Source organism: Mycobacterium sp. E2989 (genome assembly GCF_001667595.1).
Classification (GTDB): Bacteria; Actinomycetota; Actinomycetes; order Mycobacteriales; family Mycobacteriaceae; genus Mycobacterium.
Genome location: NZ_LZJX01000051.1, coordinates 1 through 97,366 on the forward strand (window position 1 = coordinate 1; position 97,366 = coordinate 97,366).

The 97,366-nt window shown below is 67.7% G+C and carries 95 protein-coding genes, 1 tRNA gene and 4 pseudogenes; 59 read left to right on the forward strand and 41 right to left on the reverse strand.

What is annotated here, in order from left to right; genetic code table 11:
* Window positions 1–691 (reverse strand): class I SAM-dependent methyltransferase (locus A5680_RS09810; RefSeq protein WP_067818741.1); only part of this gene is annotated, 691 nt, incomplete at its 3' end.
* Window positions 692–780: 89 nt separating this feature from the next.
* Here A5680_RS09810 and A5680_RS09815 point away from each other — a divergent pair.
* Genes A5680_RS09815 through A5680_RS25135 form a run of 3 tightly spaced genes read left to right on the forward strand, consistent with a single transcriptional unit; the run spans window position 781 to window position 1,981 of the window.
* Window positions 781–1,278, forward strand: a complete 498-nt coding sequence (locus A5680_RS09815; RefSeq protein WP_055403491.1) for a nucleoside deaminase — start codon at window positions 781–783, stop codon at window positions 1,276–1,278.
* A 48-nt stretch (window positions 1,279–1,326) separates the two neighbouring features.
* On the forward strand, window positions 1,327–1,734 hold the full coding sequence (locus A5680_RS09820) for a metalloregulator ArsR/SmtB family transcription factor (RefSeq protein WP_067818744.1): 408 nt from the start codon (window positions 1,327–1,329) through the stop codon (window positions 1,732–1,734).
* A gap of 43 nt (window positions 1,735–1,777) precedes the next feature.
* Window positions 1,778–1,981, forward strand: coding sequence for a zinc transporter Slc39a7 (locus A5680_RS25135; protein WP_082459866.1), 204 nt, complete (start codon window positions 1,778–1,780; stop codon window positions 1,979–1,981).
* Between the two features lie 15 nt (window positions 1,982–1,996).
* On the opposite strand, the gene A5680_RS09825 is transcribed toward A5680_RS25135, so the two are convergent.
* A complete protein-coding gene (locus A5680_RS09825) occupies window positions 1,997–3,025 on the reverse strand; it encodes an oxygenase MpaB family protein (RefSeq protein ID WP_067818747.1) in 1,029 nt (342 codons plus the stop codon).
* 66 nt (window positions 3,026–3,091) lie between these two features.
* On the opposite strand from A5680_RS09825, the gene A5680_RS09830 reads away from it, so the two are divergent.
* From A5680_RS09830 to phoU, 5 genes are all read left to right on the forward strand, one after another.
* Window positions 3,092–3,697, forward strand: a complete 606-nt coding sequence (locus tag A5680_RS09830) for a TetR/AcrR family transcriptional regulator (protein WP_055403494.1) — start codon at window positions 3,092–3,094, stop codon at window positions 3,695–3,697.
* 180 nt (window positions 3,698–3,877) lie between these two features.
* Window positions 3,878–4,900: an acyl-ACP desaturase gene (locus A5680_RS09835; protein WP_055403495.1), complete on the forward strand. Its 1,023-nt coding sequence runs from the start codon at window positions 3,878–3,880 to the stop codon at window positions 4,898–4,900.
* 7 nt (window positions 4,901–4,907) lie between these two features.
* Window positions 4,908–6,041 (forward strand): tRNA dihydrouridine synthase DusB, encoded by a 1,134-nt coding sequence (gene dusB / locus A5680_RS09840; RefSeq protein WP_067818750.1) that lies wholly within the window; start codon window positions 4,908–4,910, stop codon window positions 6,039–6,041.
* 216 nt (window positions 6,042–6,257) lie between these two features.
* A complete protein-coding gene (locus A5680_RS09845) occupies window positions 6,258–8,279 on the forward strand; it encodes an LCP family protein (RefSeq protein ID WP_067818753.1) in 2,022 nt (673 codons plus the stop codon).
* A gap of 58 nt (window positions 8,280–8,337) precedes the next feature.
* Window positions 8,338–9,006, forward strand: coding sequence for a phosphate signaling complex protein PhoU (gene phoU, locus A5680_RS09850; protein WP_055403498.1), 669 nt, complete (start codon window positions 8,338–8,340; stop codon window positions 9,004–9,006).
* A gap of 17 nt (window positions 9,007–9,023) precedes the next feature.
* On the opposite strand, the gene pstB is transcribed toward phoU, so the two are convergent.
* The 5 genes and pseudogenes from pstB to A5680_RS09870 all read right to left on the reverse strand — a co-directional run bounded on the left by pstB (window position 9,024) and on the right by A5680_RS09870 (window position 12,948).
* Window positions 9,024–9,800 (reverse strand): phosphate ABC transporter ATP-binding protein PstB, encoded by a 777-nt coding sequence (pstB, locus tag A5680_RS09855; RefSeq protein WP_055403499.1) that lies wholly within the window; start codon window positions 9,798–9,800, stop codon window positions 9,024–9,026.
* A 67-nt stretch (window positions 9,801–9,867) separates the two neighbouring features.
* A pseudogene (locus A5680_RS26230) lies at window positions 9,868–9,985 on the reverse strand (phosphate ABC transporter, permease protein PstA); the annotation flags it as partial.
* 28 nt (window positions 9,986–10,013) lie between these two features.
* A complete protein-coding gene (pstS, locus tag A5680_RS09860) occupies window positions 10,014–11,141 on the reverse strand; it encodes a phosphate ABC transporter substrate-binding protein PstS (RefSeq protein WP_067818756.1) in 1,128 nt (375 codons plus the stop codon).
* A 128-nt stretch (window positions 11,142–11,269) separates the two neighbouring features.
* Window positions 11,270–12,175, reverse strand: coding sequence for a mycothiol synthase (mshD, locus tag A5680_RS09865; protein ID WP_067818759.1), 906 nt, complete (start codon window positions 12,173–12,175; stop codon window positions 11,270–11,272).
* A complete protein-coding gene (locus A5680_RS09870) occupies window positions 12,172–12,948 on the reverse strand; it encodes a response regulator transcription factor (protein ID WP_055403502.1) in 777 nt (258 codons plus the stop codon). Before A5680_RS09870 ends, mshD begins: the two co-directional genes overlap by 4 nt.
* A 178-nt stretch (window positions 12,949–13,126) precedes the next feature.
* Here A5680_RS09870 and lmeA point away from each other — a divergent pair, with 178 nt between their 5' ends.
* The 8 genes from lmeA (at window position 13,127) to A5680_RS09905 (ending at window position 20,856) form a co-directional block, all read left to right on the forward strand.
* Window positions 13,127–13,939 (forward strand): mannan chain length control protein LmeA, encoded by an 813-nt coding sequence (lmeA, locus tag A5680_RS09875; protein ID WP_055403503.1) that lies wholly within the window; start codon window positions 13,127–13,129, stop codon window positions 13,937–13,939.
* 70 nt (window positions 13,940–14,009) lie between these two features.
* Window positions 14,010–14,099, forward strand: coding sequence for an Ms5788A family Cys-rich leader peptide (locus A5680_RS26545; protein WP_369808509.1), 90 nt, complete (start codon window positions 14,010–14,012; stop codon window positions 14,097–14,099).
* Between the two features lie 108 nt (window positions 14,100–14,207).
* Window positions 14,208–14,675, forward strand: coding sequence for a DUF4395 domain-containing protein (locus A5680_RS09880; protein ID WP_067818762.1), 468 nt, complete (start codon window positions 14,208–14,210; stop codon window positions 14,673–14,675).
* 36 nt (window positions 14,676–14,711) lie between these two features.
* The gene (locus tag A5680_RS09885; RefSeq protein ID WP_067818765.1) at window positions 14,712–15,545 is read left to right on the forward strand and encodes a sulfurtransferase; all 834 of its coding nucleotides are present in this window, start codon (window positions 14,712–14,714) and stop codon (window positions 15,543–15,545) included.
* A gap of 1 nt (window position 15,546) precedes the next feature.
* Entirely contained in the window at window positions 15,547–15,849 is a 303-nt protein-coding gene (locus A5680_RS09890; RefSeq protein WP_055403506.1) for a DUF1416 domain-containing protein, read from the forward strand.
* A gap of 145 nt (window positions 15,850–15,994) precedes the next feature.
* Entirely contained in the window at window positions 15,995–16,657 is a 663-nt protein-coding gene (locus tag A5680_RS09895; RefSeq protein ID WP_055403507.1) for an FABP family protein, read from the forward strand.
* Window positions 16,658–16,780: 123 nt separating this feature from the next.
* On the forward strand, window positions 16,781–19,156 hold the full coding sequence (locus A5680_RS09900) for a hypothetical protein (protein ID WP_067818768.1): 2,376 nt from the start codon (window positions 16,781–16,783) through the stop codon (window positions 19,154–19,156).
* Between the two features lie 143 nt (window positions 19,157–19,299).
* Complete coding sequence (locus A5680_RS09905) at window positions 19,300–20,856, forward strand: sensor domain-containing protein (protein ID WP_055403509.1); 1,557 nt, start codon at window positions 19,300–19,302, stop codon at window positions 20,854–20,856.
* A 242-nt stretch (window positions 20,857–21,098) separates the two neighbouring features.
* Here A5680_RS09905 and A5680_RS09910 read toward each other — a convergent pair whose 3' ends face one another.
* On the reverse strand, window positions 21,099–21,962 hold the full coding sequence (locus tag A5680_RS09910; RefSeq protein WP_156349569.1) for an aminodeoxychorismate lyase: 864 nt from the start codon (window positions 21,960–21,962) through the stop codon (window positions 21,099–21,101).
* An 87-nt stretch (window positions 21,963–22,049) separates the two neighbouring features.
* Between A5680_RS09910 and A5680_RS09915 the strand changes: the two genes are divergently transcribed.
* Together A5680_RS09915 and A5680_RS09920 are read left to right on the forward strand one after the other, a co-directional pair.
* Complete coding sequence (locus A5680_RS09915; protein WP_067818771.1) at window positions 22,050–23,135, forward strand: folate-binding protein YgfZ; 1,086 nt, start codon at window positions 22,050–22,052, stop codon at window positions 23,133–23,135.
* Between the two features lie 144 nt (window positions 23,136–23,279).
* Complete coding sequence (locus A5680_RS09920; protein WP_055403512.1) at window positions 23,280–23,462, forward strand: DUF3073 domain-containing protein; 183 nt, start codon at window positions 23,280–23,282, stop codon at window positions 23,460–23,462.
* Window positions 23,463–23,490: 28 nt separating this feature from the next.
* Here A5680_RS09920 and purM read toward each other — a convergent pair whose 3' ends face one another.
* The 3 genes from purM to A5680_RS09935 form a co-directional block, all read right to left on the reverse strand.
* Window positions 23,491–24,585, reverse strand: a complete 1,095-nt coding sequence (gene purM / locus A5680_RS09925) for a phosphoribosylformylglycinamidine cyclo-ligase (RefSeq protein WP_067818774.1) — start codon at window positions 24,583–24,585, stop codon at window positions 23,491–23,493.
* 71 nt (window positions 24,586–24,656) lie between these two features.
* A complete protein-coding gene (purF, locus tag A5680_RS09930) occupies window positions 24,657–26,192 on the reverse strand; it encodes an amidophosphoribosyltransferase (RefSeq protein WP_055401803.1) in 1,536 nt (511 codons plus the stop codon).
* Between the two features lie 132 nt (window positions 26,193–26,324).
* The gene (locus tag A5680_RS09935) at window positions 26,325–26,720 is read right to left on the reverse strand and encodes a sterol carrier family protein (protein WP_067818777.1); all 396 of its coding nucleotides are present in this window, start codon (window positions 26,718–26,720) and stop codon (window positions 26,325–26,327) included.
* 19 nt (window positions 26,721–26,739) lie between these two features.
* Between A5680_RS09935 and A5680_RS09940 the strand changes: the two genes are divergently transcribed.
* Window positions 26,740–27,954, forward strand: a complete 1,215-nt coding sequence (locus A5680_RS09940; protein ID WP_067818780.1) for an MCE family protein — start codon at window positions 26,740–26,742, stop codon at window positions 27,952–27,954.
* Here the strand turns inward: A5680_RS09940 and A5680_RS09945 are convergent.
* The 5 genes from A5680_RS09945 to A5680_RS09965 form a co-directional block, all read right to left on the reverse strand.
* Window positions 27,936–28,571, reverse strand: coding sequence for a CPBP family intramembrane glutamic endopeptidase (locus A5680_RS09945; protein WP_055401798.1), 636 nt, complete (start codon window positions 28,569–28,571; stop codon window positions 27,936–27,938). The two genes, A5680_RS09940 and A5680_RS09945, sit on opposite strands and share 19 nt — an antisense overlap.
* 19 nt (window positions 28,572–28,590) lie before the next feature.
* Entirely contained in the window at window positions 28,591–30,888 is a 2,298-nt protein-coding gene (gene purL / locus A5680_RS09950; RefSeq protein WP_067818783.1) for a phosphoribosylformylglycinamidine synthase subunit PurL, read from the reverse strand.
* A gap of 50 nt (window positions 30,889–30,938) precedes the next feature.
* Window positions 30,939–31,286, reverse strand: coding sequence for a VOC family protein (locus A5680_RS09955; RefSeq protein ID WP_055401811.1), 348 nt, complete (start codon window positions 31,284–31,286; stop codon window positions 30,939–30,941).
* A gap of 68 nt (window positions 31,287–31,354) precedes the next feature.
* Window positions 31,355–32,884 carry a multicopper oxidase family protein gene (locus A5680_RS09960; RefSeq protein WP_067818786.1) on the reverse strand — a complete coding sequence of 510 codons (1,530 nt, stop codon included), beginning with the start codon at window positions 32,882–32,884 and terminating at the stop codon, window positions 31,355–31,357.
* The gene (locus tag A5680_RS09965; RefSeq protein WP_197499762.1) at window positions 32,871–33,302 is read right to left on the reverse strand and encodes a hypothetical protein; all 432 of its coding nucleotides are present in this window, start codon (window positions 33,300–33,302) and stop codon (window positions 32,871–32,873) included. The genes A5680_RS09960 and A5680_RS09965 overlap by 14 nt, the downstream gene beginning before the upstream one ends.
* Before the next feature lie 181 nt (window positions 33,303–33,483).
* Between A5680_RS09965 and A5680_RS09970 the strand changes: the two genes are divergently transcribed.
* The gene (locus tag A5680_RS09970) at window positions 33,484–33,933 is read left to right on the forward strand and encodes a nitroreductase family deazaflavin-dependent oxidoreductase (RefSeq protein WP_067818793.1); all 450 of its coding nucleotides are present in this window, start codon (window positions 33,484–33,486) and stop codon (window positions 33,931–33,933) included.
* Between the two features lie 42 nt (window positions 33,934–33,975).
* On the forward strand, window positions 33,976–34,344 hold the full coding sequence (locus A5680_RS09975) for a DoxX family protein (RefSeq protein WP_055401790.1): 369 nt from the start codon (window positions 33,976–33,978) through the stop codon (window positions 34,342–34,344).
* A 19-nt stretch (window positions 34,345–34,363) separates the two neighbouring features.
* Here the strand turns inward: A5680_RS09975 and A5680_RS09980 are convergent, their stop codons facing one another.
* Window positions 34,364–35,626, reverse strand: coding sequence for a M18 family aminopeptidase (locus A5680_RS09980; protein WP_082970328.1), 1,263 nt, complete (start codon window positions 35,624–35,626; stop codon window positions 34,364–34,366).
* 166 nt (window positions 35,627–35,792) lie between these two features.
* Between A5680_RS09980 and A5680_RS09985 the strand changes: the two genes are divergently transcribed.
* The 3 genes from A5680_RS09985 to A5680_RS09995 all read left to right on the forward strand — a co-directional run bounded on the left by A5680_RS09985 (window position 35,793) and on the right by A5680_RS09995 (window position 38,404).
* Window positions 35,793–36,803, forward strand: a complete 1,011-nt coding sequence (locus tag A5680_RS09985) for a Dyp-type peroxidase (RefSeq protein ID WP_055401787.1) — start codon at window positions 35,793–35,795, stop codon at window positions 36,801–36,803.
* Window positions 36,800–37,597: a family 1 encapsulin nanocompartment shell protein gene (locus tag A5680_RS09990; RefSeq protein ID WP_055401786.1), complete on the forward strand. Its 798-nt coding sequence runs from the start codon at window positions 36,800–36,802 to the stop codon at window positions 37,595–37,597. The genes A5680_RS09985 and A5680_RS09990 overlap by 4 nt, the downstream gene beginning before the upstream one ends.
* Window positions 37,598–37,663: 66 nt before the next feature.
* Window positions 37,664–38,404 (forward strand): SDR family NAD(P)-dependent oxidoreductase, encoded by a 741-nt coding sequence (locus tag A5680_RS09995; RefSeq protein ID WP_067818798.1) that lies wholly within the window; start codon window positions 37,664–37,666, stop codon window positions 38,402–38,404.
* A 14-nt stretch (window positions 38,405–38,418) separates the two neighbouring features.
* On the opposite strand, the gene A5680_RS10000 is transcribed toward A5680_RS09995, so the two are convergent.
* Window positions 38,419–40,113 (reverse strand): MOSC and FAD-binding oxidoreductase domain-containing protein, encoded by a 1,695-nt coding sequence (locus tag A5680_RS10000; protein WP_067818800.1) that lies wholly within the window; start codon window positions 40,111–40,113, stop codon window positions 38,419–38,421.
* 169 nt (window positions 40,114–40,282) lie between these two features.
* Between A5680_RS10000 and A5680_RS10005 the strand changes: the two genes are divergently transcribed.
* The 9 genes from A5680_RS10005 (at window position 40,283) to A5680_RS10045 (ending at window position 48,364) form a co-directional block, all read left to right on the forward strand.
* Window positions 40,283–41,155 (forward strand): alpha/beta fold hydrolase, encoded by an 873-nt coding sequence (locus A5680_RS10005; protein WP_067818803.1) that lies wholly within the window; start codon window positions 40,283–40,285, stop codon window positions 41,153–41,155.
* A gap of 74 nt (window positions 41,156–41,229) precedes the next feature.
* Entirely contained in the window at window positions 41,230–42,576 is a 1,347-nt protein-coding gene (locus tag A5680_RS10010) for a TetR/AcrR family transcriptional regulator (protein ID WP_067818806.1), read from the forward strand.
* A gap of 158 nt (window positions 42,577–42,734) precedes the next feature.
* Entirely contained in the window at window positions 42,735–43,781 is a 1,047-nt protein-coding gene (locus A5680_RS10015; protein WP_067818891.1) for a zinc-binding alcohol dehydrogenase family protein, read from the forward strand.
* Window positions 43,782–43,823: 42 nt separating this feature from the next.
* On the forward strand, window positions 43,824–44,705 hold the full coding sequence (locus A5680_RS10020; protein ID WP_067818894.1) for a DUF427 domain-containing protein: 882 nt from the start codon (window positions 43,824–43,826) through the stop codon (window positions 44,703–44,705).
* The gene (locus A5680_RS10025) at window positions 44,702–45,133 is read left to right on the forward strand and encodes a VOC family protein (protein WP_067818809.1); all 432 of its coding nucleotides are present in this window, start codon (window positions 44,702–44,704) and stop codon (window positions 45,131–45,133) included. Before A5680_RS10020 ends, A5680_RS10025 begins: the two co-directional genes overlap by 4 nt.
* Window positions 45,134–45,142: 9 nt before the next feature.
* A complete protein-coding gene (locus tag A5680_RS10030; protein ID WP_067818812.1) occupies window positions 45,143–45,736 on the forward strand; it encodes a TMEM175 family protein in 594 nt (197 codons plus the stop codon).
* 2 nt (window positions 45,737–45,738) lie between these two features.
* Window positions 45,739–46,452, forward strand: a complete 714-nt coding sequence (locus A5680_RS10035; protein WP_067818815.1) for a haloacid dehalogenase type II — start codon at window positions 45,739–45,741, stop codon at window positions 46,450–46,452.
* Window positions 46,400–47,893: an NAD(P)/FAD-dependent oxidoreductase gene (locus tag A5680_RS10040; protein ID WP_197499763.1), complete on the forward strand. Its 1,494-nt coding sequence runs from the start codon at window positions 46,400–46,402 to the stop codon at window positions 47,891–47,893. The genes A5680_RS10035 and A5680_RS10040 overlap by 53 nt, the downstream gene beginning before the upstream one ends.
* Window positions 47,894–47,896: 3 nt before the next feature.
* A complete protein-coding gene (locus A5680_RS10045) occupies window positions 47,897–48,364 on the forward strand; it encodes a cupin domain-containing protein (protein ID WP_067818820.1) in 468 nt (155 codons plus the stop codon).
* Here the strand turns inward: A5680_RS10045 and A5680_RS10050 are convergent.
* Entirely contained in the window at window positions 48,358–48,756 is a 399-nt protein-coding gene (locus tag A5680_RS10050; RefSeq protein WP_067818823.1) for a VOC family protein, read from the reverse strand. The genes A5680_RS10045 and A5680_RS10050 overlap by 7 nt on opposite strands.
* Window positions 48,757–48,932: 176 nt before the next feature.
* Here A5680_RS10050 and A5680_RS10055 point away from each other — a divergent pair, with 176 nt between their 5' ends.
* From A5680_RS10055 to A5680_RS10065, 3 genes are all read left to right on the forward strand, one after another.
* Window positions 48,933–49,409 carry a hypothetical protein gene (locus A5680_RS10055; RefSeq protein ID WP_067818825.1) on the forward strand — a complete coding sequence of 159 codons (477 nt, stop codon included), beginning with the start codon at window positions 48,933–48,935 and terminating at the stop codon, window positions 49,407–49,409.
* A gap of 132 nt (window positions 49,410–49,541) precedes the next feature.
* Entirely contained in the window at window positions 49,542–50,357 is an 816-nt protein-coding gene (locus A5680_RS10060) for a lysophospholipid acyltransferase family protein (RefSeq protein ID WP_067818827.1), read from the forward strand.
* An 88-nt stretch (window positions 50,358–50,445) separates the two neighbouring features.
* Entirely contained in the window at window positions 50,446–51,825 is a 1,380-nt protein-coding gene (locus tag A5680_RS10065) for a wax ester/triacylglycerol synthase family O-acyltransferase (protein ID WP_197499764.1), read from the forward strand.
* Here the strand turns inward: A5680_RS10065 and purQ are convergent.
* From purQ to A5680_RS10080, 3 genes and pseudogenes are all read right to left on the reverse strand, one after another.
* Window positions 51,822–52,496, reverse strand: coding sequence for a phosphoribosylformylglycinamidine synthase subunit PurQ (purQ, locus tag A5680_RS10070; RefSeq protein ID WP_067818833.1), 675 nt, complete (start codon window positions 52,494–52,496; stop codon window positions 51,822–51,824). The genes A5680_RS10065 and purQ overlap by 4 nt on opposite strands.
* The gene (purS, locus tag A5680_RS10075; RefSeq protein ID WP_055401763.1) at window positions 52,493–52,732 is read right to left on the reverse strand and encodes a phosphoribosylformylglycinamidine synthase subunit PurS; all 240 of its coding nucleotides are present in this window, start codon (window positions 52,730–52,732) and stop codon (window positions 52,493–52,495) included. The genes purQ and purS overlap by 4 nt, the downstream gene beginning before the upstream one ends.
* Before the next feature lie 61 nt (window positions 52,733–52,793).
* Window positions 52,794–53,530: pseudogene (locus A5680_RS10080) on the reverse strand (ATPase).
* Between A5680_RS10080 and A5680_RS10085 the strand changes: the two are divergent.
* Entirely contained in the window at window positions 53,507–54,145 is a 639-nt protein-coding gene (locus A5680_RS10085) for an MBL fold metallo-hydrolase (RefSeq protein ID WP_055401758.1), read from the forward strand. The pseudogene A5680_RS10080 and the gene A5680_RS10085 sit on opposite strands and share 24 nt — an antisense overlap.
* Window positions 54,146–54,164: 19 nt before the next feature.
* Here A5680_RS10085 and A5680_RS10090 read toward each other — a convergent pair whose 3' ends face one another.
* Both A5680_RS10090 and A5680_RS10095 read right to left on the reverse strand, forming a co-directional pair.
* Window positions 54,165–55,832: an FAD-binding dehydrogenase gene (locus tag A5680_RS10090; protein WP_067818838.1), complete on the reverse strand. Its 1,668-nt coding sequence runs from the start codon at window positions 55,830–55,832 to the stop codon at window positions 54,165–54,167.
* Window positions 55,833–55,880: 48 nt separating this feature from the next.
* Window positions 55,881–56,585 carry a DUF2334 domain-containing protein gene (locus tag A5680_RS10095; RefSeq protein WP_055401754.1) on the reverse strand — a complete coding sequence of 235 codons (705 nt, stop codon included), beginning with the start codon at window positions 56,583–56,585 and terminating at the stop codon, window positions 55,881–55,883.
* A gap of 125 nt (window positions 56,586–56,710) precedes the next feature.
* Between A5680_RS10095 and A5680_RS10100 the strand changes: the two genes are divergently transcribed.
* Window positions 56,711–58,330, forward strand: a complete 1,620-nt coding sequence (locus A5680_RS10100) for a DHA2 family efflux MFS transporter permease subunit (protein ID WP_055401752.1) — start codon at window positions 56,711–56,713, stop codon at window positions 58,328–58,330.
* Between the two features lie 301 nt (window positions 58,331–58,631).
* The gene (locus A5680_RS10105; protein ID WP_055401750.1) at window positions 58,632–60,248 is read left to right on the forward strand and encodes a DHA2 family efflux MFS transporter permease subunit; all 1,617 of its coding nucleotides are present in this window, start codon (window positions 58,632–58,634) and stop codon (window positions 60,246–60,248) included.
* Between the two features lie 6 nt (window positions 60,249–60,254).
* Here A5680_RS10105 and A5680_RS10110 read toward each other — a convergent pair whose 3' ends face one another.
* The gene (locus tag A5680_RS10110; RefSeq protein ID WP_055401748.1) at window positions 60,255–60,818 is read right to left on the reverse strand and encodes a TetR/AcrR family transcriptional regulator; all 564 of its coding nucleotides are present in this window, start codon (window positions 60,816–60,818) and stop codon (window positions 60,255–60,257) included.
* A 94-nt stretch (window positions 60,819–60,912) separates the two neighbouring features.
* Between A5680_RS10110 and A5680_RS10115 the strand changes: the two genes are divergently transcribed.
* Window positions 60,913–61,359, forward strand: a complete 447-nt coding sequence (locus A5680_RS10115; protein WP_055401746.1) for a DoxX family protein — start codon at window positions 60,913–60,915, stop codon at window positions 61,357–61,359.
* On the opposite strand, the gene A5680_RS10120 is transcribed toward A5680_RS10115, so the two are convergent.
* Together A5680_RS10120 and A5680_RS10125 are read right to left on the reverse strand one after the other, a co-directional pair.
* On the reverse strand, window positions 61,288–63,438 hold the full coding sequence (locus A5680_RS10120; protein ID WP_067818841.1) for a S9 family peptidase: 2,151 nt from the start codon (window positions 63,436–63,438) through the stop codon (window positions 61,288–61,290). The two genes, A5680_RS10115 and A5680_RS10120, sit on opposite strands and share 72 nt — an antisense overlap.
* Window positions 63,435–64,322 carry a phosphoribosylaminoimidazolesuccinocarboxamide synthase gene (locus tag A5680_RS10125; RefSeq protein WP_055401742.1) on the reverse strand — a complete coding sequence of 296 codons (888 nt, stop codon included), beginning with the start codon at window positions 64,320–64,322 and terminating at the stop codon, window positions 63,435–63,437. The genes A5680_RS10120 and A5680_RS10125 overlap by 4 nt, the downstream gene beginning before the upstream one ends.
* Before the next feature lie 64 nt (window positions 64,323–64,386).
* On the opposite strand from A5680_RS10125, the gene A5680_RS10130 reads away from it, so the two are divergent.
* Window positions 64,387–65,007 (forward strand): hypothetical protein, encoded by a 621-nt coding sequence (locus tag A5680_RS10130; RefSeq protein ID WP_067818843.1) that lies wholly within the window; start codon window positions 64,387–64,389, stop codon window positions 65,005–65,007.
* Here A5680_RS10130 and A5680_RS10135 read toward each other — a convergent pair.
* The 3 genes from A5680_RS10135 to purB are packed head-to-tail and all read right to left on the reverse strand — an operon-like array spanning window position 64,972 to window position 68,644.
* The gene (locus tag A5680_RS10135) at window positions 64,972–65,985 is read right to left on the reverse strand and encodes a tellurite resistance/C4-dicarboxylate transporter family protein (RefSeq protein ID WP_067818846.1); all 1,014 of its coding nucleotides are present in this window, start codon (window positions 65,983–65,985) and stop codon (window positions 64,972–64,974) included. The two genes, A5680_RS10130 and A5680_RS10135, sit on opposite strands and share 36 nt — an antisense overlap.
* Window positions 65,982–67,229 carry a cytochrome P450 gene (locus A5680_RS10140; protein ID WP_055401736.1) on the reverse strand — a complete coding sequence of 416 codons (1,248 nt, stop codon included), beginning with the start codon at window positions 67,227–67,229 and terminating at the stop codon, window positions 65,982–65,984. Before A5680_RS10140 ends, A5680_RS10135 begins: the two co-directional genes overlap by 4 nt.
* Window positions 67,226–68,644 (reverse strand): adenylosuccinate lyase, encoded by a 1,419-nt coding sequence (gene purB / locus A5680_RS10145; RefSeq protein ID WP_067818849.1) that lies wholly within the window; start codon window positions 68,642–68,644, stop codon window positions 67,226–67,228. Before purB ends, A5680_RS10140 begins: the two co-directional genes overlap by 4 nt.
* A gap of 187 nt (window positions 68,645–68,831) precedes the next feature.
* Between purB and A5680_RS10150 the strand changes: the two genes are divergently transcribed.
* Window positions 68,832–69,578, forward strand: coding sequence for a DUF429 domain-containing protein (locus tag A5680_RS10150; RefSeq protein ID WP_067818852.1), 747 nt, complete (start codon window positions 68,832–68,834; stop codon window positions 69,576–69,578).
* On the opposite strand, the gene A5680_RS10155 is transcribed toward A5680_RS10150, so the two are convergent.
* Window positions 69,512–70,174, reverse strand: coding sequence for a TetR/AcrR family transcriptional regulator (locus A5680_RS10155; protein WP_055401730.1), 663 nt, complete (start codon window positions 70,172–70,174; stop codon window positions 69,512–69,514). The genes A5680_RS10150 and A5680_RS10155 overlap by 67 nt on opposite strands.
* A 73-nt stretch (window positions 70,175–70,247) precedes the next feature.
* On the opposite strand from A5680_RS10155, the gene A5680_RS10160 reads away from it, so the two are divergent.
* Together A5680_RS10160 and A5680_RS10165 are read left to right on the forward strand one after the other, a co-directional pair.
* A complete protein-coding gene (locus A5680_RS10160) occupies window positions 70,248–71,150 on the forward strand; it encodes an alpha/beta hydrolase-fold protein (protein WP_067818855.1) in 903 nt (300 codons plus the stop codon).
* Between the two features lie 36 nt (window positions 71,151–71,186).
* Entirely contained in the window at window positions 71,187–72,770 is a 1,584-nt protein-coding gene (locus A5680_RS10165) for a gamma-glutamyltransferase family protein (RefSeq protein ID WP_067818858.1), read from the forward strand.
* On the opposite strand, the gene purD is transcribed toward A5680_RS10165, so the two are convergent.
* Together purD and A5680_RS10175 are read right to left on the reverse strand one after the other, a co-directional pair.
* Window positions 72,767–74,035 (reverse strand): phosphoribosylamine--glycine ligase, encoded by a 1,269-nt coding sequence (purD, locus tag A5680_RS10170; RefSeq protein WP_067818860.1) that lies wholly within the window; start codon window positions 74,033–74,035, stop codon window positions 72,767–72,769. The two genes, A5680_RS10165 and purD, sit on opposite strands and share 4 nt — an antisense overlap.
* 49 nt (window positions 74,036–74,084) lie before the next feature.
* A complete protein-coding gene (locus A5680_RS10175; RefSeq protein WP_055401723.1) occupies window positions 74,085–74,516 on the reverse strand; it encodes a MarR family winged helix-turn-helix transcriptional regulator in 432 nt (143 codons plus the stop codon).
* Window positions 74,517–74,574: 58 nt separating this feature from the next.
* Here A5680_RS10175 and A5680_RS10180 point away from each other — a divergent pair, with 58 nt between their 5' ends.
* A complete protein-coding gene (locus tag A5680_RS10180) occupies window positions 74,575–75,660 on the forward strand; it encodes an aldo/keto reductase (RefSeq protein ID WP_055401721.1) in 1,086 nt (361 codons plus the stop codon).
* 7 nt (window positions 75,661–75,667) lie between these two features.
* Here the strand turns inward: A5680_RS10180 and A5680_RS10185 are convergent, their stop codons facing one another.
* Window positions 75,668–76,876, reverse strand: coding sequence for a serine hydrolase domain-containing protein (locus A5680_RS10185; RefSeq protein WP_082970326.1), 1,209 nt, complete (start codon window positions 76,874–76,876; stop codon window positions 75,668–75,670).
* A 141-nt stretch (window positions 76,877–77,017) separates the two neighbouring features.
* Between A5680_RS10185 and A5680_RS10190 the strand changes: the two genes are divergently transcribed.
* Window positions 77,018–80,341, forward strand: coding sequence for a LuxR C-terminal-related transcriptional regulator (locus A5680_RS10190; protein ID WP_067818900.1), 3,324 nt, complete (start codon window positions 77,018–77,020; stop codon window positions 80,339–80,341).
* Here A5680_RS10190 and A5680_RS10195 read toward each other — a convergent pair.
* From A5680_RS10195 to A5680_RS10210, 4 genes are read right to left on the reverse strand one after another with little or no spacing between them, the layout of a single operon-like run.
* Entirely contained in the window at window positions 80,338–80,775 is a 438-nt protein-coding gene (locus tag A5680_RS10195; protein ID WP_055401717.1) for a carboxymuconolactone decarboxylase family protein, read from the reverse strand. The two genes, A5680_RS10190 and A5680_RS10195, sit on opposite strands and share 4 nt — an antisense overlap.
* Complete coding sequence (locus A5680_RS10200; protein ID WP_067818863.1) at window positions 80,775–81,632, reverse strand: NAD(P)-dependent oxidoreductase; 858 nt, start codon at window positions 81,630–81,632, stop codon at window positions 80,775–80,777. Before A5680_RS10200 ends, A5680_RS10195 begins: the two co-directional genes overlap by 1 nt.
* Window positions 81,629–82,378: an SDR family oxidoreductase gene (locus A5680_RS10205; RefSeq protein ID WP_055401713.1), complete on the reverse strand. Its 750-nt coding sequence runs from the start codon at window positions 82,376–82,378 to the stop codon at window positions 81,629–81,631. The genes A5680_RS10200 and A5680_RS10205 overlap by 4 nt, the downstream gene beginning before the upstream one ends.
* A gap of 14 nt (window positions 82,379–82,392) precedes the next feature.
* Window positions 82,393–83,862 (reverse strand): aldehyde dehydrogenase, encoded by a 1,470-nt coding sequence (locus tag A5680_RS10210; protein ID WP_067818866.1) that lies wholly within the window; start codon window positions 83,860–83,862, stop codon window positions 82,393–82,395.
* A 208-nt stretch (window positions 83,863–84,070) separates the two neighbouring features.
* Between A5680_RS10210 and A5680_RS10215 the strand changes: the two genes are divergently transcribed.
* The 9 genes from A5680_RS10215 (at window position 84,071) to A5680_RS10255 (ending at window position 92,662) form a co-directional block, all read left to right on the forward strand.
* Window positions 84,071–84,709, forward strand: coding sequence for a TetR family transcriptional regulator (locus A5680_RS10215; protein ID WP_055405616.1), 639 nt, complete (start codon window positions 84,071–84,073; stop codon window positions 84,707–84,709).
* Window positions 84,706–85,923, forward strand: a complete 1,218-nt coding sequence (locus A5680_RS10220) for a cytochrome P450 (RefSeq protein WP_055405617.1) — start codon at window positions 84,706–84,708, stop codon at window positions 85,921–85,923. The genes A5680_RS10215 and A5680_RS10220 overlap by 4 nt, the downstream gene beginning before the upstream one ends.
* Complete coding sequence (locus tag A5680_RS10225) at window positions 85,924–86,748, forward strand: SDR family oxidoreductase (protein WP_055405618.1); 825 nt, start codon at window positions 85,924–85,926, stop codon at window positions 86,746–86,748.
* Window positions 86,745–88,103 (forward strand): cytochrome P450, encoded by a 1,359-nt coding sequence (locus A5680_RS10230; protein WP_067818869.1) that lies wholly within the window; start codon window positions 86,745–86,747, stop codon window positions 88,101–88,103. Before A5680_RS10225 ends, A5680_RS10230 begins: the two co-directional genes overlap by 4 nt.
* Before the next feature lie 3 nt (window positions 88,104–88,106).
* Window positions 88,107–88,316, forward strand: a complete 210-nt coding sequence (locus A5680_RS10235; RefSeq protein WP_055403263.1) for a ferredoxin — start codon at window positions 88,107–88,109, stop codon at window positions 88,314–88,316.
* 3 nt (window positions 88,317–88,319) lie between these two features.
* Entirely contained in the window at window positions 88,320–88,868 is a 549-nt protein-coding gene (locus A5680_RS10240; RefSeq protein WP_067818872.1) for a hypothetical protein, read from the forward strand.
* A gap of 155 nt (window positions 88,869–89,023) precedes the next feature.
* Window positions 89,024–90,151 carry an NDMA-dependent alcohol dehydrogenase gene (locus tag A5680_RS10245; protein ID WP_055403265.1) on the forward strand — a complete coding sequence of 376 codons (1,128 nt, stop codon included), beginning with the start codon at window positions 89,024–89,026 and terminating at the stop codon, window positions 90,149–90,151.
* A 22-nt stretch (window positions 90,152–90,173) separates the two neighbouring features.
* A complete protein-coding gene (locus tag A5680_RS10250) occupies window positions 90,174–92,228 on the forward strand; it encodes an FAD-dependent oxidoreductase (protein WP_067818875.1) in 2,055 nt (684 codons plus the stop codon).
* Between the two features lie 17 nt (window positions 92,229–92,245).
* A complete protein-coding gene (locus A5680_RS10255; protein ID WP_067818878.1) occupies window positions 92,246–92,662 on the forward strand; it encodes a ketosteroid isomerase family protein in 417 nt (138 codons plus the stop codon).
* 16 nt (window positions 92,663–92,678) lie between these two features.
* Here A5680_RS10255 and A5680_RS10260 read toward each other — a convergent pair whose 3' ends face one another.
* Entirely contained in the window at window positions 92,679–93,326 is a 648-nt protein-coding gene (locus A5680_RS10260) for a dihydrofolate reductase family protein (RefSeq protein ID WP_067818884.1), read from the reverse strand.
* Window positions 93,327–93,474: 148 nt separating this feature from the next.
* On the opposite strand from A5680_RS10260, the gene A5680_RS10265 reads away from it, so the two are divergent.
* On the forward strand, window positions 93,475–93,879 hold the full coding sequence (locus A5680_RS10265; protein ID WP_055403268.1) for an HIT family protein: 405 nt from the start codon (window positions 93,475–93,477) through the stop codon (window positions 93,877–93,879).
* Here the strand turns inward: A5680_RS10265 and A5680_RS10270 are convergent.
* Window positions 93,851–95,309: pseudogene (locus tag A5680_RS10270) on the reverse strand (sensor histidine kinase). The gene A5680_RS10265 and the pseudogene A5680_RS10270 overlap by 29 nt on opposite strands.
* Window positions 95,310–95,343: 34 nt before the next feature.
* Window positions 95,344–96,063 (reverse strand): two-component system response regulator PhoP, encoded by a 720-nt coding sequence (phoP, locus tag A5680_RS10275; protein ID WP_055403270.1) that lies wholly within the window; start codon window positions 96,061–96,063, stop codon window positions 95,344–95,346.
* Between the two features lie 155 nt (window positions 96,064–96,218).
* Between phoP and A5680_RS10280 the strand changes: the two genes are divergently transcribed.
* From A5680_RS10280 to A5680_RS26235, 3 genes and pseudogenes are all read left to right on the forward strand, one after another.
* Entirely contained in the window at window positions 96,219–96,935 is a 717-nt protein-coding gene (locus A5680_RS10280) for a hypothetical protein (RefSeq protein WP_055403271.1), read from the forward strand.
* 28 nt (window positions 96,936–96,963) lie between these two features.
* Window positions 96,964–97,035: transfer RNA gene (locus A5680_RS10285), tRNA-Thr, on the forward strand.
* Between the two features lie 64 nt (window positions 97,036–97,099).
* Window positions 97,100–97,366: pseudogene (locus tag A5680_RS26235) on the forward strand (hypothetical protein); the annotation flags it as partial.

Sequence of the window (97,366 nt, forward strand, 5' to 3'; positions counted from 1 at the left end):
TCATCCGTTCGTAGTGCGTGCGCCAGCGCGGGTCGGCGAAAATCGCGGTGTCGGGCACGAAGTCGAAGGCCAGGCGGCTGCCGGGGGCGCTCAGGGCGGTGATGTTGTCGAACAGCGCGTCCTGGGCCTCCTCCGGCAGATACACCAACAGGCCCTCGGCGCTCCACGCCGACGGGGCCTGCGCATCTAATCCCGCGCCGCGCAGCGCCGCGGCCCAGTCGTCGCGCAGGTCGATGGCAACGGTGCGCCGCTCGGCCGTGGGTTCGGCGCCGAGTTCCTCGAGGGTCGAGGTCTTGAACTCGATCACCTCCGGCATGTCGACCTCGTAGACCACGGTGCCGGCCGGCCACGGCAGGCGGTAGGCGCGCGCGTCGAGGCCCGACGCCAGGATCACCGCCTGGCCGATGCCGCCCCGCGTCGCCTCCAGGAAGAAGTCGTCGTAAAACCTTGTGCGGCAAGCCATGCTGCGCGCCATCCGGTGCGGATTGAACTCGGCATCCCCGCCGACCGGGATTTCGCCGTTGACCATCCGGACATAGACATCGATGCCGACGGCGCGCACCAGCGGCGCCGCGTACGGGTCGTCGATCAATTTGGCGTCGGAGGACAGGGCCCGTTGCGCCGCGACCATCGTCGCCGTCGCCCCCACGCTCGTCGCCAGATCCCAACGATCACGATCGGTGCGCGCCATGGTGCTCCCTCATCCCGACCAAATTAAATAGGCAATCTATCAGTATCGCCGGCCCGATTCCCAGCCCCGGCGCGACTACCCTGCGACGTGTGACCGACTTTGCGCAGCGGACGATCGACCTGGCTCGCCAAAACGTCGCCGAGGGTGGTCGCCCATTCGCGACGGTGATCGTCAAGGACGGCCAGGTCCTGGCCGAGAGCGCCAACAAGGTGGCCCAGACGAACGACCCGACCGCGCACGCGGAAATCCTGGCCATCCGCGAGGCGTGCACGAAGCTCGGCACCGAGCACCTCGTCGACGCCACGATCTACGTGATGGCGCATCCCTGCCCGATGTGCCTGGGCTCGCTGTACTACTGCTCACCCAAGGAAGTCATCTTCCTGATCACGCGCGAGGACTACGAGCAGTACTACCTCGACGACCGCAAGTACTTCGAGGTGTCCACCTTCTACGACGAATTCGCCAAGAGCTGGGACCAGCGGCGGCTGCCCATGCGCTACCGGCCGCAGGATGGCGCGGTGGAGGTGTACCGGTTCTGGAACGAACGCAACGGCGGTCAGCGCCGGTCGACGGTCGTCCCAACCTGAGCGAGATCACCGCTGGCGAGCACCGGCCATCTTGACTACTATTTGCGTATGCATGCAGATAATAGCGCAGGTCGGTTGCCGGACGACCAGGCCAGCCTGGTGGTCGAGGTCTTCCGGATGCTGGCCGACGCCACCCGCGTGCAGGTGCTGTGGTCGCTGACCGACCGGGAAATGTCGGTCAACGAGCTGGCCGAGCACGTCGGCAAGCCCGCGCCGTCGGTCTCCCAGCACCTGGCGAAACTGCGAATGGCGCGCCTGGTCAGCACCCGCCGCGAGGGAACCACGATCTTCTACAGCCTGGAGAACGATCACGTCCGCCAGCTCGTCATCGACGCCGTCTTCAACGCCGAACACGCCGGACCGGGCGTGCCGGGCCATCACCGCGGGGATGCCGGGCTCAAGGCCGTCAACGAATCGGCCCGCCCGGCCAACCGGCGGCGCAGCGACGCCAAGTGAATACCGAAGCAGCACAGCGCAGTTGACCCGAGGAGACTCAACGGTGACCGAGCAACACACCCATGACACGCCCCACGAACACCAACACGACCATGGCGACTTCATGCACGCGCACGCGCACACCACGCATGAGCACGAACACGTGCAGCACGAGCACTCACACACCCACGGCGACGGGACCGAGCACACTCATCAGCACGTGCACCAGGCCGGCCTGGAAGACGTTCACGGTCACTCCCACCCATAGCGTGGGCGCGGCGGCTCAGGAGACCACGGGGCAGTAATGCTTCGGGTCGCCACGCTGTTCCACGGGCGGCAGGTTGCGCGCCGGCGTCTGGGGCAGGGGCGCGTCGGCCGGGATGCGCCCGGCCGCGCGGTCGAGGCCGGCGCGGGCCCTCGGGTGCTTGCGGTACCTGGGCGGCACAAACGCGAAGATCAGCCGCACCAGGTTGCCGAAGCGGCGGTGCAACCACTCGTCGCGGTCGGACCACTGGAAGCCCAGCCGTTCGCGCACGGCCGGGTGATACAGGCCGACGGTGAGCCAGACGAAGAACGGCCGCGACAGCCTGGTCAGGCCGCCCCACAACCAATCCGGGAGCCAGGGAGCGATCGGCAGCTTGTCATACAGGGTCAGATCCAGCACGGCCCGCGTCGCATAATTGTCCTCTAATACGTTGCGGCACATGTGATCCCAGTAGGCCTGGAACTCTTCCCAGCTCTGGGGCACCGGCCGCATGCTCATGCCGTACATCCGATACCACTGAACGTGTTCGTCGAAGAGCTGGCGCTTGTCGGCCTCGGTCAGACCTCCCCCGAACCGTTCGGCCACCAGGATTGTGCCCATGAAGAACGTCGAGTGCGCCCAATAGAAGACGTCGGGATTCAGTGCGTGATACCGGCGCCCCTGGTCATCCACGCCCTTGATGTCGGTGTGGTAGTCGCGGACCTCCGCCCCCGTAATAGGAGCCCGGTCGCCGTCGAAGACCACGCCACCGATCGGGTACAGCGACCGCATCACCCGCGGCAACGGTTCGCGGAAGAACGTCGAGTGTTGCTCCACCGCGGCGCCCAACTGCGGGTGCATGTTCTGCATGGAGCCCGCGAACGGCCCTTGCAACATCCCGCGCCAGTCGCCGAAGTACTTCCAGGTCAGCGAGTCCGGGCCCAGCGGCGTCGGCGGTGCCTCGTAGCCCATCGCCGACACCGGGCAGCCTTCGGCTACGGCACCGGACGCTTCGGGCGCGCCTTGACCGCTGGTCGGTGGCACCGGTGCGGACGTATGTTGAGTCACTAGTGAATTCCTACAGGTGTCGGCAAACTGACTACATGCGTTGTCAGTTTCGAGCTTAGGAGCGATGTGCAGTCCGGTCAACGCCGGGGCCGCTGGACCGGCGTCCCCTTGGGGGATCGCCTCGCCCTTCGTCGCGACAACCTCATCGACGCCGGCGTGCAGTTGCTCGGCAGCGACGCTCGGCCGGCGCTAACCGTGCGCGCCGTGTGCCGCAAGGCCGCGCTGACCGAACGCTATTTCTACGAAAGTTTCTCGGACCGTGACGAATTCGTGCGCGCGGTGTACGACGACGTGTGCACGCGCGCGATGAGCGCGCTCACGTCGGCGAATACCCCGCGCGAAGCCGTCGAAAAGTTCGTCGAGCTGATGGTCGACGACCCGGTCCGCGGGCGGGTGCTGTTGCTGGCGCCGGCGTCCGAGCCGATATTGACCCGCTCGGGCGCGGAGTGGATGCCCAATTTCATCGAACTGCTGCAGCGCAAGCTGTCCCGGATCGGCGACCCCGTGCTGGAGAAGATGATCGCCACCAGCCTGATCGGCGGCCTGTCGAGCCTGTTCACCGCGTACCTGAACGGGCGGCTTGGCGCGACGCGCCAACAGTTCATCGACTACTGCGTCAACATGCTGTACATCACGGCGGCCCCCTACGTGCCGGCACCCGAGCTCGGGTAGCGCGCGACCAGGTGTTTATCTGCCGCAGCCCGGCGGCAACCCTGAAGGCCTGCGCGGCCGATCGGGCGTTTCGAAAAGTGGAACTCAACCGTGACGCGACGCGCGGCCAGGCAGCTTGATGCTACTGAAGTACACAGATATATTGACTGCTACCCGCCGACACAGATAACTGGAGGCCCCATGTCAGCCGAGCTGACACACCTACAGCTGCTGCACGAGCTCGAGCCGTTCGTCGAGCAATACCTGAACCGCCACGAGAGCATGCACAAGGACTGGAACCCGCACGACTACATCCCGTGGTCGGACGGTAAGAACTTCTACGCGCTCGGCGGCCAGGACTGGGATCCGGAGCAGAGCAAACTCTCCGACCTCGCCCAGGTGGCGATGGTGCAGAACCTGATGACCGAGGACAACCTGCCGTCATACCACCGCGAGATCGCGATGAACTTCGGCTTGGACGGCCCGTGGGGCCAGTGGGTCAATCGCTGGACCGCCGAGGAGAACCGGCACGGGATCGCGCTGCGCGACTACCTGGTGGTGACCCGCGCCGTCGACCCCGTCGAGCTGGAGAAGCTCCGCATCGAGGTGGTGAACCGCGGCTTCAGCCCGGGGCAGAACCAGCAGATTCGCGCCGACCTGTTCGCCGAGAGCCTCTTCGACTCGGTCATCTACGTGACGTTCCAGGAGCTGGCGACCCGGATTTCCCACCGCAACACGGGCAAGGCCTGCAATGAGACCATCGCCGACCAGTTGCTGGCGAAGATCTCGGCCGACGAGAACCTGCACATGATCTTCTATCGCGACGTCAGCGACGCCGGGTTCAGCGCGGCGCCCAACCAGGCGATGAAGTCGCTGCACAAGGTGCTGCGCAATTTCCAGATGCCGGGCTATCAGGTACCTGAGTTCCGCCGGAAGGCCGTCGCCATCGCCGTGGGTGGCGTGTACGACCCGCGCATTCACCTCGACGACGTGGTCATGCCGGTGCTGAAGAAATGGCGCATCTTCGAGCGCGAGGACTTCACCGGTGAGGCGGCCGCCATGCGCGACGACCTCGCGCTGCTGATCAAGGAACTCGAGCAAACCTGCGAGAAGTTCGAGATCTCCAAGCAGCGCCAGCTCGAGCGGGAAGCCCGCACCGGCAAGAGGACCACCGCGTTCGAGCTGCACCGGACCGCGGGCACGCTGACCATGAGCCGGCGGTAACCAAGCGGTGCGGATCGGTCCCATCGCGCTCCCCAGCCCGGTGGTGCTGGCCCCGATGGCGGGTGTGACCAACGTCGCGTTCCGGACGCTGTGCCGGGAACTGGAACAGGCGAAGGTCGGCACCGTCAGCGGGCTGTACGTCTGCGAGATGGTGACGGCGCGCGCGCTCGTCGAGCGGCACCCGGCCACCATGCACATGACGACCTTCGCGCCCGACGAGTCGCCCCGCTCGTTGCAGCTCTACACGGTGGACCCGGCGACCACGTCCACGGCCGCCAAGATGATCGCGGACGAGGGCCTGGCCGACCACATCGACATGAATTTCGGCTGTCCGGTGCCCAAGGTCACCAAGCGCGGCGGCGGCGCGGCGCTGCCCTACAAGCGCCGGCTGTTCGGGCAGATCGTCGCGGCGGCGGTGCGCGCCACGGAAGGCACCCGGATCCCGGTGACGGTCAAGTTCCGCGTCGGCATCGACGACGAGCATCGCACGCACCTCGACGCCGGCCGCATCGCCGAGGCCGAGGGCGCCGCTGCCGTCGCGCTGCATGCCCGCACCGCGGCGCAGCGCTACTCCGGCACCGCCGACTGGGAGCAGATCGCCCTGCTCAAGCAGCACGTGCGGACGATTCCGGTGCTGGGCAACGGCGACATCTACGACGCCAGCGACGCCCTGACCATGATGGCCACCACCGGGTGCGACGGCGTCGTGATCGGCCGCGGTTGCCTGGGCCGGCCCTGGCTCTTCGCCGAGCTCTCGGCCGCGTTCACCGATAGCCCGGCCCCCAGCCCGCCCACGTTGGGCGAGGTCGCCGACATCGTCCGCCGGCACGCGCGGCTGCTGGCCGCGCACTTCGGCGAGGACAAGGGCATGCGCGACATCCGCAAGCACATCGGTTGGTACCTGCACGGCTTTCCGGCCGGCTCGGAGCTGCGCCGGGCGCTGGCGATGGTCAAGACCCTCAACGAACTCGACTCGCTGCTAAGCCAATTGGACCCCACCGTGCCGTTCCCGGACGCGGCGAGCGGCCCGCGGGGCCGGCAGGGCTCACCGGCCCGGGTGGCGCTGCCCGAAGGCTGGCTGGCCGACCCCGACGATTGCACCGTCCCGGCCGGTGCCGACGTGATGCACTCCGGCGGCTGATCCACCGCTCGAAATCGCGTCTCGACCGATTACTCAGTACCATGTGGACCTTGCCGCATTGCGCGTTCCTGCGGATCGGTAACGCGCCGCCACCCGACCGCGACAAAGGAGTGCGGCCCACGGGTGGCATGAGCCGCAGCGCTGACACTCCAAGCGCTGGCGGCATTTGCACGGACACGCTGACATCTGCATCGGAGCTTCGGAGGCCGGTAGGACATGAGTGACGCCGAGGACGACGCCACTCGCGGCGCTCGGCGGGCAGCGCTGGGCGCCGCCCCGTGGGAGCGGTTCTCGGAGCCCCCGTCCGACGACAGCCGCCATCTCTGGCAGGCCGAGACCACGGTAGATGCCCTCCCGCCGCAGGCCGACGATGAGGACGATTCCGGGTCCCACACCGGGGGCGGGCTCAGCGTCGCCGATCTGATCGCCAAACTCGGTGCGCCGCAGACCGGCCGGTCCACGCACCGCCGCGCCGAGCCCGAGGAAGAGCCCGCCGAGCCCGAACCGGGCGTGCCGGTAGAGCTGCAGCAGACGCAGGTGATCGAGGAGCTCGCCTACTCGCTGGATGCGGTCTCCGAACTTCCCGACCTGTCCGACCACCGCAGCGACGACGAGCCCGCCTCGGATGGGGCGCCTGCCGCCGGCGAGGGGAAAGCGGGCCGCCGCCACCGGCCGATACTGCTGGCGGGGCGTTCGGTGGCCGCGCTGCTCGCCGTGCTCGCCGTGGCCATGACCGGCGGGGCGTGGCAGTGGAGCACGTCGAAGAACGCGCGACTCAACACCATCAGCGCCCTCGACCAGGGTTCGGATGACATTCGCGACCGCAACGGGCAATACGGCGACGAAGACTTCCTGATCGTCGGCATGGATTCGCGCGCCGGCGACAACGCCAACATGGGCGCCGGCGACACCGAGGACGCCGGCGGCGCGCGATCGGACACGGTGATGCTGGTCAACATCCCGGCCAACCGCAAACGCGTGGTGGCGGTGTCGTTCCCGCGCGACCTGGCGATCACCCCGATGCAATGCGAGGCGTGGAACCCGGACACGGGCAAATACGGGCCCCTCTACGACGCGAAGACCAAGACCTGGGGCCCGAAGATGGTCTACACCGAGACCAAGCTGAACTCCGCATTCGCCTTCGGCGGGCCGAAATGCCTGGTGAAGGAAATCCAGAAACTGTCCGGGTTGAGCATCAACCGCTTCATCGCCGTCGACTTCTCCGGGTTCGCCAAGATGGTCGACGCGCTGGGCGGCGTCGAGGTGTGCTCGAAAACCGCGCTGCACGACTACGAGTTGGGCACCGTGCTCGAACACGGCGGCCGCCAGGTCCTGGACGGCCCGACCGCCCTCAACTACGTGCGGGCCCGGCAGGTCACCACCGAAACCAACGGGGACTACGGCCGCATCAAACGCCAGCAGCTGTTCCTGTCGTCGCTGCTGCGTTCGCTGATCTCCGAGGACACGCTGCTGGACCTCAACAAGCTGAACAGCGTGGTCAACATGTTCATCAGCGACACCATCGTCGACAACGTGCAGTCGAAGGACCTGATTCAGCTCGGCCAGTCGTTGCAGGGCATGGCGGCCGGGCACGTCACGTTCGTCACCGTGCCGACCGGCGTCACCGATCAGAACGGCGACGAGCCGCCGCGCATGGCGGACATGCGCGCACTGTTCGACGCCATCATCAACGATGATCCGCTGCCCGAGGAAAACGACCAGAACGCAAAGAATCTCGGAACCTCCGACGAGAAATCGGGTCAGACGAAGGCGCCCGCCACCAAGAAGGCGCCGGCGCCGACCGCGCCGCCCGAGCCCCGACAGGAACAGGTCACCACGACCACCCCGGGCGACGTCACCGTGCGGGTCTCCAACGCCACGACGCAGAGCGGGCTGGCGGCCACCGCGACCAGCCAGCTCAAGCGCAGCGGCTTCAACGTGATGACACCGGACGACTACCCGAGCTCCGTCAACACCACGACCGTGTTGTTCTCGCCCGGCAACGAGCAGGCCGCGGCGACCGTCGCGTCCTCGTTCACCAACGCGAAGGTGCAGCGCGTCTCCGGCTACGGGCAGGTGGTGCAGGTGGTGCTCGGACCCGACTTCAAGTCGGTCGCCACTCCGCAACCGAGCGGCTCGTCGATCAGCCTGCAGATCGAACGCGGCTCCGGCAGCGCCCCGGCCAAGCTCCCCGAGGACCTGACCGTCACCAACGCCGCCGACACCACCTGCGAATAAGCGCATTTGGCGGCGCTCCACCGCCCCTTTTCCGCGCCGAGAACGTAGGCTTGGCGACATGCGGACCGCCTACCACGAGCAGCTCGCGGAGCTATCCGAGCGACTGGGCGAGATGTGCGGGCTGGCGGGCATCGCGATGGAGCGGGCCACCCAAGCCCTGTTGCAGGCCGACCTGGTGCTGGCCGAACAGGTCATCAGCGACCACGAAAAGATCGCGGCGCTGAGCGCCCAGGCCGAGGAAAGCGCCTTCGTGCTGCTGGCCTTGCAGGCGCCGGTCGCCGGTGATCTGAGGTCGATCGTGAGCGCGATTCAAATGGTGGCGGACATCGACCGGATGGGTGCGCTGGCCCTGCACGTCGCGAAGATCGCTCGCCGCCGGCATCCGCAGCACGCGCTGCCCGAAGAGGTCAACGGGTACTTCGCCGAAATGGGCAGGGTGGCAGTCGAATTGGGCAACAGCGCGCAAGAGGTGGTGATGTCCCGCGATCCGGAGAAGGCCGCCCGGATCCGCGAAGAGGACGACGCCATGGACGATCTGCACCGCCATCTGTTCTCGGTGTTGATGGACCGCGAGTGGAAGTACGGCGTGGCGGCCGCCGTCGACGTGACCCTGCTGGGCCGGTTCTACGAGCGCTTCGCCGACCACGCCGTCGAGGTGGCGAGGCGGGTCATCTTCCAGGCGACCGGCAGGCTGCCCGAAGAAGAAGCGAAACCCGCCTCGCAGTAAGCGAAAACGCGCCAGCCTCAGCCGAAGCGGCCGGAGATGTAATCCTCGGTGGCCTTCTGGCTGGGGTTGGAGAAGATTTTCTCGGTGTCGTCGACCTCGATCAACCGCCCCGGCTTCCCGACGGCTTCCAGGTTGAAGAACGCGGTGTAGTCGCTGACTCGGGCTGCCTGCTGCATGTTGTGGGTGACGATGACGATGGTGTAGTCCTGCTTGAGCTCGCTGATCAATTCCTCGATGGCCATCGTCGAGATCGGATCCAGCGCGGAGCACGGCTCGTCCATCAGAAGCACGTCGGGCTGCACCGCGATCGCCCGCGCGATGCACAACCGCTGCTGCTGGCCTCCGGACAATCCGCCGCCCGGCCGGTCCAACCGGTCCTTGACCTCATCCCACAGGTTCGCGCCGCGCAACGAGTATTCGGCGGTCTCGTCGAGCACCTTGCGGTTGCGCACCCCCTGCAGCTTCAGGCCGGCCACCACGTTGTCACGAATCGACATGGCGGGGAACGGATTCGGCCGCTGGAACACCATCCCGATTGCCCGGCGCACACCGACGGGGTCAACGCCGGCGCCGTAGATGTCCTCGTCGTCCAGGAGCACGTTGCCGTCCACCCGTCCGCCGGGGACCACCTCGTGCATCCGGTTGAGCGTGCGCAGCACCGTCGTCTTGCCGCAACCCGACGGGCCGATGAACGCCGTGACGCTGCGCGGCAGGATGGACAGCGTCACATCCGCGACCGCGTGGAACGCACCGTAGTAGATGTTGACGGCCTTGAGGTCCAACCGTTTGGCCACTCTTACTGCTCCTGCCTATGCCTTCTTCGTGCCACCGAATCCGCTCCGACCCGGGCCCCGCTGTTTTGATGGTGGCGAACACCAGGATGAGGGTTGGGGCGGCCCCCCACAACCGCTCGGCGGGGAGCGGGTTCACACCGGCGTCGGCGCCGGTCCCGGATGTACATCATGCCCGGTAACGTCCCCTCGCGCCGCAAGGCGTGGTCCACGCCGTCACTGCAGGGCATTGATCGTGGCAACCAGTCGCTCTTTGACCTTGTCGGGCAGCGGCACATAGCCGGCCGATGGCAGATCGGCCTGGCCGCTGCCGGCGGCCACCGTGAGGAACGACTTGATGGCCCCCGTGGTGTCGGAGTCGGAGCCCTTCGAGCACACAATCTCGTACGTCGCCATGAGCAACGGGTAGACGCCCGGCTCCTGGGAGGCGTACATCGGATTGAGATCGAGCACCAGGTCGTTGCCGTCGGCCACGAAATTGGCCGCGCGGACGGCATTACCGGCAGTCTCGGTGGTGAGCGGGATGACGGCACCCTTGTTGGTGCCGATCTGGGCGTAGGGCATGCCGGCCTGGTCGGCGAAGCCCTTCTCGACGTACCCGATGGCGCCCGGCATGCCCCGCACGGCCTGAACGACACCGGCAGACTTCGTGGCCCCCTCGCCCACCCCGCCCTGAAACTCGTTGCCGACGCCCTTGGTCCAGCTCTGCGGTGCGGCGGCCGTCAGATATTTCTGCAGGTTGTCCGTGGTTCCCGACGAATCCATCCGGTAGATCGGGGTGATCTTGGTGTTGGGCAGCGGGACGCCGGGGTTGAGAGCCACCAGGATCGGGTCGTTCCAGGCGGTGATCCGCCCACTGAAGATCTTGGCCAGCGCGTCACTGCTGACCACCAGCGGCGGGATCCCGGCGAGGTTGTAGACCAACGCGATCGGTCCGAACACCAGCGGCAGGTCCCACGCCGGGTTCCCGTCGCAGCGGGCGGCGGCCGGCCCGATCTGGCCGGCGGCCAGCGGGGAGTCGGCGCCCGCGAAGTCGACATGGCCGGCGATGAACTGCTCGCGCCCGGCCCCGGAACCGGTCGGGTTGTATGACACGCTCTTGCCCGGGCAGTACTGGCCCCAGACCTGGTTGAACAGCGCCATCGCGTTTTGCTGTGCCGTCGAGCCCTCCGCCGTCAGGTTGTTCTTGCCGTTACAGCCGGCCGTGCCGGTCGGCCCGGAGGCCGCCGCCGGCGACGCGGCGTGGCGGTTCTGGTCACCCCCACAGCCGGTCATCGCGCCACCACCGATCGCCGCCACCGCGGCGAGCGCGGTCAGCGCTCTGCCTCCCCTGTCGAGCCTCACCGAACCCGCTTCCTGACGCACTCGCCGACCCAACCCCCCAACAGGTTGCCAGGTCGCGGCGAAATATGCTTCGCCGCGGGTCTCACTACCAAAAGCAGGTGAACAACCGGGTGCGGGGCGCGCTCGGGTCAGTCGGCGGCGACCGCGTAGGCGGTGTCCACGCTGTAGGTGCTGAAGCCCAGGCGCTGATATGTGCGCACGGCGGCGACGTTGTCCGACTCCACGTACAGCAGGACGGTCGGCTCGGCCGCGTCGGCCAGCCGATCCGCCAACGACGCGATACCGACGGCCGTCAGCATCTGCCCCAAACCCCGACCCTGCGCGGAGGGATCGACGCCGACGACGTAGACCTCCCCCAGGCCGCCTTGATCGGTGTGCACCTTGGTCCAGTGGAAGCCCAGCAACTTGCCCGCCTCGTCGCCGCCGGAGTCGTCGAACGCGAGGAACAAACCGGCCGGGTCGAACCACGGCTCGTTGCGCCGCTCGGCCAGCTGGGCTTCGGTCCAGCCGCCCTGCTCGGGGTGGTCGGCGAAGGCGGCGTTGTTGACGCGCAACAGCTCGGCGTCATCGCCGCTGCCGGCGTACGTGCGGACCCGCACGCCGGGCACGGGGCGAATCAGGCCGTGCGTGTCCCGCAGCGTGCGCCGCATCTGCAGCAGTTCGCGCACCGGCACCAGACCGAGCGCGGAGGCGGTGGCCCGCGCCGGTTCGAGGGTGCCGTGCGCCCAGAACCGGTTGCGCCCGGCGGTCTTGGCCAACGCCGACCGCGCCAGCACCGTCCCGAAGCCACGCCGGCGCAGCCGCGGTTGCACCACGAGTTCGGCCATAGCGGCATCGGGCGAAAGATTGAGGTAACCGACGATCTCGTCGGCCTCGGTGATGAGCAGATGCGCGCTGCGGTCGTGCGCAAGCTCGCGTAGCACCTGTTCGCCGACCGGCGCCACGCCATCGAATCCCGTTGCGGCCGTGACGAGTTCCCGCACTTGCCGCTGCTCGTCCGCGGTCAGCGTCGAGCGCCAGACGGGTGCGGTCACTGACTGCGCAACGGGTCGCCCAGCGGCTCTGGCAGTTCTTCGGGCTCGGACTCGACGTCGTCGACGCCGTCATCCTCATTGGGGCCCGCGATCGGTGCGCGACCGCGGGCGGGCCGGACGGCCTTGTATCCGACGTTGCGGACGGTGCCGATCAACGCCTCGTATTCGGGGCCGAGTTTGGCGCGGAGTCGGCGTACGTGCACGTCGACGGTGCGGGTGCCGCCGAAGAAGTCGTATCCCCACACCTCGTGCAGCAGCTGCGCGCGGGTGAACACCCGCCCCGCGTGCTGGGCCAGGTACTTGAGCAGCTCGAACTCTTTGTAGGTCAGGTCGAGCGGGCGCCCACGCAGCCTCGCGGTGTAGGTGCCCTCGTCGATCACCAGCTCACCCAGGCTCACCTTGCCGGCGCTCTCGTGGTCGGCCAGCCCGCCGCGGCGCCCGATCACCAGCCGCAACCGCGCGTCGATCTCGGCGGGGCCCGTGCTCGGCAGCAAGATCTCGTCCAGGCCCCAGTCCGCGCTGACCGCGACCAGGCCACCCTCGCTGACGACCGCCAGGACGGGCACGGATCGGCCGGCCGTGCTCAGCAGCCGGCAAAGTCCTCGCGCGGACGACAGATCGGTGCGCGCGTCCACGAGCACGGCGTCCGCCGTCCCGGCCTCGAGCAACGAGGACGGTTCCGCCGGCGCCGTACGGACGGTGTGGGGCAGCAGCGACAACGACGGCAGGACCGGGTCGGGATGCAGCTCCGAGGTAAGCAGTAATAGCTCCAACTAGCCCCTCCAACTCGGGGGAACGGCATCTTCACAATTCGCAACGCAACGACGCGTTAGTTGCCAGGTCACCTAACGATAACTTGCCACCTGCCATTTCTGCGTGGCGACGACCGCAGTGTGAGCCCCACCACCCGGGCGGCCCGTCGTCGTCCCGGGAACAGGGTTACGCCACAATATGCGGGTGCGCAAGGTCCTGATCGGGCTGGCGGCGGTGGCGATCGCCGTGGTCGTGGTAGTCCTCGGCGCCTTCGGCGTCGACTACGGGAGCAGCATCTACGCCGAATACCGGCTGTCGTGCAGCGTGCGCAAAGCGGCCAGCCTGAGGTCCGACCCGTTCGTGGCCATCGTGGCGTTCCCCTTCATCCCGCAGGCGATGCGCCACCACTACAACCAGCTGGAGATCAAGGCCAACGCCGTCGACCACGCCACGGTCGGTAAGGCCACCCTCGAGGCCACGATGTACTCGGTCGACCTGACCCACACCTCCTGGCTGATCGGGCCCGAAGCGAAGCTGCCCGTCGGCAAACTCGAGAGCCGCATCATCATCGACTCGACGCATTTGGGCCGCTACATGGGCATCAGCGACCTGATGGTCGAAGCGCCGCCAAAGGAAACCAACACCGCAACCGGCGGGGTCACCGCGTCGGGCATCTCCGACAGCCACGGCCTGGTGTTCAGCGGCACGCCGCACTCGATCGACTTCGAGCACCGGGTCAGCGTCTCGGTGGACCTCTCCATCGCCCCCGACGATCCGACGACGCTGGTGATCACGCCGACCGGCGTCCTGACCGGGGCCGATACCGCGGACCAAGCCGTTCCGGACAACAAGCGGGATGCGGTGCTACGGGCCTTCAGCACCCGGGTGCCCAACCAGCGGCTTCCGTTCGGGGTGGCGCCGAAGACCGAGGGGGCGCGCGGCTCCGACGTCATCATCGAGGGCATCAGCTATCGCGTGACCGTCGATCTGGACGGCTTCAAGCAGTCGTGACCGGTGTACCTGCGTCAGCGGCCGCCGCCGCGGATTTGATCGCCGTCGGTCATTCGGTAAGCTTGCCGACGTGCAAGCCCGCATTGAGCCCATGCTCACCCAACGCCGCGCAGTCGATCTGTGCCGCACCGCGGGCTGTTGCTGTCGCTGTAGCTGCTGAGTCGCCGCGCGCTTTCGCGTAAGCACTCAGGGCAGCCCCGGAACGTCACCGAGGCCCGTCTCCCGTCGTTCGTTCCCATAAGCAACAGGCGTATCCAGGAGTAGTACCGTGCCGAGCAACACCGCCACCCAGCAAGACGTCGTCGACGTGCGCGGACCGAGGTTCGCCGCCTGGGTCACCACCGTGGTCTTGGTGATCACCCTCGCCGTATCCGCCGCCAGCCCGCTGGCGGCGGCGGTCGTTCTGGGGGTCCAGGCCGTCATCTTCGCCGTCGGGGCCGTCGGTGGCCCCCGCAAGCACCCGTACGGGCGCGTCTTCGCGCGCTTCGTCGCGCCCCGCATCGGGCCCGTCCGGGAGCGCGAACCGGTCGCCCCGCTGAAGTTCGCGCAGCTTGTCGGCCTGATCTTCGCCGTCGCGGGCGTCGCCGCATTCGCCGCGGGCGCCTTCCTGGTCGGCGTGATCGCCACCGCCGCCGCGCTCGTCGCGGCATTCCTCAATGCCGCCTTCGGCATCTGCCTCGGCTGCCAGCTCTACCCCTTGGTCGCGCGTTTGAGAGGCGCCGCGCGCACCGCCTGAACTGTTCATTTCAAAGCGATCGAAAGGATCCCCCGCATGGCACGCTCCGACGTCCTGGTCTCCGCGGACTGGGCCGAGAGCAATCTCGACGCCGCCGGTGTCGTCTTCGTCGAGGTCGACGAGGACACCAGCGCATACGACACCGGCCACATCCCCGGCGCGATCAGGCTGGACTGGCGCTCCGATCTGCAGGACCCGGTCAAGCGTGACTTCGTCGACGCGCAGCAATTCTCGAAGCTGCTCAGCGAACGCGGCGTCGCCAACGACGACACCGTGATCCTCTACGGCGGCAACAACAACTGGTTCGCCGCCTACGCCTACTGGTATTTCAAGCTGTACGGCCACGTCGACGTCAAGCTGCTCGACGGCGGACGCAAGAAGTGGGAGCTCGACGGGCGCGCGCTGTCCCGCGACGCCGTGAGCAGGCCGGCCACCTCGTACACCGCCGCGGCCCCGGACAACAGCATCCGGGCGTTCCGCGACGAGGTGATCGCGGCGATCAACGAAAAGAACCTGGTCGACGTGCGTTCGCCGGACGAGTTCTCGGGCAAGATCCTGGCGCCGGCGCACCTCCCGCAGGAGCAGAGCCAGCGGCCCGGCCACATTCCCGGGGCGATCAACGTGCCGTGGAGCAAGGCCGCCAACGAGGACGGCACCTTCAAGTCCGACGAGGAGTTGGCCAAGCTCTACGCCGACGCCGGGCTGGACGGCACCAAGGAAACGATCGCGTACTGCCGGATCGGCGAGCGGTCGTCGCACACCTGGTTCGTGCTCCGGGAATTACTCGGCCACAAAAACGTCAAGAACTACGACGGAAGTTGGACGGAATACGGCTCCCTGGTGGGTGCCCCGATCGAGTTGGGAAGCTGATATGTGCTCTGCCCCGAAACAAGGAGTGACGCTGCCCGCCAGCGTCGACTTGGAAAAGGAAACCGTGATCACCGGCCGCGTCGTGGACAGCGACGGCCAGGCGGTGGGCGGCGCGTTCGTCCGCTTGCTCGACTCGTCGGACGAGTTCACGGCCGAGGTCGTCGCGTCCGCCACGGGCGACTTCCGGTTCTTCGCCGCGCCGGGATCCTGGACGCTGCGCGCGCTGTCGGCGGCCGGCAACGGCAACGCCGTGGTCAGCCCGTCGGGTGCCGGCATCCACGAGGTCGACGTCAAGATCGCCTGAGACCCCGGCTGCCCTGACCGGGATCTCCCGGGGCGAATAGACTTGTCCCCGTGGTGCTTTTCTTCGAGATCATGCTGGTCGTGGCGGTCGTGGTGATCTCATGGTTCGCGCTGTACGTGCTGTACCGGCTGATCACCGACGAATCGTGACCGCCCCCGGCGACGAGCCACTGAGTTCCGCGGGCTCCGGCGATCGTGCTGTGGCCGCCGCCGCTGAGCGCGCCAAGCTGACCGCCGGCCGCAACATCCCCGCCTTCGACGATCTGCCCGTTCCCGCCGACACCGCCAACTTGCGCGAAGGCGCCAATCTGAACGACGCCTTGCTGGCCCTGCTGCCGCTGGTCGGTGTGTGGCGCGGGGAGGGCGAGGGCCGCGGACACGACGGGGACTACCGGTTCGGTCAGCAGATCGTGGTCTCGCACGACGGCGGCGACTACCTCAACTGGGAAGCCCGCTCCTGGCGGCTCAGCGAGACGGGCGACTACCAGGAACACGGCTTGCGCGAGACGGGCTTCTGGCGCTTTGTCAGCGACCCCGACGACCCCAGCGAATCTCAGGCGATCGAGCTGCTGTTGGCGCATTCGGCGGGCTACGTCGAGCTGTTCTACGGGCGGCCGCGCACCCAGTCGTCGTGGGAACTGGTGACCGATGCGCTGGCCCGCAGCCGATCGGGTGTGCTGGTCGGCGGCGCCAAGCGGCTCTACGGCATCGTCGAGGGCGGCGACCTGGCCTACGTCGAGGAGCGGGTGGACGCCGACGGCGGCCTGGTACCCCACCTTTCGGCCCGGCTCTCCCGGTACGCCGGATAGCCGACGCGCCGTTGCCCGCCGGGGCAACCGGGCGCCGCGCAGCGGCCCGAAATCGTTGCCTTCGGTCGATCTTTTGCGTGTACTGTTCGACGTCCGGGCAGCCCCGCGAAGGGAGATCGGCGGATGCGTCCCAGGAGGGCACCCTCGCCCATATTGCGCTGGGGTGTCACCGCGGTCGGCCTGCTGCTCATCGGCTATTTGGCCGTGCTGGACCTGCAGCCCTCCCTGATCGACAGGCTGCCGCCGGGCCTTTCGTGGTTCGGGCGGCCCGGGTCGATGCCCACCCTCGCGATCGTCGTGACCGTGCTGATCTGGGCGTCGGTGCTGACCGTCCGCTCGGGCGGCAGCCATCGGGTGGTGGGCGTGTCGTTCACCCTGATCGCCGCCCTCGTCCCGCTGACGGCGCTGCTGGGCCTCACCTCGTACTGGGGGTGTCACGACGCAAACCATCCGGCCCTGTTCACCCCGCTGATGGCCACGGCCAGCCTGGTCAAGGGCGGCACCGGCGACTTCTCGGTGAGCGGACGGACCTGCCCGAACCCCACGCCGGTCGGCCTGGAGCTGGCCCGCATCGCCGCCCTGTCGGCGATCTTCACCGGCTTGGGCGGCGTCGTGGTCGGCGTCTTCCGGTCCCAGGTGGACCGGCTGCGGGCCAACCTGGCCGACTCCGTCACGGCCATCGTCGGGGTCGACGCCGATAGCCAATCGATGATCAGCGCCGTCGCGCGGACACTGGACCGGCGCAGCACGCTGGTCGTCATCACGGGCGCCAGCGACGACCGGGTGCAGCGGGCTCGCAGGCAGGGCGCCCGGGTGGTCCTGGTCGACTTCAACAACCCGTCCACCCTGGTCTCGCTGCGGTTGTGGCGCCACCTGTCCCGGCTTTACCTGATGGCGCCCGACCCGGCGATCAACCTGTTGTGGCTGGACCTGATCAGCCGCCGGCTCGACGAGGTCGGCCGCAAGCGGCGGTTGCCACTCATCGTGCGGATGGACGACCCGTGGCTGGCCCAGGCCTGGCGGGCGCAGCAGTTCGGCGGATCGGACACCCGGTGGGCGGCCGACGTGGTCGGCAAGTACGAGGTGACCGCGGGCAGGCTGCTCGACAGCATCATCGCGACGGGCCGAACCAAGCGTGTATTCGTCTGTGGCACTTCACAATTGACCCTGGCCCTGTGCGCCGATCTGACGCAGCGCGCCCTGGAGCGCGAGTTCTACACGCCGTCCGGCGCGGTCCCGTTGCCCGCCCTCACGCTGGTCGAAAGGGACGCCGCGGAATACCTGGCCGATCACGAGTTCTACCGGCGGCAGGCGGGATTCGCCTCGGAGGGGCCGGCGATCGATGCGACGGCGGAGGCGCCGACGGTTCCGACCATGCTGAAGCTGATCGGCGACGCCGACCCGGCGACCAGCGCGGTGATCTTCGTGGACTCCCATGCGGCGACCACCGCGGCGAGGCTGGCGGCCCGCTTCCCCGACATGCCCATCTACGCCTCCGACCTCAACACCAGCATCAGTGACGACTCGATCCAGGTGGTCGGGCGGTTGCAGTCGTACTCGCTGGTGCTGGACACCCAAGAGGGCCAGGTGCAGGACGCCTGGGAGCGCGCGGCCAGGCTGATCCACGAGCGGTATGTCTCGACGATCGACCCGGACGCGCCGCGGTCCCCGGCCGCGATGCCGTGGTCCGAACTCAACGAGTTCTACCGCGGGTCCAACCGGCGGCAAGTTCGCAACGCGCTGTGGATGGTGGAGCAGATCGCCGGGCACACCTGGAACACGTGGGGCAGCCCGCCGGCGCAGCTGTCCGGCAACGAAATGGCGGGGCTGCCCCCGTTGGAGCAGCTCGCGCTGATGGGCTTCGACCAGGACGCGGCGTTGAGCATGGCCAGGGCGGAGCACGAGGACTGGTGCCGCTACTACCGCCGCAACGGGTGGAAATACGGGTCACCGCGCGACGATTCGCGCAAGGTCCACGACAAGCTGGTCGACTGGTCGGTGGTGGAGAGCGACCCGGGCCTGCTCAACGCCGCGGTGCGCAGCCTGGCGGGCACGCTGTGGAGCCTGCGCCAGCTGGGCTTCCGGTCGCGCCCGCTCTGGCAGTCGTTCACCCGGGTGGGGACGGTGACCGCCGAACAGCGCAGCGCCCCATGGACGTGGACGTCGGATTCGGGGCACACCATGAGCGCCGACGCCGGCGACTGGGCGATCCAGGAAGACGGCAAGGTGTGGTCGGTTCGCGACGACATCTTCCGGGACACCTACGAGCCCGCCGGCGACGGGCGCTGGCAGCGGAAAGGACGGGTCCAAGCCCGCCCCGCCCATGCGGGCGAGACCGTGAACACCCTGGAGGGGCCCACGACCGCGGCGGAAGGTGACTGGGTGGTGCGCGGAACCACGGGCGAGCAGTGGCCGGTTCCCGGCGCCGAATTCGCGCGTCGCTACGCCGAATTCCACCCGCCCGAGGAAGCTTCCGCGGTAGACGGCGGCCATGAATGACTTTTAGCCGTCGCCGCCCCGAATAGCCGTAGATTTGCGCCGTCCGAGGGGGCCCGACACTGATACGGTATCGGCGCATGCCCAATAGCCGGGTGCGCCGATTCCGCCCGTTCGTTTGCTACGCCTCCCCGTAGGAGACCGCGATGCCGCTGTTCATCAGCTACTCGAGCCAGGACAGGGCGACCGTCGACGCCCTGACTTCCGCGCTTCGGCGCGCACAGCAACAGGTTTGGTTCGACCAGGAGCTCGGCGGCGGCGATTCGTGGTGGAACAAGATCCTCGAGCAGATCCGCTCGTGTGACGTGTTCATCGTCGCGTTGTCCAACAATTGGCTGCAGTCCAAGCCGAGTCAGGCCGAATTGCGTTATGCGCGGGCGCTGAACCGGCCGATCCTTCCCGTTCGGATCGGCGACATCGACAGCATGCGCGTGAATCCCCTTGCGACGCTGCAGATCATCGATTACCGCGAACCGACGGTGGACGCCGGCATCCAATTGGTGACGGCCGTGCACGCCCTGCAGGGCAAGCCGGTGCCGTTGCCGGACCCGCTGCCCGAAGAGCCGCCGGTGCCGTTCGGCTACATCACCCGGCTGGGCAACACCCTCGCCGAAAAGGAGCTCAGCCCGCAGCAGCAGACCCAACTCCTCATCGAACTGCGCCAGGGATTCGACGAGGACGGCGACGACCCCAGCGCGCGCGGCGACATCGCCCAGCTGCTGCGCATGCTGCGCCTGCGCCACGACGTCACCTACCGCACCCGGACCGAAATCGACAATGTGCTGGCCGAGATCGAGGCCAAGGGCGGTTCGTCGAGCAAACCGGCCGCTGACGCGGAGGCGGAAGCAACCACCGCCGTCGCACCCCGGCCCGCCGCGACCCCCGAGCCCAGCGGCCCGACGGCCAAGGCCGCGCCCACCGCGGTCGGTGGCGCCGCGGCGGGCGGATCCAACAAGCGGCTGCTCATCATTGGGGGAGTCGCCGTCGCGGTGATCGCGGCAATCGCGATCGTCGTCGTCCTCACCATGCAGGGCGGCAAGACCAAGCCCGCCAGCAGGGCGGGCAACGGCCCGAATCAGGTTCAGACGGGCTCGAACCCAGCCCCGAATGTCGGGAACGTTCCGAATCCCGGGGATGGCTCCAAGCTCGACTCGTATCTGCTCGGCCCCGCCGATGTCGGCGCCGTGGTGGGCGACCCGAACCTGGTGGTCTCCGAGAAAGCCGCGCAACTGCGCAACTTGAGGGCGACGGTGTCCAACGCCGACTGCAAGGGCCCGTTCGAACCCATCGAGGAAGCGGCCTACAAGGGCGCGGACGGTTACACCGCGGTGAGCGGGCAGGCCGTGCACACCGCCGGCGAAAATCCGCCGCACCGGCTCTACGAAGCGGTCGTGGAGTTCGCGTCCCCGGAGAAGGCCGCCGCGTTCGTGCAGCTGTCGGCGGACAAGTGGAGGGCGTGCGCCGGGCAATCGGTCACGGTGAGCTTCAACGGCAAGAGCAGCGGGTGGACGTTCGGCGAGGTCACCGGAGCGCCGCCGAAGATTTTCCAGCAGCGGACCCAAGCGGACGGAACCCGGATCTGCCACCACGCGCTGCACGCGGCGTCCAGTGTGGTCGTCGATCTGCTGCTGTGCGGGCCCGACGCCGAAACGGGCCAGGCGGGCAAACTCGCCGGGCAGATCGCGGCGAAGGTGAACCAGTAACGGCCGTAGACATGGCGCGGCCCCCGAGCAAGGTTCCTGGTTGGACAGACCGGAAGCTCGGGGGCCGGGTGACTGCGTGGAATTCGCTAGCGCGCGTAAATCGCCAGCTATTCGAGAGCCACTGCTGCTAGCGCGCAGCCACCTCACATGTCCATGAAGCTATCAATTTCCCGGACCACCTCCCTTCTTGTGTACGGCCGACCGTACCCGCGATTCCGCGAGCCGACAACACAATTCAGCGCTCAGCGATCGCTGACGATCGCCGAGTCGACCAGCGCGGCGAATTCGGCGGCCAACGGCGACCGGGGCAGCGGGCGGCCGTCGAGCGTGTGCACCCGGGCGGCCAGCGTCATACTCGAGACCAGCCAGATCCCTTGCGCGGCAACCAGATCGGCGGGTCGCAACGCGCGATAGTCGCAGTCGTAGCCCTTGGCCCTGGCCACCTCGAACAGTGCCTGCTGCGTGGTGCCACGCAGAATCGGATACCACGGCGGCGGCGTCAGCAGGCACGGGTTGCCGTCGGAGCCGTCGGTCGCGATCACCACCGTCGAGCGCGGGCCTTCCAGGATGTAGCCGTCCGAGCTGACGAAGATCACGTCTCCGGCGCCTTGCCGGGCCGCGTGCCGCAGGGCGGCCATGTTGACCGCGTAGGACAACGTCTTGGCGCCGGCCAGCAGCCACGGCATCGCGTCGGTGCCCGCCGCGGGCAGCCCGCGCGCCAATGTCACCGCGGCCAGCCCCTCGCGTCGAACCGCCGTCACGCGCTCGGGCACGGCGTTGACCATGACATAGGCGGTGGGCGTCGATCCGCTCTCCCGGCCGCGGCTGTAGATCAGGCGCATCGCGCCTTCGTCGTCGGTGCCCGCCACCCATTGCCGGGTGGCCACCTCGATCGCGCTGCGCCAGGCCGGCAGGTCCGGCTCCGCCAAGTCGGTCAGCCGTGCCGAGTGGGTCAGCCGCTGCAGGTGGGACTCGACAAGGCAGGGTCGGCCGTCGCGGACCAGCAGCGTCTCGAAGACGCCGTCGCCGCGCACCGCCGCCAGGTCGTCGGCGTGCAACAGCGGGGCATCCGGCGGGTGGATCTCGCCGTCCAGCGTGACGATCACACCCCTGTGGCCTGCCATGGGGGTAAAGCCTAGCCGCGAGCGTGCGGCTGGCCGCACGCTCGGCGGCCGAGTCCGTAGAGTTGACGTGTGTCTTCTGCAGTGCCCGCGCCCGAGGCCGGCCCCGACGCGGGGGCCGTCTGGCATTACGGCGATCCCCTCGGTGAGCAGCGCGCGGCCGAAACCGACGCGGTGGTGATCGACCGATCACACCGCGCGGTGCTCACGCTGACCGGCGGTGAGCGGCAGAAGTGGTTGCACAACATCTCCACCCAGCACGTCAGCGATCTCCCCGACGGCACCAGCACGCAAAACCTCAGCCTGGACGGCCAGGGCCGCGTCGAAGACCATTGGATCCAAACGGAACTCGGCGGCACGACCTACCTCGACACCGAGCCGTGGCGCGGCGAACCGCTGCTGGACTACCTGCGCAAGATGGTCTTCTGGTCCGATGTCGCGCCGGCGGCCGCCGACCTCGCGGTGCTGTCGCTGTTGGGGCCGCGACTGGCCGACGGGGCGGTGCTCGACGCTCTCGGCCTGGACGACCTGCCCGCCGAGCTGACCGCGGCCCCGCTCGCCGGCGGTGGCTTCGTGCGGCGGATGCCCGGCGCCCCCGCCGACGAGATTGAACTGGATCTGCTGGTCCCCCGCGCCGACTCCGCCGCCTGGCAGGACCGATTGGTGCAGGCCGGGCTCCGGCACGCCGGGGTCTGGGCGTACGAGGCACACCGGGTGGCGGCGCTGCGCCCGCGACTGGGCGTGGACACCGACGAGCGCACCATTCCGCACGAGGTTGGCTGGATCGGTGCCGCCGTCCACCTGGACAAGGGGTGCTATCGCGGGCAGGAGACCGTGGCGCGGGTGCACAACCTCGGCAGACCGCCCCGGATGCTGGTGTTGTTGCACCTCGACGGCTCGGTGGAGCGGCCCGCGACGGGCGACCCCGTCCTCGCCGGTGGGCGCGCCGTCGGGCGACTCGGCACGGTGGTGGATCACGTGGACCTCGGGCCCGTGGCCCTGGCGCTGCTCAAGCGTGGGGTGCCGGCCGACACCGAACTGGCGACCGGCCCGCAGGCCTCGGTCGCTGCGGTGATCGACGCCGATTCGCTGCCGCCGGCGGAACAGATCGGCGCGGGCAGACTGGCCGTTGAACGGTTGCGGGGCGGTGCGAGATAATCCTCGATGACGTCCGCCACAGCGGCGGGGGGCACCGACGCCCAACCGCAAGGCACGGTAAACTGTCAACAGGACAATAACGACACCAAGAGATCGGAGCCGCCTGATTCGGGCCGCTCCGTTATTGCGCGAGGGGGTTCCCCCATGGGCCGCGGCCGGGCTAAGGCAAAGCAGACCAAGGTTGCTCGTGAACTCAAATACAGTTCCCCGCAAACCGACTTCACGCGGCTTCAGCGCGAGTTGTCAGGAACGGGCGACGACTCCACCGAACTCGCGGACGACGGCGCCGACGATTCTTGGGAAGACAGCGACGACTGGCGTCGCTGAACCCCGGCGCTAGCTTCGATCCAGGTTTCTAAAATCTGGGGTGCTGCCCCACGAGCTTTGCCCGCGGGCCCGCTTTGCCGCCTTTGCCGACGGTCCCCAGCACCCAGCAGTCCAAATGCCGGGCCGTCAGGATGGCCAGGGCACGGTCGGTGTCCTCGGGCGCGACGATGGCGACCATACCCACGCCCATGTTGAAGGTCTTCTCCATCTCCTCGCGCGTCACCCGGCCGCGCTGGGCGATCATCGGGAACACCGGGGCGGGCGTCCAGGTCCCGCGGTCGATTTCGGCGACCAGGCCGTGCGGGATGACCCGTTGCAGGTTGCCCGCCAAGCCGCCGCCGGTGACATGGCAGAACGTGCGGACATGGGTTTCGGCGGTCAACGCCAGGCAGTCCTTGGCGTAGATCCGGGTGGGTTCGAGCAGCTCCTCACCGAGCGTGCGGCCGAACTCCTCGACATAGCCGGCGAGGTTCATCCGGTCGATTTCGAGCAGCACCGTGCGGGCCAACGAGTAGCCGTTGGAGTGCAGTCCCGAGGAGCCCATCGCGATGATGGTGTCGCCGGGCTTGACGCGTTCGGGGCCCAGCACGTCGTCGGCCTCGACGACGCCGACGCCGGTGGCCGAGATGTCGTAGTGGTCCGGTTCCATCAGCCCCGGGTGTTCGGCGGTTTCGCCGCCGAGCAACGCGCAGCCGGCCCGCACGCACCCCTCGGCGATGCCCGCGACGATCGCGCTGAGGCGCTCGGGCACCGTCCGGCCCACCGCGATGTAATCCTGCAGGAACAGCGGCTCCGCACCGCAGACCACGAGGTCGTCGACGACCATCGCGACCAGGTCCAGGCCGACGGTGTCGTGCTTGTCCATCGCCTGCGCGACAGCAAGTTTGGTCCCCACACCGTCGGTGGACGCCGCGAGCAGCGGTTCACGGTAGTCGTTGCGCAAGGCGAACAGTCCTGCGAACCCGCCGAGGCCGCCCCGCACCTCGGGCCTGGTGGCCTTCGTCGCCAGCGGCTTGAACATCTCAACGGCGCGGTCGCCGGCCTCAATGTCCACCCCGGCCGACGCGTAGGTGATGCCGTGGCTGCCCGGGTTTCGTCCGGGGCTTTTTCCGGGATCCGTCATCGCGATAAAGGCTACCGGGCGCCGCCCACCGCCGTTATCAAACGTCTTGGAAGGGGCGGATCCGGCGTCCGTCAGTGGACGATCGGCACTTCGTCGGGCGCCAGATCGTCCAGCCCGGCTCCCCGCGCGGCGTTGGCGAGCATGTGCTCGATGACGTTCTTGCCCAAGGCCGTCTCCTCGGGCAGTTCGATCGGATACTTGCCGTCGAAGCACGCGGTACAGAGCCGCGATGCCGGTTGCTCGGACGCCGCGACCAGTCCGCGCAGCGAGATGTAGCCGAGGGTGTCCGCCCCGATGGCGTGCCGTACCGCTTCGAGCATTTCCTCTTTGTCTTGCACGGCGTTGGCGATCAACTCCGCCGGCGACGGGAAGTCGATGCCGTAGAAGCAGGGCCACTTCACGGGCGGCGACGCGATGCGCACATGGACTTCGAGGGCGCCGGCCTCCCGCAGCATGCGCAGCAACGCGCGCTGGGTATTGCCGCGCACGATCGAGTCGTCGACGACGATCAGCCGCTTCCCGCGGATGACCTCGCGAAGCGGGTTGAGCTTCAGCCGGATACCGAGCTGGCGGATGGTCTGGGACGGCTGGATGAAGGTTCGCCCGACGTATGCGTTCTTCATCAGGCCTTGCCCGTACGGGATGCCGGATTCCTGCGCGTACCCGACCGCGGCGGGCGTGCCCGACTCGGGCACCCCGATCACCAAATCGGCTTCGACGGGGCATTCACGGGCCAGCCGGCGGCCGATCTCCACCCGGGTCGCGTGCACGGACCGTCCGGCGATCGTGCTGTCCGGGCGGGCCAGGTAGACGTACTCGAAGACGCAGCCCTTGGGCGTGGGGTTGGCGAAACGCGTGGAGCGCACCCCGTCCGCATCGATCGCCAGCAGCTCGCCTGGCTCGATATCGCGCACGAACGATGCGCCGACGATGTCGAGCGCGGCCGTTTCGGAGGCCACCACCCAGCCGCGGTCCAGGCGTCCGAGCGAAAGTGGCCGCACCCCATGCGGATCGCGGCACGCATACAGCGTGTTCTCGTCCATGAACGTCAAGCAAAAGGCGCCGCGCACGGTCGGCAGCAGGTCCAGCGCCGCCTGCTCCAGGGTGGAATCCGCGGCGCCGTGGGCCAGCAGCGCGCCCAAGATGTCGGAGTCCGTCGTTGCGGGGGCGGGGCAGCGCCGGGCGATCAGGCCGGCGTCGCGTGCGCGGGCGGCGAGCTCGGCGGTGTTGACCAGATTTCCGTTGTGGCCCAGCGCGACGCCGGTGCCGGCGGCGGTGTTGCGGAACACCGGCTGCGCGTTCTCCCACGTGGTGTCGCCCGTGGTGGAGTAGCGGCAATGCCCGATGGCAACGTGTCCCTGCATGGCCGCGAGCGTCTGCTCGTCGAACACCTGGCTGACCAAGCCCAAGTCTTTGAAGACGAGAACCTGGGATCCGTCGGCGACAGCGATACCCGCGGCTTCCTGCCCGCGATGCTGCAGCGCGTACAAGCCGTAATAGGTGAGCTTTGCGACATCCTCGCCTGGGGCCCAGACCCCGAATACACCACACTCTTCACGGGGCGAGTTCAGGTCCTGCTCGGGTGCTTCGGCTCCTGCGACGGTCACGATTGGGCGGCTCCCCGGGGAACGGTTGGTGACGTAACGGAGTCTACGGGTCGGACACCCGCGACCGCGAATTTACAGCGCGTGTTGAGCGCCGAAAATTCCCTCGCCCGACCCTAAAGCTGCAGTTCAGGGTTATCTTCGGCCGACATCGATCAGCGGCAGGCAGTGTTCGATCTCACCCGCTCGAGACCCGGAAAGGCTCAGCGCCCCGGCGGCCTTCGCCGCCGAGAACGACAGCATCCCGGCCACCAGCAGCAGCCAGGTGCGCGCATCGGTCTCCACCACGTTGGGCGGGGTGCCGCGGGTATGCCGGGGCCCGGCGATGCACTGCACCGCGGCGAACGGCGGGATCCGCACCTCGACGCTGGCGCCGGGCGCCACGGCGGCCAGGGTGCGGGCGGTGAGCCGGACGGCGGCGGCGAGGCTCTCGCGGTCGGGGGCGGGCCGGGATTCGTCGCGCAGCCAGTCCGCGACGGCCAACACGGCCTGCCGGGTCTTTGCCGGATCGGCCTTTTGACGGGCGGCCATACCCTAGGGTCTCAAACTCATGGAGCGTCGTCGTTTGCGGCGCGGGCCACCGTACAAGTCCGTCGGCCTCGTGACGCTCGTCATCATGGGCGTGGTCGGGTCGCTCCTGTATCTGCAGTTCCGGGGGGACCTCACGCGGACCACGAGGCTGACGATGGTGGCCGCCCGGGCGGGCCTGGTGATGGATCCCGACTCCAAGGTCACCTACAACGGGGTCCAGATCGGCCGGGTGGCCGGCATTTCCGAGATCACCCGCGGCGGCAAGCCGGCCGCCAAGGTGGCGCTGGACATCACCCCCCGGTACGTCGAGATGATTCCGGCCAATGTCGCGGCCACCATCAAGGCGACCACGGTGTTCGGCAACAAGTACGTCGCGCTGAGTTCGCCTCCCCATCCAGCGGCGCGGTCGATCACGCCGTCGACCGTGATCGAGGCGACCTCGGTGACCACGGAATTCAACACCGTGTTCCAGACGCTCGTGTCGATCGCGGAAAAGGTGGATCCGGTCAAGGTGAATCTCACGCTCGCCGGCGCCGCGCAAGCCCTGACCGGACTGGGCGAAAAGTTCGGCGCCTCTCTGATCAACGGCAACACGATCCTCGACGACGTGAATCCCCGGATGCCCGAGATCCGCGCCGACCTCGCGCGGCTGGCCGCCCTCGGCGACACCTACGCCGACGCCTCGCCGGACCTGTGGGCGGCGCTCGAACACGCGGCGACCACGGCGCGCACGCTCAACCGCCAGCAATCCGACCTGGACGCGGCGCTGCTGGCGGCGGCCGGGCTGGGCGGTGCGGGCGCCGACGTCTTCGAACGCGGCGGACCGTACCTGACGCGCGGGGCCGCGGATCTGGTCGGCTCCAGCCAGCTGCTCGACGAGTACAGTCCCGAAATCTTCTGCACCATCCGCAATTTCAACGACGTCGCGCCCAAGATCCACAACGCCCTCGGCGACAACGGTTATTCGCTGGGCGCCCACGCGGCCGGCGCGATCACCGGCGCGCCCAGTCCGTATATCTGGCCGGAGAATCTGCCGCGGACCAATGCCAGGGGCGGCCCCGGCGGCCGACCGGGCTGTTGGCAGACGATCACCCGGCAGTTGTGGCCGGCGCCCTTCCTGGTGATGGACACCGGCGCGAGCATGGCTCCCTACAACCACTTCGAACTGGGCTCACCACTTTTCACCGAGCACGTGTGGGGCCGCCAGTTGGGCGACTACACCATCAACCCGTGACGCCCGACGCTCAGCGCGGCGATCGCGCCGGCCTCATTGATGGCCAAGTGCACCAACATCGGCGCGGCGAGGCTGCCGGAACGGTCTGCCAGCCAACCGAACAGCCAGCCCGCGATGCCCGTCACCAGCACGGTGCCCACCACCGGGTCGCCCGCCGCGCGCGCGTCCGCGACGTGCGAGAGCCCAAAGCTGGCCGCCTGCAACAACCTTCCGCGGGGCCGGCCGAACGCCTCGTAGGCCGTGGCGGTGAGCGCCGCACGGAACGCCGCCTCCTCGGCCCAAACAGTGCCGACGGGAATCCGCAGCAGCAGCCAGCCGGGCACCGAACCGGCCGGATCCCGGTCGGCCATGGACGCCCGCACCGAGGGCACGGCCGTCGTCGCGGCGACCGCGCTCGCCACGGCCGCACCGGCCGCCGACCCCAGCCGCAGCCCGGCCCATAGCCGCGGCGGTCCCAGGCCCAGCGGCGCGCGCGTCGCCAGCACCAGCAGGCCGGCCGCACCGGCCTGCAGGGTGACCCGCCATCGGGTGGGCAGTCGCGGGCCGACAAAGCTCCAGCCGACCAGGGCGGCGGCCAGGGAGAACGCGCGGGCCCGGTGGAAACGGCTCTCGCCCATCAGGATTCGTCGCTAAGGCTCATCCGAAGAGGCGGGGCAGCACCGACTCCGACGTCTCGCGCAGCTCGGCCAGCGACACGGTGAACAGCCCCTGAACCTCCACCGCGTCCGAGGCCTGGTCGACGACGCCGATGCGCTCCGCGGGCAACCCCCGTGCCTCGCACATCGCCCGGAACCGGCTCTCCTCGGTGCGCGGCACCGCCACCAAAACCCGGCCCGCCGACTCGGAGAACAACGTCACGAACGGATCGGCGTCCTCGGGAAGCACGATGCGGCAACCGGTTTCGCCCGCCAGCGCCGCCTCCACGATGGCCTGCGCGAGGCCGCCTTCGGACAGGTCGTGCGCCGCCGACACCAGCCCGTCGCGGGACGCCGCGGTCAGCACCTCTGCCAACAGCTTCTCGCGCGCCAGGTCGACCGCGGGCGGCAACCCACCCAGATGGTCGGCGGTCACCTGCGCCCAGACGGAACCGTCGAATTCGTCGCGCGTGTCGCCCAGCAGCATCAGGGTCTCGCCCGGTTCGCGACCGAGGCCGGTGGGGATGCGCCGGCCGACGTCGTCGATGACGCCGAGCACACCGACGACCGGCGTGGGCAGGATCGCCGCCGACCCGGTTTGGTTGTAGAAGCTGACGTTGCCGCCGGTCACCGGGATGCCAAGGGCCGCACAGCCGTCGGCCAGCCCCCGGACCGCCTGCGAGAACTGCCACATCACCCCGGGGTCTTCCGGAGAACCGAAATTGAGGCAGTTGGTCACCGCGACCGGTGTCGCGCCGGTGACGGCGACGTTGCGGTAGGCCTCGGCCAGCGCGAGTTGCGCTCCCGCGTAGGGGTCGAGCAGCGTGTAACGCCCCGACGCGTCGGTGGAGAGCGCGATGCCGCGGCCCGTGGTTTCGTCGACGCGCAGCACGCCGCCGTCGGCGTGCTCGGCCAGCACGGTGTTGCCGCGCACGTAGCGGTCGTACTGTTCGGTGATGAAGGCGCGGCTGCACAGGTGCGGGCTGCCCAGCAGCACAAGCAAAGTCGCGCGCAGCTCGTCCCCCGCCGTCGGCCGCGGCAGGCGGGTGGACCGGTCGGCGTTCAGGGCGTCCTGTGATTCGGGCCGCGCGACCGGTCGGTGATACACCGGCCCCTCGTGCGCGACGGTGCGCGGCGGCACGTCGACGACCGTCTCGCCGCGCCAGGTGATCCGCAACCGGTCCCCGTCGGTGACCTCGCCGATCACCGTGGCCAGCACCTCCCATTTGCGGCACACCGCCAGGAAGGCGTCCACGTTCTCCGGCGCGACCACCGCGCACATCCGCTCCTGCGACTCGCTGCAGAGCACCTCCGCGGGCGTCATGTCCTTGGCCCGCAGCGGGACGGTGTCGAGTTCGATCGTCATCCCGCCGTCTCCGGCCGACGCCAGTTCGGATGTGGCGCAAGACAATCCAGCTCCCCCGAGGTCCTGGATGCCGATCACCAGGCCGCCCGCGTAGAGCTCGAGGCAGCACTCGATGAGGACCTTCTCCATGAAGGGGTCACCGACTTGCACCGAGGGCAGCTTCTTGCGGGAGTTCTCGGCATCGAAGGTGTCCGACGCCAGCACCGACACCCCGCCGATGCCGTCGAGCCCGGTGCGCGCGCCGAACAGGATGATCTTGTTTCCGCGGCCCGACGCGAAGGCCAGGTGCAGGTCCTCCTGGCGCAGCACGCCCACGCACATCGCGTTGACCAACGGATTGCCGGCGTAGCACGCGTCGAAGACGGTCTCGCCGCCGATGTTGGGCAGCCCCAGCGAGTTGCCGTAGCCGCCGATGCCGCGGACCACCCCGTCGACCACGCGGCGCGTGTCGGGCGCGTCGGCGGCGCCGAACCGAAGCTGGTCCATCACGGCGACCGGTCGGGCGCCCATGGCCATGATGTCGCGGACGATGCCGCCGACGCCCGTCGCCGCGCCCTGGTACGGCTCGACGTAGGACGGGTGGTTGTGGGATTCCACTTTGAAGGTGACGGCCCAGCCGTCGCCGATGTCGACCACGCCGGCGTTTTCGCCGATGCCGGCGAGCATGCCGGCGCGCATCTCGTCGGTGGTGGTCTCGCCGAAGTAGCGCAAGTGAACCTTGGAGGACTTGTACGAGCAGTGCTCGCTCCACATCACCGAGTACATGGCCAACTCGGTGTCGGTGGGCCTGCGGCCCAGGATCTCGCGAATGCGCTGGTACTCGTCGTCTTTGAGCCCCAGCTCGGCGAACGGCTGCGGCTGGTCGGGGCTGGCAGCGGCATGCTCGACGGTGTCGATCGCCTGGGTGCGGGCGCTCGTCCCGGAGACAGTCACGCCAGACAGTCTAGGGTGACGCCGCTATCGCCGTCGGCTCGCCGCGGCGGCTATTGACCGACCACGCAGAAGACGTTGCCCTCGGGGTCGGCCAGCACCACCCAGCGGAAATTGGCGCCGAACGAGTGCCGGCCTACCTCGGTGGCCCCGGCGGCCGTCAGCCGCGACGCCTCGCCGTCGACGTCGGCGGCGCTGAAGTCGAGGTGCAGCCGGTTCTTCCCCGGCGTGGGGTCGGGCACCTTCTGGAACCCGAGGCGGGGACCGTCGGCCAGACTCACCACGGTGAACTCGTCGGCGAGCAGTTCCTGCGTCGTCCCGCCGAACTGCTCGGCCCACCAGCCGGCCAGTTGCGCGGGATTGCTGCAGTCGAAGGTGATCATCTCCACGCTGAGCGCCATACCGCCGACCCTAGGCCTCGCGACGGCGCAGTTGAAGGGATCGGTGCCGGCCAGCGGCACCCGGTGGGTCAATCGACGGTGCGGAAGTCGGCCATCATGGCCATGTCCTCGTGCTCGAGGTTGTGGCAGTGCAGCAGGTATGAGCCGGTGTAGCCGGTGAACCGGGTGAGGACTTCGACCGCTTCGGCCGGCCGGACATCGACGGTGTCCTTCCAGCCCGCGTCGAACCGACCGGGCGCGCGGTCGTTGCGGGAGATCACCCGGAACGGGTTCAGGTGCACGTGGACGGGGTGGTGGAACTCGGTGATGAACCGCCAGACTTCGCATGTGCCGAGCTTGGGGCGAGCCAGGGGCCGGCCCGGCTGATACGACAGGTCGTTGACGTTCCACACGCCGCCTCTGTTCGGGCGGAAGAGGAACGTCCGGGTGGCGACGGCGCCGTGTCGGTCGAAACCCGGAAGCCCGCTGCTGAGCCGGTCGGGGATGGTGGCGTCGTCGGAAAGGTCGGTGCCGACGACGTCGAATCGCATGACCTCACTTGTGCTTTCGGCACCCAAACGATTGAGCAGCCGCACCCGGGTTCCGCGCCGGTAGCGGCTGAAATCAACCACAACATCAAAGCGTTCGGCCGGAGCGATGTCGATGTAGTCGTGGCCTACGGGCCGCGCCAGCAGCCCACCGTCACTGCCGATCTGCACCAGCCCCGAACCGCCGGGGGGCTGCGGGTCCAGCTGCAGCCGGTAGCGGCGGGCGTTGGATGCGTTCAGTAGCCGCAGGCGGTAATGGGCGGGATCGGTCTGCAGCACCGGCCACGGCGCACCGTTGACCAGGATGACGTCGCCGAGGACGCCGTTCATGTAGTCGGCGGTGACCCCGCCGCCACCGGCGGCCGGGTATCGGAAGGAGCCATCGGCGGCGAAGGCACGATCGGTGATCATCAGCGGGATATCCCGCCCGCCGCGGGGCAACGGCAACGCGTCTTCCTCGTCGTCACGGACCAGGTGGAATCCGGCCAGGCCGCGCCACACAGCGGCACCGGTATAGCCCATGCGGTGGTCGTGGTACCACAACGTCGCGGCGCGCTGGTTCATCGGATAGACGTATTCGCGCTGTCCGACGACGCTATTGCGGGCCATGTCCTCGGCGGCCGTTTGACCGGACTGCGGAAGGATGAAGTCGGTCGGGTACCCGTCGTGGTCTTCCGGGGTGTGCCCGCCGTGCAGGTGCACCACAACCGGTGCCGGCAGGGCGTTGCGGTGCCGCACGACGGTGCGCCTCCCGGATCGTGAAGTGATGGTGGGGCCGGGAAAGCTCGTGTTGTAAGTCCATGCGGCAGTGGTCAACCCGGGCAGGATGCGCAATTGCGTGACCTGCTGGGTGATCTCGTAGTAGTCGGTGAGGGCATCGGTGCTCACCGGCGCCAACTCCTCCGGGATCGGCAAAGGGACTTGATAGCGGTCGGGCACTCTGGCCTGACTGCGCAGGAGCCGCCCCGGCTCCGCGGAGCCCAACAGCGCGCCGGCCAACGGCCAACTGGTCGCGACGAATCCGATCCCCGTCGCGGCGGCGCCCAGCCGCAACGCGCTACGCCGATTCACGAATCACATCCGGGCGTGGTGACGGCGAGGGTGCGGTCAGCGGCAAGCGCCATACCGATGCCGTCAGCTGAAGGATTCCCACGATCAACAGCACCCCGAGCGGAACGTGTAGGCCCGTCAGCCGCAATTCGCCAGAGGCGAACTCGGCGACGAAGAGGATGGTCACCAGCGCCCCTACCGCTATCGGCCATCGCGGCCCGCCCGTCCGGTTCACGATCACCAGCACCGCCACCTGAACGACGGAAAGCACCGTGGTCACTTTCGCGCCGGCCGAGTGCAGCAGCAACGCGTTGTACTGCCCGCCAAGGAAACTGCCGGCGAACACGGCTTGGGCCAACGCGAGGACTGCCAAGGTCGCGCTAGTGGCACGGGCGACCACGCGGGGCCAGCGTCGGCCGTGCTCTCTTGCGTCTGTCATGGTCTTCCTCCGTAAGTCGTCGTCGGACTACTCAGGAATTGACGACGAGACGGGCCGGCAAAAAGTTACGCCCGCATGTGTAACTTCCGGCGCCGTTGACCCGTCCTTGTATGCGGGTTGCTGGTGACCCGCTTCAACCGATTCCGGGCCCACCGCAACGGGATACGCAGAAGGAGCAGTGATGTCGAACCCGACGCCCCCGCGCTGGCTGAAGCCGATGAACAAGTTCATGATCGCGATGCAAAGGCTCGGCATACCTACCGGGCCACCCATGGTTTTGACCGTGCCGGGACGCAAAACGGGCCGACCGCGCAGCACCCCGATGACACCGTTCACGCTCGACGGCCAGCTCTATGCCGTGGCGGGATTCCCCGGCGCCGATTGGGCGCGCAACGCCCGCGCCGCCGGGACGGGAACGCTCGGCAGGGGCCGAAAGACGCGGCGCGTCGCCATAACCGAGCTGACCGCCGAGCAAGCCCGCCCGGTATTGCGCCAATATCCGATCGAAGTGCCGATCGGCGTCGGGTTCCTGAAACGTTCCGGCCTGGTGCGTCAGGGCAATCCGGAAGAGGTCGAAGCGCTGGCCGGCCGCATCGCCGTGTTCCGGCTAGACCCGATCCCCGCGAACTGACGCCGGGCGATGCCCCGATTGATCGACCACTAAGGAAGCAACATGCACGCCGCATACCTCGTCGTGACAATCTTTGCCATCGGTCTCAACGGATTCTCCGGCGTGAGCGCGCTGGTCCACTTCGCACCGATCATCCCGCCCATGCAGCGGGCCGGGGTGCCGGTGTCGTGGCTGACGTTTCCCATCGGCACCATGAAAACCCTGGGCGCCCTTGGGCTTATCGCCGGCCTATGGATTCCGCCCATCGGCATCGCCGCGGCGGCCGGACTGATCATTTTCTTCGTCTGCGCGATGTACACCCATGTGCTCGCCAACGATATCTCCGGCCAGTTCGCATTCGCCGGATTCCTGCTCGCCCTCAACGCCGCGACCTTCGCGCTCACGGCGGTCGCCCACCCGGTGTACATCTAGAACCGCTGGGCTCTATCGCTCACGAAGGCTCAGGCGAAAAGAACGCGCGCATCGCCGCCGCGTACGCGGCCACGTCCTGGGCGCCCATCAACTCCCGCGCGGAGTGCATCGCCAGCTGCGCGGCACCCACGTCGACGGTGGGGATGCCGGTCCGCGCCGAGGCCAGCGGCCCGATCGTCGACCCGCACGGCAGGTCGGCGCGGTGCTCATAACGCTGCAGCGCGACCCCGGCCTGCTGGCAGGCCAGCGCGAAGGCCGCGGCGGTCCGTCCGTCGGTGGCGTAACGCAGGTTCGGGTGAACCTTGAGCACCGGCCCGGCGTTGGCCTCGATCAGGTGGCCGGGCTCGTGCCGCTCGGGGTAGTTGGGGTGCGTGGCGTGCGCCATGTCGGCCGACGCCAGCAACGAGTCGGGCAGCCGACGTAGGAAATCCTCGCGGGTGCCGCCGGCCGCGAGCACGATCCGCTCCAGAACCGTGCCGAGCAGGTCTGACTGGGCGCCATGGTCGGAGGAGGACCCGACCTCCTCGTGGTCGAAGAGCACCAACACGGGCAGGAAACCCCGCGGCTCGGCGGCCAACAGCGCCTCCATCCCCGCGTAACAACTGGCTTGGTTGTCCAGCCGGGGCGCGCTGAGCAGGTCGCCTCCGGCGCCGACGATGGTCGACGGGGTCAGGTCGTGGGTCATCAGATCGGCGGCGAGCACGCCGGTCGGGTCCACCCCGGCGCGTTCGGCGACGTAGTCGACAAACGACTTGGTGTCCGCACCGACGCCCCAGACCGCGTTGACGTGCCGCTGCGGATCCAGCGTCAGCGATTTGCGGTCCTCCGCGAGGTGAATGGCCAGCTGCGGCACCCGCAGAATCGGCTCGTCGATCCGGACCAGCCGGTGCTCGATCCCAGCGCCGGCGCGCAGCGACAACCGTCCGCTGATACCCAGGTCGCGATCGAGCCAGGAGTTCAGCCACGCCCCGCCGTAGGGCTCGAGCGCCACCACGCGCCAACCGGCGACCACCCGGTCCGGGTGCTGCTTGACCCGCAGGTTCGGGCTGTCGGTGTGCGCGCCGACGATGCGGAACGGACCGTCGGCCCCCTCGGAATTCCAGGCGACCAGCGAGCCGGCCCGCACCGTGAAGTAGCGGCCCGGTTCCTCCGGCCAGCGTTTAGCCTCGCTCAGTTCGGTGTACCCGGCGGCCGTCAGCCGCGCGGCCACCGTGGCGCAGACGTGAAATGGCGACGGAGAAGCGTCGATGAAATCGCAGAGGCCTGCGGCGCTGGCCGACATGATGATCATCATGGCTTCCGGCGCTCACCGTCGCCACGCTAGGTCCCATTGCGCGGCTCCTTGATCGCGCCCTTCCGGCGCTCACCGTCGCCACGCTAGGTCTCATTGCGCGGCTCCTTGATCGCGCCCTTCCGGCGCTCACCGTCGCCACGCTAGGGTCGCCCATGTGCCTCCCGTCCAGCCGCAGCCGATCCTCGAGCCGTTGACGCCCGCGGCGGTCTTCCTGGTGGTGACGATTGACGAGGGCGGAGAAGCCACGGTGCATGATGCGCTGCCCGACATTTCCGGGCTGGTGCGCGCGATCGGGTTTCGCGAGCCGCCGAAACGGTTGTCGGCCATCGCCTCCATCGGCTCGCACGCCTGGGATCGTTTGTTCTCGGGGCCGCGTCCCGCCGAGTTGCACCCGTTCGTCGAACTGACGGGCCCGCAGCACACCGCTCCGGCCACGCCGGGGGACCTACTGTTTCACATCCGGGCCGAGAGCCTGGACGTCTGCTTCGAGTTGGCCGACCGCATCCTGCGGTCGATGGCGGGCGCCGTCACCGTCGTCGACGAGGTGCACGGATTCCGCTATTTCGACAACCGCGACCTGTTGGGCTTCGTCGACGGCACCGAAAACCCGGACGGCCCGCTGGCCGTCAGCGCCACCGCCATCGGCGCCGAGGATCCCGAATTCGAAGGCTCGTGCTACGTGCACGTGCAGAAGTATCTGCACGAGATGTCTTCGTGGAACTCGTTATCCGTCAACGAGCAGGAATTGGTGATCGGCCGCACCAAGCTGGAAAACCTCGAACTCGACGACGACGAGAAGCCGGCCAACTCCCACATCGCCCTCAACGTCATCACCGACGAGGACGGCACCGAGTTGAAGATCGTGCGGCACAACATGCCCTTCGGTGAACTCGGCAAGGGCGAGTACGGCACCTACTTCATCGGGTATTCCCGTACGCCACGGGTCACCGAACGCCTGCTGCGCAACATGTTTCTGGGCGACCCGCCCGGCAACACCGACCGCATCCTGGAATTTTCCACCGCGGTCACCGGCGGTCTGTTCTTCTCCCCAACCGTCGACTTCCTCGACGATCCACCGCCACTTCCGGCAGCGCCGGTAGCGGAAACACCTGCGGCACAAAACGGCTCACTTGCGATCGGCAGCCTGAAAGGAACAGCTTCATGAACAACCTCTACCGCGACCTGGCACCGGTCACCGACGCCGCTTGGGAGGAAATCGAGACCGAGGCGGCCCGGACCTTCAAACGCCATGTCGCCGGGCGGCGGGTGGTCGACGTCAGCGAGCCGGGCGGGCCGGTCACCGCCGGCGTCAGCACCGGGCGATTGATCGACATCGCTTCGCCCTCCGAAGGCGTCGAGGCTCACGTGCGAGCGAGTAAACCCCTTGTCCGGCTTCGCGTTCCGTTCACCCTGTCGCGTTACGAGATCGACAACGTCGAACGGGGCGCCCAGGACTCCGACTGGGACCCGGTCAAGGAGGCCGCCAAGAAGCTGGCGTTCGTGGAAGACCGCGCCATCTTCGAGGGATACGCCGCCGCCTCGATCGAGGGCATCCGGTCCGCCAGCTCGAACAAGGCGCTGACCCTGCCGGCCGATCCACGCGAGATTCCCGACGTCATCACCCAGGCCATTTCCGAGTTGCGGCTGGCCGGCGTCGACGGCCCGTATTCGGTGCTGCTGTCCGCCGACGTCTACACGAAGGTCAGCGAGACCACCGAACACGGCTATCCGATCCTCGAGCACATCGACCGGCTGGTCCCCGGGGACATCATCTGGGCGCCGGCCATCGACGGTGCCTTCGTGCTGACCACCCGCGGTGGCGACTTCGATCTGCAGCTCGGGACGGACGTCTCGATCGGATACACCAGCCATGATGCGGACACCGTTCAGCTGTATCTGCAGGAGACGCTGACCTTCCTGTGCTACACCGCGGAGGCGTCGGTCCCGCTGACGTCGTAAGGAATAAATGCCGGCGAGCCGCTGCTGACGGGGAGGCAAGTGAACTTCTTTTGAAGGCAGGGTTCGATGGCAGCAACGATGGCCGGGTCCACCGCGTTAGTGACTGGAGCGACCTCCGGCATCGGCCGCGAAATCGCGATACAACTGGCCGAACGCGGGGTCGAGGTGATTGTGCACGGGCGCAGCGCTGAACGCGGCGCAAAGACGGTGCGCGATATCGAAAACACAGGCGGCAGCGCACGTTTCGTCGCAGCCGATCTCAATGACGGCGACGATGTGCGCCGCCTGGCCGCCGAGGCGGGAGCGGTCGACATTCTGATCAACAACGCCGGCATCTACCGGTTCGGCGCGACCGCGGACACCGACGATGCGGCGTTCGACGAGCACGTGAACGTGAACCTGCGCGCCCCGTACATTTTGGTCCAGCAACTAGTCCCGGGCATGGTCGAGCGCGGCGGCGGCGCGGTGGTCAACGTGAGCACCGTCGCGGCCTCGGTGCCGGCGAGCGGTGCGGGTATCTACGGCGCAACCAAGGCCGGCCTGGAGCAGTTCACGCGGGTCTGGGCGGACGAATTCGGCCGGTCGGGCGTCCGAGTCAACGCGTTGGCCGCGGGGCCGACGGATACCCCTGGAGTCGCCGTCATACCGGGCATGCTGGAAGCCATTGGCGCCACCACCGCGCTGAAACGGCCGGCCGAGGCGAGCGAAATCGCAAGCGCGGTGCTGTTTCTCGCGTCAGCCGCCGCAAGTTACGTCAACGGTGCGGTGTTGCAGGCTAGCGGCGGCCAGCGCGCAATTACCGCCTGAGGCAGTGCTTTTCGTCACAGGTCGAGCACCAGATCGCTGGCCGGGGCCGCCGAGCACACGAGCACGGACCCCTGCTCGGGCGGCTCCAGAGGTTGCTGGACGTAGGTGGCGCTCCCCGCGACCACTGCGGTGACACACACGTGACAGACGCCGCTTCTGCAGGAGAACCGGGTGGGCACGTCGCATGCTTCGGCCAGCTCGAGGATGCTTCCGTATTGCGATGACCAGGTGACCGTCAAACCGCTGCGGGCGAACGTGATTGACGGACCCGTTCCCGGTGGTCCCGCCGGAAGATGTGGGGGCTGGCGGGGGCCGTCGTCGACGATGCCCGGGTTGATCGGCGGCAGCGCACCGAAGAGTTCGCTATGGATGCGCTCGGGGGCAAGACCGCCGGCCGCCAGGGCCTCGCGCATGTCGGTCATGAATTGGGTTGGGCCGCAAAGGTAGGCGGTGACGTCGGCCGGAATTCCCAGCTCCGCAATGGCCGATCGGTCCAACCGCCCCTGCGTTTGGGTGTATAAGACCGACTGCCGAGAGCCCGGCAACGATCCGAGCAGTTCGGCGACCTCGGCTGCGAATGCTTGCGTTTCCTGATTGCGGGTGGTGTACACCCACCAGATGTCGCGGTCGCTGCCGGTCGCCGAAAGCGCATGCAACATCGCCAAGACCGGGGTGATCCCGATTCCCGCCGACATCAGCAACACGGGACCATCACCGTCGGTGAGGTAGAAGTCGCCCCGCGGGGCGGCGGCCTCGAGAACGGAGCCAACCGCGATGTGCTCGTGCAGCCAGCGGCTCACCAGACCGTGCTCTTCGCGTTTGACGCTGATGCGGTATTGCCCCGAGCCGGGCTCTCCGGACAGGGAGTAACTGCGCAGCGGCGCCGGTGCGCCGGCGGGAACCCGCACGGTCAGGTATTGCCCGGGCAGCGGCGGCGGCAGAGCGACATGGTCGTCGCTGTCCAGTTGGATGGACATCACCTCTGGGCTTTCCCGGCGTACCGCAGTGACGCGCAAGGGCCTGAACCCGTCCCACGCCGGTTGTGTTGCAGGGGCCTCGGCCGCCGATTCCTGGTCCAACATGTCCCGGAACGATTGCTGCCAGCCGGGGCTGAGCGCGGGGACGTCGACGGCCTTGGGCAGCAGGGCAAGGTTCCGGTTCGGCAGGTACAACAAGGCGTCGACGTCGGCGACGCTGAGCTTGTGGCGACCACGTCGGGTCCGCACGATGTCGTCACCCGCGCGGACCCGTCCCTCGGTGATCACCCGGAAGTAGAATCCTGGGCGACGTTGGGAGACAAGCAGGTTCGGCATTCTGGGTTCGTTCATCCGCAGACCGACGCGGAAGCAGGTGACGCGGGGCTGGCTGACCTCGAACTCGGCTTCGCCGATCTGGTAGCGGTCGCCGATGCACACATCGGTGTCGGGCAGCCCGGTAACCGTGAAGTTCTCCCCGAAGTGGCCGGGTACAAGGTCGTCGCGACCCAAGTAGTTCTTCCAGAAGTCGTACGACTCGGTCTGGTACACCATGACGGCGCGCTGCTCACCACCATGGCCGGCCAGATCGCCCTGGCCGTCGCCGTCGATGTTCAGGCGGCGCACCATGACCGGGCCTTCGACCGGCGTTTTCCAGATCCCGGTGTAAACCGTCTTGTCGTGCCACTGCACGCTTTTCGGCAAGCCGACGTTCACCGAGACCAGCTTGCCCACGGTGTCACCTCCGGGCCCGGCAAGTGGGATAGCCAGCCCACAATATTCTCCTCCGGCCCGAAGGGCAACCCGAGGCGGGACTGTCGCACCAGGCTTGCTCTGGTGCATACTGGGTTGCATAACCCATAATCGTCAATGTTTCGAGGGTGAAAACCCTTAAGGGGGAACCATGCCGGCAGTCCATCATCGATACGCCACCGTCGACGGTCACCGGCTTTTCTTCCGCGAAGCGGGCGACCCGAACGCTCCCGCGCTGGTGCTGCTGCACGGGTTTCCGACCAGCTCCTACATGTTCCGGCATCTAATTCCTGCGCTCGCCGACCGCTACCATGTCGTCGCTCCGGATCACCTGGGCTTCGGGCTTTCCGATGCGCCGTCCGTGCGGGAATTCGACTACACCTTCGACGCGCTGACCGGCCTCACCGCGGAGCTTTTGCACTCGATCGGCATCCACAGATACGCCATCTACGTCCAGGACTACGGCGCGCCGATCGGCTGGCGGCTGGCGATACGCGACCCGTCGGCGATCACGGCGATCATCACCCAGAACGGCAACGGCTATGACGCGGGATTCGTCGACAGCTTCTGGAAGGTTGTGCAGGCCTACCAACGCGAACAGACTCCCGACACCGAGGCGCCGGTACGGCAGTTCCTCACGCTGGAGGCAACCCGGTGGCAGTACCTCACCGGGGTTCCCGACGAGACGCTCGTCGACCCCGACTCCTGGCAGCACGACTACGCCCAGATATCGCGACCGGGTAACGACCTGGTGCAGCTGAAACTGTTGCGCGACTACGCCACCAATGCGCCGCTCTACCCCCGTTTGCACGAATACTTCCGCGCCACCCAGGTTCCGCTGCTGGCGGTGTGGGGCCGCGGGGACGAAATCTTCGGCCCCGCCGGTGCGGAGGCGTTCGCCGACGATCTCCCGAATGCCAAGATCCACCTGCTCGACGGTGGTCACTTCCTGCTGGAGTCCGCACTGGACCAGGTCGCCGCGCTGATCCGCGACTTCCTCACCACGGTCGACATGACCGGCTGAGGACCCGTTGGCGTCGCGCCATCAATGGGTTGGATATCCCATAGTTCCGGCTGCTCGCGAGTTAGCCTGACGCGATGGCTAGTCCCGACGTTCAAGATGAACAACGCTTGACCGCCAAGGGACGTGCCACCCGCAATCGCATCTTGGAAGCGGCCGCCCAATTGATCGTCACCGAGGGCCTGTCCGCGTCGAACATGGAAAACGTCCGCAGGGCGGCGTCGGTCAGCGGTTCCCAGCTCGCCCATTACTTCACCGACAAGAGCGCTCTGATTCGCGCGGTCATCCGGCGTCAGATCGGGGTGGTTCTCGACTTTCACCGACAGCCCAAGCTCGGAGGTCTGACGTCGTTCGACGACTTCGAGCGGTGGATCGACCTCAACATGCGATACCTCAGGCGCATCGGGTTCTGCGGCACGCCCACCTATCACGCGCTTGCGGCGCAATTGGCGAAGTCGGACGACTCGACGCGCGAAACGCTGGCGGCCGGCTATTGGCAGTGGGTCGAGCTGCTCGAAGCGGCGATCCAGCGAATGAAGCGTGACGGCATCTTGGTCAAAGAGGCCGATCCTCGACGGTTGGCGTTGGTCATCGTCGCCGCTCATCAGGGCGGCGGCACCTTGGCCTTCACCTACCGGGCGGAATGGCCGCACGCGGACGCGGTTCGCTTCGCGATCAACTATCTGCGCAGCTTCGCCACCGATCCCAATGAGCGGGTCGCCCGACCCCCGCCGCGTCGCCGGCGTCACTCACGGCCCACGATGAGTGATGGTGGGCCGGTACGATTCACCCGCAAGGGACTGGCGACTCGCGCGCGCATCGTCGAGGTCGCCGCGCGTCTCATGTTCGAGCGCGGCGTCGCCAACACCAGCATCGAGCAGGTGCGGCGTGCGGCCGGGGTGGGCGGTTCCCAGATCGCGCACTACTTCCGGGACAAGCGCGACTTGACCCGTCAGGTCGTTGCCAGCCGCCGCTCCGACGTCCTGGCCTTCCACGCCCAGCCGTCGATGGGCGCCCTCGACAGCATTGACACCCTGCAGGCATGGGCCGACGCCTGCATCGCCGACATCGACGCCGTATACCGCGTAGGTGGTTGCGTCTACGGATCTTTGGCGGGCGAGCTGATCGACGCCGACGACGAAATTCACGCCGAGCTCTCCGACGGCTACGACCAGTGGATCGAGCTCTTCGAGGCGGGCCTCACGGCGATGAGTCAGCGGGGCGATCTGCGGTCCGACGCAGACCCGCGACATCTGGCGGTGTCGCTGGTCGTCGCCCATCAGGGCGGCGCGATGTTGACGTACGCCACCGCAGATCCTGAGCCGCTGCGGGCCGCCGTCAACGCCGCCGTCACCTATGTCCGCTCGTTCACCCCGCAGAGGCGCAATAAACGATCTGCACCGGCGCGGTGTCGCGGGACGTAAGGACGCCGGCTGCACTGGACAGATTGGGATGAGTAGCCCATAATAATTGGGTCAGCCGGCCCATTCAGTTCCTGCTGACAGCCGCGTAGCATTGGTGCAGTCCGGCTTCGCGCGTCGGTTTGCCAAGCCGGACTAACGATTTGGGGAGGGCCGCAGCACTGTCCGCCACCGATCACCCCGCGCTCACCAGCTCGCCCGCAGTGGTACGCGAGCGGCCCGGCGGCGAAACCATGCGCGCGATCATCCTCAAGGGGTTCGGCGGTCTGGACAGCCTGGTCTACGCCGACATCCCCAAGCCGTTGCCAAAGGACGGCGAAGTCGTGATCGAAGTCAAGGCGTTCGGCATCAACCACGCCGAGATGCACATGCGCCGGGGAGAATGGGCTCAAGCCGCGGAAGTCAGCGGCATCGAATGCGTCGGTGTCGTTGAGTCGTGTCCCGGTGGCGAGTTCCCGGTGGGCGCCAAGGTCGCGGCGTTGATGGGCGGCTTGGGAAGAACGATCAATGGCAGTTACGCGCAATACACCCGCGTCCGGGCGACGAACGTCGCCCTCATGGAAGCCGATCTGCCGTGGGCGGATTTGGCGGCGATGCCCGAAACCTACGCGGTCGCTTGGACATGCCTTTTCCGCAACCTCAACCTGAAGGCCGGGCAGACGCTGGTGCTGCGCGGTGCGACATCGTCCCTTGGTCAGGCGGCGCTCAAGCTGGCGGTCGGTGCGGGGGCGCGCGTCGTCGCCACCACGCGGAACCGCGGCCGGTTCGCCATGTTGGAGGAGCTGGGTTCATCGCGCGTAGAGCTGGAAAGACGTGATTTGGCCGCCCACATCGCCGAAAGCAAGCGGATCGACGCCGTCCTGGACCTGGTCGGCAACAGCACCATTCTGGACTCCCTCGACATGCTGCGCCGCGGCGGCACGGCCTGCCTTGCGGGATGGCTGGGCGGCCTCGAGCCCATCGGGGATTTCAACCCGTTGCTTCGCATGGCCAGCGGTGTCAACTGGAATTTCTTCGGCAGCTTCGTCTTCGGGACTCCCGGATTTCCGCTGTCGGATGTTCCCCTGCAAGACATCGCGCGACAGGTAGCCGAGGGCACGCTGCAAGCCAAGCCGTCTCGCGTATTCAGATTCGACCAGATTCGCGAGGCGCATCAAGCGATGGAAGCCGGAGAGGCCGGCGGCAAGATGGTCGTTGTGATGCAGTGAAGCGACCTGCTGCGCAAGGGGTTTCAAGCGAAAGGCATGGATATGGGGCTGGCATGGCAGCAAGGCCCGCTGGCCACGGGATCGGTGGGGCACTTTCTGACTCAGCAGCCGTTGCCGGCGCGACTGTTGTACGCCGAGCCGCTGCGGAGACGCATGCGAGTTCGCCTCGCCGACAGGTGGGTCGCCGACAGCCAGGATGTGGTGCTGCTACACGAGCCGGGCCGTTATCCGGTTGCCTACTTCCCGGCCGGCGATATCGAGGACGGAGTCCTGCTGGCCGAGGACCGGCTGACGCAGCATAAGGACCTGGGCGACACACAGTGGTTCAGCGTCAAAGTTGCAGAGCGAGAAGCGAGCCACGCGGCATGGCAACACACCGCGCTGCCGCCACACGCCTCGGTACTCGACGGGCGCCTGGCATTCGCTTGGCGCGCCATGGACGCCTTTTATGAAGAGGACGAGCGGATCGTCGGGCATGCCGCGGACGCCTATCACCGGATTGACATCAGGTCCACATCAAGGCATCTCATTGTTCGTGACGGCGGCCGGGTGATTGCCGATACTCGGCGCCCGCTCGCCTTGTACGAATCCGGTTTTGCGCCACGCTGGTACGTGCCACGTCCCGATATCGACGAGTCTGCCCTTGAACTCGTTGACACTCAAACCTTTTGCCCCTACAAGGGAATTTGCTCCTACTACGACATCGGCGGCCGCAAGCGCGCAGCGTGGTCCTATCGGAACGCCTGGCGTGAGGTGACGCGCGTTACCGACCTGGTGTCCTTCGAGCCGGACAAAATAGACGTATATCTCGACGGCAGACAGCTGCAGCTCGAGCCTGGCCAGACCGTCATCCCCCACGGTGTCGACCGCGGGCTCGACACAGACGAGGTCTTAGGCGAGAACCCAACCGGCACAACGTCATGATGGCTTCCCTGGAAGTGGTCGTTTTGCCCGTGGCGGATCCCGATCGCTCGCTGCGGTTTTACCGCGACCGGGTCGGCTTCCATCTCGACGTCGATTACGCCCCAACGCCCGACTTCCGGGTAGTCCAGCTGACACCCGATGGATCGCGCACCTCAATCCAATTCGGCGTCGGCTTGACCGACGCTACACCCGGTTCTCTGCGGGGCCTGTATCTGGTTGTTGACGATATCGAGCGTTGCCGGGCGGAGCTGGTCGATCGCGGTGTGGTCGTTAGCGCCCTCCGGCACAAGGACACCGAGGATGGTTGGCGCGGCGGGTTTCGTCCCGGTCCGGATCCTGGTCGCGCCGACTATGCGAGCTTCGCGGATTTTCGCGATCCCGACGGCAATGCCTGGGTGCTGCAGGAACGAAACCACCAGTCGGCCTAAGGAGACGTCATGGTCACGAGGAAAACCAGCGCGGACCGGGTGGGAGCGTTCTCCGACGGTGTGTTCGCGGTGCTCATCACAATCTTGGTGCTCGAGCTCAAACCACCGACCGCGCACAGCTTCGGAGCTCTGCTACCGCTATGGCCCACGGGTTTGAGTTACGTGGTCAGCTACTTGTTCATCGCGATCGTGTGGGTCAACCACCATCACTTGCTCAGTTACGCGGAGCTGGCGACACCGCGGCTGGTGTGGTCGAATTTCGCGCACCTGTTTTCCGTGTCGCTCATTCCGATCACCACCGAGTGGATCGCCGACAGTCGGCTCGCGGCCGCCCCGGTGGCCTTGTACGCGTTCGTCTTCGTTCTGGTCAACGTCACCTATCTGGCGCTGTGCCGAGAATTGGTCGATAGGCCCGCTCACGAGGACCTCACCGACCGGATGCGCAGGCTGATGCGGATGAGGTCGTTCATCACGGTCGGCGTATTCACGACAGCCGGTGTGGCCGCGCTGTGGTGGCCGTTGCTCGGAATGACTTTAATTTGTCTGTGTTTGATCGGGTATCTACGGCCCGACGTTCCCACACTGAAGAACGTCGAGGCCTAGCCATGCCCACACCGAACGTCCTGGTCTTCGACGTCAACGAGACGCTGCTGGACATCGCTTCACTGGCACCGCTTTTCGTCGACCTATTCGGTGACGAGCGGGTGCTTCGCGAATGGTTCGCCCAGCTGATCATGTACTCGATGTCGGTGACCCTGGCGGACAATTACGTGACCTTCTCCACGCTCGCCCAGGGCGTGCTGCGCATGGTGGGCGACATGCGCCACGTCGACGTCTCCGACGACGACCTGGACCGCCTCAAAACCGGCCTGCTCACCATGCCGGCGCACCCGGATGTCGCGCACGGGCTGACCGCGTTACGCGACGACGGCTTTCATCTGGTGACGCTGACCAATTCGCCACCCAACGCTGACGGGCCGACGGCATTGCAGAATTCCGGCCTGGCCGAATTCTTCGAACAGCAATTGAGCGTCGACGCCCGCCGCGCCTTCAAACCGGCGCCTGCCGTGTACCGGTACGCGTGCGAAACACTCGGGGTGGCGCCGGCCGACTGCATGATGGTGGCCGCGCACCCGTGGGATCTCCTCGGCGCCCAAAACGTCGGCTTCCGCGCTGCGCTCATCGCGCGGCCGGGCAATCCACCGCTGCCGGTCGAGGGTCTGCCCCAACCTGACCTCGTGGTGGGCGACATGCGTCAGTTGGCCCGTGAACTCACCCAACTGCGAGACACCGGAAGGACCGACAGTGGCAGCAGATAAGGAACGGGATTTTGACGTCGTCGTTCTCGGTGCCGGTCCGGTCGGTCAGAATGCCGCGGAACGCGCCCGGGCAGCGGACCTGAGCGTCGCGCTGGTCGAACGCGAACTCGTCGGCGGCGAATGTTCCTACTGGGCCTGCGTGCCCAGCAAAGCCATGCTTCGACCGGTGATCGCCGTCTCGGATGCCCGCCGGGTAGACGGCGCACGAGAGGCGGTCAGCGGACCGATCAATCCGTCAGGAGTGTTTTCTCGTCGGGACCGCTATGCCACCGACTGGGATGACAGCGGGCAGGCCGAGTGGGTGAGCGGAATCGGCGCCACCCTTGTGCGCGGCCACGGCCGGCTGGATGGCGCCCGCCGAGTCGCCGTCACCGCTTCCGATGGCCAGGTGACGGTGTTGACCGCACGGCACGCCGTCGTGGTTTGCACCGGAAGCCGACCGGTCCTTCCCGATCTGCCCGGCATCGAGGGCGCGAGGCCGTGGACGAACCGTCGAGCGACCGACAGCAGCTACGTCCCCGCGGCGCTCGCGGTCGTGGGGGCCGGCGGCGTGGGCGTCGAAATGGCCACCGCATGGCACGGATTGGGATCCCACGTGACCCTCCTCGCAAGGGGGACGGGCCTACTCCCACGGATGGAACCCTTCGTGGGCGAACTCATCCATCGTGGCTTGGCCGATGCGGGCGTGGACGTGCGCGTCGGCGTATCCGTGCGTGGATTGCACCGGTCAGACGGCGGGCAGGTAACGCTCGAATTGGATGACGGCTCCGAATTACAGATGAGCGAGGTGCTTTTCGCGACGGGCCGCGCGCCACTGACCGACGACATCGGCCTTCAGACCGTCGGCCTGAACCCGGGCGACTGGCTGGACGTCGACGACACATGCCGAGTCCGTGCGATCGAGGACGGGTGGCTCTACGCGGCGGGCGACGTCAATCACCGAGCGCTGCTGACACATCAGGGCAAGTACCAGGGCCGCATCGCGGGCGCGGCGATCGGTGCGCGCGCGGCGGGCACCGCATTGGACACCGCGCCGTGGGGAAGGCATGCCACCACCGCCGATCATTACGCCGTGCCGCAGGCGTTCTTTACCGATCCGGAAGCTGCCGCCGTCGGTCTGACGGCGCGGCAGGCCGAGAGGGCGGGGCTCCGGGTGCGCACGGTGGACGTCGAAGTCGGCGACGCGGTGAAGGGGGCCAAGCTCTACGCGGACGGGTACACCGGTCGGGCGCGCATGGTGGTCGATATCGATCGGGCATGTCTACTCGGGGTCACGTTGGTCGGGCCAGGGGTCACCGAGATGCTTCATTCCGCCACCATCGCCGTCGCCGGCCAAGTGCCCATCGACCGCTTGTGGCATGCGGTCCCCTGTTTCCCGACGGTCAGCGAACTGTGGCTGCGGCTCCTCGAGGCGTATCGGGATGTGTCGGACCATAATTGACCCATGTCCACCGCAGACGGATTCCATCCGGATTTCGACAAGACGACGACGGCGGCCGCCCGCACCCGGGTGCACCACGTCAAGGCGTCGGATATCAGCTCCGACACCGCCCAATCGGAGGGACTCCGCCGCTTCGCGGCCCTCAGTGGCGCGACGGTGGGCGCCGAGAAGCTCTGGATGGGCGAGACCCACGCGATGCCCTCGACCGTTTCGTCCAACCACCATCACGGCGATTCGGAAACCGCGATCTATGTCCGCAGCGGGCACCCCGAATTCGTGTTTCACGACGGCACGCGCGAGGTGCGCATCGCGACTTCACCCGGCGACTACGTCTTCATCCCGCCGTACCTGCCGCACCGCGAGGAAAACCCCCACCCGACCACACCGGCCGAGGTGGTCATCGCGCGCAGCACCCAGGAGGCCGTCGTGGTGAATCTACCGGCCTTATATCCCATCAAATCCGTTCAGTAGACGGCGATCTCGACCAGATTCCCGTCGACGTCGCGGCAATAGTGCGAGGTCATCGATCCCAGGGCACCGGTTTTGGTCACCGGACCCGCGACGATGTGGACGCCGCACTCGAGCAGGTGGGCGCGCACCTCATCGGGGTTGCTTCGGGTGATGAAGCACAAATCCTCCGAACCGGCGGCTTCCACGGCTCCGGTGACCCAGTCCGGATCGTCGGCCAGGGCACCGACCGGCCGCAGATTGAGTTTCTGATCCCCGAACCGCAGAGCGATCCGGCCGGACGAGCCGAATGTCTCTCGCCGCATGCCGAGCACCCGCTCGTACCAGGCCGCGGTCTGCTGGACGTCTTTGCAGTTCAGCACGACGTGATCGATGCGCTCCACCCCGAACCCCATGCTCGGCTCCCCTGCGGCTGGACGAAATCGTTGGCGTCAGGGTAATCCGAGCGACCGCCCGCCGCCCTCGGTCGTGTCGAGGAGCAGCCCCCGCTCAGCAAATTCTCAACTGATTCTTCGGTGCCTCATGGCCTGCCTCCCAGCATCCGCAAAGCCACTGGCCGCAGCATGTTTTCATGGCGAAAGAGCCCACCTGCGCGAAGCTGGTCGAGCGTTACCTGCGCACCCGCGGGCGACGCTACTTCCGTGGCCACCACGACGGTGAATACTTCTTCGTCGCCAACGCCCACTCGTCCGCCTCGAGGCGCCTGCACGTGCATCTCGAGATCTCACCCGAGCACGGCGACGTGCTGATCATTCGGGTGATGCCGGCCTGCTTTTTCCCTGCCTCCGAACGCCCGTGGCTGACGCATTTCTCGGATACGTGGAACCGCCAGGAGCGCGAGGTGACCGCGATCGTGCACGGGTCCTCCGACCCGCAACGGATCGGCGTAGTGGCGCGCAGGTCGCACTGGATCCGCGACACCGTTTCCTTCGAAGATTTCAGCGCCTTTGTCGACCGCACCATCGCGGACGCGATCGACCTCTTCGGCGACTTGAGCCCCGCCGCCGAACTGCCTACGGCGCACCCCCTGGTGCGCGACGCCGGGTGACCCGGCGTCCCAGCAAACGGATATGACATTCTTCTTTTTGGAGAGTAACCTATGTTGTGCAGGCGGCGGGTTTGAGATCTGCGTCACATCGGCAATCCACGGCAAATGGCGGGAACACGACAGCGGGGAGCCATGAAGGGCAACGGGGTTGAGGTGGCCGACAACCAGGAGACCACCAAGTGGGATCCGGCCTTCACCGAGCAGGTCGTCAGGGCAATCGGACCGGTCATCAAACGGTGGTACCGGGCCGAGGTGCGCAACATCGACAACGTCCCCTCCTCCGGTGGAGCGCTAGTGGTGTCCAACCACTCCGGCGGCATGCTGACCCCGGACGTGTTGATCTTCTCCCCGGCGTTCTACGAGAGATTCGGTTACGACCGCCCCGTCTACACGCTGGGCCACTACGGCCTCTTCCTGGGTCCCCTGGACGGCTGGCTGCGCCGCCTTGGGGTCATCGAGGCCAGCCGCGAAAACGCCGCCGCCGCCCTGCATTCCGGCGCGGTGGTGCTGGTCTTCCCGGGCGGCGACTACGACTCCTACCGGCCCACCTTCAGCGCCAACACCATCGACTTCAACGGCCGCACCGGCTACGTGCGGACGGCCATCGAGGCCGGGGTGCCGATCGTGCCCACGGTTTCGATCGGTGCCCAGGAAACTCAGCTCTTCTTGACCCGCGGCAACTGGATGGCGCGCAAATTGGGCCTGACCAAGGCGCGCATGGACATCCTGCCGGTCAGCTTCGGGTTCCCGTTCGGCCTCAGCGTGGTCTTCCCGCCCAACCTGCCGCTGCCCGCCAAGATCGTCACCGAGGTGCTCGAACCGATCGACGTCGTCGACCAGTTCGGTGACAACCCCGACGTCGACGAGGTGGACGCGCACGTGCGCGCCGTCATGGAGGCGGCGCTCAAGCGACTCGCCGCTGCGCGCCGGCTCCCCATCCTCGGCTGACCGACACCACCGATGGCCCGGGCCTGCACGCCATGCGAAAGCCTCCACACCACAAGCTGATTCCAGCGCCGGCGGGGAGAGGTGGCGCGTGAAAAGACTCAATGGCATGGACGCCATGCTGCTCTACAGCGAGACGCCCAACCTGCACACGCACACATTGAAAGTGGCCGTCATCGACCCCGGTGATTCGGAGTTCGGTTTCGAGGCGTTCCGCGGTCACGTGCGCCGCCGGCTGCACCTGCTGGAGCCGTTGCGCTACAAGCTCGTTGACATTCCCTGGCAGCTGCATCACCCGATGTGGCAGGAGGACTGCGAGGTCGACCTCGACTACCACCTGCGCCGGGTGCAGGTGCCCGCGCCGGGCGGCCGTCGAGAACTCGACGAGGTGATCGGCCGGATCGCCTCGACGCCGCTCGACCGCGACCGCCCGCTCTGGGAGTTTCACTTCGCCGAGGGACTCGCCGGCGGGCGGTTCGCCTTGGTGGGCAAGGTTCATCACGCGCTGGCCGACGGGGTGGCATCGGTCAACCTGCTGGCGCGCGCGATGGATCTCGAGGACGCCCCGACCGACGAACGTGAGAACGACGAAGCGGGCGTCACCGCCTCGCGGGCCGACCTGTTGCGGGCCGCCGCGCGGGACCATGTTCGGCAGATCACCGAACTGCCGGGTCTGATTCGGGACGCAGCGGTCGGAATGGCGCGGGTGCGCCGGCGCTCCAAGGAACGCGGGACCCACCCGGATCTGGCCGACGCGTTCGACGCCCCACCGACGTTCCTGAACCACGTGGTGTCGCCCCAGCGTCGATTCGCCAGCGCCACACTGCCACTCGCCGACGTGAAGGCCACGGCCAAGGCGCTGGGAATCACCGTCAACGACGCAATTCTGGCGATGGCGGCCGGCGGCCTGCGGACGCTGTTGCTGGCCTACGACGGCACCGCGGACCGGCCGCTCATCGCGTCGGTGCCGACGGCCACGGACAAGTCGGACCGGATCACCGGCAACGAGATCAGCGGTCTGATGATCTCGTTGCCGGTGCACATCGATGATCCCGCCGAGCGGGCCCGACTGGTGGCGCTGGCGACCCGAATTGCCAAGGAAGACCACGAGATCCTGGGCCCGCAGCTCTACGGCCGGATGATGGGTTACCTGCCGACCGCGGTCGCCCCGGCGGCCTTCCGCTGGCTGGGTCGGCGCGACGCCCCGAACAAGTTGATGAACGTCGCGGTCTCCAGCGTGGTCGGACCGCGCGAGCGGGGACATTTCGGCGGCGCCGCGGTCAGCGAGATCTACTCGACCGGCGTGCTCTCACCGGGCGCCCCGGTCAACATCACCGTGTGGAGCTACGTCGACCAGTTGGGCGTGGCCGTGCTCACCGACGACCGGACCTTCGACGACCCGCACGAGGCCACGGATGCCATCAGCGCGGCGTTCGCCGAGTTGCGGGCCGCCGCGGGAATCCGCGCCTAGACCGAAAGGGCGGCGTCCAGCACCGAATAGAACAGGCCCAGGCCGTCGTCGGAGGGCCCCGTCAACGCCTCGATGGCGTGCTCGGGATGGGGCATCAGCCCGACGACGCGGCCGTTGGCGGAACTGACGCCCGCGATTTCGTGCAGCGAGCCGTTGATGTTCTCGTGGTAGCGGAACACCACCCGGCCTTCGCCCTCTAGTTCCTCGACCACGTCGGCGGGGGCGACGTAGCGGCCCTCGCCGGACTTCAACGGCACCAGCAGGTCCGCGTCGGGTTCGAAGCGCGACGTCCACGCCGTCGAGGTGGACGCCACCCGCAGCCACACGTCACGGCAGACAAAGTGCAAACCCACGTTGCGGGTCAAGGCGCCGGGCAGCAATCCGGCCTCGCAGAGCACCTGAAATCCGTTGCAAATGCCCAACACTGGCATGCCCCGATGGGCGGCGGCCACCACCTCGCCCATCACGGGCGCGAAGCGGGCGATGGCGCCGGCCCGCAGGTAATCGCCATAGGAGAAGCCGCCGGGCACCACCACGGCGTCAACGCCCTTGAGGTCGGCGTCGGCGTGCCACAGGCTGACCGCCTCGGCGCCGACACGGCGTGCCGCGCGCGCGGCGTCGACGTCGTCCAGGGTCCCGGGGAAGGTGATGATGCCGATTCGTGCCGTCACTGCTTCTCCCGGCTGATCGTCCAGTCTTCGATCACGGTGTTCGCCAACAGCGATTCCGCTATCTCGGCCAGCGCCGAGTCGTCAACCGTGTCGTCCACCTCTAGTTCGAATCTCTTGCCCTGCCTGACATCTGAGATCCCCGGATGACCGAGTCGGCCCAGGGCGCCGACAATCGCCTGACCCTGCGGGTCGAGAATCTCCGCTTTGGGCATCACGTGAACGACTACCCGGCCCACCGGCGCTCCTCCTCAGGTTTGTTTCCGGGCCAACTCTACCGGCGAAACCGCAGCTCGGCCGTTACGGGCACGAGGCAATGTAGGCGTCACACAGGGGTGCGGTCATGGCGTTCAGCACCGGGTCGTCGGCCATCGCCGGCCACGGGACCTGCGGCGGACCCGACGACCAGAGGGTCAGTTCGCTGATCGTGCTGCTCGCCGGGTGGGCGACCAGGTAGGTGTGCATGACCACGGGTCCGCTGATCACGCCCGCCATCCGAGTCGTGTCGTCGCTGGTGATCGATGGTGACTGCAGCGGCGCCCGTTGCTGGCAGGTGCGCAGCGTGGCGACGGCATTGCTGAATACCGACGCCGCGATGGCGCCGCCGTTGGCCGTGTCGCCGCGCCAGTGCAGGATCTGCGCCTGCAGCTGCCACTGACCGTCCGGGTGGGCCACCGTGGCGCGGGCCACGACCGCCGAGTCGCGGGGGTCGCGCGGCACCGGGGGTGCGGAACAGAGCTCCTCGAACCGGAATCGCGGGCCGGGCGTCGCCCCGGTCACCTGCACCGCCACGTTCGCCAGCGCGGGCCAGCCGTAGACCGCGTCCAGCGGAATGGCGCGGCGCGGGATCCACGCGGAGTCGGGGATCTGGTCGCACACGGGTGGGCAGGCCTGGGGCTCGGCATGCGCGGGCACCACGACGATGAAAGCGAACGCGAGGCCGCCGACCACCACCATGGCCGCCAGGATCACCCGCATCGGCATCACTCTCCCGTCAGGGCACAATCGTAAACATGCAACTGACGCATTTCGGCCACTCCTGTCTACTTGCAGAATTTGACCACACGCGCGTGCTCTTCGATCCGGGAACCTTCGCGCACGGCTTCGAGGGCATAACGGGGCTGTCGGCCATCCTGATCACCCATCAGCACCCCGACCACGTCGACGTCGCCCGCCTGCCGGCCCTTCTCGAGGGCAATCCGGGCGCCGCCCTGTACGCCGATCCGCAAACCACCGCCCAGCTGGGCGCGCCGTGCCAGGCGGTGCACGTGGGCGACGAGCTACAGATCGGCGAGCTGACGGTGCGCGCAGTCGGCGGAAAACACGCCGTCATCCACCCGGAAATCCCTGTGATAGAGAACATTTCGTTTCTCGTGGGCGACGGCGGCCATCGCGCCCGGCTGATGCATCCCGGTGATGCGCTGTTCGTGCCCGACGAGCCGGTGGACGTTTTGGCTACGCCCGCGGCCGCCCCGTGGATGAAGATCTCCGAGGCCGTCGACTACCTGCGAGCGGTGGCACCCGAGCGCGCCGTGCCCATCCACCAAGGGATCATCGCCCCGGACGCGCGGGGCATCTACTACGGCCGGCTGACCGAGATGACCACCACCGACTTTCAGGTACTGCCCGAAGAGGACGCGGTCACCTTCTAGCGCGAGCAGACACAAGCGGCTAGGCGATGTCGTCGGCGACGCCGCGCCCCGCGGCCCGCCCGGAGAAGATGCACCCGCCCAGAAAGGTACCCTCCAGGGCGCGGTAGCCGTGCACGCCGCCGCCGCCGAACCCGGCCACCTCGCCGGCGGCGTACAACCCGGCCAGCGGCGTGCCGTCGGCCTTCAGCACGCGGGCGGCCAGGTCGGTTTCTATGCCGCCCAACGTTTTTCGGGTCAGGATGTGCAACTTGACCGCGATCATCGGCCCCGCCTTCGGATCGGTCAGCCGGTGCGGGGCCACGACCCGGCCCAGCCGGTCGCCCAGATACCCGCGCGCGGCGCGGATCGCGGTGATCTGGCCGTCCTTGCTGTACTTGTTGGCCACCTCGCGGTCGCGGGCGGTCACCTCCCCCTCGACGGTGGCGTAGTCCAGCGGCGACACGCCCGGCAGCTTGTTCATCGCGGTCACCAACTCCCGCAACGATTTTGCGCTGACGAAGTCCGCTCCGCGGTCGACGAACGCCTGCACCGGCCCCGGGGGGCCAGAGCGGGCACGGTTGCGCAGCAACTCGAGCACGCTGCGCCCGGTCAGATCCGGGTTCTGCTCCTGCCCGGACAGCGCGAACTCCTTCTCGATGATCCTGGCGTTCAGCACAAACCACGTGTAGTCGAACCCGGATTTGGTGATGTGCTCCAGTGTGCCAAGGGTATCGAAGCCGGGGTACAACGGCACCGGCAACCGCTTGCCGGTCGCGTCGAGCCACAGCGACGACGGCCCGGGAATGATGCGAATTCCATGCAGCGGCCAGATCGGGTCGTAGTTCGTGATGCCCTCGGTGTAATGCCACATCCGGTCGGGATTGATCACCCGCGCGCCGGCACGCTGCGAGATGCCGATCATCCTGCCGTCGACGTGCGCGGGCACACCACTGAGCAACTGCTCGGGAATGCGGCCCATCCGCTTGGGCCAATTCTTGCGCACCAGCTCGTGGTTGCCGCCGATGCCCCCGCTGGTGACGACCACCGCGGGCGCACGGAACTCGAACTGCCCCAACGCCGTTCGTGAGGAAGGCACCCCCCGGGGAGCGGCCGAGGGCTCCAGCACGGTGCCCCGGACGCCCGTCACCGCCCCACCCTCGACGATCAGCTCGTCGACCTGGTGGCGGTGCGCGAAGCGCACCGTCGAGCGGTCCCGCAACTGACGGGCGAAGATCTCGACCAGCGCGGGGCCGGTCCCCCAGGTGATGTGGAAGCGTGGCACCGAATTGCCATGCCCCTGCGCGTCGTAACCGCCGCGCTCGGCCCAGCCGACCAGCGGAAAAATCTTGAGCCCCCGGTCGCTCAGCCAACGGCGCTTCTCGCCCGCCGCGAAATCGACGTAGGCGTGCGCCCATTGACGCGGCCAATAGTCCTCGGGCCGATCGAACGCCGCGGTGCCCAGCCAGTCCTGCAGGGCGAGTTCGTGGCTGTCCCGGATGCCCAGCCGGCGCTGCTCGGGGCTGTCGACGAAGAACAGGCCGCCGAACGACCAAAAGGCCTGCCCGCCCAGGTTCGCGCTGTTCTCCTGGTCGAGAATCAGCACCCGGAGCCCGCGGTCCACCAGTTCACACGCCGCCACCAACCCCGCGAGTCCGGCTCCGACGATGATGGCGTCGGCGCCGAACACCGCGGCCGAAGAATCGCTCATGTCGGACCAGGGTAGTGCCCGAGCCCGCGGGCTCGAGGGGACGCTTCGTCAGGCCGCGTCGAGGATCGCCTTGTCGCGCACCCAGCGGTACACCGTCGGTGCGCAGCCGTGCATCAACGACAGATCGACGGCGTCCACCATCGCCTGCAGCGGGCCCGGTTTGCGCAGGTGGCGGGCGGCAACGGCGACCCGCACCACGCCGCCGCGGCGGGCGATCCGTTCGGCGGACAGCACCACCATGCGGCACCACCACGGTTCGGTGAGAAAGCCCTCCCCGATGCCGAGCACGCGGGAACGCACGGTGCTGTGCCGAACCAGGTCGGTGATCCCGTGCAGGTCGGCCAGAAGCCGAAAGCCGTTGTCCGGCAACGCCTTGACGACGCCTGGGGACACCACCCAGCCAGGCGCGGCGAACAGCCGGGTGCGCAGCCCAAGGTGCTCGAGCACCCGGTCGGCGGCCATCAGCCGCAGGTTGGCCTCGTGGGCCCGAAGGATGGCGAATTCGCCGCGGCGCTTCTTGGTGGCCGCGTCGTCGTAGCCGTGCAGCACGATGGCGTCGCCGGCCGATCGCCGGTTGGTCAGCCATTCGACGGTGCCCGGGTCGCGGTCGAGGCGGTAGTCACCGCTGAGCCGGGGAGCCACCAACAGCGACACCGGGACGTTGCGGGCATCCATTTGCGCGCAGAACGCCTCGACGTCACCGAGGGTGCGTTCGCCTATCCCCGAGACCGAGACGATCAATTTTCCAGCCACACCCGCAGTTTGACGATCTCAGGTGTCGGAATGGTGAAGGACACGCAGACGGCAGGCGTATATCGGTACCCGCCCTAAGGCACAGCAAACGGTTCCCAGAGGTCGGGGAATGCGATCGGTTCGATATGCTAAGCAACGCCATGGATCAGGCCCCGTACGCAGCGGCCGACACCCCGCTGCCCTACGTCCCCGCCCCGCAGCTGGGTGCGGGCGAGCGGGACTATCCCGACAAGCTCGACGCCGGACTGTTGCGGATATCCGGCGTGTGCATCCTGGCCACCGTCATGGCGATCATCGACGTCACCGTCGTCAGCGTCGCGCAACGCACCTTCATCGACCAGTTCGCCTCCTCGCAGGCCGTCGTCGCCTGGACCATGACCGGCTACACCCTGGCGTTGGCCACGGTCATCCCGGTCACCGGGTGGGCGGCCGATCGCTTCGGCACCAAACGGCTCTTCATGGGCTCCGTGCTGGCCTTCACACTGGGCTCCCTGCTGTGCGCGCTGGCCTCGAACGTCCTGCAGCTCATCGTCTTTCGGGCAGTGCAGGGCATCGGCGGCGGCATGCTGCTGCCGCTGGGTTTCATGATCATGACCCGCGAAGCGGGTCCCCGGCGGCTAGGCCGACTGATGTCGATCCTGAGCATCCCGATGCTGCTGGCGCCGATCGGCGGCCCCATCCTGGGCGGCTGGCTCATCGGCACGTCGAGCTGGCGGTGGATTTTCCTGATCAACCTGCCGATCGGAGTCCTCACCATCGTTCTCGCCGCGGTCGTCTTTCCCCGGGACCACCCGGCGCGGTCGGAGACGTTCGACGTGGTCGGGGTCCTGCTGCTGTCCCCCGGCCTGGCCACCTTCCTGTTCGCGGTGTCGTCCGTCCCGTACCGCGGCACCGTCGCCGACCGCCACGTGTTGATACCCGCGGCCGCCGGCCTGGCCTTGATCGCCGCCTTCGTCGCGCACGCGTGGCGCCGGGCCGATCACCCCCTGATCGACCTGCGCCTGTTCCGCAACCCGGTGCTCACCCACGCCAACATCGCGATGGTGGTGTTCGCCCTCGCTTTCTTCGGTGCCGCCCTGCTGCTGCCCAGCTACTTCCAGCAGGCGCTGCACCTGACGCCGATGCAGGCGGGCGTGCACATGATTCCCCAGGGGCTCGGCGCCATGCTGACGATGCGGCTGACAGGGCCGTTGGTCGACCGGCAGGGGCCGGGCAAGATCGTGCTGGTCGGCATCGTGCTGATCACTGCCGGCCTGGGCACCTTCGCGGTCGGCGTCGCCAAGCAGGCCAACTACGCGCCCACGTTGCTCGTCGCGCTGACGATCATGGGCCTTGGCATGGGTTGCACCATGATGCCGCTGTCCGTCGCGGCGGTGCAGGCGCTCGCCCCCCACCAGATCGCCCGCGGAACGACGCTGATGAGCGTCAGCCATCAGGTGGGCGGCTCGATGGGCACCGCGCTGATGTCGATGATCCTGACCAACCAGTTCATCCGGAGTGACAACATCGTCGCCGCGAACAAACTGGCGGCGTTGCAGGAGAGCGCCGCCCGCCTCAACCTCCCGGTCGATACCGCGGCCGTTCCGCGGCAGACACTGGCCCCCGACTTCTCGGCCCACCTGCTGCACGACCTCGCCCACGCGTACACGGCGGTATTCGTGGTGGCGGTCGTCTTGGTGTTGACCACGTTTATCCCGGCGTCGTTTCTTCCGAAGCAGCCGGCAACCCAGACAGTGGCGGGATAGCGCCGCCAACTTCCGATCGCGCCGGCGAACTCACCGGCGCGGGCACTCGAAGCGGGTATGGTGAAGCACGCGCAAACATCAAGCGGGTAGCGCGGGCCGTTGCTTCGGGGGGCGCCGCCGCCGATCGCTACGACGATCGGTGCAAGGGTCTCGGGTCGTTTTCCAAACAGCTCACGGGTACGGATTCGTCGGTCGAGCTGAGAACCTGAGCCGGCGCTGGCGGCAAAAGTGTAAAAGGAGCCGAAAAGCGAATAAGCATAAAAGCCGGTGGCGGCGGGAACAATCTCGATATGGTACCGACATGTTGAGCGACGCCACGGAGAAGCCACTTAGCGCGGCTTCCCGTGTGCCTTTGCCCGGTGTCCCGGTGCAACCGGACTCGGACGCCCGCGAATACCCCGACAAGCTCGACGCGAAGTTGCTCAAGATCGCCGGCGTGTGCGGCCTGGCCTGCGTGATGGCGATCATGGACAACACCGCCGTGGCCGTCGCGCAACGCACGTTCATCGCGCAGTTCAACTCGACCCAGGCCATCGTGTCCTGGACGATCGCCGGCTACATGCTGGCTTTCGCCACGGTGATCCCCTTGATGGGGTGGGCGGCCGACCGCTTCGGCACCAAACGGCTCTTCATGGGGTCGGTTCTGGCGTTCACCGCCGGCTCACTGCTCTGCGCGCTGGCGCCAAACATCTTGCTGCTCATCATCTTCAGGGTGCTGCAGGGCATCGGGGGCGGCATGGTGGTGCCCCTGAGCTTCGTCATCTTGACCCACGAGGCGGGCCCGAAACGCGTCGGCCGGCTGATGGCGGTAGGGGGAATTCCCATCCTGCTCGGCCCCATCGGCGGGCCGGTCTTGGGCGGCTGGCTGGTAGGCGCTTACGGCTGGAAGTCGATCTTCTTGATCAACATTCCGGTCGGGCTGGTAGCGGTGGCCCTCGCGGCGGTGATGTTCCCGAAGGATCGCCCCGCTCGGTCGGAAACCCTCGACGTCGTCGGGCTCTTGCTGCTGTCGCCCGGCGCGGCAATTTTCCTGGCCGGGGTGTCGTCCATCCCCGGGCGGCGGACGATCGCCGACAGCTACGTCCTAGGGCCGATGATCCTCGGCTTGGCGCTGATGGTCGCGTTCGCGTTCCACGCCTGGTATCGCGCCGACCATCCGCTCATCGACTTGAGGTTGTTCAAGAACCGCGTGGTCACCCACGCCAACATCACCTTGCTCGTGTTCTCCGTCGCCTTCGTGGGCACCGGGGTGCTTCTTCCCAGCTACTTCCAGCTCGTCCTGCACGAGACGCCGATGCAGTCGGGAATGCGCATGGTCCCGGTGGGGATCGGCGCCGTATTGACGCTGCCCTTTGCCGGCGCGTTCACGGACAAACACGGATCCGGCAAGGTGGTGCTGCTTGGGCTGCCGCTGATGGCGCTGGGCCTGGGAATCTTCACCTTCGGGGTCGCACGACAGGCCGAATACACCCCGATGCTGTTCGCCGGGTTGTTGATCATGGGCATGGGTATCGGTTGCACCACGACGCCGATCTCCTCGACGGTGCTGCAGGCGCTGAAGCCCAGCCAGGTCGCCCGGGGGACGACGCTGATCACGGTCAACCAGCAGGTCGGCGGCTCGATCGGGGCGGCGCTGATGGCCGTGATCCTCACCAACGAGTTCAACCGCAACGACCACATCCTCGCGGCCAACAAGCTGGCTGCGCTGCAGCAGGACGCCACCCACCGCGGGGTGCCGGTCGACCCGTCGGCGATTCCGCGCCAAAGCCTCAACCCCGATTTCGCGAGCGTCGTCAGCCACGGTCTTTCGCACGCCTACACGGTGGTGTTCGTGCTGGCCGTCGTGCTGATCGTGTCGACCATCATCCCGGCGGCGTTCCTGCCGAAAAAGGCGATGATCCAGACCCTCGACGCGTAACGCGCCCTACGCCTTGAACACCATCGTGGTGATGCGCCGCACCGCGTCCGCCGGGTCGGCCGCTCGAACCTGATCGCTGACGGCACCGTTGATCCAGAGCGTCGCGAAGCCGTGCACCAGCGACCATGCCGCCAACTGGGCGCCCGTGGGATCGGCTTGAGCGTCGGGATCCTCCAGCCTCGCCACCCCGCGGGCGAGTTCGGCCCCGGCGCCGGCCTCGGCGGCGATCAGTTCGGCATTCGACGCGTCGAGCAGCGACTTGTCGAACATGACCTCGTAATGGCCGGGGTGATCGATGGCGAAGCGCACGTAGGCGAGGGCCGCGTCGGCGAAGTCGCCCCGCGCCTCGATCAGCGCACCCGCTAGCAGCTGGAAACCCTCGATCGCCAGCGCGGTGAACAGGCCCCGCCGGTCGGTGAAGTGGTGCGCGGGCGCGGCGTGGGACACCCCCGCGCCCCGGGCCAGTTCGCGCAGCGACAGGCCGTCCGCGCCCCGCTCGGCAACCAGCCGGGCGGCCTCGGCCAGGATCACAGCGCGCAGGTCGCCGTGATGGTAGGTCGAACGTGGCATGTCACCAGCATACCGGCCAATCTTGACAGTGGCTAGATAGGCGCGATACGTTGACGGAGCCACAACTTGTCACTGCCTAGATTAGGAGGGTGTGATGGCACCCTTGATCGTGCTGTTAGCCGCCAGCCTCGTCGCTCGCCTTATCGGCTGGGCCGGCCTTTCGTATGTCAACAGCTGGACCGCTGCGATAGCCGTCGGCCTGGCCGCGATGTTCGTGTTGACCGGGATCGCGCACTTCGCCCCACCGATGCGGGCGGACCTGGTGGCCATCGTGCCGCCCCGCTTGCCGGCGCCGGGCCTGTTGGTCACCGTCACCGGAGTGCTGGAGCTGCTCGGCGCCGTGGGCCTGTTGTTGCCGGCCACCCGCGTCGCCGCCGCGCTCTGCCTGCTGGCGTTGATGCTGGCCATGTTTCCGGCCAACCTCTACGCGGCCGGAATGCCCGACCCACCCAAGTCGATGACGACGCGGCTACCCCTGCGGATCGCCGCCGAGATCGTCTTCCTGGCCGCCGCCACCGTGGTGGCCGTCGGCGGCAGCTAGCAACCAGGCGTATTGGAACGCGGTCTCCTGCCACGCCTTGTAGCGTCCGCTGACTCCCCCGTGCCCGGCGTTCATCTGGGTCTTCAGCAGGATCGGACTGCCGTCGGCGTTGGCATGCCGCAGGGCCGCCACCCACTTCGCGGGCTCCACGTAGTAGACCCTGGTGTCGTTCAGGGAGGTCATCGCCAGGATGGCCGGATACCGCTTGGCCTCGACGTTCTCGTAGGGCGAATATGACTTCATGTAGGCATAGACATCCTTGTCCTGCAATGGGTTTCCCCATTCGTCCCATTCGGTGACGGTCAGCGGCAAAGAAGGATCCAGGATGGTGGTCAGCGGATCGACGAACGGGACCTGGGCGAGGATTCCCGCGAAGAGGTCCGGTGCCAGGTTGGCGACCGCCCCCATCAGCAAGCCCCCCGCGCTACCACCCAGCGCGACCAGCTGATGCGGCCGGGTGACTCCGGTGTCCACCAAATGCCTTGCCACCGCCACGAAGTCGGTGAAGGTGTTCTTCTTCTCCAACAGCTTGCCGTGCTCGTACCACGGCCGCCCCATCTCACCGCCGCCGCGGACGTGGGCGATGGCGAACACCATGCCCCGGTCCAGCAGCGACAGCCGCGCAATGGAGAAGCTCGGATCGGTGCAGATTTCGTAGGCTCCATACCCGTAAAGCAGTGCAGGAGCCGGGAATTCGATGCCGGCGCGGTACACGATGGAAACCGGGACTCGGGTGCCGTCGTCCGCGGTCGCCCAATCGCGCCGCTCCACGTAATCGGCGGTGCTGTAACCGCCGAGCACGGGTTGCTCGCGCAGCAACGTGCGTTCGCCGGTGGCAAAGTCGATGTCGTATACCCGGGCCGGGACAACCAGCGAACCCGCCCTGATCCGCAGCTTGGGCGCATCCCAGTTCGGGTTGCCGGCGAGGCCGGCCGACATCAGCTCGGAGTCGAAGGTAATCTCCTCGGGCTCCGAGTATTCGCCGTCGGAGTCGATGTCCCACACCTGGAGCCGCGGCAACGCCTCGCGCCGGTAGCTGACCACCAGATGGCCGGCGAAGGCGTCGACGCCGTCGAGCCGGACGTCGTCGCGGTGACCGATGAGCGTGCGCTGCCGGGTGGGGTCGCTGACGGGCGCCTCGGTCAACGTGAAGTTCACCGCGTCCTCGTTGTGCAGGATCAAGAACCGGTCCTGGCCGCCGACCACAGCGTGCTCGACCGCGTACTCGATGCCCTCGCGCCGGGGTAGCACGACGGTGAACGCCGCATGCGGATCCGCGGCTTCGGCGTACCGGAATTCCGAGGTGATGGAGGAACCCGACGCGATGAACACGTAGGCCTCGCTGCGAGTCAGCCCCACGCCGAGCCAAAACCGTTCGTCCGCCTCGTGATACACCAGTTCCGATGGTTCACCCGAACCGACGCGGTAGCGCCAGACCTTGTCCGGCCGGTGGGCCGCATCCAGGGTCAGGTAGTAGACGGTCCGATTGTCGGCCGCCCAGGTCGCACCCGCCCCGATGTCGGCGATCTCGTCCGGATACACCTCGCCGGTGCGCAAGTCCTTGAAGCGCAGCGTGTAGCGTTCGTCGCCGACGGTGTCGACGGAATACGCCAACAGATTCCCGTCCAGGCTCACGGTGGCGGCACCGAGCGCGAAGAATTCGTGGCCGTGCGCCTCGGCGTTGGAGTCCAGCAGGATCTGCTCGCCGGGAATTTCGGTGTCCTCTTCCAGAACCGGCGGATCCCAGTCATCGGGATTGCTTACCGGGCAACGGCACTGAACCCGGTACTGCTTCCCCTCGAACGTGCGGGCGTAGTACCACCAGTCGCCCTGCCGCGTCGGAACCGAAAGATCGGTCTCCTTGGTACGCGCCTTGATCTCATCAAAGATCTTCTGGCGCAGCGGTTCCAGATCAGCCGTCATCTGGTCGACATAGTCGTTCTCCGCCTCGAGGTAGGCGATGACGTCGGGGCTGGACTTGTCGCGCAACCATTCATAGGGGTCGATGAAGACGTCCCCATGGTGCTCGCGGCGGGTCTCCTGCCGCTTGGCGACCGGCGGTACGGGTGTTTGCGTCATGCGCCGATCCAGTCGCCGAAGCGCAGACCCGAAATGCGTTCGTAGGCATCGATATAGCGGTCCCGGGTGGCGTCGATGATGTTTTCGGGTAGCGGCGGTGGTGGTTGCGAGCCGTGGCGGTCCCAGCCGGACTCGGGGCTGGTGAGCCAGTTGCGAACGAACTGCTTGTCGAAACTCTTCTGAACCACCCCGACCCGGTAGTCCTCGGCGGGCCAGTATCGCGAGGAGTCCGGGGTGAAGATCTCGTCGGCCAGCAACAGGTTGCCGCGCGCGTCGGTGCCGAACTCAAACTTGGTGTCGGCGATGATGATTCCCTTCGTCAGGGCGTGATCGGCGGCCTGCACGTAGATCTGCAGCGTGCGGTCACGCAGCTGGTTGGCGCGCACCCCGCCCACCAACTCGATCACCCTGTCGAACGAGATGTTCTCGTCGTGGTCGCCCAGCGCGGCTTTGGTTGCCGGCGTGAACAACGGTTCGGAGAACTTGCTGGCCTCCACCAGGCCCGGCGGCAGCGTGATGCCGCAGACCTTGCCGGTCGCCTGATAGTCGAGCAACCCCGACCCGGTCAGGTAACCGCGCGCCACGCACTCCACGGGCAGCATGTCCAGCCGCCGCACCACCAGGCCGCGCCCCAGCACCTCCTCCGGGATGCGCGGGTCGTCCGGCGGCCCGGCCAAGTGATTGGGGGCGTCGACCAGACCGAAGAAGAAGACGCTCATCGCGGTCAGGATGCGGCCCTTGTCCGGGATCGTGCTGTCCAGGACGTAGTCGTACGCCGATATCCGGTCGGTCGCCACCAGCAGCAGGTGATCGTCGTCGACGCGATAAATCTCGCGGACCTTGCCGCTGGCCAGGTGCTGGTAATCGGACAGTGCAGGGCGCATCGGGCCAGCCTATCGGTCACCTGGAAGCGGGACTTGTGTCGGGAGCTGTGCTGGGATCGAAAACATGACACCGCGGTTCTTGCCCTACTCCACCCGGCCGGGCCGGCTGATGGCCCAGCTGCTCAGCGACTTCGCCATCACCGCATGGACGGCGCTCTGGCTGCTCGTCGGCTTGGCCGTCTACGACGCCGTCTCGACGATCGCCGAGGCGGGTCGTCAGGTGGAGAGCGGCGCGCACGGCATCGCCGGCAACCTGGCCTCCGCCGGGCACGGCGCCCAGCACATTCCCGTGGTGGGCGACGCCGTCAGCAAGCCGCTCAACTCCGCCAGCCAGGCCGCGCTCGACCTGGCGGGCGCGGGCCATGACCTGGACTCGACCGCGAGCTGGCTGGCGATCCTGCTGGCGATGGCCATCGCCGCCGTCCCGATCCTCGTGGCGGACGTGCCGTGGCTTCTGCTGCGGCTGCGGTTCTTTCGGCGCAAGTTGACGGTTACGGCGCTGGCCGCCACCCCGGCCGGCGAGCAGCTGCTTGCCCTGCGGGCGTTGACGAACCGGCCGCCGGGACAACTCGCCGCGGTCGGCGCGGACCCGGTCGGTGGGTGGCGGCGCGAAGATCCGGTCACCATCCGGGCGCTGGCCGCGCTCGAGCTACGGGCGGCCGGCATCTCGATCGGCGGACGGTAAGGCCGCGCGCCCGAGCAGCAGCAGCCCGGCGGCGGCGACAACCAGCCACGCCGCCAACGCATCCCAGAAGAAAACCAGCGAGACCGTGAGCAACGACCGCTGACCGACTTCGACGGCCATGGCATAACTGGCGGCGGAATACATGCCCAACGGGAACACGAACGCCCACCAGACGCCGGCGAAATGCAGCATGCTGGGGCGCCGGCTGATCCGCTGCAGGCCGAAGTAGATCAGCGGCGGTATCCACAGGGTGGCCACCACCCACGTGACGATCGTGGCGGCCCGCACCGGCCCGGCAAGCCACGCGGGGGCCAGCGATCCGATGTTGTCACCGGCCAGGGTCGCAATCGCCATGCCGCCCATCAGGATCCAGCTGTCGGGCTCGAACCCGTCGCGGTCCTGCCGCTCGTTGGCGACCCGCCAGAGCATCAGCCAGGTCATCAATGCGTAGATGCCGATCGCCCCCACCCAGAGCAGCACGGCAACGGCCAGCCACCAGCGATGGCCGGTGTGAGCGGCCGCCCACGCGATCACGATGGCCAACCCGGACGTTCCCACGCTGGCCAGTTCCCACGCCCCATGTGCTTGGTCACGCAGCGCCGTGAACCGACACGCCAGCATGTTTCGCGCGCTGAGCCCGATCAACACCAGCCATGAGCACAAGCCCACCGCGCCGAGCACCCGCACCACCCACACGTTCGACGACAAGCGGGTGTCGATCACCGCGCACGCGGCGACGAAGGTGAACAACCGAAGGGTGACGTCGGGATCCTTCAGATCCCAGCGCACCCCGCGGCGCCCGACGAAAACGGCCACCACGGCCACCAGCAAAACCAGGCCGACGGTGGCGAGCACGCCCAGCGCGTCGCTGATCCAGCTGTAGCGGTGGTTGCGCGCGGCGATCGACAAGATCCCGGTCGCCATCACCGCGGCGAAGATGTCCGGTGTCGGCGCGACATCGGCGCGTCGGATCGTCACCGCCCCTCGACGAGTTCCACCACCAGGTGCCGAATGCCGGTATGCCGATTGCTGCGGGCCCATTCGACGGGCCGGACAACCCGCACCGCACCGAACCGGGAGAACAACTCCTCGTAGAGCACACGCAGTTCCAGTCGTGCCAGGTTGGCGCCCAGGCAGTAGTGCACGCCCTGTCCAAAACCCAGATGCGGGTTGGGCTTTCGGTTGATGTCGAACTCGTCGGCGCGCTCGAACACGCCGGCGTCACGATTCGCGGAGCCCTCCCAGACCTGAACCTTCTGTCCCGCCTCGATGGTCTGCCCACCGAGCGTGGCGTTGCGCGTGGCGGTCCGCCGCTTGGACGGCGACGGCGACGTCCACCGCACGATCTCCTCGACGGCCGTCGGCAGCGAATCGAGATCGGCACGCAGCGCCCGAAGTTGCTCCGGATGGCCGGCCAGCGCCAGCAGCCCCCCGGCGACCGCGTTGCGCGTCGTCTCCGCGCCGGCGCTGAACAGCAGGCTGAAGAACAGGTAGAGCTCGAGATCCGAAAGCGATGGCGCATCCGGATCGTCGACCATCGCGTTGGCCACGACTGACAGCATGTCGTCGGTCGGCTCCGCCCGTTTCGCCGCGATCAACTGCTGGCCGTAGGAGTACATCCGCGACCCGGCCTCTTCGACGGATAGCTGAGAAAGGGACGCCTTGCGTGAACCACCGAAATCGAACTGGGGCTCGATGGCCTCGAACAGCCAATGACGTTCGGACTCAGGCACTCCCAGCAGGATGCAAATCATCTGCATGGGCAGCTCGGCGGCGATGTCGACCAGGAAGTCGAACGGCTCGCCGGGCACCACCGCGTCCAGCAGTCGACGCGCCCGCGCCCGCAGATCGTCTTCCACCAGCCGGATCATTCGCGGCGTCAGCCCGGAGCTGACCAGTCGGCGGATCTGCGAGTGACGCGGGTCGTCCATCATGTTGAGCACCTGGCCCGCGATGGCCAGGTCCTGCAGCAGCGTGCCACCGTACGGCCGGGCCCCGCCGGTGACCGAGGAATACGTCGCCGGATCCTTCAGTACCTCAAGCGTTTCCGCGTAGGTGGCGACGGACCAGAAGCCCTCGCCGTCCGGCGTGTTGTCGGTGGGCTCGTGCCAGTACACGGGCGCCTCGCGGCGGTGGATGGCGAACAGGTCGTGCGGAAAGCCGTTGGCGAAGTTGTCGAGATCGGTGAAGTCGATCCCCGCGAGCGCGCCGGCGAGGGTCACAGGATCGCACCCGGGGCGTACTTGGCGGCGTCCGGGTAGCGGCTCACCAGCGCGTCGACCATCGCGGCCACCTCGTCCACCTGGTCACCGGCGGCGCCGATGAACGCCTTCTTGTCGGCCAGCGCGGCATCCAGGGCGGCCCGGTCCAGCGGCAGCCGCTCATCGGCGGCCAACCGGTCCAAGAGATCGGGTTCCGCGCCGTGTTCCCGCATGGCCAGGGCGGTCGCGACCGCGTGTTCGCGGATCACATGGTGCGCCGCCTCGCGCCCGACGCCCGCCCGCACCGCGGCCATGAGCACCTTGGTGGTGGCCAAAAACGGCAGGTAGCGGTCCAACTCGCGGGTGATCACCGCGGGGTAGGCGCCGAATTCGTCGAGCACGGTCAGGAACGTCTCGATCTGACCGTCGATGGCAAAGAAGCTGTCCGGCAAGGCGACTCGGCGCACCACCGAGCAGAACACGTCGCCCTCGTTCCACTGGGCGCCGGCCAGCTCGGCGGCCATCGAGGCGTAGCCGCGCAGCACCACCTGAAGCCCGTTGACCCGCTCGCAGCTGCGCGTGTTCATCTTGTGCGGCATCGCCGACGACCCGACCTGGCCCTCCGCGAACCCCTCGGTGACGAGTTCATGCCCGGCCATCAGCCGGATGGTGTGGGCCATCGACGACGGCCCGGCGCCGAGCTGCACCAGGGCGGAAAGCACGTCGTGGTCCAGCGAACGCGGATAGACCTGCCCGACGCTGGTCAAAACCGTTGCGAAACCGAGGAATTGGGCGACCCGCCGCTCGAGTTCGGCCAGTTTGGCCGTGTCGCCGTCCAGCAGGTCCAGCATGTCCTGCGCGGTGCCCATCGGGCCCTTGATGCCGCGCAGCGGGTAGCGGTCGATCAACTCGCGCAGCCGGGTGAGAGCGACAAGCGTCTCTTGCGCGGCCGACGCGAACCGCTTGCCCAACGTGGTGGCCTGCGCGGCGACGTTGTGGCTGCGTCCGGCCATCACCAGGTCGCGGTAGGCGACCGCGCGCTCGGCGAGCCGCGCCACCACCGCAATGCCATGGGAGAACACCAATTCCATGGACCGCCGGATCTGCAGCTGCTCCACGTTCTCGGTGAGGTCGCGGCTGGTCATCCCCTTGTGCACGTGCTCGTGACCGGCCAGGGCGTTGAACTCTTCGATGCGGGCCTTGACGTCGTGGCGCAGCACCCGTTCGCGCCCGGCGATCGAGGCGAGATCGACGTCCTCGAGCACCCGCTCGTAGTCGGCGATGGCCTCCGACGGCACGTCGATCCCGAGTTCCGCCTGGGCCCGCAACAGCGCGAGCCACAGCCGGCGCTCCGCGACCACCTTGGCCTCCGGCGACCAGATCGCGACCATCTCCGCGCTGGCGTACCGGGCGGCCAGGACGTTCGGAATGCTCACGACATAGAGCTTACGATCGGCCTCCCCCGCTGACCGGCTTGCGGTCACATTGGCCCATCGGCCTCCACACCCTTCGGCCCACCTCGTCGCCGAATTGTCGCTGTGAGACGGGCACTTCACCAATCCCTCCGGGAATTGGGACCAATGGGACCGATGTGACTCACCGCGGCGCCATATCCTGTGCGGGATGTACTTCGCGGGCGTCGATCTGGCCTGGGCCGGGCGCAACCCCACCGGGGTGGCGGTGGTCGACGACGCCGGCCGCCTCGTGCACGTCGGTGCCGCCGGCGACGACGCTTCCGTGCTGGCCGCGTTGTCGCCCTATGTGCAGGGGAGTTGCCTGGTTGGCTTCGACGCGCCGCTGGTGGTGACCAACCCGACCGGCCAGCGTCCCGCGGAAGCGGCGCTGAACCGCGACTTCCGCAGGTTCCAAGCCGGGGCGCACCCGGCCAACACCGCAAAGCGCGAGTTCGCCGACGGCCCGCGTGCGGCGCGCCTGGCGCATGCGATGGGGCTCGACATGGATCCGCGGTCGGCGGCCCCGCGGCGCGCCATCGAGGTCTACCCCCATCCGGCGACGGTGGTGCTGTTTCGGCTGGAGCGAACACTGAAGTACAAGGCGAAGCCGGGCCGGGACCTCGAGCAGCTCAAATCCGAGCTGCTCTTGCTGATGGACGGCATCGAGAAGCTCGCGCACGCCGCGGTACCCCTACACGTGTCCGGCCATGACGATTGGCTTCTATTGCGTAACCGCGTAACCACAGCTCAGCGCAAAAGCGAGCTGCGCCGCGCCGAGGATCCGGTCGACGCGGTCGTCTGCGCCTATGTGGCGCTCTACGCGCAGCGTTGCCCGGCGGAGGTGACGATTTACGGCGACTTCGCCACGGGATACATCGTGACGCCATCGCTGCCCGCGGACCGCACGGGCCGCTGATCGATGGGCGCAAGCACGTCGATGAGGTCGACCACCGTCCCCAGTGCCGCGGCGCGGGGGTCGCGCCCCTCGACCAAGGCGGACACCACCGAGCCGTCGACCGCGCAGATCAGCGTGCATACCAACTCGATGTGCACCGTCCGCCCCGAACGCTCGATGGCTTCGGCCACGGCCTCGGCGCGCTGTCGCAGGCTGCGACGCATGGTTTCGCGCAACGCGGGCAACCGCGTGCACGCGATGTGTCGCTCGTAGCGCGAGATCAGTTGGTCGCTCAGTCCCGGACTGGACACATCCCCAACGAGCAGGTCGACCAACACCTCGGCGATGGTCTCGGGTCCGCGGCGGCGGCGGGACAACGCGGTGACCCGCGACCGCAACTGCGCCACTTCGATCATCGCTATGTGTTCGACGGCGCGTGCGATCAAATCGTCAAGGGACGAGAAGTAATACGTGGTAGACGCCAACGGCAGTCCGGCCCGCCGGGCGACCGCGCGGTGCCGCACCGCCTCGAAGCCGCCTTCGGCAAGCAGCTCGGCGGCGGCGCTCACGAGCGCATACCGTCGACGTTCTCCCTTGGGAGTGACTGCTGCCGTCACGAGTAGCCATCGTGCCAGCCAAAGTGGTACTGCATTGCCATTTCCGCCAAACGCTTCGCCAAACCAACGTGGCATGATGGCCCGCATGCCCGACTTGAGCCGCCGTGCCCTGATGGGCCTCGGCGCCGGTGCGGTGGGCGCGTACGCGCTCGACATCCTGCTCAAGCCGCGGCCGTCTCAGGCCATGCCGTCGCCGGCCGCCACCCGGGCGCCGCTGGCACCACCGCCACCGGCGCCCCTCGAGCCGGCTCCCCCGGGTCAGCCCGCGCCCACGATGGTGACGGGCTCCTTCGTCTCGGCGGCGCGCGGCGGAATCAACACCAACTGGGCCATCGCCCGGCCACCCGGTCAGACCAAGCCGCTGCGACCGGTGATCGCGCTGCACGGCAAGGGCAGTGACGCGTCGACGGTGATGGCCGGCGGCGTCGAACAGGGCCTGGCGCAGGCCGTCAACGCGGGGCTGCCGCCCTTCGCGGTGGTCGCCGTCGACGGCGGCGGCAGCTATTGGCACAAGAGGGCGTCCGGCGAGGACAGCGGGGCCATGGTGCTCGACGAGCTGATCCCGATGTTGAGCACCCAGGGCCTGGACACCTCCCGGCTGGCGTTTTTGGGCTGGTCGATGGGCGGCTACGGTGCGCTGCTGCTCGGCGGGCGACTGGGCCCGGCGCGCACCGCGGCGATCTGCGCGGTCAGTCCCGCCCTGTGGCTCTCCTCGGGCGCGGCGGCACCCGGGGCGTTCGACGGGCCCGACGACTTCGCGGCGAACTCGGTGTTCGGGATGCCGGCGCTGGGCTCCATTCCCATTCGCGTCGATTGCGGCGACAGCGATCCGTTCTACGCCGCGACCAAGCAGTTCATCGCGCAACTGCCCCATCCGCCGGCGGGCGGCTTCTCGCCCGGCGGTCACAACGGCGAGTTCTGGAGTTCGCAGCTGCCGGCCGAGCTGACGTGGATGGCGCCGCTGTTGGCGGCGTGATTTCGGGCCCGCGGGTGTGGCGTTACGCTCGCGAAGGTGACCGCACCGTTCGACTGGGATTTCCCGTACGCGTGGCCGCGAAAGCCCATCCTGGCGGAAGACGTCGTGTGCACGTCACAGCCGCTGGCCGCCCAGGCCGGCCTGCGGATGCTCGCCGAGGGCGGCAGCGCGGTGGACGCGGCCATCGCCACCGCCATCGCCCTCACCGTGGTGGAGCCGGTCTCCAACGGCATCGGCTCGGACGCCTTCGCCATCGTGTGGGACGGCAGGCAGCTGCACGGCCTGAACGCGTCCGGCCGCTCGCCGGTGGCCTGGACGCCGGAATACTTCGGCGGCAACGCCGTTCCCGCGGTCGGCTGGAACGCGGTGACCGTGCCCGGCGCGGTGTCGGCGTGGACCGAGTTGCACGCCAAGTTCGGCAAGCTCCCGTTCGAAAGGCTCTTCGACCCCGCAATCCACTACGCCCGCAACGGTTTTCTGGTCTCGCCGATCGTCGCGCAGCAATGGGCGGCGCAAGTGCCGCTCTTCGAGAAGCAGCCGGGATTCGCCCCGGCGTTCATGCCCGCCGGCCGGGCGCCGAAAGCCGGTGAGCGGTTTCGCTTCCCCGAGCAGGCGACCACGCTCGAAAAGATCGCGGCGAGCAACGGCGAGGCGTTCTACCGCGGCGAGTTGGCCGCCCAACTCGAAGCGCACGCCAGCACCAACGACGGCGCGATGCGGGCGGACGACCTCGCTGCTCACCGCGCCGACTGGGTGGGGACCATCAGCGCCACCTACCGCGGGTACACCGTGCACGAGATTCCGCCCAACGGCCACGGCATCGTGGCCCTGATCGCCCTGGGAATCTTGCAGCATTTCGACATGGCCGCGCTCCCAGTCGATTCCGCCGACAGCGTGCACCTGCAGATCGAGGCGGTGAAGCTGGCGTTCGCCGACGCGCAGGCCTACGTCGCCGACATCGAACACATGCCGGTGCGACCCGAGCGCCTGCTGGACGACGAATACCTGAGGCGGCGTGCGGCGCTGATCGATCGCACGCGGGCGAAGCCGGCGTCCGCGGGCGCCCCGAGCGGGGGGACCGTGTATCTGACCGCGGCCGACGCCGCGGGGACGATGGTGTCGATGATCCAGTCGAACTACATGGGGTTCGGATCCGGCGTCGTGGTGCCGGGCACCGGCATATCGTTGCAGAACCGCGGCGCGAATTTCGCTGCGGCCGAGGGCCATCCGAACCGGGTCGGGCCGGCCAAACGGCCCTACCACACCATCATCCCGGGTTTCGTCACCAAGGATGGCGCCGCGGTGATGAGCTTCGGAGTCATGGGCGGAACGATGCAACCGCAGGGCCACACGCAGGTGATGGTGCGCATCGCCGATCACGGACAGAATCCGCAGGCCGCGTGCGACGGACCGCGGTTCCGGTGGGTCCAGGGCATGCAGGTCGCCTGCGAGAAGGGTTTCCCGCAGGCGACGCTCGACGAGCTTCGGCTGCGCGGACACGACCTGGTCGCCGTCGACGACTACAACCAGTTCGGCAGCTGCCAGGCGATCTGGCGGCTGGACGGCGGGTATCTTGCGGCGAGCGACCCTCGCCGCGACGGCCAGGCCGCGGGTTGCTAGACGCTGATCTTGCCCTCCGCGGCCGCAAGCGCGATGTCGCCGCGAAAGTGGCTGCCCGGCAATCGGATCGAGCGCATCAATTCGTATGCCCGCTCCCGCGCCGCGGCGAGGTCGCCGCCGGTACCCACCACCGAAAGCACCCGGCCGCCCGACGACACCACCTCGCCGTCAGCACGCCGTGCCGTGCCCGCGTGCAGCACCCCCTCGGCTTCGGAGCCGCCGACCACGTCCCCGACCCGGGGACGGCCGGGATAGTTCTCCGCCGCCAGCACCACCGTGACGGCCGCCCCCTGGTGCCAGCGCAGCTCGCCGAAGTCGGCCAGCTTGCCGGTACCGGCCGCGTACAGCAGCTGCCCGAGCGGCGATTCCAGCAGCGCCAGCACCGCCTGGGTCTCGGGATCGCCGAAGCGGCAATTGAATTCGACCACGGCCGGCCCGTTTCCGGTGATCGCCAGTCCGACATACAGTAGCCCGCTGAACGGGCTGCCGCGCCGAACCATCTCGGCCGCAACGGGTTCGACGATATTGCCGACGATGTCCCGGTACACCTCGTCGGGAAGCCATGCGACGGGTGCATAGGCGCCCATGCCGCCGGTGTTGGGTCCGGTGTCGCCGTCGCCGACACGCTTGAAATCCTGCGCCGGCAGCAACGGCACCACGGTCTCGCCGTCGACCACGCAGAACAGCGACACCTCGGGTCCGTCCAAAAACGACTCCAACAGCACCGGATGACCCGCCTCCAGCAGCCCGGCGGCGTGTGCGCGGGCGGCACCGCGATCCGCGGTCACCACCACGCCCTTGCCGGCCGCCAGGCGGTCGTCCTTGACCACCCAGGCCGGGTCGCCCGCCGGCGGCCCGAAGCGGTCCAGCGCGGCATCCAAATGCGCGGGGCTGTCAACGGTTTCACTGGCCGCGGTGCGCACGCCGGCGGCGGCCATCACCTCTTTGGCGAAGGCCTTGGAGCCCTCGATGCGGGCGGCGTCCTTGCTCGGCCCGAAGCAGACGATGCCGGCGGCCCGCAGGGCGTCGGCCACGCCCAGCACCAGCGGCACCTCGGGACCGATGACCACCAGGTCGGCCCGGACGTCGCGCGCCAGGGCGACGACGTCCTCGCTCGAGGTGATGTCGACGTCGTGCTGCTCGGCCACCCGAGCGGTGCCCGCGTTGCCGGGGGCAATGGATAGCGCCGTGACCTGCGGGTCTTTCCGAAGCGCCAGCAGCAGCGCGTGTTCTCGGGCACCCGAACCGATCACCAGGACTCGCACGACACGTCAGACTAGCCCGGACGAACGCCGCGCGCCTACGGCACCGCGCTCACACAATCTTTTCGAGTAGATTCTTCAGGTCTTTTCGCTGCGCGACGGTGAGACGCCCGAGGCGCTTGTCGAACTCGTTCGACAGCAGAGCCAACCCGTCCGTGGCGGCTTGGCGTCCGGCCGGGGTGAGCAGGAGCCGATGCCGCCGCAGATCCGTGGCGTCGATTTCGCGCCGCACGAAGCCCGCGGCCTCGAGCCGTTTGAGGTAAACCGTGACGGTCGCCTTGGGCATGCTCAACGTCGCCGCCAGTTCGGCCGGGTAAGGGTGCTCGTCGATCTCCGCGAGCAGGAACAACTCCTTGGATTCGAGCCCCAGCGCGCAGATGTCGGCCTCGGCGCACGAGATGACCGACAGCAACACCCGGTAGTTCAACGACCAGATCTTGGCCGCGTCGACCGCGACCGCCCGCTTGCCAGATTGTTCAGACATGAACTAGTTTAGGACTGAACAAACACATAGTCGAACAACTTACCAGAAAGCGGTCCATATGCCTCTGGATCAGTACGTGACACTCGGACGCTCCGGTCTGCGCGTCAGCCCCCTGTGCCTGGGCGCGATGACGTTCGGCGAGGACCTGGGTTGGGGCACCAGCGTCGAAGAGTCCCAACAGATCATCGACCGATACACCGATCTTGGTGGCAACTTCATCGACACCGCGAACTTCTACACCCGGAGCCACTCCGAGAAGATCATCGGCGACCACGTCGGGCGCGACGCCGGTCGCCGCGACCGCCTGGTCATCGCGACCAAGTTCAGCGGCAACTTGTATCCGGGAGATCCCAACGGCGGCGGCTCGGGCCGCAAGTCGTTGATCAACGCCTGCGAAAACTCGCTTCGCCGTCTGCAAACCGACTACATCGACCTGTACTGGCTGCACATCTGGGACGCGAACACACCCATCGACGAGACGATGGCGGCGCTCGACGATCTGGTCCGCGTGGGCAAGGTCCGCTACATCGGCGTATCCGACACCCCGGCGTGGAAGATCGCTCAGGCCAACCTCATCGCGCGGTTTCGCGGCTGGTCGAGTTTCATCGGCCTGCAGGTGGAGTATTCGCTGCTGGAACGCGCCATCGAACAGGAGCTGGTGCCGATGGCGGGCGAATTCGGCCTCGGCATCACACCGTGGTCACCGCTCAAGGGCGGCGTGCTCAGCGGCAAGTACACCCGGGCCAACGCGGGTGGGCAAGACGCCGACCGCGGCGCGATGGTCAACGCCTTCCTGAACGACAAGACCTACGCGCTGATCGACGAACTCGAGACCATCGCCAAGGCCCACGAAACGACCGTCGCCAGTGTGGCGCTGGCCTGGGTGCGCGCGCAGCCCGGCGTCTCCTCCGTCATCATCGGCGCGCGCAGGCTCTCCCAGCTTCAGGACAACGTCCGCGCCGCCGACGTGAGCCTGAGCGCCGACGAACTAACCCGGCTCGATCAGCTGACCAAGCCGAAGTTCGGGTTTCCGAACAACATGCTGGAGATGGCGCCGGGCATTCTCAACGGCGGGACTTCGGTCAACGGCGTGTCCAGCCCGATCTCCGAATACGTGATGCCCGAGGGTGTGCGGCCCTACTGATTCTTTGTCAGCCGAGTCCCCGATAGATCAGCCGGGTGTATTTGCGCGTTCGTTCGGTTCCCCCCGACGTGACTTGCCCCATCTTGTTCATCACATAGGCGAACGTGGCGTGGCGGTCGGGGTTCATGACCACCATGGACCCGCCCCAACCGCCCCAGTAGCAGATTCTTTCGTCGGGGATGTCGGGCACCGCCTCGGCGTGGGGCAGGGCGAAGCCGATGCCCCATCGCGCGGGCATACCCAGCACCAGGTCGGTGCCGTTCGCCTGCTCGTCGAAGATCAGGTCGATGGTCTCTGGCCCGAGGAGCCGCGTGCCATTCACTGTGCCGCCCAACGAGATCGGGGACAGGGTGCGCACCAGCGAGCGCGCGTTGGCGTGTCCGTTGGCCGATCCGATCTCCGCCCGGCGCCACGCAGTCGTCTCGGCGGCCAGCGCTGTCTCCGATGTGGGCGGGATCGCCGCGAACGTCTTGTACATCGGATGGTCATGGGGAACCGCATCGAGCGGCACGTCCAACGGAGGCGGCGGGACCAGCTCGGCGATCCGGCCGTCGTCTTCGGGCCGCGCGCCGATCTGCAGGTCGGCACCGAGCGGCTGGACGATCTCTTGTCGCACAAACTGTTTCAGGCTCATCCCGGCGACCCGGCGGACGAGCTCGCCGACCAGGTGGCCGATGGTCACGGCGTGGTAGCCGGATGCGGTGCCGGGCGGCCACCAAGGCGCCTGGCCGGCTAGCCGTGAAGTCGACTTCTCCCAGTCGTAGACATCCTCGAGGGTGAAGGGCGGTTCCCAGCCCGACACCCCGGAGGTGTGGCTCAGGATGTGGCGGACCTCGATGTCTTGCTTGCCGTTGGCGGCGAACTCGGGCCAGTACCTGGCGACGGGAGCGAACGGGTCCAGCAGGCCGCGGTCGACGAGCATCAATGCCGCCAGGGCGGTCACGTTCTTGGTGCTGGAGAAGACGTTGACGATGGTGTCTTGCGACCATTCGCGGGTTCTCGCCCTGTCGGCGTGCCCGCCCCAGATGTCGACGACGAGCTCGCCGCCGACGTCGATGGCGATCGCGGCACCGAGCTCGCCGCCGGTCGTGACCTCGTCGGCGAGGGCCGCGACCAGATCCTCGAAGCGACTGTTGTAGTGGCCGTGCAGAACCCCCGTCGTGAAGTGGGCATCGATTGAGGCGCGGCTGCCGGCAACGCCCGTCTGGCTGTTCATCTGTGACCTCCCTTTTTCCAGTGAGGTCACTATGGGTCCCGCCGGGGAAGGAAACATCAGTCAAAGGACCTAGATGCTGACGGGTACCGGCGAATGACTTTCTAGGCCTTTCTGCCGATGTTCACCGCCTTCGACCAGCGCATGCTGGCTAACATGGCTGAGATCGACCAATGCGTGGACACGCCGCGATTGAACTGGAGCGACTTGGGCGTGAGCGAGCTGCCGACAGGAACGGTGACGTTGCTGCTCGCCGATGTCGAAGCCTCGACGCGGTTATGGCAGACCCAACCCGACACGATGGGCACGGCCATTGCGCGGCTGGACCACGCGGTATCGGACCTGCTGGCCGCGCACAACGGTGTGCGTCCCGTTGAACAGGGCGAGGGTGACAGCTTCGTCGTCGCTTTTGGTCGCGCCAGCGACGCCGCCGCGTTTGCCCTGCAGTTGCAACGCACGGCCCTTGAACCGATCCGCTTGCGGATCGGACTGCATACCGGGGAAACGCAACTGCGCGATGAGGCAAACTACGTAGGGCCGACCATCAACCGGGCGGCGCGGCTGCGTGACCTGGCTCATGGGGGCCAGACGGTGTTGTCGGGCACCACCAGCGATCTGCTGGCCGAAGCCCTGCCCGCCGATGCGTGGACGGTCGACCTCGGCACCCACTTGCTGCGAGATCTCCCCCGGCCCGAACGGGTTTCGCAACTCTGCCACGCCGACCTCCGCAACGACTTTCCGCCGCTGCGCTCGACGAAAAACACGGGGCGTCAGCATCTTCCGCCGCAATTCACCAGTTTCGTCGGGCGCGGCGCAGAGGTCGAGGCCGTGCGGCGGAGCATCGCCGACGGGCGGTTGGTGACGCTCACGGGCGCAGGCGGCGTGGGAAAGACCCGGTTGGCGGTGCAAGTGGCCGACCAACTCGACGACGATTTCGAAGACGGCGTGTGGTACGTCGACCTGGCGCCCATCGCCGATTCCGACGTCGTCCCGGTCACGGTGACGCGGGCGTTGGGGCTGCCCGACCAAGCGGGGCGTTCGACGATGGACACACTGACACGTTTCGTCGCCGGCCGGCGCATGCTCCTCCTTCTCGACAACTGCGAGCACCTGATCGACGCGTGCGCCTCACTCTCGGTCGCGGTGCTGACGGCGTGCCCGGGCGTGACCATCCTTGCGACCAGTCGTGAACCGCTGCGGGTGGCGGGCGAAGTTGCCTGGGCGGTGCCGTCACTGTCCGTGGCCGACGAGGCGGTGACCCTCTTCGCGGACCGTGCCCGCCAAGTTCGGCCCGATTTCGCTGTGAGCGAGAGCAATTCGGAGGCGGTGATCGAGATCTGTCGCCGGCTCGACGGAATCCCACTGGCGATCGAACTGGCGGCCGCGAGGGTTCGGGCACTGTCGTTGGAGCAGATTCTCGACAGCTTGCGCAACCGCTTCCGGCTTCTGACCGGCGGTTCGCGCACGGCCGTACGCCGCCAGCAGACCCTGCGGGCCTCGGTGGACTGGTCGCACGCGCTGCTGACGGAGCCCGAGAGAGTCATGTTCCGGCGCGCCGCCGCATTCGTGGGCGGCTTCGATCTCGATGCGGCACAGGCGGTTTGCGCCGAAAACGACCCCGAGCGCTATCAGACGCTCGACCAGCTCACGCTGCTGATCGAAAAGTCCCTTGTGGTCGCCGAAGACACACATCGCGGGGCGCGTTACCGCATGCTGGAGACGGTTCGCCAGTACGCCCTGGAGAAGCTCGGCGAGTCCGGCGAGGCCGACGCCGTGCGTGCGCGTCACCGCGACCACTACGTTGCGCTGGCGGCCGAGCTCGACGTGCCGGGGCGCACCGCTCATCAGAGCCGTATCGAGCAAGCTGCCATCGAGATGGATAACCTACGGGCGGCGTTCGCGTGGTGTCGGGAAAACGCCGAGATCTCGCGGGCATTGCAACTCGCCTCGGTGCTGCAACCACTTTGGACCACTCGCGGCCGGTTGCGCGAGGGCACGGCGTGGTTCGCCTCGGCCCTGGCCGACGCCGTCGCTCACGACGTGGAGGTGCCGCAACCCGTCCGCGCCCGGGCGCTTGCGGACAAAGCGATACTCGAGGGCGCGCAGACCATCCACGACCACATGGACATGGCGTTGGAGGCTTTGGCGCTCGCCCGCGAGATCGACGACCCGGCGTTGCTGGTTCGCGCGCTCGCAGGTTGCGGAATCATTGCCGCCTACGACGCGGCCGCTGCCGGCACGTACTTCGAGGAAGCGCTCGGCCTCGCCCGCACCGTGGGCGACGACTGGAGTTTGAACCAGATCCTGGCGTTCCAGGCCTTCGCGGCCGTCACGGGCAAGGGTGACCCGGTCGCGGCACGCGCGGCCGGTGAAGAGGGCCGCGACGTCGCTGACGCGATCGGCGACGGCTACGCCTCTCGCGGGTGTCGGTGGTGCATCGGGCTGGCGCAGTGGTGGGAAGGAGATCTCGCCGGTGCCGTAACGCAATTCCGGGAGCTGGTTACCGAGTCGGAGGCGGCCCACGACGAGACGTGGAAAATGGCCAGCCTCGTGTCCCTCGGCCACATGCTTGCCTACACCGGTGACACGAGCGGGGCCCGCGCCGCCGCGAACGCGGCCGTTGAAGCCGCCGCGGACCTCGGGCCGTTCAACCAGGGCTACGCCTACGCGGCGCTGGCCGTCGCGACGATCGCCGCGGGGGATGTGGGCGCATCGGCCGGCGCCGGCGAGGCCGCGTGGCAGCGTCTCAAGGTCCAGCCCGAACTCGCCGTCGTCAATGTCATTCCGCTGGCGGAAATTGCGTTCGCGCAGGGTGATCTGATCGCGGCGCGCCGCTGGGGCGACGATGCCGTCACCGTCGCCCCGGGCGTTCATCGGGTGCTCGCCTTGGCGAAGCGTGCGCGGGTCGCGATCGCCCAACACGACTGGGAGCAAGCGGAACGCGACGCCCACGACGCGCTTACCGGAGCGGTCGACGACAAGGCTTACTTCGTCCTCCCTGACGTCATCGAATGCCTGGCCGCCCTCGCGGCCGGCGCCGGCGCGAATCGAGAGGCCGCGCGCCTGTTGGGAGCGGCGAAGTCGGAACGAGACCGAACCGGCTACGTGCGGTTCCAGATCCACGACGCCGCACATGACGCCGCCGTCGCCGTAGTGCGGGACGCGCTGGGAGAGAACGAATTCCACCAGGCATGTTCCGAGGGTGAAGCCATGTCCATCGATGAAACGATCGCCTATGCGAGACGCGGCCGCGGCGAACGCAAACGGCCGTCAACCGGCTGGGATTCATTGACACCCGCGGAGATCAACGTGGTGCGGCTCGTCAGCGAGGGACTGCCGAACAAGGACATTGCCGCGCGGTTATTCGTCTCCGCGCGCACCGTGCAAGCCCACCTCGGCCACGTCTACGCCAAGCTGGGCCTCAGCTCGAGAGTGCAACTCGCCCAAGAGGCCTCGCGCCACACTTAGTCGCGAGCGTTGCCCCTGTGCATCTTCACTGCGTCGTTGACGTTGGCCTTCTTGTCCTCACCGGCGCCCTTGGCCGCGGCCTTCTTGCGTTTGGCCACCACGGCGTCGACGGCGCCGTTGAGCGCGGAACCCAGGGGGAACCCGAGGTAGTGGGTGAGGAAGACGGCCATCTCCTTGAGCTCGGTCTCGGAGAGTTCCCCGTTGAGCAGCGCCGCGTTGATCTGGATCTCGGCCAGGTCGCGGTTACCGACGGCGGTCACCGCCGTGAGCGTCATGATCCGCTTGTCGCGCATCGACAATCCCGGGCGCGTCCAGATGCTTCCGAACAGGTGGTCGACGGTCAGGTCGAAGTACGGGTCGCCCTCGACGTTGGGCATCTCCCAGCCGTAAACCTCGTTCATCTTCTCGAGGCCCTTGCGGCGAAGCTCGTCCATCATGCCTCTTTCTTGGTGTGTGGTACGCCGAGGCCGGCGGCCAGACCGTCATATGCCAACTGCGCCAGCGGCAAATCGACCTGCACCGACTGGCCCAACGACAGCGCCAGGCTCAGATCCTTCTCCCCCAGGCCACGAGTGTGCACGAACGGCTGGTACAGGAAGTTCTCCGGTTCAATGTCTTTCATGTCATCCCGCACCATGATTGCGCCCGGACCACCGGTGAGCGCGTCGGTGTGCCGCACCACCCGGCCCAGCGCCTGCAGGTCCAGGCCGGCGGCCTCGGCCAGCTTCATGGCCTCGCAGGCCGCCATGTACGAGGTGAACGTTAACATATTGCGCGCCAGCTTCATTCGCGTGCCTGCACCCGGTTCGCCAGCGTGGACGACCATCGCCGCCCAGTGCTTGAACGCCGGCTTGATTCGTTCGTAGACCTCGCGCTCGGCCCCCACCATGGTGGCCAGCTCGCCCTTCGCGGCTGCGGCCGCACCGCCGCTGACCGGTGCGTCGACGATGTGTATGCCCTGTGCGTTGAACTCGCGGGCCAGCTCGACGGCGGTGGTGTCGCTGATGGTCGAGTGGATCGCGATGACCGTGTCGGGGCGGGCATGCGTGGCCAGCCCACCGACGACCTCGCGCACCTGCGCATCGTCCAGGACGGTGATGTGGATGATGTCCGCGGCGGCGACGTCGGCCAGGGAATCGGCCAGCCGGGCGCCCTTTTCGGCCAGCGGGGTCATCGCCTCGGTGCGGATGTCGTACACCGTTACCCCACCGGGCCACTCGGTCATCTTGGTGGCCATCGGGGCGCCCATGTTGCCCAGCCCGATGTAGCCCAGCTTCAAGTTGTTCGTCATGACCGGATTATCTGCCCGCCGTCAACGTTGAAGATCTGCCCGGTGATCCACGAAGCCTCGTCGGAAAGCAGGAACAGGCACATGCCGACCAAGTCCTCGGGGGTTCCCATGCGCGACAGGGGAAGACCCTTGACGATGTCGGCGACCATCTCCTGTGGGGTGGTGGTCCGATTGGCTTCGGTGTCGATGGGCCCTGGCGCGATCGCGTTGATCCGGATGTTCTGGCCACCCAGCTCGCGCGAAAGCTGTTGGGTCAGACCGTTCACGCCCGCCTTGGCCAGGCCGTAGTAGTTCGAGTACAACCACGCCGCGGTGGACGACTGGTTCACGATCGCCCCGCCCCCGCGCTTGGCCATCTTCTTATAGACGGCGCGGGTGCACCACAGCGCCCCATCGAGATTGACGCTCATGAACTTCTGGTAGTACTCGGGGTCGATGGTGAGCAGAAAGTCCAGCTTCATACCCCCGAAGATCGCCGCGTTGTTGACGAGGTAGTCGATGCCGCCGAACTCGGCCAGCGTGCGATCGGCCATCGCCTTGGCAGAGGCCGGGTCGGACACGTCGACCGGGATGCTGATGGCCGAGCCGCCGTCGGCGGAGATCTGCTTGGCCACCCCTTCGGCCGCCTCCGCATTGATATCGGCTACCACCACCGCCGCGCCCTCGCGGGCCAGCGCCTCGGCGTAGGCTTGGCCGATACCGCCGCCCGAGCCGGTGACGATGGCGACCTTGTTTTCAAACCGCATGCTCTCGAGCTCCTTTAGTTCACCGCTGTGGCAATTGTCTTGGTTTCCAGGTACTCCTCGAAGCCGGCCAGACCCATCTCTCGGCCATTTCCAGACTGCTTGTAGCCGCCGAACGGTGCGTCAGCCGAATACCACACGCCGCCATTGACATTGATCGTGCCCGCGCGGACCCGCGCGGCCACCCTGGCCGCCCTGTCCGGGTCGGCGCCGAACACGGTGCCCGACAATCCGTATGGTGAATCGTTGGCGATGCGCACCGCGTCGTCGTCGCCGTCATGCGGAATCACCGTCAGGACCGGCCCGAAGATCTCCTCGCGCGCGCACCGTGCGTCGTTGCCCAGCCCCGCGATCACGGTGGGCTCGATGAAGAAACCGACCTCACGATCGGCCGGGCGCCCGCCCCCACACGCGAACGTCCCGCCCTCGGCGATGGCGGAGTCGAGATAGCCTTGGATCCGATCGCGCTGGCGCGCCGAAATCACTGGGCCGCAGATGGTTCCGGGATCGGTGGGGTCACCGGCCTTGATGCCGCCCATGGTTGCGGCCGCGATGGAGACGGCTTCGTCGTAGCGCGCCCGCGGCACCACCAACCGGGTGGTGATCGCGCACCCTTGTCCGGCGTGCATGCACACCGAGAATCCCGCCATGCTCACCGCGCCGCTCAAGTCGGCGTCGTCGAGGACGATGAACGCCGACTTGCCGCCCAGCTCCAGGAAGACCTTCTTGATCGTCGCGGCGCCGTCGGCCATCACGCTGCGGCCGGTGGCCGTCGATCCGGTGAACGAAACCATGTCCACCCGATGGTCTTTCGCCAACAGCGCGCCCACGCCGTGGTCGCTGGACGTGACGATGTTGATGACGCCGGGCGGAAAGTCGGTGTGCTCGGCGATCAGTTCCCCCAGCACGGCCGCGCACCACGGTGTGTCGGGGGCGGGTTTGAGGACGACGGTGTTGCCGGCGGCCAGCGCCGGCCCGATCTTCGCGAGGTTGATCTGGTGGGGAAAGTTCCACGGCGTGATCGCGCCGACGACGCCGACGGCCTCGCGGGCAATCGTGCGACGGGTCGGGATGCCCATCGGCGATGCCAGGCCGAGATCCTGGTTGTACTCGTAGGATTCGGCGGTATCGGCCGCGAACGCGAGGTCGTTGACCGGGACTTCGAGCTGGGCGATGCTGGTGAGCATTCGCGGCGCGCCGACTTCGGCGATGGTGAGGTCGCGCAGCTCTTCGAGGTGCTGCTGCATCGCCTCGCGCAGCTGCCGCACGCATCGCACGCGCAGCTCGGTGTCGCGCGACCAGTCCGTCTCGTCGAAGGCGCGCCGGGCGGCATCGATCGCGCGGCCCATGTCCGCGGCGTCGGCATCGGCCGCGGCCCCGAGCACTTCCTCGGTCGCCGGGTTGATCGTCGGAAAGGTGCCGGCGCTGCCGGGCGACATCTTGCCGTCGATGAACAGTGAGCTCACGCCGTCGGCCAATAAGGCCATCTCCCGCTCCCGTCTGTGCGGACCGAATCGTGTGGGTGATCGGTGGACAGTTGTCCGATATTCTCGAATCGAACCATAGCCGTCCGGCCGTCGGCGGTGCAAGGCCCGATCCCGCCGCCGACGGTTTGCGGCCGGGAAATTGCACCTTAACGAGCATCTTTGCCGACCGGGCTTGCTTCCGGTCTCGTCCGTCCGATAGCTTGGACATGTGTCCAGCGATGCACTGGTGACGATCACGTCGCAGGCCGAACACCAGGCCGGCCGGCCGGCGCGTAACCGCCGCCAGGAGGAGACCTTCCGCAAGGTGCTTGCGGCCGGCATCGAGACGCTGCGCGAAAAGTCCTACGCCGACCTGACGGTGCGCGCGGTGGCGGCCCGGGCCAAAGTAGCCCCGGCGACCGCGTACACCTACTTCTCCTCGAAGAACCACCTGATCGCCGAGGTCTATCTCGACCTGGTGCGGCAGGTCCCCTACTTCACCGATGTCAACGACCCGATGCCCAACCGGGTGGAACAGGCGTTGCGCCACCTGGCGCTGGTGGTCGCCGACGAGCCCGAGGTCAGCGCCGCCTGCACGACCGCGCTACTCAGCGGCGGAGCGGAGCCCGCGGTGGCCGCCGCGCGCGACCGGATCGGTGCCGAGATTCACCGCCGCATCACCTCGGCCATGGGCCCGGACGCCGACCCCACCGCCGTTTCGGCGCTGGAAATGTCGTTCTTCGGGGCGCTCGTTCAGGCCGGCAGCGGCGAATTCACCTACCGCGAAATCGCCGACAGGCTGGCCTATGTCGTGCGGTTGATCCTGACCGGCGCGGGAGAGACTAGCCAGGAGAACAAAACCGGATGACCGTTCACGTTGGCGACCACGACCTGGTCCTCGATCCCTACGACTACGACTTCCATGAGGATCCGTATCCGTACTACAAGCGCCTTCGCGACGAGGCTCCGCTGTATCGCAATGAGGACCTGAAGTTTTGGGCGCTGTCCCGTCACCAGGATGTGCTGCAAGGGTTCCGCAACAGCACGACGCTGTCCAACAAATACGGCGTCTCACTGGATCCGGCGTCGCGCGGCCCGCACGCGTCCAAGACGATGTCCTTCCTGGCGATGGACGATCCCGCCCATCTGCGGCTGCGGACGCTGGTGTCAAAGGGGTTCACGCCCAGGAGGATTCGTGAGCTCGAGCCGCGTGTCACCGAGATCGCGACACGACACCTCGACACCATGTTGCAGAAGGCGAAAGACGGCGCGGTCGATTACGTCGACGAGTTCGCCGGAAAACTCCCCATGGACGTGATCTCGGAGCTGATGGGTGTGCCGGAGCCGGATCGAGACCAGGTCCGCGCCTGGGCCGACGGCGTGATGCACCGCGAGGAGGGCGTCACCGATGTGCCGCCGGAAGCCGTCGAGGCGTCGCTCAACCTGATCGTCTACTACCAGCAGATGGTGGCCGAGCGGCGCACCAAGCCCACCGACGACCTGACCACCGCACTGCTTCAGGCCGAGATCGACGGCGACCGGCTCACCGACGACGAAGTGCTCGGCTTCATGTTCCTGATGGTGATCGCCGGCAATGAGACAACAACCAAACTCCTTGCCAATGCGGCGTTTTGGGGACACAAGAATCCGGATCAACTCACCGGTGTCTACGCCGACCTTTCGTTGGTGCCGCTATGGGTCGAGGAAACCCTGCGCTACGACACGTCCAGCCAGATCCTGGCCCGCACCGTCTCCGGGGGGCTCACCCTCTACGACACCACCATCCCCGACGGTGACGTCGTCTTGCTGTTGCCCGGTTCGGGCCACCGCGACGAACGGGTCTTCGACGACCCCGACGACTTTCTGATCGGACGCGAAATCGGGCCCAAGCTACTGAGTTTCGGTAGTGGCGCCCACTTCTGCCTGGGCGCGCATCTGGCACGCATGGAAGCCCGGGTCGCGCTCACCGAGTTGTTCAAGCGAATCCGCGGATATGAGGTGGACGAGGCCAACGCCGTCCGCGTCCACTCCAGCAATGTCCGCGGATTCGCTCACCTACCGATGACCGTGGAGGTCCGCTGAATGCCCCGCTTTGACCCCCTGCCCGAGCGCAGGCCGGTGATCGTCGCCGGCGCCTCGTCCGGCATCGGAGAGGCCACCGCCGTCGAGCTGGCGGCGCACGGTTTCCCGGTCGCCCTGGGCGCCCGACGGGTGGAGAAACTGAACGACATCGTCGGCAAAATCAACGCCGAAGGCGGCGAGGCAGTCGGCTTCCACCTGGACGTCACCGACCCCAACTCGGTGAAATCCTTTGTCGCGCAGGCGGTCGACGCCCTGGGCGACATCGAGGTGCTGGTGGCCGGCGCCGGCGACACCTACTTCGGCAAGCTCGCCGAGATCACGACCGATGAATTCGAGTCGCAGCTGCAGATTCACCTCGTCGGCGCCAACCGCCTGGCCGCGGCGGTGCTGCCCGGCATGCTTCAGCGGCAGCGCGGTGACCTGATCTTCGTCGGGTCCGACGTGGCCCTGCGCCAGCGACCGCACATGGGGGCCTATGGGGCGGCCAAGGCCGCCCTGGTCGCGATGGTCACCAACTTCCAGATGGAGCTCGAGGGCACCGGCGTGCGGGCCTCGATCGTGCACCCCGGCCCGACGAAAACCTCGATGGGCTGGAGCCTGCCGGCCGAGAAGATCGGCCCCGCCTTGGAGGACTGGGCGAAGTGGGGCCAGGCGCGCCATGACTACTTCCTGCGCGCGGCGGACCTGGCGCGCGCCATCACGTTCGTCGCCGAGACGCCCCGCGGTGGCTTCATCGCGAACATGGAGCTTCAGCCCGAAGCCCCGTTGGCCGACAAGAAGGATCGCCAAAAACTCGCACTGGGAGAAGAGGGAATGCCGTCATGACGACAACTGCCACGGTGCCGCGGGTTTCCGGCGGCGAGGAAGAGCACGGCCACCTCGAGGAATTCCGCACCGACCCAATCGGTTTGATGAAGCGCGTCCGCGACGAGTGTGGCGACGTCGGTTGGTTCCAGCTGGTGGACAAGCACGTCATCCTGCTCTCCGGTGCGGGGGCCAACGAGTTCTTCTTCCGCTCGGCGGACGAGGAGCTGGACCAGGCGGAGGCCTACCCGTTCATGACGCCGATCTTCGGCAAGGGTGTGGTGTTCGATGCCAGCCCCGAGCGGCGCAAGGAGATGCTGCACAATTCGGCGCTGCGCGGTGAGCAGATGAAGGGGCACGCCGCGACCATCGAGGCTCAGGTAAAGGGAATGATCGCCGACTGGGGACCCCAGGGCGAGATTGAGCTGCTCGACTTCTTCTCCGAGTTGACCATCTACACCTCGACCGCCTGCCTGATCGGCGTGAAGTTCCGCAACCAGCTCGACCACCGGTTCGCGGAGTACTACCACGAGCTGGAACGCGGCACGGACCCGCTGTGTTACGTCGACCCCTACCTGCCGATCGAAAGCTTCAAACGGCGCGACGAGGCCCGCGTCAAACTCGTTGCGCTGGTGCAGGAGATCATGGACCAGCGGGTGGCCAATCCACCCAAGGACAAAACCGACCGCGACATGCTCGACGTGCTGGTGTCGATCAAGGATGAGGACGGCAACCCCCGGTTCTCCGCAGACGAGGTCACCGGGATGTTCATCTCGCTGATGTTCGCCGGCCACCACACCAGCTCGGGCACCTCGGCGTGGACGCTGATCGAGCTGATCCGCCACCCCGACATCTACGCCGAGGTGCTCACCGAGCTCGAGGAGCTCTACGCCGACGGCCAGGAGGTGAGTTTCCATGCGCTGCGGTCGATTCCGAAGCTCGACAACGTGGTCAAGGAGACGCTGCGGCTGCACCCGCCGCTGATCATCCTGATGCGGGTCGCCAAGGGCGAGTTCGAGGTCGAGGGCTTTCCGATTCACGCCGGCGACTTCGTCGCCGCCTCCCCGGCGATCAGCAATCGCATCCCCGAGGACTTCCCCGACCCGGATGCGTTCAGGCCCGATCGCTACAACAAGCCCGAGCAGGCCGACATCGTCAATCGGTGGACCTGGATTCCGTTCGGCGCCGGGCGACACCGCTGTGTCGGTGCCGCGTTCGCACAAATGCAGATCAAGGCGATCTTCTCGGTCCTGTTGCGCGAGTACGAGTTCGAGATGGCCCAGCCGGCCGATAGCTATCACAACGACCACTCCAAGATGGTTGTCCAGCTCGCCCGGCCGGCCAAGGTGCGCTACCGCAAGCGGAAAGCCGGGTGAGTCATGGGTTTTCGAATCGAAGTCGATCTGGATCTGTGCCAGGGCCACGCCATGTGCGAACTGGAGGCGCCGGACTACTTTCGGGTGCCCAAGCGCGGCAAGGTCGAGATCACCGATCCAGAGCCGCCCGAAGACGCCCGCGACGAAGTCGAGCGCGCGGTCGATATGTGCCCAACGCATGCACTGTTCATCAAAGAAGATTCAGGAGACTGACTTATGACATCACGAGCTTCACGCGAGGAACTCGAGGCATGGGTCGACCGCTGGCTGCAAGCCAACAAGGACTGCGAGAAGGCCGGTGACTGGCGGCCGTTGGCGGACTTCTACACGCGCGACGCCACCTACGGCTGGAACATCGGCCCCAAGGAAGACGTCATGTGCGTCGGCGTCGACGAGATCCGCGACATCGCCCTCGGCCTGGAAATGGAGGGCCTGGAGAACTGGGTGTACGAGTACCAGAAGGTGCTCATCGACGAGAAGCAGGGCGAGATCGTCGGCTTCTGGAAGCAGATCGTCAACAAAGCCGACGGCACCCAGGACGAGATCTACGGCATCGGCGGCAGCTGGTTCCGCCTCAACGCCGAGAACCTCATCGAGTGGCAGCGCGACTTCTTCGACTTCGGTCACGTGGCGAAGATGTTCGCGACGCTGATCGAGTCCGGCGACCTCAGCGCCGGCATGCAGAGGCGGATCGAGCGCAGCCTCGCCGGCGAAAAGCTGCCGGGCTACTACCCGCTTGGCCAGGCACCCGTCCCGATTTGGTGACCGCGGACCGATGACGGACCAACCAAGCATTTGATTTGTTGCACGCGCTATGCTGACGCGACAAGGGTGCCTGTGGCGCCCGTCACCAAGTTGTCCGGCATGAAGGCGCCGGGCAGCGCTGATCGATTCAAAGGCGAAATGGGGTCAGGACCATCGTGAAGACAAAAGGCGCACTGATCTGGGAGTTCAACCAGCCCTGGTCTATCGAGGAAATCGAGATCGGCGACCCGCAAGCGCACGAGGTCAAGATCCAGATGGAAGCGGCGGGCATGTGCCACTCCGACCATCACCTCGTCACCGGCGGCATCCCGATGGCCGGCTTCCCGGTCCTCGGCGGCCACGAGGGCGCCGGCATCGTCACCGAGGTCGGCCCGGGCGTGGAAGACATCGCCCCGGGCGACCACGTCGTGCTGTCGTTCATCCCGTCCTGCGGCCAATGCCCGACCTGTCAGGCCGGCATGCGCAACCTGTGCGACCTGGGGGCCGGCCTGCTCGGCGGCGCCGCGGTCTCCGACGGCACGTTCCGCATCCAGGCCCGCGGCCAGAACGTCTTCCCCATGACGCTGCTGGGCACGTTCTCGCCCTACATGGTGGTGCACCGCAGCTCCGTGGTGAAGATCGACCCGTCCGTGCCGTTCGAGGTGGCGGCCCTGGTCGGCTGCGGCGTCACCACCGGCTACGGCTCGGCCGTCCGCACCGCCGACATCCGGCCGGGTCAGGACGTCGCCATCGTCGGTGTCGGCGGGGTCGGCATGGCGGCGCTGCAGGGCGCAGTCAACGCCGGCGCGCGCTACATCTTCGCGATCGACCCGGTCGAGTGGAAGCGCGATCAGGCGCTGAAATTCGGTGCGACGCACGTCTATCCCGACATCAACGCGGCGCTGATGGGCATCATGGAGGTCACCTACGGCCTGATGGCCCATAAGGTGGTCGTCACCGTCGGCGAGCTGCAGGGCGCCGACATCGACAACTACCTGAACATCACCCAGAAGGGCGGCACCTGCGTGGTGACCGCCATCGGCAGCCTGCTGGACACCAACGTCAACCTGAACCTGGCGATGCTCACCCTGATGCAGAAAAACCTGCAGGGCACCATTTTCGGCGGCGGCAACCCCCAGTACGACATCCCGCAGCTGCTGTCGATGTACAAGGCCGGCAAGCTGAACCTGGACGACATGGTCACCACCCAGTACCGCCTCGAGCAGATCAACGAGGGCTACCAGGACATGCTGGACGGCAAGAACATTCGCGGCGTCATCCGGTACACGGACGCCGACCGGTAACTCCCCCACCCACTGGTCCCGAGTGACCGGGTTCGGTCACCTGATGGCGCCGGGACGGATCGGCGCCATGACGGTGCGCAACCGCATGGTCATGTCTCCGATGGAGACCATGTACGGCACCCCGGACGGGCTGCCGTCGCAGCGCACCCGTGACTACTTCGCCGCCCGTGCCAGAGGCGGGGTGGGGTTGATCACGCTGGGCGCCACGGGAATTGACCATCAACACCCCGAGACGCCCGCGGGCCTGCACCTGGCCACCGACGAGGCGGTCGACGCGCATCGGGCGCTGGTGGAGGTTGTGCACGAGCACGGCGCCAGGATCCAGCCGCAGATCGTGCACGCCGGACCGGACGGTCTGGGGCCCGAGATCTTCGGTGTCACATCGTTGGGGCCGTCGGTGATCCCCTCCTACCTCACGGGGCGCCCGTCGGCCGAGATCACCAAGCACCAGTTGTGCGGGGTGCTCGATTTGTTCAAGGCCGCGGCGCGGCGGGCCGTCGAGGCGGGGTACGACGGCATCGAGCTGCACGCCGCGCACGGGTACATGTTGCTGGGCTCGTTCCTTGCGCCGCAACGCAATCGCCGCACCGACGAGTACCGGGGCGATTCGCCGCGTGGCCGCGCACGGGTGGTGCTCGACGCGCTCGCCGCGATCCGCTCCGAGATTGGTGACGCCCTCCCGATCACGCTGCGCATCTCGGGCTACGAACGGGTCGCCGGTGGCCGCCCGATCTTCGAGACCGCGCAGCTGGCACCGGAATTCGTCGCGGCCGGTGTCGACGCCTTCCATGTCAGTGGCGGGGTGATCGACCGGCTGGTGACCGGCATGGTCAACGGCGCCGACGACGGGGAGGAGCTCAATGTCGGCGCCGCGGCCGCGGTCAAGCAGGCGGTCGACGTGCCGGTGATCGCCGTGGGCCGCATCCACGACCCGGTCCGCGCCGAGCGGATCCTGGCCGATGGGCGTGCAGATTTCATCGCGATGGGTCGTCCCCTGCTGGCCGATCCCGACCTGCCGCGCAAACTGCTCGAGGGGCGCCAGCACCGGATCCGTCGATGCATCTCCTGCGAAAACTGCATCGACGCAATGGAACAGCGTTTCTCCGTCGACTGCGCCGTCAATCCCCGCACCGGCAAGGAGCGCGAACTGTCGCCGGCCCGCGCCGCGCGCGCGAAGAGGGTCGTGGTGGTCGGCGGCGGGCCCGCCGGGCTGGAGGCGGCGCGGGTCGCGGCCGAACGCGGCCACCGCGTCACGCTCTTCGAACGCAGTGCCACGCTGGGCGGGGCGCTGCGCTGGGCGTCGGTGCTGCATCCGGAGAACCAGCCGTTCCTGCGCTACCTGCGCGACGAGATCACGCTCAGCGGCGCGCAAGTACAGCTCGGCCACGAGATTTCGGCTCGGGACGTCGTCGACGCCGGCCCGGACGCGGTGATCGTGGCGACCGGGGGCCGCGTCGCGGTGCCGACGATCGCCGGGTCCGACCTACCGCACGTGCACACCGGGCCCGGGTTGCGTGAATTGCTGGGCGGCAAAGCGGAATCCGGCGCCCCGGCGTGGCAGCGGCTCGGGGCGTCCGCGCTGGGCGGCTGGCGGCAGCGCCTGGTGCGGCCCGCCGCCGTCCGGCTGGCCAGCCGCGCCTGGATGCCCGTCGGGCGCCGGGTCACGATCGTCGGCGGGGACCTGGTCGCCCTGGAATTGGCCGAGTTTCTGGCGAGCCGGGGTCGGCTGGTGTCGATTCTGGAATCCGGCAAGGACATCGCGCCCGAAGTGGGCAACAAGCGCAAGACTGAGCACATGGATCGACTCGACCGGCTGGGCGTCGCCGTGCACGTGCGGGCACGCGTGGAACGGATCATCCCCGAAGCGGTGATGTTCACCCCCGCCGGCGGCACCACCCGGCGGTTGCCGGCCGACAGCGTCGTGCTGGCCGGCGCGGTCGAGGCCGACACCACGCTGTTCGACGCGCTGATCGCCGCGTTGCCCGGCGCCGAGGTGCACGCGGCGGGCGACTGCACCGGGCTGGGGCTGATCCGAAAGGCCACCGAGGAAGGCGCGCGCGCCGCGTGCGCAATCTAGTGACAGGAGAAACAACGATGACCCAAACCGCCCAATCCCCGGCGCTGACCGCTTCGCAGTCCTCGTGGCGCTGCGCTCAGGGCAAAGACCGGGACGGCTGGCTGGCGTTGATGACCGATGACGTAGTCATCGAGGACCCGATCGGCAAGTCGGTCACCAATCCCGACGGCACGGGGGTCCGCGGAAAGGCGGCCGTCGGCGAGTTCTTCGACAACAACATCGCCAAGAATCAGCTGACCATCACCTGCGAGGAGACTTTCCCGTCCAGCTCGCCCAACGAGATCGCTCATATCTTGGTGCTGCAGAGCAAGTTTGAGGGCGGCATGACGAGCAAGGTGCGCGGCGTGTTCACCTACAAGGTCGACGACGCCGGGCTGATCACCAACATGCGCGGCTACTGGAACCTCGACGTGATGGAGTTCGGCCAGGAGTGACGCCGCGGCGGCGCGGTCACCGGCGCGTGAAGATCAGATGCGTGACGCCGCTGGGACTGCTCACCGACTCCACCGTGAATCGCTGCTGGAACTCCTCGAGCCCCTCCCACAGCGACTCCCCCCGCCCCAAGACGATGGGCACCACCACGACGTGCAGGTGGTCGACCAGGTCGGCGGCGATGAATTGGCGGACGGTCGAAGGCCCCCCGCCGAGGCGAATGTCGAGATCGCCCGCTGTCTCTCGGGCCAGCTGGATGGCTTGCCCCGGGCGAGCGTCGACGAAATGAAAGGTCGTGCCGCCTTCCATCTCGATCGGCCGCCGGGGGTGGTGGGTGAGCACGAAGACCGGCGTGTGAAAGGGCGGCTCGGCACCCCACCACCCTTTCCACTCGTCACCGCTTGTCCATGGGCCGCGCTGCGGCCCGAACTTGTTGCGGCCCATGATCTCGGCGCCGATGCCCGGCTCCCACTGGCTGGCCAGCGCGTCGTCGATGCCGGTAGTGCCACCCGATTCGCCGTGCATCGCTCGGAAGGTGCGCGTCTTGAAGAACCACTCGTGCAGCCGGCCGCCGGCGTGCCCGAAGGGCGCATCCAGGCTTTGGCCGCTACCGGTGGCAAAGCCGTCGAGGGAAACCGAGAAGTTGTGCACCCGCACCTGTGACATGAAGCTCCTAAATGTGCATCCCGTTCTGGGGCCGTGCCTGGATTGACCGTCGGAGCCCGCAAAACTCATCGCCGAGATTGCCGTCACGGTCGTGACGTGAGGCCGACCGCGACCATGGCGGCAATTTCGCCGCCCCTATGCTGGGGCCATGGCGTCGATCTTCACCAAGATCATCAACCGTGAACTTCCCGGCCGCTTCGTCTACGAGGACGACGACGTCGTCGCGTTCTTGACGATCGAGCCCATGACCCAGGGGCACACGCTGGTCGTGCCGCGGGCCGAAATCGATCAGTGGCAGGACGTCGACGGCGCGACCTTCGCGCGGATCATGGCCGTCAGTCAGCTGATCGGCAAAGCCGTGTGCAAGGCCTTCCGGACCGAGCGGGCGGGGGTGATCATCGCCGGGCTGGAGGTGCCCCACCTGCACGTGCACGTGTTTCCCACCCGCCGCCTGAGCGACTTCGGCTTCGCCAACGTCGACCGCAACCCGTCGGCGGAATCCCTGGACGAGGCGCAGGCCAAGATCAAGGCGGCCCTGGCTCAGTTGGCGTGAACCGGCTCCGGCGCCGGCACCTCGCTGACCCGCGGCAGCGTGACGCGGAAGCAGCAGCCCTGTCCGGGCGCGGTCGTCACCGTGACGGCGCCGCCGTGCGCCCGCACCAGCGAGTCGACGATCGATAGACCCAACCCGGTGCCACCGCTGGCGCGCGCCCGCGACGAGTCGGTGCGATAGAACCGCTCGAACACCCGCGACGCGTCCTGCTCGGTCATGCCGGGACCCTGGTCGGCCACCTCGAGCACCGCGTCGTCCCCCTCGGTGCCGACCCGCACGGTGACGTCGGCGTTCGCCGGCGTGTGCTGCAACGCGTTGGCGACCAGGTTGCTCAGCACCTGCCGGATCCGCGGTTCGTCTCCGAGCACCTCCGGGGTGCCGGGGCCGTCGAGGACCTCCATGGCGATGGTGCGCTTCGGATCGATCGCCTGTGCGTCGTGCACGGCGTCGCTGGCCAGCGCCAGCAGGTCGACCCGGTTGTGCTCCAGTGGCCGCTGCACATCAAGGCGGGCCAACAGCAGCAGGTCGTCGACCAGCAGCCCCATTCGGCTGGCTTCGCTCTCGATCCGCGACAGCAGCATGGCGACGTCGCGCGCGGCGCCCTGGCGATACAACTCGGCGAAGCCGCGGATGGTGGTCAGCGGGGTGCGCAGTTCGTGGCTGGCATCGGTGATGAACCGCCGCATCCGCTCCTCGGAGCCGCGGGCCTTCGCGGCCGAGGACTCCGAAGACGCGAGCGCTTCCTGGATCTGAGAAAGCATGCCGTTAAGGGCGAGCGAAAGCCGACCCACCTCGGTACGCGGATCACGTTCCGGCACACGGCGATCCAGCTGACCGGAGGCGATCGCAGCGGCGGTCTGCTCGACCTCGGACAACGGCCGCAGGCTGCGCTGCACCACAGCGAAGCCGGCGATGCCGACCACCACCAGCACCGCCACCCCGATGCCGATCTGGAGCCACACCAGGGAGCTGACCGTGTGCTGGACGTCGGAAAGGTCGATCGCGACGGTCGTCAGGCCGTGCGGGCCGCGCACCGACACCGCGCGCCACTGGATGTCCGACCCGTTCACCGACGGCAGCGTCGTCGGATTTGGGCCCACGTCGTTGTTGGGCGGCAAGGCCGGTTCGGCGTTGCGGTCGTTGATGGCGGTGAACGGAGTGCCGTCGATGCCGATGCCCCGCACGTAGAACTTCGACGGTGGCCGGCCGGGGTCGGGCCCCTCGTAGGGCGGCGGCGACTGCCGGCGGGGCGCCTGCGCCCACCCGCGGGACGCGTCCAGCAGCGTCTGGTCGATCCGCGTGACGAGGCTGTGCCGCAGGATCGACGTGACCGCGATGCCCGAGACCGCCAGCCCGCACGCCACCAGCACCAGGGTGGCAGCGACCAGCCCTACCCGGAGCGGCAATCCACGTCGATGCGGTGTGGCCATGATTGTTCGCTAACGCTGATGACCGGGCGCGCGCTCAGCGCGGTTCCCGCAACACGTAACCCACGCCGCGCAGGGTGTGCAGCAGGCGCTTCTCCCCGGTGTCGATCTTGCGCCGTAGGTACGAAACATAGGACTCGACGACATTGACGTCACCTCCGAAGTCGTATCGCCAGACGTGGTCGAGGATCTTGGGCTTGCTCAACACCGTGCCCGCGTTGATCACAAAGTAACGCAGCAGCGTGAATTCGGTCGGCGACAGCGAGACCGGCTCGCCGGCCTTCCACACCTCGTGCGTTTCCTCGTCGAGTTCGATGTCGGCGAAAGTCAGTCGGGCACTGCGCGGTTCGGCTCCGCCCTTGCCCGCGCGCCGCAGGATGACCCGCAGCCGGGCGACCACCTCTTCGAGGCTGAACGGTTTGGTGACGTAGTCGTCGCCGCCCAGCGTCAGGCCGGCGATCTTGTCCTGCAGCGAATCTCGGGCCGTCAGGAACAGCGCTGGCGCGTCGATACCGTCGGCGCGCAGGCGACGCAAAACCCCGAACCCGTCCATGCCGGGCATCATCACGTCGAGGATCACCGCGTCGGGGCGTGCCTCCCGCGCGCGATCGAGGGCCTGGGCCCCGTTCGTCGCCGTGTAGACCTCGAAGCCCTGGAATTTGAGGCTCACTGAGAGCAGTTCGACGATGTTGGCCTCGTCGTCGACTACGAGGACGCGAGCCTCCGGTTTCGATTCGGTGGGGGTTGCCGCGGTCATCAGGTTCTTCTGCCTCTTGTTGAACGTTAGCTATGTGAAGGTTGTGTGATTGCTGAAAGCTCAGTGCCAACACTCTGATAGTAGTCTGCCAGAATCCTCGCATCGGCTTGGACCTGCGCAAGTCGGTGCGGCCGCGTCGCGAATAAACTCGTGGAATGAACCTCGCCGCACGGATCGTCTCGGCCGCGACCGCCCCGGCCCGAGTCGGGCTCGCCGCCGCGGATGCCAGCCTGACCGTCGCGAGCACGGCGGTGGGGGTGGCGAAACGCGCTCTGGGTGACGGCGGGACCGCCGGCACCACCGCCATGACGTCCATGCTCGGAATCGACGACGCGATCGTGCGCGCCAACCGGCTCGCCCGACTGCTGGACGACGACGCGCCGCTGGGACGGGCCGTCGCGCCGGACGGGCCGATCGATCGGCTGCTGCGCCCGGGCGGCGTCGTCGACATGCTGACGTCGGAGGGTGGCCTGCTGGACCGCCTCACCGCGGAGGGCGGCGGCCTGCACCGCACGCTGCAGCCCGGCGGGCTGGCCGACCAGCTGGTCGCCGAGGACGGGTTGATCGAGCGCTTGCTGGCCGAGGACGGGCTGGCCGACCGGCTGCTCAGCGAGGGCGGGCTGGTGGACAAGCTGACGGCGAAGCACGGTCCGCTGGATCAGCTCGCCGACGTCGCCGACACCCTGGCGCGGCTGACGCCCGGGATGGAAGCGCTGGAACCGGCGATCGCCACGCTGCAGGACGCCGTCGTCGCGCTCACCATGGTGGTCAACCCCCTGAGCAATATCGCCGACCGCATTCCGCTGCCGGGCCGGCGACGCCCTTCGTCGCGTCCGGTGCGCTCAACGCGCGTGATCGACAGCGGCGAGTGACCGATTACGCTTGACCCGGCTTGACCCCGCCTCCTTAGCTCAGTGGTAGAGCACTCGCCTTGTAAGCGAGCGGTCGTCAGTTCAATCCTGACAGGGGGCTCCGTACGGTGACTGCCGATGGATGACGCGCGTTTTCGCGGCAGGGTTGCGGTAACGTCCTGGGGGTGCGCGCGGAATCTGTAGGTGCCGCGGCCGCGGTCGCCGCGGTCTTTGCCGCGTGTTCGTGTCCCACCGGTTCGGCTGACCCCACGCCCGAAAATCCACCGTTCCCGGTCGGTGAGATGGGCGTGCCCGTGCACGTGCGGGCGGCCGGCGGCGCAACCGCCGACATCACCGTCAACAGTGCAACGTGGTTGCCGCCGGGGTGCGCCTCCCATTTCGCGAATCCTTCGGGTGACCCCGGCTGCAACGTGGTGGAACTGACCATCACC

Coding starts and splice junctions, on each gene's coding strand:
- A5680_RS09820 (WP_067818744.1), top strand. CDS start 1,327: ATGCATGCAGATAATAGCGCAGGTCGGTTGCCGGACGACCAGGCCAGC.
- A5680_RS09835 (WP_055403495.1), top strand. CDS start 3,878: ATGTCAGCCGAGCTGACACACCTACAGCTGCTGCACGAGCTCGAGCCG.
- A5680_RS09845 (WP_067818753.1), top strand. CDS start 6,258: ATGAGTGACGCCGAGGACGACGCCACTCGCGGCGCTCGGCGGGCAGCG.
- phoU (WP_055403498.1), top strand. CDS start 8,338: ATGCGGACCGCCTACCACGAGCAGCTCGCGGAGCTATCCGAGCGACTG.
- lmeA (WP_055403503.1), top strand. CDS start 13,127: ATGCGGGTGCGCAAGGTCCTGATCGGGCTGGCGGCGGTGGCGATCGCC.
- A5680_RS09885 (WP_067818765.1), top strand. CDS start 14,712: ATGGCACGCTCCGACGTCCTGGTCTCCGCGGACTGGGCCGAGAGCAAT.
- A5680_RS09890 (WP_055403506.1), top strand. CDS start 15,547: ATGTGCTCTGCCCCGAAACAAGGAGTGACGCTGCCCGCCAGCGTCGAC.
- A5680_RS09900 (WP_067818768.1), top strand. CDS start 16,781: ATGCGTCCCAGGAGGGCACCCTCGCCCATATTGCGCTGGGGTGTCACC.
- A5680_RS09905 (WP_055403509.1), top strand. CDS start 19,300: ATGCCGCTGTTCATCAGCTACTCGAGCCAGGACAGGGCGACCGTCGAC.
- A5680_RS09920 (WP_055403512.1), top strand. CDS start 23,280: ATGGGCCGCGGCCGGGCTAAGGCAAAGCAGACCAAGGTTGCTCGTGAA.
- purM (WP_067818774.1), bottom strand. CDS start 24,585: ATGACGGATCCCGGAAAAAGCCCCGGACGAAACCCGGGCAGCCACGGC.
- A5680_RS09935 (WP_067818777.1), bottom strand. CDS start 26,720: ATGGCCGCCCGTCAAAAGGCCGATCCGGCAAAGACCCGGCAGGCCGTG.
- A5680_RS09940 (WP_067818780.1), top strand. CDS start 26,740: ATGGAGCGTCGTCGTTTGCGGCGCGGGCCACCGTACAAGTCCGTCGGC.
- A5680_RS09945 (WP_055401798.1), bottom strand. CDS start 28,571: ATGGGCGAGAGCCGTTTCCACCGGGCCCGCGCGTTCTCCCTGGCCGCC.
- A5680_RS09955 (WP_055401811.1), bottom strand. CDS start 31,286: ATGGCGCTCAGCGTGGAGATGATCACCTTCGACTGCAGCAATCCCGCG.
- A5680_RS09965 (WP_197499762.1), bottom strand. CDS start 33,302: ATGACAGACGCAAGAGAGCACGGCCGACGCTGGCCCCGCGTGGTCGCC.
- A5680_RS09970 (WP_067818793.1), top strand. CDS start 33,484: ATGTCGAACCCGACGCCCCCGCGCTGGCTGAAGCCGATGAACAAGTTC.
- A5680_RS09975 (WP_055401790.1), top strand. CDS start 33,976: ATGCACGCCGCATACCTCGTCGTGACAATCTTTGCCATCGGTCTCAAC.
- A5680_RS09980 (WP_082970328.1), bottom strand. CDS start 35,626: ATGTCGGCCAGCGCCGCAGGCCTCTGCGATTTCATCGACGCTTCTCCG.
- A5680_RS09990 (WP_055401786.1), top strand. CDS start 36,800: ATGAACAACCTCTACCGCGACCTGGCACCGGTCACCGACGCCGCTTGG.
- A5680_RS09995 (WP_067818798.1), top strand. CDS start 37,664: ATGGCAGCAACGATGGCCGGGTCCACCGCGTTAGTGACTGGAGCGACC.
- A5680_RS10005 (WP_067818803.1), top strand. CDS start 40,283: ATGCCGGCAGTCCATCATCGATACGCCACCGTCGACGGTCACCGGCTT.
- A5680_RS10010 (WP_067818806.1), top strand. CDS start 41,230: ATGGCTAGTCCCGACGTTCAAGATGAACAACGCTTGACCGCCAAGGGA.
- A5680_RS10020 (WP_067818894.1), top strand. CDS start 43,824: ATGGGGCTGGCATGGCAGCAAGGCCCGCTGGCCACGGGATCGGTGGGG.
- A5680_RS10025 (WP_067818809.1), top strand. CDS start 44,702: ATGATGGCTTCCCTGGAAGTGGTCGTTTTGCCCGTGGCGGATCCCGAT.
- A5680_RS10030 (WP_067818812.1), top strand. CDS start 45,143: ATGGTCACGAGGAAAACCAGCGCGGACCGGGTGGGAGCGTTCTCCGAC.
- A5680_RS10035 (WP_067818815.1), top strand. CDS start 45,739: ATGCCCACACCGAACGTCCTGGTCTTCGACGTCAACGAGACGCTGCTG.
- A5680_RS10045 (WP_067818820.1), top strand. CDS start 47,897: ATGTCCACCGCAGACGGATTCCATCCGGATTTCGACAAGACGACGACG.
- A5680_RS10050 (WP_067818823.1), bottom strand. CDS start 48,756: ATGGGGTTCGGGGTGGAGCGCATCGATCACGTCGTGCTGAACTGCAAA.
- A5680_RS10055 (WP_067818825.1), top strand. CDS start 48,933: ATGGCGAAAGAGCCCACCTGCGCGAAGCTGGTCGAGCGTTACCTGCGC.
- A5680_RS10060 (WP_067818827.1), top strand. CDS start 49,542: ATGAAGGGCAACGGGGTTGAGGTGGCCGACAACCAGGAGACCACCAAG.
- A5680_RS10085 (WP_055401758.1), top strand. CDS start 53,507: ATGCAACTGACGCATTTCGGCCACTCCTGTCTACTTGCAGAATTTGAC.
- A5680_RS10090 (WP_067818838.1), bottom strand. CDS start 55,832: ATGAGCGATTCTTCGGCCGCGGTGTTCGGCGCCGACGCCATCATCGTC.
- A5680_RS10100 (WP_055401752.1), top strand. CDS start 56,711: ATGCTAAGCAACGCCATGGATCAGGCCCCGTACGCAGCGGCCGACACC.
- A5680_RS10105 (WP_055401750.1), top strand. CDS start 58,632: ATGTTGAGCGACGCCACGGAGAAGCCACTTAGCGCGGCTTCCCGTGTG.
- A5680_RS10110 (WP_055401748.1), bottom strand. CDS start 60,818: ATGCCACGTTCGACCTACCATCACGGCGACCTGCGCGCTGTGATCCTG.
- A5680_RS10115 (WP_055401746.1), top strand. CDS start 60,913: ATGGCACCCTTGATCGTGCTGTTAGCCGCCAGCCTCGTCGCTCGCCTT.
- A5680_RS10120 (WP_067818841.1), bottom strand. CDS start 63,438: ATGACGCAAACACCCGTACCGCCGGTCGCCAAGCGGCAGGAGACCCGC.
- A5680_RS10125 (WP_055401742.1), bottom strand. CDS start 64,322: ATGCGCCCTGCACTGTCCGATTACCAGCACCTGGCCAGCGGCAAGGTC.
- A5680_RS10130 (WP_067818843.1), top strand. CDS start 64,387: ATGACACCGCGGTTCTTGCCCTACTCCACCCGGCCGGGCCGGCTGATG.
- A5680_RS10150 (WP_067818852.1), top strand. CDS start 68,832: ATGTACTTCGCGGGCGTCGATCTGGCCTGGGCCGGGCGCAACCCCACC.
- A5680_RS10160 (WP_067818855.1), top strand. CDS start 70,248: ATGATGGCCCGCATGCCCGACTTGAGCCGCCGTGCCCTGATGGGCCTC.
- A5680_RS10175 (WP_055401723.1), bottom strand. CDS start 74,516: ATGTCTGAACAATCTGGCAAGCGGGCGGTCGCGGTCGACGCGGCCAAG.
- A5680_RS10180 (WP_055401721.1), top strand. CDS start 74,575: ATGCCTCTGGATCAGTACGTGACACTCGGACGCTCCGGTCTGCGCGTC.
- A5680_RS10185 (WP_082970326.1), bottom strand. CDS start 76,876: ATGAACAGCCAGACGGGCGTTGCCGGCAGCCGCGCCTCAATCGATGCC.
- A5680_RS10190 (WP_067818900.1), top strand. CDS start 77,018: ATGCTGGCTAACATGGCTGAGATCGACCAATGCGTGGACACGCCGCGA.
- A5680_RS10195 (WP_055401717.1), bottom strand. CDS start 80,775: ATGGACGAGCTTCGCCGCAAGGGCCTCGAGAAGATGAACGAGGTTTAC.
- A5680_RS10200 (WP_067818863.1), bottom strand. CDS start 81,632: ATGACGAACAACTTGAAGCTGGGCTACATCGGGCTGGGCAACATGGGC.
- A5680_RS10205 (WP_055401713.1), bottom strand. CDS start 82,378: ATGCGGTTTGAAAACAAGGTCGCCATCGTCACCGGCTCGGGCGGCGGT.
- A5680_RS10210 (WP_067818866.1), bottom strand. CDS start 83,862: ATGGCCTTATTGGCCGACGGCGTGAGCTCACTGTTCATCGACGGCAAG.
- A5680_RS10220 (WP_055405617.1), top strand. CDS start 84,706: ATGACCGTTCACGTTGGCGACCACGACCTGGTCCTCGATCCCTACGAC.
- A5680_RS10225 (WP_055405618.1), top strand. CDS start 85,924: ATGCCCCGCTTTGACCCCCTGCCCGAGCGCAGGCCGGTGATCGTCGCC.
- A5680_RS10230 (WP_067818869.1), top strand. CDS start 86,745: ATGACGACAACTGCCACGGTGCCGCGGGTTTCCGGCGGCGAGGAAGAG.
- A5680_RS10235 (WP_055403263.1), top strand. CDS start 88,107: ATGGGTTTTCGAATCGAAGTCGATCTGGATCTGTGCCAGGGCCACGCC.
- A5680_RS10240 (WP_067818872.1), top strand. CDS start 88,320: ATGACATCACGAGCTTCACGCGAGGAACTCGAGGCATGGGTCGACCGC.
- A5680_RS10255 (WP_067818878.1), top strand. CDS start 92,246: ATGACCCAAACCGCCCAATCCCCGGCGCTGACCGCTTCGCAGTCCTCG.
- A5680_RS10260 (WP_067818884.1), bottom strand. CDS start 93,326: ATGTCACAGGTGCGGGTGCACAACTTCTCGGTTTCCCTCGACGGCTTT.
- A5680_RS10265 (WP_055403268.1), top strand. CDS start 93,475: ATGGCGTCGATCTTCACCAAGATCATCAACCGTGAACTTCCCGGCCGC.
- phoP (WP_055403270.1), bottom strand. CDS start 96,063: ATGACCGCGGCAACCCCCACCGAATCGAAACCGGAGGCTCGCGTCCTC.
- A5680_RS10280 (WP_055403271.1), top strand. CDS start 96,219: ATGAACCTCGCCGCACGGATCGTCTCGGCCGCGACCGCCCCGGCCCGA.